The organism is Candidatus Eisenbacteria bacterium (assembly GCA_026388185.1).
GTDB lineage: Bacteria > Eisenbacteria > RBG-16-71-46 > JAFGJU01 > JAFGJU01 > JAPLKG01.
On the sequence record JAPLKG010000008.1, the window covers coordinates 57672 to 173014 of the forward strand.

The 115343-nt window shown below is 55.9% G+C and carries 113 protein-coding genes and 1 tRNA gene (2 of these 114 cut by a window edge); 92 read left to right on the plus strand and 22 right to left on the minus strand.

Annotated elements, in window-relative coordinates; all coding sequences use genetic code 11:
* A protein-coding gene (locus tag NTX17_03000; GenBank protein MCX5800335.1) for a hypothetical protein crosses the window boundary here: on the plus strand, window positions 1-1318 show its 3' end. It extends 2666 nt beyond the left edge of the window; the window shows 1318 of its 3984 coding nt (coding positions 2667-3984); the start codon falls outside the window, past its left edge; the stop codon is at window positions 1316-1318.
* 194 nt (window positions 1319-1512) lie between these two features.
* On the opposite strand, the gene NTX17_03005 is transcribed toward NTX17_03000, so the two are convergent.
* Together NTX17_03005 and NTX17_03010 are read right to left on the minus strand one after the other, a co-directional pair.
* Entirely contained in the window at window positions 1513-1893 is a 381-nt protein-coding gene (locus NTX17_03005) for a hypothetical protein (GenBank protein MCX5800336.1), read from the minus strand.
* A 10-nt stretch (window positions 1894-1903) separates the two neighbouring features.
* Window positions 1904-2335 (minus strand): hypothetical protein, encoded by a 432-nt coding sequence (locus tag NTX17_03010; GenBank protein ID MCX5800337.1) that lies wholly within the window; start codon window positions 2333-2335, stop codon window positions 1904-1906.
* Window positions 2336-2586: 251 nt separating this feature from the next.
* Between NTX17_03010 and NTX17_03015 the strand changes: the two genes are divergently transcribed.
* The 33 genes from NTX17_03015 to NTX17_03175 all read left to right on the plus strand — a co-directional run bounded on the left by NTX17_03015 (window position 2587) and on the right by NTX17_03175 (window position 29905).
* Window positions 2587-2712 carry a hypothetical protein gene (locus NTX17_03015; GenBank protein MCX5800338.1) on the plus strand — a complete coding sequence of 42 codons (126 nt, stop codon included), beginning with the start codon at window positions 2587-2589 and terminating at the stop codon, window positions 2710-2712.
* Window positions 2709-3296 carry a nucleotidyltransferase domain-containing protein gene (locus tag NTX17_03020; GenBank protein MCX5800339.1) on the plus strand — a complete coding sequence of 196 codons (588 nt, stop codon included), beginning with the start codon at window positions 2709-2711 and terminating at the stop codon, window positions 3294-3296. Before NTX17_03015 ends, NTX17_03020 begins: the two co-directional genes overlap by 4 nt.
* 170 nt (window positions 3297-3466) lie before the next feature.
* On the plus strand, window positions 3467-4039 hold the full coding sequence (locus NTX17_03025) for a 2-oxoacid:acceptor oxidoreductase family protein (GenBank protein ID MCX5800340.1): 573 nt from the start codon (window positions 3467-3469) through the stop codon (window positions 4037-4039).
* Window positions 4036-4341 carry a 4Fe-4S binding protein gene (locus tag NTX17_03030; GenBank protein ID MCX5800341.1) on the plus strand — a complete coding sequence of 102 codons (306 nt, stop codon included), beginning with the start codon at window positions 4036-4038 and terminating at the stop codon, window positions 4339-4341. Before NTX17_03025 ends, NTX17_03030 begins: the two co-directional genes overlap by 4 nt.
* A 58-nt stretch (window positions 4342-4399) precedes the next feature.
* Entirely contained in the window at window positions 4400-5533 is a 1134-nt protein-coding gene (gene porA, locus NTX17_03035; protein MCX5800342.1) for a pyruvate ferredoxin oxidoreductase, read from the plus strand.
* 85 nt (window positions 5534-5618) lie between these two features.
* Window positions 5619-6578, plus strand: a complete 960-nt coding sequence (locus tag NTX17_03040; protein MCX5800343.1) for a thiamine pyrophosphate-dependent enzyme — start codon at window positions 5619-5621, stop codon at window positions 6576-6578.
* Between the two features lie 51 nt (window positions 6579-6629).
* Window positions 6630-7145 carry a roadblock/LC7 domain-containing protein gene (locus NTX17_03045; GenBank protein MCX5800344.1) on the plus strand — a complete coding sequence of 172 codons (516 nt, stop codon included), beginning with the start codon at window positions 6630-6632 and terminating at the stop codon, window positions 7143-7145.
* A 36-nt stretch (window positions 7146-7181) separates the two neighbouring features.
* Entirely contained in the window at window positions 7182-7760 is a 579-nt protein-coding gene (locus tag NTX17_03050) for an ADP-ribosylation factor-like protein (GenBank protein MCX5800345.1), read from the plus strand.
* Window positions 7757-8206, plus strand: a complete 450-nt coding sequence (locus tag NTX17_03055) for a phosphatidylglycerophosphatase A (GenBank protein MCX5800346.1) — start codon at window positions 7757-7759, stop codon at window positions 8204-8206. Before NTX17_03050 ends, NTX17_03055 begins: the two co-directional genes overlap by 4 nt.
* 99 nt (window positions 8207-8305) lie before the next feature.
* The gene (locus tag NTX17_03060; protein ID MCX5800347.1) at window positions 8306-9538 is read left to right on the plus strand and encodes a competence/damage-inducible protein A; all 1233 of its coding nucleotides are present in this window, start codon (window positions 8306-8308) and stop codon (window positions 9536-9538) included.
* A gap of 83 nt (window positions 9539-9621) precedes the next feature.
* The gene (thpR, locus tag NTX17_03065; GenBank protein ID MCX5800348.1) at window positions 9622-10188 is read left to right on the plus strand and encodes an RNA 2',3'-cyclic phosphodiesterase; all 567 of its coding nucleotides are present in this window, start codon (window positions 9622-9624) and stop codon (window positions 10186-10188) included.
* A 135-nt stretch (window positions 10189-10323) separates the two neighbouring features.
* Window positions 10324-11376, plus strand: coding sequence for a recombinase RecA (recA, locus tag NTX17_03070; protein MCX5800349.1), 1053 nt, complete (start codon window positions 10324-10326; stop codon window positions 11374-11376).
* A complete protein-coding gene (locus NTX17_03075; protein MCX5800350.1) occupies window positions 11339-11866 on the plus strand; it encodes a regulatory protein RecX in 528 nt (175 codons plus the stop codon). The genes recA and NTX17_03075 overlap by 38 nt, the downstream gene beginning before the upstream one ends.
* Entirely contained in the window at window positions 11863-14658 is a 2796-nt protein-coding gene (gene alaS / locus NTX17_03080) for an alanine--tRNA ligase (GenBank protein MCX5800351.1), read from the plus strand. The genes NTX17_03075 and alaS overlap by 4 nt, the downstream gene beginning before the upstream one ends.
* Window positions 14659-14684: 26 nt before the next feature.
* Window positions 14685-15449, plus strand: a complete 765-nt coding sequence (locus tag NTX17_03085) for a geranylgeranylglyceryl/heptaprenylglyceryl phosphate synthase (protein MCX5800352.1) — start codon at window positions 14685-14687, stop codon at window positions 15447-15449.
* Window positions 15450-15522: 73 nt separating this feature from the next.
* On the plus strand, window positions 15523-16587 hold the full coding sequence (locus tag NTX17_03090; GenBank protein MCX5800353.1) for a glucose-1-phosphate thymidylyltransferase: 1065 nt from the start codon (window positions 15523-15525) through the stop codon (window positions 16585-16587).
* 74 nt (window positions 16588-16661) lie between these two features.
* Window positions 16662-17531, plus strand: a complete 870-nt coding sequence (rfbD, locus tag NTX17_03095; protein ID MCX5800354.1) for a dTDP-4-dehydrorhamnose reductase — start codon at window positions 16662-16664, stop codon at window positions 17529-17531.
* A gap of 92 nt (window positions 17532-17623) precedes the next feature.
* Window positions 17624-18325: a D-sedoheptulose 7-phosphate isomerase gene (locus tag NTX17_03100; protein ID MCX5800355.1), complete on the plus strand. Its 702-nt coding sequence runs from the start codon at window positions 17624-17626 to the stop codon at window positions 18323-18325.
* Window positions 18322-18693: an EamA family transporter gene (locus NTX17_03105; GenBank protein MCX5800356.1), complete on the plus strand. Its 372-nt coding sequence runs from the start codon at window positions 18322-18324 to the stop codon at window positions 18691-18693. The genes NTX17_03100 and NTX17_03105 overlap by 4 nt, the downstream gene beginning before the upstream one ends.
* A 12-nt stretch (window positions 18694-18705) precedes the next feature.
* A complete protein-coding gene (locus tag NTX17_03110; GenBank protein MCX5800357.1) occupies window positions 18706-19602 on the plus strand; it encodes a decaprenyl-phosphate phosphoribosyltransferase in 897 nt (298 codons plus the stop codon).
* A 20-nt stretch (window positions 19603-19622) separates the two neighbouring features.
* A complete protein-coding gene (gene ispE / locus NTX17_03115; GenBank protein ID MCX5800358.1) occupies window positions 19623-20507 on the plus strand; it encodes a 4-(cytidine 5'-diphospho)-2-C-methyl-D-erythritol kinase in 885 nt (294 codons plus the stop codon).
* Window positions 20508-20618: 111 nt separating this feature from the next.
* Window positions 20619-20903 carry a SpoVG family protein gene (locus NTX17_03120; GenBank protein ID MCX5800359.1) on the plus strand — a complete coding sequence of 95 codons (285 nt, stop codon included), beginning with the start codon at window positions 20619-20621 and terminating at the stop codon, window positions 20901-20903.
* A gap of 89 nt (window positions 20904-20992) precedes the next feature.
* Window positions 20993-21064: transfer RNA gene (locus NTX17_03125), tRNA-Gln, on the plus strand.
* A gap of 134 nt (window positions 21065-21198) precedes the next feature.
* Window positions 21199-22131 (plus strand): ribose-phosphate pyrophosphokinase, encoded by a 933-nt coding sequence (locus NTX17_03130; GenBank protein MCX5800360.1) that lies wholly within the window; start codon window positions 21199-21201, stop codon window positions 22129-22131.
* Between the two features lie 15 nt (window positions 22132-22146).
* The gene (locus tag NTX17_03135) at window positions 22147-22818 is read left to right on the plus strand and encodes a 50S ribosomal protein L25 (GenBank protein MCX5800361.1); all 672 of its coding nucleotides are present in this window, start codon (window positions 22147-22149) and stop codon (window positions 22816-22818) included.
* A gap of 3 nt (window positions 22819-22821) precedes the next feature.
* Window positions 22822-23379 (plus strand): aminoacyl-tRNA hydrolase, encoded by a 558-nt coding sequence (gene pth / locus NTX17_03140; GenBank protein ID MCX5800362.1) that lies wholly within the window; start codon window positions 22822-22824, stop codon window positions 23377-23379.
* A 163-nt stretch (window positions 23380-23542) separates the two neighbouring features.
* Complete coding sequence (locus tag NTX17_03145) at window positions 23543-25960, plus strand: sodium-translocating pyrophosphatase (protein ID MCX5800363.1); 2418 nt, start codon at window positions 23543-23545, stop codon at window positions 25958-25960.
* 444 nt (window positions 25961-26404) lie between these two features.
* Entirely contained in the window at window positions 26405-26767 is a 363-nt protein-coding gene (rpsF, locus tag NTX17_03150; GenBank protein MCX5800364.1) for a 30S ribosomal protein S6, read from the plus strand.
* 36 nt (window positions 26768-26803) lie between these two features.
* The gene (locus NTX17_03155) at window positions 26804-27217 is read left to right on the plus strand and encodes a single-stranded DNA-binding protein (GenBank protein ID MCX5800365.1); all 414 of its coding nucleotides are present in this window, start codon (window positions 26804-26806) and stop codon (window positions 27215-27217) included.
* 47 nt (window positions 27218-27264) lie between these two features.
* Window positions 27265-27507 carry a 30S ribosomal protein S18 gene (gene rpsR, locus NTX17_03160; protein MCX5800366.1) on the plus strand — a complete coding sequence of 81 codons (243 nt, stop codon included), beginning with the start codon at window positions 27265-27267 and terminating at the stop codon, window positions 27505-27507.
* A 75-nt stretch (window positions 27508-27582) separates the two neighbouring features.
* Complete coding sequence (rplI, locus tag NTX17_03165) at window positions 27583-28026, plus strand: 50S ribosomal protein L9 (GenBank protein MCX5800367.1); 444 nt, start codon at window positions 27583-27585, stop codon at window positions 28024-28026.
* Between the two features lie 33 nt (window positions 28027-28059).
* Entirely contained in the window at window positions 28060-29373 is a 1314-nt protein-coding gene (locus NTX17_03170; GenBank protein MCX5800368.1) for a peptidyl-prolyl cis-trans isomerase, read from the plus strand.
* A gap of 13 nt (window positions 29374-29386) precedes the next feature.
* Window positions 29387-29905, plus strand: a complete 519-nt coding sequence (locus NTX17_03175; GenBank protein ID MCX5800369.1) for a bifunctional nuclease family protein — start codon at window positions 29387-29389, stop codon at window positions 29903-29905.
* Between the two features lie 19 nt (window positions 29906-29924).
* Here the strand turns inward: NTX17_03175 and NTX17_03180 are convergent, their stop codons facing one another.
* On the minus strand, window positions 29925-32240 hold the full coding sequence (locus tag NTX17_03180; protein ID MCX5800370.1) for an N-acetylmuramoyl-L-alanine amidase: 2316 nt from the start codon (window positions 32238-32240) through the stop codon (window positions 29925-29927).
* A 293-nt stretch (window positions 32241-32533) separates the two neighbouring features.
* Here NTX17_03180 and selA point away from each other — a divergent pair, with 293 nt between their 5' ends.
* The 5 genes from selA (at window position 32534) to NTX17_03205 (ending at window position 41191) form a co-directional block, all read left to right on the plus strand.
* Window positions 32534-34000 carry an L-seryl-tRNA(Sec) selenium transferase gene (selA, locus tag NTX17_03185; GenBank protein ID MCX5800371.1) on the plus strand — a complete coding sequence of 489 codons (1467 nt, stop codon included), beginning with the start codon at window positions 32534-32536 and terminating at the stop codon, window positions 33998-34000.
* A gap of 17 nt (window positions 34001-34017) precedes the next feature.
* Entirely contained in the window at window positions 34018-35664 is a 1647-nt protein-coding gene (locus NTX17_03190) for a hypothetical protein (protein MCX5800372.1), read from the plus strand.
* A complete protein-coding gene (gene smc, locus NTX17_03195; protein MCX5800373.1) occupies window positions 35665-39243 on the plus strand; it encodes a chromosome segregation protein SMC in 3579 nt (1192 codons plus the stop codon).
* Between the two features lie 93 nt (window positions 39244-39336).
* Window positions 39337-40275 (plus strand): signal recognition particle-docking protein FtsY, encoded by a 939-nt coding sequence (gene ftsY / locus NTX17_03200; GenBank protein MCX5800374.1) that lies wholly within the window; start codon window positions 39337-39339, stop codon window positions 40273-40275.
* Window positions 40238-41191 carry a cation diffusion facilitator family transporter gene (locus NTX17_03205; GenBank protein ID MCX5800375.1) on the plus strand — a complete coding sequence of 318 codons (954 nt, stop codon included), beginning with the start codon at window positions 40238-40240 and terminating at the stop codon, window positions 41189-41191. The genes ftsY and NTX17_03205 overlap by 38 nt, the downstream gene beginning before the upstream one ends.
* A gap of 98 nt (window positions 41192-41289) precedes the next feature.
* On the opposite strand, the gene NTX17_03210 is transcribed toward NTX17_03205, so the two are convergent.
* Complete coding sequence (locus tag NTX17_03210; GenBank protein ID MCX5800376.1) at window positions 41290-41958, minus strand: hypothetical protein; 669 nt, start codon at window positions 41956-41958, stop codon at window positions 41290-41292.
* A complete protein-coding gene (locus tag NTX17_03215; protein MCX5800377.1) occupies window positions 41930-42478 on the minus strand; it encodes an archaeosortase/exosortase family protein in 549 nt (182 codons plus the stop codon). Before NTX17_03215 ends, NTX17_03210 begins: the two co-directional genes overlap by 29 nt.
* 288 nt (window positions 42479-42766) lie before the next feature.
* Between NTX17_03215 and NTX17_03220 the strand changes: the two genes are divergently transcribed.
* The 20 genes from NTX17_03220 (at window position 42767) to NTX17_03315 (ending at window position 62281) form a co-directional block, all read left to right on the plus strand.
* On the plus strand, window positions 42767-45484 hold the full coding sequence (locus NTX17_03220; protein ID MCX5800378.1) for a GAF domain-containing protein: 2718 nt from the start codon (window positions 42767-42769) through the stop codon (window positions 45482-45484).
* Window positions 45485-45902: 418 nt separating this feature from the next.
* A complete protein-coding gene (locus tag NTX17_03225; protein ID MCX5800379.1) occupies window positions 45903-46232 on the plus strand; it encodes an AraC family transcriptional regulator in 330 nt (109 codons plus the stop codon).
* 207 nt (window positions 46233-46439) lie between these two features.
* Complete coding sequence (radC, locus tag NTX17_03230) at window positions 46440-47123, plus strand: DNA repair protein RadC (protein ID MCX5800380.1); 684 nt, start codon at window positions 46440-46442, stop codon at window positions 47121-47123.
* On the plus strand, window positions 47120-48358 hold the full coding sequence (locus NTX17_03235) for an S-layer homology domain-containing protein (protein ID MCX5800381.1): 1239 nt from the start codon (window positions 47120-47122) through the stop codon (window positions 48356-48358). Before radC ends, NTX17_03235 begins: the two co-directional genes overlap by 4 nt.
* A gap of 60 nt (window positions 48359-48418) precedes the next feature.
* On the plus strand, window positions 48419-49426 hold the full coding sequence (rfaE1, locus tag NTX17_03240; GenBank protein ID MCX5800382.1) for a D-glycero-beta-D-manno-heptose-7-phosphate kinase: 1008 nt from the start codon (window positions 48419-48421) through the stop codon (window positions 49424-49426).
* Window positions 49419-49904 carry a D-glycero-beta-D-manno-heptose 1-phosphate adenylyltransferase gene (gene rfaE2 / locus NTX17_03245; GenBank protein ID MCX5800383.1) on the plus strand — a complete coding sequence of 162 codons (486 nt, stop codon included), beginning with the start codon at window positions 49419-49421 and terminating at the stop codon, window positions 49902-49904. The genes rfaE1 and rfaE2 overlap by 8 nt, the downstream gene beginning before the upstream one ends.
* A 268-nt stretch (window positions 49905-50172) precedes the next feature.
* The gene (locus NTX17_03250; GenBank protein ID MCX5800384.1) at window positions 50173-51489 is read left to right on the plus strand and encodes a cyclic 2,3-diphosphoglycerate synthase; all 1317 of its coding nucleotides are present in this window, start codon (window positions 50173-50175) and stop codon (window positions 51487-51489) included.
* 104 nt (window positions 51490-51593) lie between these two features.
* Window positions 51594-52730, plus strand: coding sequence for an ADP-forming succinate--CoA ligase subunit beta (gene sucC / locus NTX17_03255; GenBank protein ID MCX5800385.1), 1137 nt, complete (start codon window positions 51594-51596; stop codon window positions 52728-52730).
* On the plus strand, window positions 52727-53602 hold the full coding sequence (sucD, locus tag NTX17_03260; protein MCX5800386.1) for a succinate--CoA ligase subunit alpha: 876 nt from the start codon (window positions 52727-52729) through the stop codon (window positions 53600-53602). Before sucC ends, sucD begins: the two co-directional genes overlap by 4 nt.
* A gap of 40 nt (window positions 53603-53642) precedes the next feature.
* Entirely contained in the window at window positions 53643-54077 is a 435-nt protein-coding gene (gene ndk / locus NTX17_03265; protein MCX5800387.1) for a nucleoside-diphosphate kinase, read from the plus strand.
* A gap of 15 nt (window positions 54078-54092) precedes the next feature.
* Window positions 54093-54620 carry a DUF177 domain-containing protein gene (locus NTX17_03270; GenBank protein MCX5800388.1) on the plus strand — a complete coding sequence of 176 codons (528 nt, stop codon included), beginning with the start codon at window positions 54093-54095 and terminating at the stop codon, window positions 54618-54620.
* Window positions 54621-54622: 2 nt separating this feature from the next.
* Window positions 54623-54808, plus strand: a complete 186-nt coding sequence (gene rpmF / locus NTX17_03275; GenBank protein ID MCX5800389.1) for a 50S ribosomal protein L32 — start codon at window positions 54623-54625, stop codon at window positions 54806-54808.
* Between the two features lie 41 nt (window positions 54809-54849).
* Window positions 54850-55884 (plus strand): phosphate acyltransferase PlsX, encoded by a 1035-nt coding sequence (gene plsX / locus NTX17_03280; GenBank protein MCX5800390.1) that lies wholly within the window; start codon window positions 54850-54852, stop codon window positions 55882-55884.
* Window positions 55871-56860 carry a ketoacyl-ACP synthase III gene (locus NTX17_03285; protein ID MCX5800391.1) on the plus strand — a complete coding sequence of 330 codons (990 nt, stop codon included), beginning with the start codon at window positions 55871-55873 and terminating at the stop codon, window positions 56858-56860. Before plsX ends, NTX17_03285 begins: the two co-directional genes overlap by 14 nt.
* Window positions 56861-56965: 105 nt before the next feature.
* A complete protein-coding gene (fabD, locus tag NTX17_03290; protein MCX5800392.1) occupies window positions 56966-57910 on the plus strand; it encodes an ACP S-malonyltransferase in 945 nt (314 codons plus the stop codon).
* Window positions 57911-57919: 9 nt separating this feature from the next.
* Window positions 57920-58660: a 3-oxoacyl-[acyl-carrier-protein] reductase gene (gene fabG / locus NTX17_03295; GenBank protein MCX5800393.1), complete on the plus strand. Its 741-nt coding sequence runs from the start codon at window positions 57920-57922 to the stop codon at window positions 58658-58660.
* A gap of 52 nt (window positions 58661-58712) precedes the next feature.
* Window positions 58713-58958 (plus strand): acyl carrier protein, encoded by a 246-nt coding sequence (gene acpP / locus NTX17_03300; GenBank protein MCX5800394.1) that lies wholly within the window; start codon window positions 58713-58715, stop codon window positions 58956-58958.
* Window positions 58959-59066: 108 nt separating this feature from the next.
* Window positions 59067-60305, plus strand: coding sequence for a beta-ketoacyl-ACP synthase II (gene fabF, locus NTX17_03305; protein MCX5800395.1), 1239 nt, complete (start codon window positions 59067-59069; stop codon window positions 60303-60305).
* The gene (gene rnc / locus NTX17_03310; GenBank protein ID MCX5800396.1) at window positions 60302-61066 is read left to right on the plus strand and encodes a ribonuclease III; all 765 of its coding nucleotides are present in this window, start codon (window positions 60302-60304) and stop codon (window positions 61064-61066) included. The genes fabF and rnc overlap by 4 nt, the downstream gene beginning before the upstream one ends.
* A 54-nt stretch (window positions 61067-61120) precedes the next feature.
* Window positions 61121-62281, plus strand: a complete 1161-nt coding sequence (locus tag NTX17_03315) for an acyl-CoA dehydrogenase family protein (protein ID MCX5800397.1) — start codon at window positions 61121-61123, stop codon at window positions 62279-62281.
* A gap of 55 nt (window positions 62282-62336) precedes the next feature.
* Here NTX17_03315 and NTX17_03320 read toward each other — a convergent pair whose 3' ends face one another.
* Both NTX17_03320 and NTX17_03325 read right to left on the minus strand, forming a co-directional pair.
* Window positions 62337-63644, minus strand: coding sequence for a hypothetical protein (locus NTX17_03320; GenBank protein ID MCX5800398.1), 1308 nt, complete (start codon window positions 63642-63644; stop codon window positions 62337-62339).
* 28 nt (window positions 63645-63672) lie between these two features.
* On the minus strand, window positions 63673-64146 hold the full coding sequence (locus NTX17_03325; GenBank protein MCX5800399.1) for a hypothetical protein: 474 nt from the start codon (window positions 64144-64146) through the stop codon (window positions 63673-63675).
* A gap of 309 nt (window positions 64147-64455) precedes the next feature.
* On the opposite strand from NTX17_03325, the gene NTX17_03330 reads away from it, so the two are divergent.
* The 12 genes from NTX17_03330 to thiE all read left to right on the plus strand — a co-directional run bounded on the left by NTX17_03330 (window position 64456) and on the right by thiE (window position 74535).
* Window positions 64456-65040, plus strand: a complete 585-nt coding sequence (locus tag NTX17_03330; GenBank protein ID MCX5800400.1) for a sigma-70 family RNA polymerase sigma factor — start codon at window positions 64456-64458, stop codon at window positions 65038-65040.
* 3 nt (window positions 65041-65043) lie between these two features.
* Window positions 65044-65745, plus strand: coding sequence for a zf-HC2 domain-containing protein (locus tag NTX17_03335; protein MCX5800401.1), 702 nt, complete (start codon window positions 65044-65046; stop codon window positions 65743-65745).
* Between the two features lie 24 nt (window positions 65746-65769).
* Window positions 65770-66987: a trypsin-like peptidase domain-containing protein gene (locus NTX17_03340; GenBank protein MCX5800402.1), complete on the plus strand. Its 1218-nt coding sequence runs from the start codon at window positions 65770-65772 to the stop codon at window positions 66985-66987.
* A 17-nt stretch (window positions 66988-67004) separates the two neighbouring features.
* Entirely contained in the window at window positions 67005-68042 is a 1038-nt protein-coding gene (locus tag NTX17_03345) for a DUF4837 family protein (protein ID MCX5800403.1), read from the plus strand.
* 143 nt (window positions 68043-68185) lie between these two features.
* Complete coding sequence (locus NTX17_03350; protein ID MCX5800404.1) at window positions 68186-68875, plus strand: tetratricopeptide repeat protein; 690 nt, start codon at window positions 68186-68188, stop codon at window positions 68873-68875.
* Window positions 68876-68931: 56 nt separating this feature from the next.
* Entirely contained in the window at window positions 68932-69492 is a 561-nt protein-coding gene (efp, locus tag NTX17_03355; GenBank protein ID MCX5800405.1) for an elongation factor P, read from the plus strand.
* Between the two features lie 25 nt (window positions 69493-69517).
* Window positions 69518-69982 (plus strand): acetyl-CoA carboxylase biotin carboxyl carrier protein, encoded by a 465-nt coding sequence (gene accB, locus NTX17_03360; protein MCX5800406.1) that lies wholly within the window; start codon window positions 69518-69520, stop codon window positions 69980-69982.
* 92 nt (window positions 69983-70074) lie between these two features.
* Complete coding sequence (locus tag NTX17_03365; GenBank protein ID MCX5800407.1) at window positions 70075-71193, plus strand: type IV pilus twitching motility protein PilT; 1119 nt, start codon at window positions 70075-70077, stop codon at window positions 71191-71193.
* Window positions 71194-71202: 9 nt separating this feature from the next.
* Window positions 71203-72552: an acetyl-CoA carboxylase biotin carboxylase subunit gene (gene accC / locus NTX17_03370; protein ID MCX5800408.1), complete on the plus strand. Its 1350-nt coding sequence runs from the start codon at window positions 71203-71205 to the stop codon at window positions 72550-72552.
* A gap of 107 nt (window positions 72553-72659) precedes the next feature.
* Window positions 72660-73385 (plus strand): 2-phosphosulfolactate phosphatase, encoded by a 726-nt coding sequence (locus tag NTX17_03375; protein ID MCX5800409.1) that lies wholly within the window; start codon window positions 72660-72662, stop codon window positions 73383-73385.
* A 42-nt stretch (window positions 73386-73427) separates the two neighbouring features.
* A complete protein-coding gene (locus NTX17_03380) occupies window positions 73428-73862 on the plus strand; it encodes a thiamine-phosphate pyrophosphorylase (GenBank protein MCX5800410.1) in 435 nt (144 codons plus the stop codon).
* A gap of 28 nt (window positions 73863-73890) precedes the next feature.
* Entirely contained in the window at window positions 73891-74535 is a 645-nt protein-coding gene (gene thiE / locus NTX17_03385; GenBank protein ID MCX5800411.1) for a thiamine phosphate synthase, read from the plus strand.
* On the opposite strand, the gene lptG is transcribed toward thiE, so the two are convergent.
* The 11 genes from lptG to NTX17_03440 form a co-directional block, all read right to left on the minus strand.
* Window positions 74517-75593 (minus strand): LPS export ABC transporter permease LptG, encoded by a 1077-nt coding sequence (gene lptG, locus NTX17_03390; protein ID MCX5800412.1) that lies wholly within the window; start codon window positions 75591-75593, stop codon window positions 74517-74519. The genes thiE and lptG overlap by 19 nt on opposite strands.
* 27 nt (window positions 75594-75620) lie before the next feature.
* Window positions 75621-77024 (minus strand): LptF/LptG family permease, encoded by a 1404-nt coding sequence (locus NTX17_03395; protein MCX5800413.1) that lies wholly within the window; start codon window positions 77022-77024, stop codon window positions 75621-75623.
* A 329-nt stretch (window positions 77025-77353) separates the two neighbouring features.
* Window positions 77354-77512, minus strand: coding sequence for a hypothetical protein (locus NTX17_03400; protein ID MCX5800414.1), 159 nt, complete (start codon window positions 77510-77512; stop codon window positions 77354-77356).
* A 44-nt stretch (window positions 77513-77556) separates the two neighbouring features.
* Window positions 77557-79356, minus strand: coding sequence for a hydrogenase iron-sulfur subunit (locus NTX17_03405; GenBank protein MCX5800415.1), 1800 nt, complete (start codon window positions 79354-79356; stop codon window positions 77557-77559).
* 51 nt (window positions 79357-79407) lie between these two features.
* Window positions 79408-80016: an FAD-dependent oxidoreductase gene (locus NTX17_03410; protein MCX5800416.1), complete on the minus strand. Its 609-nt coding sequence runs from the start codon at window positions 80014-80016 to the stop codon at window positions 79408-79410.
* Between the two features lie 25 nt (window positions 80017-80041).
* Window positions 80042-81184 (minus strand): (Fe-S)-binding protein, encoded by a 1143-nt coding sequence (locus tag NTX17_03415; GenBank protein ID MCX5800417.1) that lies wholly within the window; start codon window positions 81182-81184, stop codon window positions 80042-80044.
* Entirely contained in the window at window positions 81181-81636 is a 456-nt protein-coding gene (locus NTX17_03420; protein ID MCX5800418.1) for a hydrogenase iron-sulfur subunit, read from the minus strand. The genes NTX17_03415 and NTX17_03420 overlap by 4 nt, the downstream gene beginning before the upstream one ends.
* A gap of 62 nt (window positions 81637-81698) precedes the next feature.
* Window positions 81699-82244 carry a 2-oxoacid:acceptor oxidoreductase family protein gene (locus NTX17_03425; GenBank protein ID MCX5800419.1) on the minus strand — a complete coding sequence of 182 codons (546 nt, stop codon included), beginning with the start codon at window positions 82242-82244 and terminating at the stop codon, window positions 81699-81701.
* Between the two features lie 9 nt (window positions 82245-82253).
* Complete coding sequence (locus NTX17_03430; protein MCX5800420.1) at window positions 82254-83129, minus strand: 2-oxoacid:ferredoxin oxidoreductase subunit beta; 876 nt, start codon at window positions 83127-83129, stop codon at window positions 82254-82256.
* Window positions 83126-84280 (minus strand): 2-oxoacid:acceptor oxidoreductase subunit alpha, encoded by a 1155-nt coding sequence (locus tag NTX17_03435; protein ID MCX5800421.1) that lies wholly within the window; start codon window positions 84278-84280, stop codon window positions 83126-83128. The genes NTX17_03430 and NTX17_03435 overlap by 4 nt, the downstream gene beginning before the upstream one ends.
* Window positions 84270-84578 carry a 4Fe-4S binding protein gene (locus NTX17_03440; GenBank protein ID MCX5800422.1) on the minus strand — a complete coding sequence of 103 codons (309 nt, stop codon included), beginning with the start codon at window positions 84576-84578 and terminating at the stop codon, window positions 84270-84272. The genes NTX17_03435 and NTX17_03440 overlap by 11 nt, the downstream gene beginning before the upstream one ends.
* A gap of 214 nt (window positions 84579-84792) precedes the next feature.
* Here NTX17_03440 and sprA point away from each other — a divergent pair, with 214 nt between their 5' ends.
* The 12 genes from sprA (at window position 84793) to NTX17_03500 (ending at window position 102768) form a co-directional block, all read left to right on the plus strand.
* Window positions 84793-90657 carry a cell surface protein SprA gene (sprA, locus tag NTX17_03445; GenBank protein ID MCX5800423.1) on the plus strand — a complete coding sequence of 1955 codons (5865 nt, stop codon included), beginning with the start codon at window positions 84793-84795 and terminating at the stop codon, window positions 90655-90657.
* Between the two features lie 104 nt (window positions 90658-90761).
* Window positions 90762-91262 (plus strand): ribosome maturation factor RimP, encoded by a 501-nt coding sequence (locus NTX17_03450; GenBank protein ID MCX5800424.1) that lies wholly within the window; start codon window positions 90762-90764, stop codon window positions 91260-91262.
* Window positions 91259-92806 (plus strand): transcription termination factor NusA, encoded by a 1548-nt coding sequence (gene nusA / locus NTX17_03455; protein ID MCX5800425.1) that lies wholly within the window; start codon window positions 91259-91261, stop codon window positions 92804-92806. The genes NTX17_03450 and nusA overlap by 4 nt, the downstream gene beginning before the upstream one ends.
* Window positions 92807-92827: 21 nt before the next feature.
* On the plus strand, window positions 92828-94996 hold the full coding sequence (infB, locus tag NTX17_03460; protein ID MCX5800426.1) for a translation initiation factor IF-2: 2169 nt from the start codon (window positions 92828-92830) through the stop codon (window positions 94994-94996).
* Window positions 94997-95241: 245 nt separating this feature from the next.
* Window positions 95242-95523, plus strand: a complete 282-nt coding sequence (locus NTX17_03465) for a DUF503 domain-containing protein (GenBank protein ID MCX5800427.1) — start codon at window positions 95242-95244, stop codon at window positions 95521-95523.
* Window positions 95524-95550: 27 nt separating this feature from the next.
* Entirely contained in the window at window positions 95551-95913 is a 363-nt protein-coding gene (gene rbfA, locus NTX17_03470) for a 30S ribosome-binding factor RbfA (GenBank protein ID MCX5800428.1), read from the plus strand.
* A complete protein-coding gene (locus NTX17_03475) occupies window positions 95910-96878 on the plus strand; it encodes a bifunctional oligoribonuclease/PAP phosphatase NrnA (protein ID MCX5800429.1) in 969 nt (322 codons plus the stop codon). The genes rbfA and NTX17_03475 overlap by 4 nt, the downstream gene beginning before the upstream one ends.
* Window positions 96844-97797 carry a tRNA pseudouridine(55) synthase TruB gene (truB, locus tag NTX17_03480; GenBank protein MCX5800430.1) on the plus strand — a complete coding sequence of 318 codons (954 nt, stop codon included), beginning with the start codon at window positions 96844-96846 and terminating at the stop codon, window positions 97795-97797. The genes NTX17_03475 and truB overlap by 35 nt, the downstream gene beginning before the upstream one ends.
* Window positions 97790-98698: a bifunctional riboflavin kinase/FAD synthetase gene (locus NTX17_03485; protein MCX5800431.1), complete on the plus strand. Its 909-nt coding sequence runs from the start codon at window positions 97790-97792 to the stop codon at window positions 98696-98698. The genes truB and NTX17_03485 overlap by 8 nt, the downstream gene beginning before the upstream one ends.
* 200 nt (window positions 98699-98898) lie before the next feature.
* Window positions 98899-99168 (plus strand): 30S ribosomal protein S15, encoded by a 270-nt coding sequence (rpsO, locus tag NTX17_03490; GenBank protein MCX5800432.1) that lies wholly within the window; start codon window positions 98899-98901, stop codon window positions 99166-99168.
* Window positions 99169-99262: 94 nt separating this feature from the next.
* The gene (gene pnp, locus NTX17_03495; protein MCX5800433.1) at window positions 99263-101362 is read left to right on the plus strand and encodes a polyribonucleotide nucleotidyltransferase; all 2100 of its coding nucleotides are present in this window, start codon (window positions 99263-99265) and stop codon (window positions 101360-101362) included.
* A 131-nt stretch (window positions 101363-101493) separates the two neighbouring features.
* Window positions 101494-102768 carry a pitrilysin family protein gene (locus tag NTX17_03500; protein ID MCX5800434.1) on the plus strand — a complete coding sequence of 425 codons (1275 nt, stop codon included), beginning with the start codon at window positions 101494-101496 and terminating at the stop codon, window positions 102766-102768.
* Between the two features lie 15 nt (window positions 102769-102783).
* On the opposite strand, the gene NTX17_03505 is transcribed toward NTX17_03500, so the two are convergent.
* A complete protein-coding gene (locus NTX17_03505; GenBank protein MCX5800435.1) occupies window positions 102784-103965 on the minus strand; it encodes an aminotransferase class I/II-fold pyridoxal phosphate-dependent enzyme in 1182 nt (393 codons plus the stop codon).
* Between the two features lie 224 nt (window positions 103966-104189).
* On the opposite strand from NTX17_03505, the gene NTX17_03510 reads away from it, so the two are divergent.
* Entirely contained in the window at window positions 104190-104957 is a 768-nt protein-coding gene (locus tag NTX17_03510) for a WecB/TagA/CpsF family glycosyltransferase (GenBank protein MCX5800436.1), read from the plus strand.
* Between the two features lie 88 nt (window positions 104958-105045).
* Here the strand turns inward: NTX17_03510 and NTX17_03515 are convergent, their stop codons facing one another.
* The 3 genes from NTX17_03515 to NTX17_03525 form a co-directional block, all read right to left on the minus strand.
* A complete protein-coding gene (locus tag NTX17_03515) occupies window positions 105046-105927 on the minus strand; it encodes a hypothetical protein (protein ID MCX5800437.1) in 882 nt (293 codons plus the stop codon).
* 133 nt (window positions 105928-106060) lie between these two features.
* Window positions 106061-106957 carry a DUF3108 domain-containing protein gene (locus tag NTX17_03520; GenBank protein ID MCX5800438.1) on the minus strand — a complete coding sequence of 299 codons (897 nt, stop codon included), beginning with the start codon at window positions 106955-106957 and terminating at the stop codon, window positions 106061-106063.
* A complete protein-coding gene (locus tag NTX17_03525; GenBank protein ID MCX5800439.1) occupies window positions 106954-107817 on the minus strand; it encodes a polysaccharide deacetylase family protein in 864 nt (287 codons plus the stop codon). The genes NTX17_03520 and NTX17_03525 overlap by 4 nt, the downstream gene beginning before the upstream one ends.
* Before the next feature lie 204 nt (window positions 107818-108021).
* Between NTX17_03525 and NTX17_03530 the strand changes: the two genes are divergently transcribed.
* The 8 genes from NTX17_03530 to NTX17_03565 all read left to right on the plus strand — a co-directional run.
* Window positions 108022-108144, plus strand: coding sequence for a hypothetical protein (locus NTX17_03530; GenBank protein ID MCX5800440.1), 123 nt, complete (start codon window positions 108022-108024; stop codon window positions 108142-108144).
* A gap of 345 nt (window positions 108145-108489) precedes the next feature.
* Entirely contained in the window at window positions 108490-109194 is a 705-nt protein-coding gene (locus tag NTX17_03535; GenBank protein ID MCX5800441.1) for a sugar transferase, read from the plus strand.
* A 217-nt stretch (window positions 109195-109411) separates the two neighbouring features.
* Window positions 109412-110185, plus strand: coding sequence for a sugar transferase (locus NTX17_03540; protein MCX5800442.1), 774 nt, complete (start codon window positions 109412-109414; stop codon window positions 110183-110185).
* 277 nt (window positions 110186-110462) lie between these two features.
* Entirely contained in the window at window positions 110463-111269 is an 807-nt protein-coding gene (locus NTX17_03545) for a polysaccharide export protein (protein MCX5800443.1), read from the plus strand.
* Window positions 111270-111336: 67 nt separating this feature from the next.
* Window positions 111337-112731 (plus strand): hypothetical protein, encoded by a 1395-nt coding sequence (locus tag NTX17_03550; protein MCX5800444.1) that lies wholly within the window; start codon window positions 111337-111339, stop codon window positions 112729-112731.
* Window positions 112728-113588 carry an AAA family ATPase gene (locus NTX17_03555; protein ID MCX5800445.1) on the plus strand — a complete coding sequence of 287 codons (861 nt, stop codon included), beginning with the start codon at window positions 112728-112730 and terminating at the stop codon, window positions 113586-113588. Before NTX17_03550 ends, NTX17_03555 begins: the two co-directional genes overlap by 4 nt.
* Window positions 113589-113668: 80 nt before the next feature.
* On the plus strand, window positions 113669-114415 hold the full coding sequence (locus NTX17_03560; protein MCX5800446.1) for a CpsD/CapB family tyrosine-protein kinase: 747 nt from the start codon (window positions 113669-113671) through the stop codon (window positions 114413-114415).
* A gap of 54 nt (window positions 114416-114469) precedes the next feature.
* Window positions 114470-115343, plus strand: partial view of a hypothetical protein gene (locus tag NTX17_03565; protein ID MCX5800447.1) — the 5' portion only. Its footprint extends 287 nt past the window's final position; only the first 874 of its 1161 coding nucleotides appear in the window; it begins with the start codon at window positions 114470-114472; the stop codon falls past the right edge of the window.

Here is a 115343-nt window from a genome sequence, read left to right on the forward strand (position 1 = left end):
GGGCAAACATATTGACGATGAAGTGGTGACCCGGAAACATGCCCTGGCTGAGACAAAAGTCAAGATCGGTGGCCTGAAGAGTAAGTATGTTCATGCCCTCCACGAAACCTTCGAAATATTCCCACACGTGTTTCCCGACACTCCCGGCTTGGAGAGGGTGCCCGTCACAATTGGAGAAGAGAAGAAAGACATCGAAAGAATGCTCGAAGTCATTGGAAAACGCGACGACCGGATTTCTGGAATTGAGAAGCTCTACTTAAATACTCAGATACCTCTAGGGACTTTTGCGAACTTGCTAGATCAGAACCCGGTCGAAGTCTTGAGTGGTCTGTCAAATACCAGCGAAGTTCGGAACTGTTCCGGAACCGCCGAGGAAAGAGAATCTGCGTTGGATTTGATCAGAAATAGCAGAACCGTCGTGGTAGATGTCACAGCAATTTATACGTGTGCGCAGCTGCAGAAATTGGATCTACTAAAGAAGGTTTTTGACCAGCTCCTCGTTGGCCAATCGACAATTGATTTGCTTCGTGATGCGATTTCCGAACACAAAGGGGCCACTGAGTCGGGATTCATGAGAATTTGGAAGGACAAGGACGGTTTCCGACGCCGCGAGGTTACGGCCGAGGAAGTGAGAAAGAACATTCAGTTCCTGGAAACGATGAAGAATTGGGTTATAGCCAACTGCCGTCTAGCTCTCTGCCCCAGTTTGCCGAAGTTGAGAGTCGAAAGGCCAGAACTCTCTGAGGAAACAATAGGAGAATCGTTTCTCGAAGCATTTGTGATTAGCCGGGAAAACAAAGTTCCTCTTTATTCGGATGATTTGGTAACTCGACTCATCGCTAGCAAGGAATTTGGTGTTTCTGGTTTCTGGACCCAAGTGGTGGCACTGCATGCACTGAACGAGAAACTCATTTCCCAGGAGGAATACAGCGGCTTAGTAATCCGGCTTATTCAGCTGCGTTTTCGGCATACGACCATCAACGAAGCGGTGTTGCTTGACGCTGCTCGCAAGTCCGGATGGGCCACCGGCCATCCTTTTCTCGATGTAGCTGACACTCTGACCAAGCCAGAAATGGAACTGAGATCCATTGTCAAAGTGGCCGCAGAATTCTTCTACCTGCTGTGGCAACAGCCCATCTTTGGTATGCGAAGGGACAGTTTGGTTGTGGCTACGCTGGATTCGCTGACTTGTGGAAGGAGAAAGGATGTTGTCCTCAAGGCTCTGGAAGCAGCTATAAGACACCGGTTCCGCTTCGCTCCCTTGATTGAGAACGACCTCTTACGGATGATGGTAGCCTGGTACTCTCTCAAGGTCTAAACACTCCTTATCTCAAATTTGTAGTAAGACGTTTGCTGCCAAGATATGAAGAACGTGGAGCAAGCGCAAGTCCTAGCGATTGCACGCCGGCAAAGTGAAACACAAATGGGTCTTTGGAGGAAGAATTTCTCGCCGCGCCCGAGCGTTTGGCCAGACATCGCAGGACTGAGAGCCTTACCCTCCAACGTCGCTCCTCACTCAGTATTTGCCTTCATATGTCCCCTAAGCCGCGCCAGTTGCCTCCTGACGATCTGCTCCTGGAATTCCAGGTCCTTGTCAGTTCCCCAAAACGGCTTTTCCATCTGAATCTGATCTAGTCTATTTTTCAAATATTCAAAATAATCAAGATTCCTAACCAAATCTTTGCAGCCGCCCCGAACTTCCATTTTTCCAAGTAGTTGCTTGAATCTCTGTATTCCGGACTTTCCCCGTATGAATAATTGAATTCCGCATTCATTACACGTGCAATAGGGTTTTTGATTCTTTGTTATCTCTACCAAGAGCATTTCTCCACAGACGGGACAGGGGAAATACGAATTCTTCTCTTGGTCATTATCCAACGTTACGTTGTCCAATAGAATCACCTCAAATGACCGCTATCAGTCTTTCAAGATCGCTCGCACTTGCGAAGGATCGTAGCAATCCATCATAATCATACTGCTCGGCAAACGCGTCTCCACAAGCTGCGGCGTGTAGAAGCGAAATGCCACATTTGATTAGCCACCACCCCGAAGCGGTTCGCTTTTCAAACAGCAGAATATCTCTTGAGGTGCTATATCGCCTGGTTCCCCAAGGAGCAGACAAGATAACATCCTTAGCAAGGTACTTCGAGAGGTAGTAGCTTATCCTGTGTAGGTCCCTGATCGCTTCGATGTGGACGATACGCCCGCCGCCCAGAGCTTCCCAATTCTCAGAGATCCACGCCTGGGGAATGTAGCATTGGATGAGAATGTGCAAATGAGGTATGCCAGACTTGTGAAACTCAACAACGGAAATGAAAAGGACCGACTTACCCAATCTCCTCTGCAGATAAACTCTGAACTTGGCCCAGACTCCCCGAGTAGGACTCGAACCTGCAACCCTCCGGTTAATGGCCGGACGTTCTGCCATTGAGCTACGACGAACCAGCCACCGACAGTTCCCACGGCCCGCTCTACAAGCTATCATCCCGAGACTTCTCTTGACGAAGAGTCAGCTTTCGTTATAATAACGAAAAGGCGCCGAAACTTGGTCATTTTCGTTATAGTAACGAATACACGGGAGGTTGTGTGGGGAGTTTCAGAAAGCATCTCGATATCGCGACCGAGAAACTGGACGTTCTGGTCACTGCGTATCGGAATGGGCAACACACGGTAGTGGGTGACTTGGGGACAAAGGTGGGGGAGGTTTGGTGAGAAGATTGAACCAAAAGCGAAACCTTAAGAAACTAGTTGGGTGTCTGGCTCCGATCGGCGGAGTCAAGTCCGTGATTCTCTACGGTAGTTTTGCAAGAGGAGACTTTGGACCGAAATCTGACCTAGACCTGCTTATCATTACTGACAAAGCCGGGGCCCGCCACGCTGTTCTGAAAGTAGTTGCTGGGCTCGACTTGGACAGGCGAGTCCAGCCTACGGTCAGGACCGAATCAGAGCTTGGAAAAACTGACAGCGGGCTGCTCAAGAATATCTTCGAGGAAGGGAGAGTTGTTTATCTGAGAGAACCCATGGAGATTCCTGTGAAGGCTCTTCTCGGACTCAAGCCGTTCTCGATACTGGTGTTTGAGCTTACACGCTTGGACCAGAAGACAAAGGCAAGATTCAACAGGGAAATGTATGAGAGGAGCAGGGGCAGGTACAAGTATGGGGGCCTCTTGGAGGAGATAGGTGGACGAAGGCTGTCAAGGGGCTGCGTACTCATTCCTCTGTCCGCAAGAACCCGGTTACTGAGATTCTTCAAGAAATACCTTGTGGGATTTGAGGAGATCGAGGTCTGGAGATGAGTCGCTGCTAATCATGCCATCCACCAGGGCCTTCGACGGCTGGCGGGGTCCGACACGCCGGAAGCATCCCCCCACCTGCATTTGCCTTGACGACCCGTGGACTCGGTGCTAAAGTATCAGGCTAGTCATTCTGACACAGTATGCTCTTTGGATTTAGATAAGGAGTCTTCATGAAACCGATTACCCAGATCAGGTGGCACGGAAGGGGAGGCCAGGGCGCCAAAGTGGCGTCCTTTCTTCTTGCGGAGTGTGCGCTTGAAGAAGGCAAGTGGAGCCAGGGTTTTCCCGATTACGGCCCCGAGAGAAGTGGCGCGCCCGTGAGAGGATACAACAGGATAAGCGATGAGAGGATCGACCTGCATTGTCCCATCACGGAGCCGGACATCGTTATCGTGCTGGACGAGACGCTCATCGGTAGGGTGGACGTCTGCGGAGGGCTCAAGGAGGACGGAATCTGCGTGGTGAACACGTCTTGTGATCCGGCGCTCATGAGGTCCCGCCTGAAGCTCAAGGGGCGGAAGCTGTTCGTAGTTGACGCTTCGAACGTCGCTCGCGCGGAGATCGGGCGTCCGATCCCAAACACGGCGATGATGGGTGCCGTCTGCAAGGTCTCCGGCGTTCTCAAGCTTGAAACGGTGGTCAAGGAAATCCAGAAGATTTTCCAGAAGAAGTTCGGTGCTGAGGTCGCGGAGAAGAACGTCAAGGCGGTCCGTAGAGCTTACGCGGAGGTGAAGGGCGAATGAGCGAAAAACTACCCGGTTGGAGAGGTCTGCCGATCGGCGGGGTGATTGACAAGGCTGGTAACGCGGAAAACTACGAGACCGGCTCCTGGAGAGTCAACCGGCCCATACTGGACAAGAACAAGTGCACGAGTTGTCTCTTGTGCTGGATGTTCTGCCCCGACACGAGCATTATTGTTAAGGACGGCAAGGTCACAGGAATCGACCTCGCTCACTGCAAAGGCTGCGGGATCTGCGCGCGCGAATGTCCGCTCAAGGACAAGGCAATCACGATGCAGCTCGAAAGCCAATGTGAGCTGGCCTGATAGGAGGATATAGGTGAAGGTAGTTGGATTGACCGGGAATGATGCTGTAGCTGAGGCCATGAGGCAGATAAACCCTGACGTGTGTGCGGCCTATCCCATTACTCCGGCGACAGAGCTTATGGAAAAGTTCGCCCAGTTTGTCTCGGACGGGCTCGTCAAGACGGAGCTTGTTCTTGCTGAGTCGGAGCACAGCGCGATGAGCGCCTGTATCGGCGCTTCCGCCGCCGGAGCAAGAGTGATGACTGCCACCTCGGCCAACGGCCTTGCATTCATGTGGGAAATGCTTTACATCGCGGCGTCGCTTCGCTGCCCGATCGTCATGGCGGTGGTGAATCGAGCCCTGAGCGGTCCCATAAACATCCACTGCGATCACAGCGATTCCATGGGTGCGAGGGACGCAGGTTGGATTCACCTCTTTTCCGAGAACTCGCAGGAAGCGTACGACAACACGCTTCAGGCTCTGAAGATCGCGGAGCATCGTGACGTCTTCTCGCCGGTCATGGTGACGCTCGACGGCTTCATCATCAGTCACACGCTGGAGCGCGTGGAAATCCTTGACGACGAGCAAGTGAAAAAGTTCGTGGGTGATTTTGCGCCGAAGTATCCGCTCCTCGACACGAAGAATCCCATCACGTGGGGGCCGCTTGATTTCCACGATTTCTACTTCGAGCACAAGAGAGGCCAGATAGAGGGACTCGAGAAGGCGCACGCCATAGTGCGGAGCGTTGGAAAAGAATACGAGGCGCTCTCGGGAAGGCGTTTCGATTATTTTGAGCCTTACAAGATGGAAGACGCGGAGGTCGCCGTCGTTGCTCTTGGTTCTGCGGTCGGCACGGCGAGGGGCGTCGTTGACGAGCTCAGGGAGAAGGGCAAGAAGGTGGGGCTAATCAAGCTCAGAGTGTTCCGTCCCTTCCCCAGGAAAGAGATCGCGCAGGCCTTGAAGAACCTGAAGGCCCTGGCCGTGATGGACAGGTCCCATTCATTCGGAGGGTACGGAGGTCCTGTTTTCTCCGAGATTCGTTCGGCCTGTTACGGAACGGGAATGGACATTCCCATCGTCAATTACATCTATGGCCTCGGCGGAAGGGACACCACCTTCGAAGAGATTAGAGGGCTCTACTCGGAGATGGAACAGGTGGTTCTCAGTGGGAAGCGACCCGAGGAGATTCGTTTTCTGAACGTGAGGGAATAGCGACGACCGGAGAGAATCGGATGGAGAGCGATAAGCTCCCCAAAAGACGAAATTACAAAGAAGACGACAAGGAGCTGAGATTCAAATGGCATCACTCAAGGAACTGGCTTCACGCGAAGACTTGCTGAGCGGAGGGCACCGGGCCTGCGCGGGCTGCGCCATGACGTCCATAGTGAGGCAGGTGCTGCTCGTCGCCGGGAAGAACGTGGTCGTGAGCTGCGCAACCGGGTGCCTCGAGGTGACCACGACGATCTTTCCGTACACTGCCTGGCGGGTCCCGTTCATCCACAGCGCCTTTGAAAACTCCGCCGCGACGATAAGCGGCGTCGAGACGGCGTACAGGAGTCTGAGGAAGCAAGGAAAGATAAAGGAAGACACAAAGTTCATAGGCTTCGGCGGAGACGGCGGCACGTACGACATAGGGCTTCAATCCTTGAGCGGGGCCATGGAACGCGGTCACAAGATGCTTTACATCTGCTACGACAACGAGGCCTACATGAACACCGGCAACCAGCGTTCGAGCGCCACTCCCTTTGCAGCCGACACGACGACTTGCCCCGTCGGATGCGTCGGCAAAGGCAAGCCCCAATTCCAGAAAGACCTTGCCGCGATAATCACGGCGCACAACATTCCCTACGTCGCGCAGGCCTGTGGATCTTTCTGGAAGGATCTCACGGCCAAGGTGGAAAAGGCCCTTTCTGCGAACGGTCCGTCGTTCATCAACGTTCTCTCTCCTTGCGTGCTCGGCTGGAAGTACCCCACCGACGAGACAATAGAAATCGGAAAACTAGCTGTTGACACGTGTTTCTGGCCGCTGTATGAAGTGGTGGAGGGGAATTACAGGCTTACGTATGTTCCCTCTCAGAAAAAGCCTCTTGGCGAATGGACAAAACGCCAGGGGCGGTTTCGGCACTTGCACGAGCCTGGTGGGGAGGGGCTACTCGAGAAGGCCCAGCGGGAAGTTGACAGAAAGTGGGAACACCTTCTGGCAATAAGCGAGAAACCCGCCAAGCCGGGCAAGCAGCCCAAAGAGGCCTCCCAATAGCCAGTACCGGCACTGCGCGTCAGAGCGCGTGCACCGGAAGGAGGGGTTCAGATGGCGGGCAAGAACTGGGCGTTGTTCGAGGAAGAGTTCTGGGCCTTGAATGATGTCCTCTACACTCTCGTCGAAAGCTCTTATTCCAAAAGCGCCATGCTCATTGACTGCGAAGGTCGCTTGATCGCCAACGTTGGTGAGCCGCCCTCTTTTGACACGGAATCCTTCGCCTCTCTTTCGGCGGCGGACCTTGCCGCGGGCAGGGCGTTGGCCTCGATGCTTGGAGAGAGAAACTTCAGGAGCCAGGCTCACCAGGGCAGAGAGTGCGGCATCTATCAGTGCTCCATCGACGACAAGGTCATGCTGGTCTTGCTGTTCGACCGCAGGACCACTCTGGGTCTCGTGAGGTTGAAGGCCGAGAGAGCGGCGGGCGAGCTGGCACAGGTTTTCACCCGCGTTTACGGTAAGTTGAGTCGCTCCGAGCGCGACCTTGAAAGGGTGAGTATCGGGGCAGATTTCGCTGCCCAAGCCGATCAGCAGATCGACAGATTGTTCGGCGATTCTTCCGATACTTAGAGTGTTCCTGGTCCCCAAAGCGGTTCAGATCGTTGAGTGTCTCTAATAAGCTATCCTTCCAGAGAGATCAACTGCAAGGTTGTCTACTACGGGCCTGGGCTAGGCGGTAAGACCACCAATCTCAGGCATGTCTACTCGTCCGTTCCCTCTACACGCCGGGGCAATCTCGTCTCCTTGGCGACCGAAGGGGACAGAACTCTCTTCTTCGACTTCCTGCCAATTGACGTGGGCAACATCGGGGGTTTCAAAGTCAGGTTTCATCTCTACACCGTACCCGGACAGATCTACTACCGGCCCAACAGGAAGCTCGTACTCAGGGGAGCCGACGGCGTGGTTTTCGTGGCAGATTCTCAGAGGGAAAGACTCGAGGTGGGTCTGGAGAGCCTCAGGGACTTGTATCTGAACCTCGTCGAGAACGAGATTGACGCTGACAAGATTCCGCTTGTTTTCCAGTACAACAAGAGAGACGCGCCCTCTGCCCTCAGCATGCAGATGCTCGAGGAGGCGTTCAACGCGCCGCGCTCTCCCTCGTACGAAGCCATCGCGTGCAGGGGCGTCGGAGTACCCGACACGCTCAAGGCGATTTGTAAGCTGGTTGTGAGGACGATTCAATGAAGAAGATGGCCGAAATAATTGCGACTGCGTTCTACGTGGGCTACGCGCCGATTGTTCCCGCCACTTTCGGAGCGGCGCTCGGCGCGCTGGCGTACTGGTTTCTCATGCCGCCGTCGCGCGGGATCGCGGTCATTGTGACTGCCGCGCTCATTCTTCTTGCGATAGTCACGAGCGGGAAGGCCGAGGAGAAGTACGGCAAGGACGGAAGGCGCATCGTCATAGACGAGGTCGCCGGAATGTTCGTCAGTCTGTGTTTCATTCCGAAATCCTGGCCGTTTTTTCTGGCGAGCTTTCTGGCCTTCAGAGTGTTTGACGTGCTTAAGCCCTTTCCAGCGAACAGACTCCAGAGGCTTCCCGGCGGTTGGGGCGTGACGGCCGACGACGTGTTCGCGGGAATCTACACGAACGTCCTGATACGAATTTGTCTGGCCGCCAGGGGCATGTGAACGCGTGCGGCCCGGACGATCGCGCCAAGAGGGCGAGTCACCGCGCGAATCACGTCTCTATGAGAGGACGCGGCCTCCCGCGAGGAGGCGGAGGGTGAATTGAAATTAGAAGTGATCACCGTCGGCAGCGAGATAGTCTCGGGCAGCGTGCTGGACACCAACTTTCGTTTTATCGCCAGAAAGCTCACGACCATCGGGGCCCGCGTGCTCTGGCACACGAGCGTCGGCGATGAGCCCGAGACGATGGCCGAAGCGTTGAAGATTGCGCTCAAGAGAGCCGACGCGATAATCGTGACCGGCGGGCTCGGTCCTACGCCGGACGACATCACAAGAAAGGTGGTGTCGACCGTTTTCGGAAGAGCGCTGTTTCTCAACGATTCCGTCCTCGAGACCATCAGGGCCAGGTTCAAGATGAGGGGCGTCGACATGCCCAGCATCAACGAGCGACAGGCCCTCTTTCCCAAAGGTACAGAGATCATAGACAACAAGGTGGGCACGGCCCCCGGCTTTCTCCTGAAGGAGGACGGCAAGTCCCTTTTCGTGATTCCGGGCGTTCCTCTCGAGGCGGAGGCGATGGTCGAGCAGTTCATCGTTCCCCATCTCAGCGGCCTCGGCACGCTTCGTGGGACGGAACAGATAGTCTTGAGGACGACCGGACTCGTAGAATCGGTTATAGCGGAAAACATTCTTGCGCTCGAGGAGCCGCTCGAGGGAGTCTCTGTTTCCTACCTACCTCACGAGTATGGAGTTGACCTCTGTTTCACGTTCAAGGGCGCCGACGCCAAACAAGTGGCGCTCATGAAGCGAATGGTACGCGAAAAGCTGGCCGGTATTCTCGGCGAGCACTGCTACGCCGAAGGGGGAAGAAGACTGGAAGAAGTCGTCGGCGAGCTTCTGGCCTCAAAGGGACTCAAGCTTGCGGTCGCCGAATCCGTGACGGGGGGAACGATCGCGGAGCTCGTCACAAGTGTGCCGGGTGCCTCACGGTATTTCACTCTCGGTGTCACGGCGTACAGCAACGAGGCGAAGGTGAATCTGCTCGGCGTTCCCGGAAGTCTGATAGACGTGAAAGGAGCGGTGTGCTCCGAGGTGGCCATTGAAATGGCCAGGGGCGTGAGGGAGCGGGGTCTTGCCGACGTGGGGGTCTCCACAACGGGGATAGCGGGCCCGTCAGGCGGCACCGCCGAGAAACCCGTCGGGCTTGTTTTCATCGGCCTCGTGACTGATCGCAAGGCCGAGGCCAGGGAAATTAGTCTCGGTGGCAACAGAGCGCTCATAGTGCGGCGCGCGTCCGCCGTTGCCCTGGACATGGTGAGAAGAAGTCTGTTGTGAGCAGGTCTTAATCCCGGGTTTCCGGTCTCGGGCAGGCCGCACTGGACGTGGGCTGGAGAGGCCCGTCGCCAAGGAGGCGTGCTTTGACAAGGACGTTTGCTGCCATATTCCCACCTCGCGAGACAATCGTCGCGCTTTCCGAACTGGTTGAGAAACTGAGGAAGCTTTGTCCGGGCGTCAAGTGGGTCGAGAACGAACACATGCACCTCACGCTCAGGTTCTTCGGCGATCTCACGGACGAACAAGTCGAGGCCGCGACGCGGTGCGTGAGGGAATTTGCGCAGAGTGAGGGCGCCTTCAGGGCGCGTCTGGGAGCGGTGGGTGCGTTCCCTTCTCCGTCGCGCGCCAGGGTGATATGGGTGGGGGTCGACGACGGCAGGGAGAGACTTGTCAACGTCGCCACGGCTCTCGAAGAGAGGTTTGTCAAGGCGGGGTTGGGTCAGACAGACAAGCCCTTCAGTCCGCATCTTACCGTAGGCCGCATAAGGATTCCGGGAAGAAGTCCGGAGCTCGAGGAGGCCATTCGCGCGTTGACTTTCTCGGAGGGCGAGTTTATGATAGAAGCGCTCTCGCTTACAAAGAGCGAGCTCACGCCGAGAGGGCCCATCTATTCCCCTCTCACGGTTGCAGAACTGGGAAGACCTGACTAGCAGCAGCGGAAGGCAACGGGGGTGTGGAGGTGGTAGGAGTGGAATGAGCCGGAGCTGTTGATTTTTCTGCTCGAAAGCATCCTGTTACAGGCATCCGACGCAACGTAGTCATCCGGAAGAGGGGAGCTGAAAGAAATGGTAGAGAACGTATCCAAAGAAAAAATCAAAGCTCTTGAGATAGCGATATCGCAAATCGAGAGACAATTTGGAAAGGGCGCCATAATGAAGTTGGGCGAAGACTCGGCTCGAGTGCCTGTTGAAATTATTCACACCGGTTCCTTGGGCCTCGATCTTGCCTTGGGTGTGGGAGGACTCCCCAGGGGCAGAGTCGTGGAGATATTCGGGCCGGAGGCGTCCGGCAAGACCACGCTCACTCTGAGCGTCATTGCAAACGCCCAGAGAGCAGGCGGCAACGGCGTTTTCATCGACGCCGAACACGCCCTCGACGCGGCTTACGCTCACAGAATTGGAGTCGACATCGAAAATCTGCACGTGGCTCAGCCCGACACCGGGGAGGAAGCCCTCGAGATTGCGGAGCATCTGGTGCGCAGCGGCGCCGTCGACGTCGTGGCGATCGACTCTGTTGCGGCCCTCGTGCCCAAGGCCGAGATTGAAGGGGAGATGGGAGACACGCACGTGGGTCTTCAGGCGCGACTCATGTCGCAGGCTCTGAGGAAACTCGCGGGCGCCATAAGTAAGTCGAAAACGTGCGTGATCTTCACGAATCAGATAAGAATGCAAATCGGTGTCATGTTCGGAAACCCGGAGACCACGGCGGGCGGTAGGGCTCTCAAGTTCTACGCTTCCGTTCGCCTCGACATAAGAAGGATTGGGTCGATAAAGGAAGGCGAGAGAATCATCGGAAACCGCACTCGCGTGAAGGTCGTGAAGAACAAGGTGGCTCCACCCTTCAGGGAAGCAGAGTTTGACATACTGTACAACGAGGGCATCTCTAAGGAAGGCGAGCTCATTGACTTGGCCGTCGAGAAGAACATCATCGCCAAGAGCGGCGTCTGGTTCTCTTACGAGGGTGAGAGAATGGGCCAGGGAAGGGAGAACGCCAGGTTGTACCTGAAGCAAGAGCCCGAATTGACCGGGAAAATACTGAAGGCCGTGCTGGAGAGCGTGGGGCTAAAGAAAGAGGAAAAAGTTGAAGAGGAGAAGAAGTCGCACGCCCCAGCAAAATAGCCTTTTTTCCTCCGATGCTGAAGAGTCACAAGTTGAAGCAGCCAGAAACGCGGCCTTGAGGCTCCTGACCCGGCGAATGAGAACCAACCGGGAGATCCAGGACGAGCTTGACTCGAGAGGTTTCTCGAAGAATGTCGTGTCCAAGGTCTCCGAACGGCTCAAATCCGTCGGACTCATCAATGATAGCGAATACGCGGGTGCTTTCCTGCGAACAAGCTTGAAGCTGAGGCCCAGGAGTTACAGGGTTCTCAGAGCGGAACTGATCAAGAAGGGTGTCTCACCGGAAGTCGTCGACGGCGCAATCCGGGAATCGCTGGAATCGGTCCCCGAGGTTGACGTAGCAAGGGGAGTCTTCGCGAAGGTCTCACGTCGTTACGAAAAGCTCCCGCAGCGCGAGCGAAGGAGGAAGTTTTTCTCCTTCTTAGGCAGGCGGGGCTTTTCTCTTGCGATCATTTCTGAACTCATGGGAGAAGGAGAAGAAGACGTTTGAAGCTTTCTTCCAAAGAACTGCGGGAGACGTTCCTCTCATTTTTCCGTGAGAAAGCTCACGTTATCTGTCCCGGTGCCCCTCTCACCGCAAGCGGCGATCCTACGCTTCTCTTCACGGCCGCAGGCATGGTGCAATTCAAGGAGTATTACAGCTCGGACGCGCCGCCCTTTACCCGCGCTGCCTCGATACAGAAGTGTCTCAGGCTGAGCGACCTCGAGAACGTCGGGAGGACCGTGAGGCATCACACGTTCTTCGAGATGCTCGGCAACTTTTCTTTTGGCGACTACTTCAAGGAAGAGGCAATCGCGTGGGGTTGGGATTTCGCCACTCGCGTCCTGTGTCTGCCCCAAGACAGACTATGGGTTTCCGTCTACGAAGAAGACGACGAGGCGAGAGGAATCTGGGAGAAGAAGATAGGTCTCCCAGATTCTAGGGTTGTGTCGCTCGGGAAGAAAGATAACTTCTGGGGACCCGTTGGAAGGACCGGGGTTTGCGGCCCGTGTTCGGAGATATACATTGATCTGCTGCCCCAGGTAGCGGGTCAGGCGCGGGCGAGCGAAGATGTCTTTGCGAAACCGAGACCGGTCGAGTCCTCGTTCAACAAGACGGCGGCCGGGCTCCCCACCGCCATCGAGCTAGACTTGGGGCGGAACCGACCTGCTCTGCCCGGAACGTGGTGCGGTCGTGAAGACTGCAAACCCGGGTGTGAATGCGAGCGCTTTCTTGAATTCTGGAATCTTGTTTTTCCGCAGTTCTACAAGGAAGAGGACGGCACTCTGAGTCGTCTCAAGAAAACCGGTATAGACACCGGCATGGGGCTCGAGCGACTTGCGATGATCGTCCAGGGCAAAGGAAGCGTGTTTGAGACCGATCTTCTCAAGCCTCTAGTCGACACTATCGAGGAATTGCTTGAACGCGGAATCAACCGCGAAACCGAAGAAGGCGTTTCGGCGAACGTGGTCGCCGATCACTTGCGTTCGCTCGCCTTCGGTTTTGCAGAGGGTATCGTCCCTTCGAACGAAGGCAGAGGTTACGTGCTGCGAAGGCTCTTGAGAAGAGCCTCGCGGCGCATGAAAATGCTGGGTGCCAAGAAACCTTTGCTTTATCGATTGGTCGGCGTGGTCACCGACGTCATGCGAGACTACTATCCCGAGCTCTCTCAGAAGAGGGAACACGTGGCTCGGCTGACCAAGTCGGAGGAGGAGAGATTCGAAAGGACGCTCGAGCTCGGCATTTCTCGTTTTGAAGAGCTTGCCGACAAGCTCCAGGCGTCGGGGGAGAAGAGATTCCCCGGCCGCGACGTTTTTACTCTCTACGACACGTACGGCTTCCCTCCCGATCTCACCGAGGAAATGGCTCGAGAGAAGGGACTCGAGATAGACTCCTCTGGCTTCGAGGAAGAAATGGAAAGGCAGAGGCGCACCGCAAAAGAGAAATCGCGTTTTCATCTTGTAGGTTCTGGCGGTTTTGAAATTTCGGGCACGGGCTCTCCGGGGGGATCCAAACCGTGGGAGACTCTCAGTACGGGTGCGCACTCTCGTTTTGTGGGCCACGCCAAGCTCAGCGAGACCGTGAACGTCCGCAAGTTTCGGCACGTGTGGGCCGAGGGAAAGGAATCGATTCAGGTGATACTGGACAGAACGCCTTTCTACGCCGAAGCGGGCGGGCAGGTGAGTGACCGGGGTTCACTCAGTTCAGGTGATTCACTCATCGAAGTGACCGGCGCCTTCTTTTCCGGCAAAGCCATCGTCCACGAGGGGAAGCTCCTGAGAGGAACGGTCGGGGGGGGGCCCTATACCGCCACCGTCGACGCCGAGAGAAGGCTCTCAGTTGCGCGCAACCACACCGCCACTCACCTTCTGCACGGCGCTCTTCGGAAGGTGCTCGGGGATCACGTCAGACAGGCGGGTTCGCTCGTGGCGCCTGACAGGCTAAGGTTCGACTACACTCACTTCCAGGCTCCCTCCAGCTCGGAGTTGGAGGAAGTGGAAGAGCTGACCAACAGGCTCGTGGTCGAGGATATACCTGTGAGCTGCAAGATCTCGTCGTACGAAGAGGCGCTGAGCACCGGAGCCATGGCTCTCTTTGGGGAGAAGTACGGCAAGAAAGTGCGACTGGTCGCCGTCGGGGAAGCTTCGAAAGAACTCTGCGGGGGAACGCACGTGGAGAGGACCGGTCAAGTCGGTCATTTCTTGATTGTGTCTGAGAGCGCCATCGGCTCGGGCGCGAGAAGAATCGAGGCAGTCACAGGTCAGGATGCCCGTGCTCAGATAGTCGAGAGAGGACGCGCACTATCGAGTATCCGCGAGCTGGTAGGAGTCGGCCAAGCTGACTTGCTTTCGGCCGTCTCAGCCCTAATCAGGGACAGGGAGACCTTGCGAAAGAAGACCGATCTGGATGAGAAGACGGGAGTGGTGCAGGAAGTGGAGAGACTCGTTTCTTCTGCGGAAGAAGTGTCCGGCGCGAAGGTCGTCGTGGCGAGGGTGAGTATCAAGAGCCAGGACATGATGCGCGCTGCAGGAGACCTCTTGAGGGAAAGATTGAAGCAAGGCGCCGGCGTCATCGCCACCGAGCTCGACGGAAAGGGATTCCTTCTTGCGTTCGTGGGAGATTCGCTGCTTTCGGAAGGGAGAATCCTGGCGGGAGACATAGCCAGAGAAGCCGCGAGGGCCGTCGGAGGAGGCGGTGGCGGAAAGCCGCACATGGCCACCGCGGGTGTGCGCGATGCGCTGTCCCTCGAAAGAGCGGTCGCAAGAGGCAGGGAATTCATAATAGAAAAGCTTCGAGGATAGGCCTGGGGGAGAGGGGGCAACCGACAGTGGATAGCGCGACACGACCCGTGTTCGAGAGTTTGCTCTCGGCTTCGTCTCGGAAAGGATCCGAGTTCTTAGTGCTTGTGGACCCAGACAGGGTGTCGCCCGACAAAGTGACGGACTTTGCCGATTCTTGCGCACAAGCGGGCGTCGACGCCTTTCTGGTTGGGGGAAGCCTGACGTTCTCGGGCCGGCTTGATGAGCTGATCAGTTCGATAAAGAAAGCCGCAGGTCTGCCGGTTATTCTGTTTCCGGGAAACGCCTACCAGATTTCGAGAGAGGCGGACGCAATTCTCTTTCTGTCCATGCTCACGTGCAGGAACGCGGACTTTCTCGTGGGTGAACACGTCAAGGCCGCGCCGCTCATTCATCGGTGGTCGCTGGAGGTGATCCCCACGGCTTACTTGCTCGTGGAATCTGGTCCGCTGACGTCGGTTCAGTTCGTTACGCAGAGCCTTCCCCTTCCTCGCGGGAAAATCGATCTTGCGGTGGCCCACGCCCTGGCCGGGAAGTACATGGGCATGAAATTGATCTTTCTGGAAGCCGGAAGCGGCGCGAGGTATGCCGTGCCCCACGAGATGGTGGAAGCCGTCAGCTCCGCCACGGCCCTTCCCGTCGTCGTTGGCGGCGGCATCCGCACCGCGGAAGAGGCAGGGAGACTCGCTCGTGCGGGGGCCAAGTTTGTGGTGGTGGGAAACGCACTCGAGGAATGTAAAGAGCTCTCTTTGCTCGAAGAGATTTCCTCGGCCGTCCACTTTCTCGAGCGCTGATGTGTCCGTCGTTACACGGCTCTATTGCGACGTTCTCCGTTGGTCCTCTTAAAGATGGCTGGAGGTGATTGCCATAAAGGGTCTAATCCTTAGCGGAGGTAAAGGGACGCGGCTGCGCCCCATCACTTTTACCAGTGCAAAGCAACTCGTTCCAGTGGCGAACAAGCCGATTCTTTTCTACGGAATCGAGGCAATCAGGGAGGCCGGCATCAGAGACGTGGGGATCGTGGTGGGTGATACCAAGAACGAAATCCGCGCGGCCGTCGGCGACGGGTCGGCCTTCGGGCTCAACGTCACATACATCGAACAAGAGGCTCCTCTCGGGCTTGCTCACGCCGTGAGAATCTCGAAGAGCTATATCGGCGGCGAGCCGTTCGTCATGTTCCTGGGGGACAATATCATCAAGCAGGGCATCACACCCCTCGTAGATGAGTTCAACAAGGAACGGCCAAATTGCATGATACTTCTTGCCGAGGTAGACAATCCGTCTGATTTCGGTGTGGCGGAACTTGAGGGAGGAAGAGTCACAAGGCTCGAGGAAAAACCCAAGGTGCCGGCGAGCAAGTACGCCCTGGTGGGCGTGTACATGTTTGACTCAAGCGTGTTCGACGCGGTTGACAAGATACGCCCGTCCCGGCGCAACGAGCTGGAGATAACCGACGCCATCCAATATCTCATAGACAAACGTTTTGACGTTCGCTCGCACATAATAACGGGCTGGTGGAAGGACACGGGAAAACTGGAAGATCTTCTCGAGGCGAACAGGATGATTCTTCTGGACCTCAGTCCCAGTGTGGAAGGGAGCGTCTCCGCCGATTCGAGGCTGGAGGGAAATGTCGTCATAGGCAAGGGCACCAGAGTGGAGCGGAGCATCCTCAGGGGGCCTCTCATAATCGGCAGGGACTGCAAAGTGGAACACTCATACGTGGGGCCGTTCACTTCGATCCACGACAACGCGGAGGTCGTGGACAGTGAGATAGAGCACAGCATAGTGCTCAGCGGAAGCAAGATCATTGGGATCCAGCCCAGGATTGAGAGCAGCCTCATCGGAAGAGACACCGTGATAATGCGCACTTCGTGCAAACCTCGCTGCTTCAGGTTCATGGTAGGTGACAGCTGCGCCATAGAAGTCCTCTGAGTGATGCAGGGCGAGTCGTGCAAGACAGAGTTCCAACGCAGGCGGTCGGGGCGGCGTCCGCTTAGGAGGCACACTTGAAGATACTCGTGACGGGCGCGCGCGGAATGCTGGGTACCGACCTCTGTGAGATTCTCTCGGCCGAACATGAGGTCACGGGTGTAGACATAGAGGACGTCGATATATCGCTGGCCTCCGAAACCGGAACGCTCGTAAAGAAGATTTCCCCGCAGGTCGTCATCCATTGTGCGGCGTACACCGACGTTGACGGCAGTGAAAGCAAGCAGGAAGAGGTTTTTCGTGTCAACGCCGAGGGGACTCGCAATGTAGCCGCCGCCTGCAGAGAAACGGGCTCGGCGCTTGTCTATTTGAGCACGGACTACGTCTTCGACGGAGAATCGCCGAAGCCGTATCGTGAAACCGATGCGCCTCGTCCTCTGAACGTCTACGGGAGTTCGAAACTCGAAGGCGAGCGGTTTGTGCAACGTCTCGTGTCACAGCATGTTATTGTGCGCACCTCCTGGCTGTTCGGACTTCACGGGAGGAACTTTGTTGACACAATAATCAGGCTGGGGCAAGATGAGAAAACCATCGAGGTCGTCAATGACCAGGTGGGATGTCCGACGTTCACGAGAGATTTGTGTTTGGCCCTGTCGGCCATAGTCGGGAGCAGTGACTATGGAATCTATCACGTCTGCAACGCCGGGAGCTGTTCGTGGTACGACTTCGCAAAGAGAATACTCGAACTCTGGGGGCGCTCCGGAGCCAGGGTCGTTCCCAGTGATAGCGCGCGCGTCAAGAGGGCGGCGACGAGACCTTCCTTTTCGGTGCTCGACACGTCCCTCTTTCAGAAAACCTTCGGTTTTTCTCTCCGAGACTGGAAGAACGCGCTGGCCGAGTATGTCGAATTCAAGAAGAAACGCGCGGCCGCCGAAGGGGCCCGGTAGGCTCCTTCAGAGTGTTTGGCAATGGCCGGTCTGGCTCGGAGAGCCGGGCATCACGTATTGGGACTTAGTGACAACACACAAGGATTTGCCAAGTGAAGAAACATGATGAGAGACGGCTAAAGAGACCGGGGAAGAAGACCGGCGGGAAACCAGGAGCGACGTCGGGGAAAGGACGGGCGAGGCGAACGGAGACAAGCCGGCGAGTCAGACTCAACCAGTACGAGAAGAGCGCCCGCGAGGCCCTCGGCGGTTCCGCGCAGCTCCTGCAGACCGTGGCCGAGTCCTTTCCGGGATGGGCCGCACGGGCTGCCGACGAAATAGTGACGAGATTGCAGGGGGGTGGGAAGATAATGTGCTGCGGCAACGGCGGTAGCGCCGCGGACGCGCAGCACATCGCCGCCGAACTTTCCGGAAAGTTCTATTTGAACCGTCGCGCGCTTCCCGCAATTTCAATTACGACGAATTCTTCGTCAGTGACGGCCATAGCGAATGACTACGGATACGAGCGCGTTTTCTCGAAACAAATCGAAGGTCTGGGCAGGAGCGGCGACGTTTTTCTGGCTTTTTCTACCAGCGGTGGTTCTCGAAACGTGTTGAATGCGGTGACCCTCGCTCGGAAAATCGGGATGTTTGTCATAGGTTTCACCGGAGCCGAGGGGACCGGGTTCGCCCGAAGGTGCGACATGTGTCTCGTCGTGCCTTCCTCGGACTGCCCGAGAGTTCAGGAAGCGCACATAGCCGTAGGTCACGCAATCTGCTTTCTAGTGGAGAGAGCAATCTTTGGAGGAAAATGAAAAACTTTCTTCTCATCTTCATCAGTGTTTTCATCGCGGTCCTTGGTCAGCTGTCCATGAAGCACGGCATCCAGAAGGCAAACCTCGTGGCGCGACTCGGTGAGATGTCCTCCGTCTACTCGTATTTCGTCTCGGCGTTCACCAATCCCTTTGTGCTGTCGGGTTTTCTCCTCTACGGGTTGAGCTCCCTTGTCTGGCTCATTGTCTTGGGGAGGGTCGAACTGAGTTATGCTTACCCCCTGGTCAGCATGGGCTATGTGCTCGCCGTTTTCCTTTCGTGGTTTCTTTTCAAGGAGCAGGTGAGCGTGTTGCGAGTCGCAGGCTTGGCAGTGATCTGCGTGGGCGTGACTTTACTTTCCAGGAGTTAGGAGACCGGCCAGATGTATGACACTTTTTCGCGAATCATGAAAGAGGCGAGACCTCATCAGTGGGTGAAGAACTTGCTCGTCTTCGCTGCGCTGATATTCTCGCAGCATTTTGTGAACCCGGCTCTTTTTCTGAGGACACTTCTGGGCTTCGTGGCCTTCTGCTTGCTTTCGGGAGGTGTCTACATTTTCAACGACATCGCAGATCTTGAGACTGACAAGCTTCATCCCGGTAAGCGAAGCAGGCCCATCGCCCTCGGAGAACTCGGCGTGGTCGAAGCGAGCGTGGCGGCCGGCGTCTTCATCGTCGTGGGGATGGTCCTCTCCTTGCTTCTCGGCCCCTCTTTTGCCGGCGTGGCGGCCGTCTACCTCATCCTCAGCGTCCTATATTCGCTATATCTCAAGCGCGTAGTCATTCTCGACGTTCTCGTTATCTCGATCGGCTTTGTTCTGAGGGCCATCGCGGGAGTCGAAGTCCTGAGGGGACACGTTGCAGCGATTGACCTGTCACCGTGGCTTCTTGTCTGCACGCTCTTTCTTGCTCTCTTCATGTCGTTCGGAAAACGCAGGCACGAGATGTATTTGCTGGACGAGAAGGCGACGCAGCATAGGAGCACGCTCGGCGAATATTCACTCGATTTCCTTGACGGAATCATATACGCGCTGATGTCCGCGACCGTGATATCATATTCCATCTACACCATCTGGCCCGCCACGGTGGAGAAGTTTCACTCGCGTAACATGGTTCTCACGATTCCGTTTGTGATATACGGCATATTTCGCTACGCCTTCCTCGTCACGCAGAAGAGGGAAGGCGGCAATCCCTCCGAGCTCCTGTTGCGTGACGTCCCCCTGATCGCGACTATCATTCTCTGGTTTCTCGGCGTGCTTCTGATTTTTTACGTTTCATAGAAAAGGCAAGGCGTGGGAGGATGAGCGGATCTTTCCTGCGGTTCAGAGCGTTTGCCAAGACCAACCTTTTTCTCGAGATTCTCGGGAAAAGGGAAGACGGCTACCACGACATTCGCTCCCTGATGGTGAACGTGGATCTTGCTGACACTCTGGAGTTCAGAAGGATTCGCACCGACCTCACTCTCAAATGTGATTCGGGCGACGTCCCGTCGGGGCCCGGCAATCTCTGTCTCAAGGCGGCCCGAGTGCTGAAAGAATACGCGAATCACCGCGGGGGAGCAGAGATAACGCTTGAGAAATCCATCCCGGTCGCCGCGGGTCTTGGCGGCGGGAGCAGCGACGCGGCCTGCACCCTGGTGGGGTTGAGCAAACTGTGGGGGTTGTCGCTCACCGAACAGAAGCTGCAGGCTCTCGGGGAAAAGATTGGTTCGGACGTCCCGTTTTTCATCAGAGGGGGAGCTCAGCTCGTTGAAGGTAGGGGAGAGCGACTCACTCCCGTGGAGAGCTTCCCGGAGGCGTGGTTTGTCCTGGTAACTCCCTCACTGAGAATCAGTTCGGGGTGGGCCTATTCGGTGGTCAAAATAGGGTTGACAAAGGCAGGGCACAAGTCTAAAATCATGATTCCCGGAGCAGGCCTTGACGAGGCCAACGTGAGGAAAACTCTCCGGAACGATTTGGAGAGTGGCGTAATCGAGACCTATCCGGTGGTCCACGAGCTCAAAGACGCTCTGATCTCCAGTGGTGCGATCGGGAGTCTTATGAGCGGCAGTGGACCGACAGTTTTTGGAGTCGCGCGCGGCAGGACTTCTGCGACCGCAATCGCTACAAGGATGAGTCGTCTCGGTCTTTTTGTTTCTGTGGTACGCACGGTGCGAACGGGCTGGGTCGAGCTCAGTTGGAACTAGCGTCGGGCGTTGGCCGTTGTGGAGCCCCCCAGACGTTTCTTGGACAGACGCTAGGTCCACACTGGTTAACAGATACTGAGGTTCCTCGGAGCTGTAAGGCGGTGACGGTTGATGCAGATCACAGAAGTCAGGATCACTCTCAGAGACGACCAGAAACTCAGGGCCTTTGCAAGCATCACCATTGACAACTGCTTTGTGGTGAGGGGGCTCAAGGTGATTGAGGGCAGAGACAGCAGGGTGTTTGTTGCAATGCCCAGCAAGAAGAAGGTCGACGGCACCTACCAGGATGTCGCGCACCCTATCAACAACGAGTGTCGCGACACTCTTGAGGACGCCGTACTGCGCGCCTACCGAGAGGAGAAAACCAGGCAGCTAAGTACTGTCGGGAGCGGGTGACGGACTCCCTACATAAGCCTTAGAAAGCCGTTGCGACGACCGTCCGAAGCAAGAAGGAAGGGTCTAGAGCAGATTTCGTTGCTGGCTCTTGGGGCGTCGTCAAGCGGTAAGACACAGGATTTTGGATCCTGCATCCGGAGGTTCGAATCCTCCCGCCCCAGCAAATGCTTTCCCGCTCAGTGTCACGATAAGTGACCCAATGTGGTCGTGAAGCAGAGTCGCTCAAGAGGGTCACTTTTTTGTTTGTGGGAATTGTCGTGCGCAGAGGAGCGTCACTTCTTGACGGAGAAGGAAGATGGACGAATTGAAGGTTTTTTCCGGAAACGCGAACAGTAAACTTGCGGCCGACGTTTGCGGCTACCTGGGCACGGCGCTGGGCGACATCGAAGTCTCGGAGTTCAACGACGGCGAAACGCGAGTGAAACTCAACGAGAACATCCGCGGTGTAGACGTCTTCATCTTTCAACCGACCTTTCCACCCTCGAAAAACCTGATGGAGCTATTGGTCATGCTCGACGCTGCAAAGCGTTCCTCTGCCAGGAGGGTGACCGCCGTCATTCCGTATTTTGGCTACGCTAGGCAGGATCGTAAAGATCAGCCGCGCGTCCCGATCACGGCGAAGCTCGTGGCAAACCTCATCACCGTTGCCGGTGCCGAGCGCGTGCTGACGATGGATCTGCACTCCGCTCAGATACAGGGATTCTTCGACATACCTTTTGACCACCTCTACGCTGCGCCGGTGTTGATAGACTATCTCTCGAAGAAAGCCTTCAAGGACCTTGTGGTCGTGGCGCCGGACATAGGCAGTGTGAAAATGGCCAGAGCATTTGCGAAGAGGCTGGGTGCCTCGCTGGCCCTCATCGACAAACGCAGGCCGAAGCCTGATGTGTCGGAGGTGCTGAACGTGATCGGCGAGGTTGAGGGGAGAGACGTGGTGATAGTGGATGACCTGATAAGCACGGGCGGCACTATAGCAGAGGCAGCGGCAGCGCTCCACAGACAGAAGGCGCGTCGCATTACGGTTGGCTGCTCGCACCCCGTATTTTGTAAGGACGCCTTGGTACTCCTGGGCCGTGCGCCCATCGAAGAAATCGTTGTAACCGATACAATTCCACTCGCTCCTGAGACGCTGATTCCCAAGATAAAGGTTCTCTCGGTGGCCGAGCTACTCGGCGAAGCCATAAAGAGAATCCATGAGGAGCGCTCTCTGAGCTCACTTTTTGTTTGACGGGAGGAAAGAGAAATGGCGATCGTTGTTCTGGAGGGGAGGCTTCGTAAGCTGATTGGTAAGGGTCCTGCGAAAAGGTCCAGGCGGAGCGGGATAATCCCCGGCATTATTTATGGAGAGGGAGAGCAATCGATTCCCTTTGAAGCGAAGTACGACGACTTCCAAACCCTCATTCACACAGCCTCGGGAGCAAACGTGATAGTGGACCTCAAGCTCGAGGGAGACTCGAGCGACAGGAAGGCCATCATTTGTGACATTCAGCGCGATCCCGTAAGCGGATCCGTCTTGCACTTCGACTTGCATCACATATCTCTCACCGAGAAAGTCACCGTGAATGTGCCCATCGTGGTGATCGGCATTCCCATCGGCGTGAAGGACCTTGGCGGAATTCTTGAGCATGTTTTGAGAGAAGTCGAGGTGGAATGTCTTGCTACGGAGATTCCACCCGAGATACAGGTGGACGTGTCCGCCCTCAAGATCGGCGACTCGATTCACGTCAGCGAACTCACTTTGGCGAAAGGTACCATAGTGACGGCTGGGGAGAGATCCGTTGTGACGGTGGTTCCGCCTGCTGTCGAAGAGGTCGCCAAGGAAGTCGAGGTACCAGAGGCCGCAGAACCGGAACTTGTTCGCAAGGAGAAGGAGGGCGAGGAGGAAGAGGGCAAAGAGGGCGAAGGGGAGAAATAATCTGTGTGGTGTGCCGTTGGGTTGGGAAACCCCGGGAGGCGATACCGACTCACAAGACACAATGCAGGATTTCTTGCAATAGAGAAACTCCATGGCTCGCTTGGATGCTCCTGGAGAAAGAAGACTCAACTGTACGAGGCCGAAAGGTGCAGGCTTGAGGATTCGGAAATACTTCTTGTGCGGCCGCTCACGTACATGAATCTGAGTGGAATAGCCTTGGATGCGGTTCGCCGGGATTTTGAGATTTTCCTCCAGGAGTTTCTTGTAGTATGCGACGATGCTTCTCTGCCTTTGGGGAAGATAAGACTTAGAAAGAAGGGGAGTTCCGGCGGGCACAAGGGCCTTCAGTCAATCATCGAGGCCCTGGGTACACAAGCTTTTCCTCGCCTCAGGATTGGCATAGGAATGCCCGCTCCCGGCGAGAGTTTGGAAGAATACGTCCTCAGGAAGCCGGACGGCTCCGAGAAGAAGGATTTCGCGGAAGCCGTCGCTCTGGCGGCCGACGCGCTGCTTTTCAGTTTGAGAGAAGGTCTGGATGAGGCGATGGCCAGGTTCAATTAGTGTGACACAAGAATGTCCAGGCCCTGTCAGCGCAGGACAAGGAGGTTGTGTGCAATTCGACGTGTCGCGTGAAGCCTTGGTTGGCATCGGAGCAGGACTGGTAGCGGTGCTGCCTGCTCTTCATCTCAGGAAATCAAGTCGCGAGAAGTCAATTGGCTGGTTCGTGTGCGCTCTCTTGGCGTTGGGATTTTTCTTGTGTGCCGTATCGCCGGCGTGTGCCGGCGAGGCGGACATCAATTTGCCCGACTTGCGCGCCGTCAGTTTTGACATTTCCGGCCGAACTGTGAGCGGTCTGACCTTGCTTTACGGTGGATTGGTGGTTTGCGTGATCGGTCTCATTTTTGGTTTGATCCAATACTATCAAACCAAAAACCTGCCCGTGCCGACCGCGATGCGTTCGGTTTCTCAAACCATATGGGAAACCTGCAAGACATATCTCTTCCAACAGGGCAAGTTCTTGGCCATTCTATGGGTGCTGATAGGTTTGTGCATGCTCTATTATTTCGGCGCTCTGCAGCACAAATCAGCCGGTGACGTTCTCATTATTCTGACCTGTTCCATTTTGGGTGTTCTCGGTTCTTACGGCGTGGCCTGGTTCGGCATCCGGATCAATACGCAGGCCAATTCACGTTCGGCCTTTGCCGCTCTCCGCGGCCTGCCCTGGCTGTCCGTGGCCATTCCCCTGCGGTCGGGGATGAGCGTGGGTCTTTCGCTGGTGAGCGTGGAACTCTTCTTCATGATTTGCATCCTCGCCTTCTTGCCCAGAAATCTCGTCGGCCCCTGTTTCATAGGTTTTGCCATAGGGGAATCCTTGGGAGCGAGCGCTCTGCGTATTTGCGGGGGCATTTTCACCAAGATCGCCGACATCGGTTCAGATCTGATGAAGATAATCTTCAAGCTGCCGGAAGACGATCCCAAGAATCCGGGCGTGATAGCCGATTGCACCGGCGACAACGCCGGGGACAGCATCGGTCCGACGGCTGACGGCTTTGAAACCTACGGCGTCACCGGCGTGGCTCTGATCGCCTTCTTGGCTCTGGCCCTGGCCAGCAGGCCCGAAATCGCCGGCCATCTCATTATCTGGATTTTTGTCATGCGCATCCTCATGATCCTGACTTCTCTGGTTTCCTATTTTCTCAACGACAGCTTCAGTGTCTGGCGGTACGGGAAGGCCAGGGACTTCAATCGCGAGGCGCCCTTGACCAGTCTGATCTGGGTGACTTCGACGATTTCCGTCTTGGTGACTTTCGGCGCAAGCTATTTGTTGTTGCCGTGGACCGTTTACGGCAATCTCTGGTGGGTCCTGGCAATAATCATCTCGTGCGGGACTGCCGCCGGAGCGCTCATTCCCGAATTCACCAAGATCTTCACGAGCACTCATTCGCGCCACGTGAAGGAAGTGGTCATTTCTTCCCGCCAGGGCGGCGCCTCGTTGAACATTCTCTCCGGTTTTGTGGCAGGTAACTTCTCCGCCTTTTGGCAGGGTCTGTTGATCGCTGCTTTGATGATGATCAGTTACAGATTTTCTTCTCATCCTGATCTGTTGGGACTGATGCCGCCTGGTCTGGAGTTTGCCGCCCCCATTCTTGCGTTCGGTTTGGTGGCGTTCGGATTCTTGGGCATGGGGCCGGTGACGATCGCCGTCGATAGCTTCGGCCCCGTCGCGGACAATGCTCAGTCCATATACGAATTGAGTCGCATCGAATCACAGGCCGGCGTCAAGGAAGAGATAAAGAGAGAATTCGGCTTCGAGCCGGATTTCGAGAACGCCAAGCACTCATTGGAGAAAAACGACGGCGCGGGCAACACTTTCAAGGCGACGGCGAAGCCCGTCTTGATCGGCACTGCCGTGGTCGGCGCCACCACCATGGTTTTTGGCATCATTCTCCTCCTGAAACAAGTTTTTCCTGAGAACGACGTGGTGAGTTTCCTCAGTCTGGTCAAGCCGCAGGTTGTCATGGGCCTGCTCGTGGGTGGGGCGGTGATCTACTGGTTCACGGGTGCTTCCACGCAGGCGGTGGTCACCGGTGCGTATCGGGCCGTGGTCTACATCAAGGAACATATCAAGCTGGACAGCACCGAGGCGTCGATGCACGACAGCAAGGAAGTCGTGAGGATCTGCACCTTGTACGCGCAAAAGGGCATGCTGAACATCTTTGTCACAATTTTTTGTTTAGCCCTGGCGCTGCCGTTTTTCAGTCCCTACTTCTTCATCGGCTATTTGATTGCTATTGCCTTCTTTGGTTTGTTTCAGGCCATCTTCATGGCAAACGCCGGTGCTGCCTGGGACAACGCCAAGAAGATCGTTGAAGTGGACATGCGAGCCAAGAACACGCCTTTGCACGAGGCGACAGTGGTAGGCGATACCGTGGGTGATCCGTTCAAAGACACTTCGTCGGTAGCGATGAACCCGGTGATAAAATTCACCACTCTTTTTGGACTCCTGGCCGTTGAAATTGCCGTGACCATGACTTCTCCGGCGTTGAAAATGGTCATCGGCACGCTGCTCTTCCTCGTGGCCCTGCTTTTTGTGTATCGCTCGTTCTACAGTATGCGCATACCGCAAGAGGAAAACGAGTAGTGAGGCGGAGCAGGTCGGAATGTGGGCACGACTGTTGCAAGAGGAATCCGGTGGTCCTGTCAGTGCTCGTATGAGCGCGTCTGAAGAGATTGCTTGCACTGACGCCGTCAATGCCGGCGTCGGCCTCACGGATGAGGTCAAAGCGGGAATTTCCGAGCACGACTCTTGCCGTCCTACTGTCACTGTCGATGACGTTGGTGACAACGCGGGTGACGCCGCCGTCATTGGAGTTGGCCTGAACGGGTCGTGTCCGGGGGTGGCAGTTCCTCTCCGGGCGCCTTCGGATGCCGATCGGCGGTTTTGGGGTTTCTGAACTGCCGGTGCCCATTTTGTTGGAAAAAGTAGGCGGAGCGTGGGATAATAGGGAGGAATGCGTTTCGTTTTGATGCTGCACGAACAGTTACTCGATCTGTTTTTAGCGCAAGCTAAGGAGGTGGACGCTGCGTGAGGGAGTATGAGACAGTCTTTATAATCGACCCAGGTTGTGACGAGTCGCAAGTCGAACGGGAAGTCAACACCGTGAAGGAGATAATTACTGCCGGTGACGGTAAGGTGGAGGAAGCAGAGAGCTGGGGGAAGCGAAGACTTGCCTACGACATCAAGAGGAAAAAGGAGGGAACGTACGCCTTTGTGCGTTTCAGTGGTGAGCCCTCTGTTCTTCAAGAATTGACCAGGAGACTCAAGCTCAACGAGCTCATCCTCAGGCATTTGATTGTCGCAAGTCAAAAGGCTGAGGAGTTGGATTCTGCGGCTAGCGAGCTTGGCGGGAGTGATTCATACGAATCCGACGATTCCCTGGACTACTGAGCGAGGACTTCGGGGATTGGTGAGGAGGTGGCAAGAGTGTCTGACATAAAACTGGTTACCATCAACAAGGTGATGCTTTCGGGGCGGTTGACCAGAGACCCGGAGCTTAGGTATACTCCTAGTGGCGTGGCCGTCATGACATTTTCGCTTGCGCTCAACAGGAGATACAAGGACCAGAGCGGCGAGTGGAAGGACGAAGTCAGTTTTGTCAGCGTCGTCGCCTGGCAGAGGCAGGCAGAGTTGGCTTCCGAGTATTTGAAGAAGGGAAGCGCAGTTTTTGTTGAGGGACGCCTGCAAAGTCGCTCGTGGGAGACAAGCGAAGGGCAGAAGAGGAGCGTTCTGGAGGTGAGGGCCGAGCGGCTTCAGTTCCTTGACAGGCAGAAGAAAGAAGAAGATGAACTGGTCGAGGGAAAGGTCGAAGACACGAGCTCTGAGGAGGTACCCTTTTAGCGACCGGTCCAGAGGTAGATGAAATCGACGAGTAGACCGGAGGAGTCATGCCGAAAGACAAAGAAGCAAAGACCCCAAGGAAAAAAATATGCAAGCTTTGCCTTGAGAAGGTGAAGCACGTTGATTACAAGGACGAGAAGCGACTTTCTCGATTCATAACAGACAGAGGGAAAATCGTGCCTCGCAGAGTCTCGGGCGCCTGCGCCCGACACCAATCCCAGATTGCGACGGCCATCAAGAGAGCCCGCGCTCTGGCGATACTGCCTTTCACAAGCGAACACTACAGGTAGATTCTGTCACGTACTCTTAGCCCCCGGCCTTGACACTGTGCTGGGGGTGGTTTTTCTGTAAACGAGGGGTCAGACATGGAGCTAATTCTTCTTGAGGACGTTGAAGGACTGGGAAAGCGCGGCCAAACGGTCAAAGTTGCCCACGGCTACGCCAGAAACTATCTCTTGCCTCTTGGAAAAGCTGTGGCTTCAGCAGGGGCGGGAGCTCGCATCTTTCAGGAAGAGGTGAGAAGGCGAGGCGCCAGGGAAAACAAGATGCGCAAGGCTGCCGAGAGGTTGGCCGCAGAATTGGCGGGAGTCTCGTGCACCATTGCCGTCAAGGCCGGCGAAGACGACAAGCTATTCGGGGCCGTCACGGCCGCCGACATAGCCGAACTCCTCAAGAAGCAAGGTTATCAGATAGACAAGAGAAAGATCATGCTCGAGGAACCCCTGAAGGTGCTCGGTGTTTATACTGTTGCGATAAAGCTGTTCCAAGATGTGGACGCCCAAATCAAAGTGTGGGTTGTAAGCGACTAGGATGCGAAGCCGGACAGTTGAAAGGAGTACATGATGAGAAGGGCCATTGTGTTCCTGCTTGTGAGTGTGAGCCTGCTGTGGCTGCCGAGCCTGGCGATTTCGGCAGACAATGAACAACCAAAGGAACAGAAGAAGGAACTGCAGGAAGCGCAGCAAGGCAAAGAGCAGGGGAAAGAACAGGTCGACCCGGCAAAGAGAATCCTGGTCAAGATCGGCGGCATTGCCATCACAGAACAGGAATTCAATCTTCAGTTCAGGGCCGCGATTGAGAAGTTTCCGGCGGACAAGAGAAACATGTTCATGAATCCACACGGCAGAAAACAGTTGCTTGACATGCTCGTGGATCAAAAGGTCTGGGTCAACTGGGCTCTTGAGGAGAATCTTGACAGAGACCCTGAAGTCACGCTGCTTGTCAACATGTCTCGGGATCAGATCTTGATCCGCAAGGCGTACGAAAAAATGGTCGCCATGGTGGCTCCGACGGAGACTGAGGTGCGGAAGTTCTACGATGAGAACCGTGCCAAGTTTAAGGGCCCTATCAAGGCCAGGGTTAGACATATTCTTCTCGCTGATTCCACCGAAGCGAAGCAGGTTCTGGCCCAGCTAAAGGCTGGAGCGGATTTTGCCAAGTTAGCCAAGGAAAAATCCAAAGATGGGAGCACTGCAAACAGCGGTGGCGAGGTGGGATTTATCACTCAAGGAGCCGCGGTGCCGGCCCCTGTTGGAGGTGATCCGGCGCTGGAGGCAGCCATCTTCTCGCTCAAGGCGGGTGGCCTGAGCGAGGTTATCAAGTCCGGCGAGGATTATCAGATAATCAACGTTGAGGAGCGAATCGAACCCGAAATCATGCCCTTCGAAAGTGTCAAGCAGCGCATCGAAGAAGGGCTCAGTGGTGAGAGAGTCAACGCGATGCGATCGGAACTTTTCCAGGAGATCAAGACGAAGTTTCCCGCGGAGTACCTGATAGAGGATAGCTCCGTGGCGGCCTCGAAGAACGTGTCTCCACCGGGAGTGGCCAATACGCCGGAGGAACTGTTCCAGGCGGCGATGGATTCCAAGGCCAGCGGGCAGAGAATCGGTATTTACGAAGAGCTATTGAGGAAGTTTCCCGAGAGCAAGTACGCGGCTCAGGCGCAGTTCATGATAGGTTTCATTTACTCCGAGGAACTCAAGGATTACGCCAAGGCCGAGGCGGCATTTAGAGTAGTAACAGAGAAGTACCCAGAATCTGAACTTGTTGACTCAGCCAAATGGATGATCAAGAACATGAGGGACGAATCTCAGAAGGTCGGGACGGTGGAGGACGTTAAGAGGAAAGCGAAGGAGTCCAAGGATTCCAAGAAATAGGGAGGCGTGAGGAGTGTCTTCTGTGATTGAGGTCAACGTCGGGGGTCTTGCCTTCGACGAGAAAACAAGAAGTCACGTCGTGATCCTTCGTGAGGCAAACGGCAACAGGGTTCTTCCTATCTGGATTGGTCCGGCCGAGGCAAGCGCCATCGCAATGGAGATCGCAGGGAAGAGATTCCAGAGACCCCTTACGCACGACCTCATGGCCACAATCGTTAAGGGACTCAAGGCTAAAGTCTCGAAAATCATTATTTCTGACCTCAGGGACAACACTTTCTTTGCAAAGATCGTCCTGGAAAGAGAAAAGGACAACGAAATAGTGAACGTCGACGCCAGGCCGAGCGACAGCATCGCGTTGGCCCTGAGAACGCAATCGCCGATCTATCTCTCGGAGACACTCCTGGAAGGCACGAAAGATGTCAGTCTCTTAAAGAAAGAAGAGAAGGAGAAGACCGAAGAGGAGAGGGCCGAAGAATTGAGGAAGTTCCTGGAAGAGCTCGACCCGGAAGACTTCGGGAAGTTTACTCCATAGGCGCTGAGGTTTCCGCTGACTATTTCCACCCGAGATCAAGCTTCGTGGGAGCATTCTTGTCCACGTAGACGAACTGAAGTGCGTCCTTCCCGTCCCGAGAATGAATTCTCACTAAGTGTTGTCCTTCTTTACAGAAAAATGTGACGTCTTCTCCGGCCGACGTATTGACGGAAATGAATTCGTCGAGTACGACGTCGAGTCTTTCATCCCGGGCGTGATTCGCTGTCCTCACGGTGAGCTCGGCCAACCGATCGCCTTTCAGGCCAGTATTCTCCAAGATTCCAAGGAACAGGGCGTACGCGACGATCGAAGAGTACTTCTCGTCCCCACGCCCGGCCGAAGTTGGAAGCATTACTACGACGGCGGGGCAACTTGTCTGGCGAACAACGTAACGAGCATCTTCTCCGACAGACGGCTCTCTCACGGAGAGCATCTTGCCCCACCAACGTGCGACTCCCCGAGCCAGCTCCGTCCCGGTGGAGCTTCCAGGATAATGGAGCACGGAGCCCGATCGTTGGGGCGAGGGCTCGATTCTCACGTATGTTTGAGCGCCGAACTTTTCTGATCTCAGGACCTTGTCTTCGTCGGGCACGGTCTCGTTCAGAACGAGCAACTGCGCTCCGGCTCCGCGCAAAGCTCTTTCCAGACGCACGCCCACCTCTGCGCTGAGTTCTTCCGCCTCACGTTCCGGTTCGCTTGCATCAAGTGTTCGATGTCCGGACAGAGCTCGCTCTTGATGCCTGGACGCCGATCCAACGTCAATTACGATCCTGGCATCGGAAAGAGCACCGGACGCCACGGCTTTCATCCTGACGGTCGCGACGTCTTCCGTGCCGACGGAAGTTGTCTCGGCGGCAGTCGGGCCCGGCCGGGAACCACGTGGAACTCCAGCTGTGGCAGGGATGGGAATGGGAATGAAGCCCGTTCGTGTGAGCGCGAGCTTCTCTCCGGGCTCTGGTGTGAACACCATGAGTCCCTGGGGGCTGCTTGCGGCCAGAAGGCTGTCCCTGTCCAGGCTTCGGAGTCCGGCATTGCCCAACGGCTCTCCCGTGTTGTCTGCAACGACCCGAAGAGCTTGCGTAGAGAGGTGTTCTGCGGCGCGGCAAGATCTCAGAACGAGAGAGTCTCCAACAAAGAGGGAGTCTCTCGAGCTTCGAGAGCAGACCCTGACAATACTCTGATCGGCCGAGAGATCGGCGAAGAAGACACTCGTGGCCGACCCGCCGAGCGCGGCAACGGACTCGGCGGAAAAACCCCCGTTCTGACTGAAGAATCGTATCGACGTCCCGTCTCTGATCGCATTACCATTCACGTCCTTGGCCTCCGCCGTGACAAGCACGCCTCCTTTGCCAGGAATGCAGTCGGGCCAGGCTTTGATTGCGAGCGAAGACGGAGGCAGCGACACTTCGAATTGACAGCAGCGTCGACCGGACGAATTCTTGTTGAGGTTTTGACACGAGACACAAAGTTCATGCCTGCCGTTCGCCAGGGGGCTTTGCGGCCTGGCCTTCACGAGTTCGCCTTCTCTTTCCAGATTCTTGGCAATCGGCGTTCCGTCAAGTAGCAGGATCACCGAAGATGTGTCGATCGGCGATCTCTCCGGCGAGAAGACGGCCGTCAACAACGGTTGAGCGTCGATCAGAACAGTATCGCACGGCGAAAGCGACGCGACCCGGGGCACGCCGCGTCTGAAGTACTCGAGTATTCCCAGGAAGTATGCTTGCGCTTCAAGAAGTTGTTTTTCTGCGAGTCTTAGCTGTTTTTCCACCCGCGGATTGGTGAGATAGGACGGCTCGCCAAGGATCGCAGTGCAGGGCATGTTTCTGAGGACGAAGTAATTTCCCGGAACAACTTCGCCACTTGATGTGCCGAGGTTTTCGACGAGCCGCTCGTGGACGAGTCTGGCCACGTCTTTGGAGGGGCTCTCGTCAGTCATCTTGAAGTAGGTTTCTATCTGATTCCGATCTCGCGAGCGGAATATGTCAGCATTGTGGTGCAACGAAACAAACAGGTCCGGTCCGAAGGCCACGGCGATCTCCACTCTCCTGGAAAGATCGTCTCTGAGGCCGGCGTTTTCTCCGCGCAGGAAGTCTCGGTCTGATGACCGCGTGAGAAGGACTTCGGCTCCCGCATCCCTGAGCAATCCCCAGAGGTAGAGCGCCACCCCGAGGTTTACCTGTGATTCCTTGAGTCCTCCCCGGCCCACGGCTCCGGGAAACGCGCCGCCGTGACCCGGATCAAGAACGATGCGCTTGCCCTTCAGGAAGGAAGTGTCAAGTAGTGTCACTTTTGTGAGAGGCCCTTCGTAGATGCGCGGAGTAGACTTGCGTGTCAACCTTGCACAACCAGGAATAGTACACGCCGTCACCAATACCAGACATGCCAGGAGATGGGGTACAACGGTCGTTGAGGTTACCCTCGCCTGCATTCTTCGCGTCCTTTCTCTTGCTGTTCGAATCTCACTACGCCCCAAACGTCCGGACAACGGCGCGCCGTAGAATAGCGCATCGCGGCCTTGTCGGCAAGAGCCTGAAGAGAGTTTCCTGTTGCCAAGAAGCTCTGGCGTGATAGACTCCCCCCATGTAGTACAAAGCACTTGACCACACATACAACATCTGGTAGTTTGCGATGGTGCAAAAGGATAGAGCAGACATACTCAGGGGGATACCTTCGGTAGAACTCATTCTGGACAGTGAGCACCTGAGGTCGATATCCGGGCGGTATTGTCGCGCCCTCACGGTTTCCGCGGTCAGAGAAGTCGTGGACGAAGAGAGGCGCTCGATCCTCGAAGGAGAGAGACGGAAAGTCTCGTCTCCCGAGGAGATCGCCGCCAGGGTCATACGCGCGCTTGAGGAGCGAATGACGAAGAGCATGAGGCGTCTTGTCAACGCGACCGGCGTCGTGCTGCACACCAACGTGGGCAGGGCGATACTATCTGAATCCGCCGTCGGGGCCGTGACCGAGGCGGCAAGATACTACACGAATCTGGAATACGACATCGAAGAAGGTCGGAGAACTTCCAGGCAGGTCCACTTCGACAGACTCCTTCGTGAACTTACCGGGGCCGAGACCTCTCACGTAGTGAACAACAACGCGGGCGCCGTGCTTCTTGCTCTGAACACTCTGGCTGAAGGGAAGGAAGTCATTGTCTCGAGGGGTGAGCTCGTCGAAATAGGAGGCTCCTTTCGGCTGCCGGAGGTCATGGCGAAGAGTGGGGCTCTGCTTGTGGAGGTCGGTACGACAAATCGCACCACCGTCGGCGACTACGAGAGGGCCATCTGTGAGAAAACCGCCCTTCTTCTCAAGGTGCACAAGAGCAACTTCAAGATGGTGGGGTTCGTGTCCGAGGTTTCGCTCGAAGAGCTCGTCGGGCTCGGAAAGAGCAAGAAGGTGCCCGTCATGGAGGACCTCGGAAGCGGAGCCTTGATTGATTTTTCTCTCTTCGGACTTCCGGGTGAGCCCCTGGTATCACAGAGGATCCTCGCCGGTGCGGACGTGGTCACTTTTAGCGGCGACAAGCTTCTGGGCGGGCCTCAGGCGGGGGTGATAGTGGGGAAGAAAGAGTTCGTGATGCCCATGCGAGAGAATCCCCTCAGCAGGGCTCTCAGGATCGACAAGCTGACGGCAACGGCACTGGAAGCCACACTCCTTGAGATGCTTGACACTTCCACCGCCCGCGAAAGGGTTCCCTCCGTGAGAATGATAACCGAGGAAGAGGAATCGGTGAGACGCAGGGTGGAGGCGCTTCTCGCGCGAGTCAAAGCTTCGAGCGACGTACTGGATATCACTGCGGAACGAGGCCTATCCCAGATTGGCGGCGGAGCGCTCCCGGAAGTCGGAGTCCCGACGTGGATAATCGTGGTTCGATGCTCCGTGCTGGACGAGTGCCTCATCGAGAAGATTTTGAGGGAGGGCGAAGTGGCCATCGTTGCGAGGGTGGAGAAAGGGGCGGTGTGTCTTGACTTGAGAACCGTTTTGCCCGAGGAGGAGAAGATCGTGGAAGAGGCTCTCAAGCATGTTGCCGAAGTGGCGCGACAGGGAGTCAGAGGAACGGGCGAGGGCAAATCTGGACGGGGCGAAGGAACATCTGGGTGAGACGAGGGAAAGTCTGAGTGGAAAAGAAGAAAGTTGATTTTGAGGACGTGTTCTTCTCAGAAAAGGATGCCGACTCTGTGTCATCCCTCGACAGCTACGAAGGTGCATCCAGCATAGCCACCGACCTCAAGGTTCCTTTGCTGGCCGAGCTTGAACTCAGTGACGCGATAGGCACGTGGGAGAGAGATTTTCTTTTGCTCTCCGAATCCTCTTGGGTGCACGATTGCGAGTACGTCGGGGAGAGATTAATCAAGCTTCGCGAGATATCACCGCTTGACATAGTTGCAGTAAGTGCGCTCACGGAGCGCGTCATTCTCAGACCTTTCCTTTGCTCGCTGGCCGTGGCGCTGAGGAAATTTCTCCAGAAGGTCGTCATTATAGATTGCGATCTGAGGGCGCCTTCCATGCACACTCTCGTGGCCGGAGAGGGCAAGGAGGGCTTCATCGACATGGTCAAACACGGCTGTTCTTTCTCTACGGTCGCCTCTGAGACGGAAAAGGAAGGAATATACATAATCGGGGCCGGTTCTCACCCCGTGTCTTCGGAAGGCGAGCTCGTGGGCAGGGAACTGGAGCGAGTCTTTCATTCACTGAGAACGAAGGCGGACATCACTCTGGCCTGCGTACCCCCATTTCTTATTCGAAAACAGGTGAATCCGATTCTGAACTGTGCGGATGGAGTCCTTCTTTGCCTGAACGACTCGGCCGGGACCAAAGGCGGCATAAGGAAAGGTTTCTCTGCCCTGTGGAAGTCCGACATTCCAGTTCTTGGGATTGTCGCGCAGAGATCGTCTCAGGTTGACGAGAGACAGACCTTGGTGTTGCGCGCCAATGCTGAGGACGATGAGCCGTTGAGGCAGCAGCCTCCCTCAGCCGAGAACGCGCCCGACTCCCGCGGCAGTTCAGGAACGAAGAGTTCCGTGAGTTCTATTCCGACAGGGTCCGTCGCTCTTTCCGAAGAAGCCGTCCGGGGAACAGAAGTTGTTCGCGCGCGCGAGACCGTTCGGGAGGGAGAGGCCGCTCGAGCGGAAAGGCAGGTCCCTGGTTGGGAGCCCATTTCCTCGACGAGAGACGCGACCGAGGGCGAGGGCCTGTTGTCAAATGAGATTGACTCTCACGAGACCACGTCTGGAGAGGATTCCGAGTTTGTCGAGAGGACGCTCTTCGGAAAGCAGCATCAATGGCGCCAGTACGTCGTGGGAACTTGTGTGGTGTTGGGAATCGTGGGCGTCCTTGCGCTCAAGCAAGCGAGCCCCCCCGGGTCTGGAAGCCCTCAGATGGACGAGAGAATGATGAGGTCGATTATCCTGCCGGGTTCTGATGGCGTCACGACTGGAGACGAGAGTCGAGGTTCTCAGGCCGGAGCCGTGCCCCGCTCTTCGGACGTTTTCGGCTTTCCAAATGACGCGAGATCTGCGACATTCTATGTTGAGACTAGTCTACGCGCCAGGCATGACGACGCGGTGCAGGATTCCTCGAGGGTCGCCGATGTCGGCTTGAGAGCCTTCACGGAGCGTGTTGATCTGGGTGGTGGGGAAAGAGGATACAGAGTCGTCGTCGGGCCCTTCCTCACGGCTGACGGAGCGAGGATCGCCGCATCGCGGATAGAACCCCTGGGGTTATCCACCGAGACACGAATCATTACGGAAGGGGTGAAAAAGTAAATGTTTCTCAAAAAGCTCGAGTTCTTGGGCTTCAAGTCCTTTGCTCAGAAGCTGAAGATGGAGTTCGGCCAAGGCATCACTTGCATAGTCGGACCGAACGGTTGCGGGAAGACCAACGTTGCCGACGCGATCAGATGGGTGCTCGGAGAGCAGAGCGCCAAAGCACTGCGTGGCGATAGTATGGACGACGTGATCTTCAATGGAACCGCCAATCGCAAACCCATCGGCATGGCAGAAGTGGCGTTGACGTTTTCCAACTCCAGCCGGCTTCTTCCCCTCGAATACGATGAGATTACTGTGAGCAGAAGGATCTTTCGCAACGGTGTGAGCGAGTACTTTCTGAACAAGACGCCGTGCAGGCTCAAGGACATAAGAGACATGTTCTTCGACACCGGCATCGGCAGTCACGCCTATTCACAGATAGAGCAGGAAATGGTGGACAATGTTCTGAGCGACAACAGCGGCCATCGCAGGTTTCTCTTTGAAGAGGCCGCCGGGATAATGAAGTACAAGACGAGGAAACGGGAAGCGCTTCTCAAACTTGAGGCCACAGAGAATGATCTCCTGAGAGTGAATGACATTCTTTTGGAAATCGAGAGAGAAACTGACTCCTTGCGCAGGCAGATAGCCAAGGCTCGAAGATACAAGCGGCTGGAGGAAGAAATCAGGAACCTTGATGTCACCCTCGGCCTTTTGACCTACCGCCAGTATGACAGCGAGGCCGGCAAGCTTTCCGGAGAGCTCGATACCTGCTTGGCAAACAAGGGGCAAGCCTCCGCGGCCATCAGGTCTCTGGAAGCGTCTCTCGAGAAGCTTAAGTTCAACCTGGTCGAGGAAGAGAAGAAAGTGAGTGCCGCCGCGCAGGAGCTTGCCGCCGTGGAAGAACAGCAAGCAGGAATTAGAGATCGCATTATGGTGCTGAAAGAGAGGCGTGACGCGCTCGCCTCCAAGGGTGACGGGCTCTGTGAAGACATCCGTCACGCCGAGGAGAAGATAGGAGTGATCGCCAAACGTCACCTGGAAGCCTCGAGCGAGCTGGCCGGCGTCGAGAGCTCTCTCGGCAAGAACCAGGAAGACGCGAGAATGGAAGAAGAGGAGCTGGTCAAGAAAGAACAAGAACTTCTGGAGCTCAGGAGCAGTGTCCAGGCTCTGGTCTCGGTTGTTGCGCAGACGAAGACGCAGCAGGGACAGCGAAGCTCAAAGCTGGAGGAGCTGGCCGCCATGAAAGAGGAAATGGAAAGGCAGCTCAACGTCGTGCGCGACGAGATCTTGCAGCTTGAATCAAGGCTTTCCGAGCTCCGGTCAGCCGAGGATACTGTGGGTGGCGAGATCGAAAGACAGAAGGTGAAACTGGGAGAGCTCGAGAACAGGATAGGAGAAAATGTTGCGAAACGTGATTCACTGGACAGGAGGCTTGCCGAACTTGGAGAGGAAGAGTCCGCGCTCCTGGGCAACGCAAAAAGGATAGAGGGCCGACTGGGTGCGCTTGAATCTCTGGCGGCCGAGCATCGCGAGCAGAACCAGCTGATTCGCAGCACGCTGGCGAACGTGAACGGCAACGTAGCCGGACTCCTCGAGGATCTCGTGGGGATTCCCGCCGAGCTTTCTTCGGCCTTCGATGCGCTTCTGTACGAATACGGACCGGTTGTCGTAGCAGGGGACAGAGAGACCGCTCTCTCGTGTGTTTTCGCTCTGAGCGAGACGTCTCTGGGACGCTTTACCGTCCTCGTACGGGATGAGTCCGATCGGGAACCCGGCAGAAGAATACCCGAAGACGTTCTTTCGTCGTCCGAGGTCGTGGGCCGGGCAGTCAGTCTCATAAGCTGCCCGGACAATCTCAAGCACTCGATCTCGTCGCTGTTGGAGGGAACGGTAGTCGTTCAGACGGCGGATTCGATCCGGAATCTCCCCGCGTGCATGGAATTGGACGTCAAGTTTGTGACTCGAAAGGGCGGGCTCATCCAGAAGGGAAAACTCTTCACGGGTGGCAGGGGCTTGATTCCTGGCGGTCTCGAGGTGAAGGCCGAATTGAGTAAGGGGACGCTTGAACTGGAAGACCTCCGTAGCGCGCTTTCGCACTACGCCGTGGAGAAGAACTCTCTCGGAGCACAACGAACCGAAGCGGAAGGGCACAACGTGTCCCTTTCTTCAGAGTTGCGCGAGCTGGACGAGCTGATCGGATCCAACGAAAATGGTATCTCGGTGCGCAGGGCCGAGACAAGGCTGATCGAAGCGAGAGCCGAGTCTCTCCGAACCAGAGAGAAGGATCTGACGGAAAGACTGTCTGCCTATTCGCAGCAAAGAGACGTCCTCGACAAAGAGGTCGTCGAGACGGGATTTTCGCTCGCCCCGAAGTCTGAGCAACTGGACAAGCTGTCGGAGCTCGCGAAGGATCTGGAAGGACAACGGGAGGCGATTCTTGCCAGGGTGGGTGAACTGAGGATGGAGGAAGTGCGACAGCTCGCAAGGAAGAACGGGCTTGTTTCGCTCGGGCTGCGGCTCGAAGAAGAGAAGGTGCTTCTTGGAGCAGAGATGGAGCGGAAGAAGGGATCCCTTCAGATCGCAACCTTGGCTCTCAGCGAGAGTAAGAGCGAGGCAGACAATCTTGAACAGCAAGCAGCGGAGGTGGCGGTTGTCGGGCGGGAAAAAGAGAGCAAACTTGAGGCAACAAGAGTGTCATACAGTTCGGTGAAGGCCGAGATTGAAGAGTTGGAGAAGGCTCTCAAGGTGCACAGAACGGAGCTGGACAAACTCTCGGAGGAAGCTCACGCCATTGAGCTGAGTCTCACGAGGCAGAAGATCGAGCGTGAAGGTGTGGTGAGGAGGATCTACTCCGATTATGGCGTGGATCTGACCGCGGAACTCACTGTCCCGGAGGGATTCGATTCCGCCCACGCGGAACAGAGAGTCGAGGTCTTGCGCGAGAAGATGAAGGGTCTGGGTCCCGTCAACCTTCTCGCCCTCGAGGAGTACGAAAAGAAGAAGGAGAGGCTTGATTTCATAAAGAACCAGAGGGACGACTTGCTCCAGGCTAAGACCTCTCTGCTCGAGGTGATAGAAAAGATCAACCATAGGGCTTCCGGTCTGTTCCTCGAGACTTTCAACAGCGTTCAAGAGAAGTTTCAGGAGACCTTCCTCACACTTTTCGAGGGAGGAGCGGCCGAACTGCGACTCCTCGGCGACGACCCTCTTGAGGCAGACATAGAAATGGTCGCGAGGCCGAAAGGCAAGACCCTCCAGAGCCTGCATCTGCTTTCGGGTGGTGAGCGGGCACTCACTGCCATTGCCCTGCTGTTTGCGATTTACCTGGTCAAACCGAGTCCGTTCTGCATACTGGATGAGTTGGACGCGCCGCTTGATGATGCAAACATAAACAGATTCCTCAACATGTTGAAGAAGTTCAATGACAAGACGCAATTTCTCGTGATAACGCACAACAAGAAAACGATGGAGACTGCCGACTATCTGTACGGAATAACGATGCAGGAGCCGGGGATTTCCAAGGTAGTATCGGTGAGGTTCAAGGACGCGGAGAAACCGGTGGAGTACCCCAGGGAGGCCGTGGCGGTCGAGACTTGAAGCTCTTGCCTAACGAATCTGGATTTGAGACAATGGAAGCGGCAGGTTGTGGTTTTGCCTGCCGCTTGTTGTATTTGGGAGACGCCTGAGCAGATGTTGGAAAAGCTTAGAAGAGGACTTGAGAAGACAAGAAAGAGCTTTCTTGCCGGTTTGGTGCGGGCCTTTTCCAGCGAGGACTCTTCCGGCGAGAAGACGGCGGACCGAATGGAGGAATTCTTGCTCTCCTCCGACGTCGGAGTCTCTACGACCGACAGACTCACTGAGAGACTGAGATTGCATCTCAAGGGCAACAAGGTGGAGAGTGACTCGGAGCTCCTGTCGTTCATGAGAGAGGAAATCCTCGGTCTCATGGAAGCGCCGCGCGCTCGAAGTCAATCTACGACCAAGCCTCATGTGGTGCTCGTCGTCGGAGTCAATGGCTCCGGAAAGACAACCACGATCGGCAAGCTCGCAAAGATTTATGCGAGCAGGGGGGAAAAGGTCATCGTCGCATGCTCCGATACTTTCAGGGCGGCGGCGGGTGAGCAGTTGGAAATTTGGGCCGGCCGAGCGGGAGTCGAAATCGTGAGACAGAAGCCGGGGGCGGACCCGGCGGCCGTTGCCTACGACGGCGCAGAGGCTGGTCTTGCGCGTGGAGCCACTGTCGTACTGGTCGACACCGCAGGTCGCTTGCACACCAAGGTCAACCTGATGGAAGAACTCAAGAAGATAGGGAAGGTTCTCGGAAAGAAGATCGAGGGTGCTCCGCACGAGGTGCTACTCGTATTGGATGCAAGCACGGGGCAGAATGCCCTCGTTCAAGCTCGTGAATTCGGCTCTTGTCTGGGGGTCACGGGCATAGTACTTACCAAATTAGATGGCACTGCAAAGGGTGGGGTGGTCGTCGCAATAGCGGGCGAGCTTGAGATTCCCGTAAAGTACCTCGGCGTGGGCGAGTCGCTCGAAGACATCGTTGAGTTCGATCCCGCCGAGTTTGTCGAGGCGCTTCTGTGTGATGAGAACGCCGGCCGTGCCGGAGCGGGGGCTTTGTAGCGGTATGTTCTCAGTTTCAACCAAGACCGGGGCCGCGGCATTCTCTATTGCTTCCAACGCGTTTCTGGTTGTCATAAAGGTGATCGTGGCGGTCCTCACTGGAAGCATCAGTGTGTTCTCCGAGGCTGCCCACAGCGGCATAGATCTGATTGCCTCCATCTTTGCCTGGGGGAGCGTCCGCGTTTCTTCAAGGCCTCCCGACGAAGGTCATCCCTTCGGACACGGAAAGTACGAGAGCGTGAGCGGGAGCGTGGAAGCGGTGCTGATTTTTGTCGTTGCCATCTTCATATTTCGGGAAGCGGGAAAGGAACTGATGGGCGAGCCCGGCATCAAATCCACAGACACCGGGCTTCTTGTAATGGCGATCTCGGCAATCACGAATTTCTTTATCTCTAGATTCCTGTTCCGCATGGCACGCAAGACCGATTCGATAGCACTTGAAGCGGACGCGCAGCATCTTGCCACCGACGTTTATACTTCCTTGGGAGTCTTCGTGGGTCTCGCTCTTGTCAGAATCACGGGACTCAGAGTACTTGATCCCGTCGCGGCGATAGTCGTGGCTGCACTTATTGTCAAAGTGGCGTACGACCTGACGGCGAAGGCTCTGAGGGAATTGCTTGACGAGCGGCTGCCCGACGAGGAGAAGAGAAAGATAGAGCTCATTCTTTCTGAACATGTGACGGACTTTGTAGGTTTCCACAAGTTCAGGTGTAGAAGATCGGGCAGCACAAGGCACATAGACCTTCATCTAGTGGTCTGTCGTGACAGGAGCGTGGACAAGGCACACCAGCTTTGTGACCACCTCGAGGCGGACATTGAAAGCGCGGTTCGTTTCGTGAGCGTTACGATCCACGTTGAGCCCTGCCGGTTGGAGGCCGAGAGATGCGCCACGGAGTGTCCGGAGAGGAGGGCGTGATTTCGGCCGTCCCGAGCGGCCCGACCGGAGGATGAACCCTCGGCCGTCGGTGCGCGGCAGCCGAAACAGCGCTCTGCACTTGGGTGAGCCGTACGAGCTCATCGCCTCTGACTCACCTCCTCTTTTCCGAAAAGCTCAAGATAGCGCTTGGCGGCGCGACTCTTGAATCCCTTCTTGCCTTTGCCGTGGGTGTCTCTTATGTGAGCGAACACGTCCCCCCTTCGGCTGCCGCAGATTGGGCACGTGTCCGCCCTGAGAGTGCTCTCGGGGGTCTTCGCGAATTGGAGAAGATTCGTGGGGAAAAAGATTACCCACAGTACGACCGGAAAGAGTATGCCGGCCGGCACAAAGAATCTGATCAGGTACGCGTCTGCCCCCTGGAACCCGCCGGGCGCAAAAAACAAAACCCTGAGAGAAAGATAGGCCGCGTGGAAACACAGCAGGAGAAGCAGCCCCAACCCGGTCGCCTTTAGACGTCGCGAGAGGGCGACGGGAGAAGTCGAAAAGGCCAAGGAGAGAAAGACTATGAAGCCTATCGGGGCAAGCTCGACATCACAATTGCAGGTCCTGCCGGGAATGGCCGAGACAAAGCGGATGGTCTTGCCCACCACCTCCATGCCGGTTGGTCTGTAACCAAACAACGTTACGGGGACAAGGACGATCTTGCCCAGTGCGGCGAGGGCAGGTTTTTCAATCAATATCCAAAGAAGAAAGAAACCAACGGAGAGGACAAAGAACTTAAGAAGAAACAGAAAGAGGTTTCTCACGGTTTACCAGCTTTTGTATCCAGAAGATGACGATGGCAACAACGAATATTATTAGGGCCACCTGCCAGAAGTAGAGATGGGCAAACTCGAAGTACTGGGGTCTGTACGCCAGCACAACCGCCATAACAACGAGCCGGAGCATGTTGAACCCAAGAATCAGTGGGATGCCGACGGCCAGCCCTATGAGCTTCGCGGCAATTGACGAAGGATATGCTACGACGACACTCAAGAACAGGGCCATCGCCGTGTAGCCGGTGCACTCCGCGATTATTGTGACCCCGGTGGAACCAATACCGACAAACGCGCCGCTCACTGCGGTGTGAAATCCCAGAAGGGAGAGTATTCCGCCCAACCAGGCGGCCGTTATCGTACAGAGCCTCTCTACTCCGGGTGGAAAAGTCCCAAGCACGTAGGGGACGGCCCACAAGATGGCCCACAGGCCGAAGAACACGATCAAGAATCTCGCCACTTGCCTCTTGGGAGACGGGGATTTTCGCTTTTCCTTGTGTGTCTGCGTCACTGAAACCCTCGGTAGAACTGCAGGAATCAGCGAAGACCTGAATTCCGGTGTCCCGCAGTCAGGGTACACCCCTGCAAGGGCCGCGTCAAGGAAACCCGTGCAGCCGGCGGAGAGCGTCCCCGAGAGTGTCGGCCGGGGAGAGATGGGCACTCTATTGACACGGTCTCTCGCGGCCGTGCGCCTTCCCCGTAATGCCAGAACGTGCCTCAAGTTGGACCGAAAAGTGCCGATATTCCTATGACGGTAGGTGGAGGGGGGGCAAGGTGGACTCCAAGGGAGGAAGTTCGGTTGCTACAGAGCGCGACGGGGAGTCTTCTTTCGCGAGAAGAGTTGCTCGACGTCCTGAGAAGGATGTCGGTGACCCTTGTCATCACGAATCTTGACGGCGACATCGTGGACGCCAACGATACCGTCGAGACGATGTATGGCTACGCTGTCGACGAGTTGGTTGGCAAGAAGTTCCGAATTCTGTGTTCTGACAAGAATCCCGTCGAAATCGTTGTGCAAGCCCAAACGCAGTGCCTCCTAAACGGCTGGCGAGGGGAAATCCTCAGTCTGAGAAAGAACGGAGAGGAATTTCCCGTCACGATGACGTCCTCCCCATTGACAGACAAAGAACGCAACGTCACCCTCGTGGCCAACTTTATCTATGAGATACCGGAGAAGAGAAGAACAGAAAACGAATTCCTCGTGCTGGAGCACCAGCTCAGAGCCCTCAAAGGCGTGACGTCTGCCGCGGCGCAACTCACAAATCCGGACGAACTTCCCCAGATCCTCCTCGACCAACTCATCGAAGTAAGTGGCATGGACGCAGGCGCGCTCTTCATCCAAGAGAAGGCGGGTGGCTTTGGTCTCGCTTGTTTGAAGGACATGGACTCCGCCTTTTCTCTCAAGTTTCTGAATTGCACTGGCGAGGAGTGTGGGCATGAACCCGTGAGCCTGGACAGTCCATGGTTCCACGAAGACCTGGCTTCCAGGCGTCGGTGCACTCACGCGAAACAGGAAGGCTGCAGCTCCGCGATAAGGCTTCCCTTGGTCGCACGCCAGAGATTGGTCGGCGTGCTTGTTCTCTCGTCGAGAGAGAAGGGCACCTTTACGGAAGAGGAAAAAGAACTCCTCGTGGCCATGGGGAGAGAAGTCGGTATCCTCATGGAGAACGCGAATCTTTTCCGCGCACTTCAGGAGGCCTACGACGAGCTTCACGCGACGTACGAGGTCAGTGTCGCAATAAGCCAGAGTATTGATCTGGAGAGAACGCTGAAGCACATCGTCAAGAGCGCTCAAAAAGCCCTGAACGCAAGTAACTGTTTCCTTTTCCTGCTCGAAGAGAAAAGAAACGAACTAGTCGGCGCCGCCTCCACCACGCAGGACGAGGACTTCAAAGATCTACGCATCGGCATGCGTGAGACAGTCGCAGGGGTCTGGGTCGTAAAGGAGAAGCTACCCCTCAGCATCAGGGATCTCTCTAGTGATCCGCGAGCCTGTCCGGCCTTAAGAGACAGATACCATCAAAAATCCGCCCTGTTCGCGCCCCTAATCGTGAACGATGCCGCCATAGGAACACTCGTCCTCGATGACACCGAGCGCGAGCGGGTGTTCTCGGAAGGAGACATCAGAAGAGCTCAGGCGATCGCGAACCAAGCGGGGCTTGCCATTCAGAGAGCAAGACTGTACCAGGCGGTCAAGGAAAAAGTCCAAGAAGTGACCGTTCTCTATGAGGTGGGTCGCGCCTTGACTTCCACACTTCGACCCGAAAGCGTCCTCGACCAAATGATGCACATCTTGAGAGAATCCTTCGGCTACGTCCACTGCGCGATCCTTCTGGTGGGCGGCGAGAAGGAACTCTACGTAAAGGCAGCCAGCGGCTACGCGGGCGAGGGCGTCAACAATCTTCGCCTCAAGGTTGGAAACGAAGGAATAACCGGTTGGGTTGCGGCAACGGGACAGCCACTCTACGTTCCCGACGTTCAAAAGGATCCCCGCTACGTTCCAGGCATGAAGGGGGTGAGATCGGAAATAGCCCTGCCGCTCAAGATCGGACAGAACGTGTTGGGAGTGCTGAACGTGGAGAGTACTGAGCTCGGCGCCTTCCACGAGAGGGACGTTAGAATCCTATCTTCACTCGCGGCGCAGGCGGCCGTGGCAATCGAAAACGCAAGGCTTTACGCAGAAATCGAGAAAAAGGCGGAGGAGCTTGATGTGGCCTGCAGAGACCTGGAGATCTCCAGGCAGAGCATCTTGAAAGCGAACGAACGTCTGCAAGAAGTGGATAGACTGAAATCGGAATTCCTCGCAACGATGAGCCACGAGCTGCGCACGCCGCTCACCTCGATAATCGCCTACAGTGAACTCCTGGGGGACGAGAGGGTGGACGAAGCCAGGCGCTCAGAGTTCTTGGAGATCATCACCGAACAAGGGAATCGCCTTCTTCAGTTGATCACCGACCTGCTTGACCTTTCCAAGTTGGAATGCGGAAAGATGCAACTTATCCTTGAGCCGGCTAACTTGAACGAGATTATTCTCTCTGCGGTCGAAACCACAAGACCCACTGCCGACAAGAAAGGTCTGGAGGTCTTCACTGATCTGGCCCCTGCGTTGCCCCTGGTGAGCATGGACACAAAGAGAATCAGGCAGGTATGTTGGAATCTGCTGTGCAACGCGGTCAAGTTCACGGATTTCGGGGGCAAGATCACCGTCCGCTCCGAGGAGAGCGGTGCAGAGCTTGTTGTCAGGATCTCCGACACAGGTGTCGGTATACGGCCCGAGGATATTGAAAGAATATTCGACAGGTTCGCGCAGGTGGACTCGTCCGCGACGAGGGAGCACGGTGGAGTCGGGCTTGGGCTCGACCTGGTGCGCCGATTCGTGACATTGCACTCAGGCCGTGTCTGGGTGGAGAGCGAGTACGGTCGCGGGAGTTCATTCTTCTTCACTCTTCCGAAGGAGCGGGAACTGCCTCCCGCGCACGAGGCTGACCCCGAAGGTCTGACGGGCACGCCCACGTAGACACGATCGCGACGCCTCAAACTCGCTAAAAATAGCGCCCGCAATTCGTTAAGTGCCAGCAAATTAGCGTACACACCGCAAAACATCCGCCTTCAGTGTCGAATTCTCACCAGAGAGCGAACGGCCACGGGGACCAGTCTCATAATCGCTTTTTTGGCAACAAGTTAGAAGGCAGCAAGACAGGGGTGATGGCACGAATCTTGATGATACAACCAACGGGAGGAGCAGAGATACGACAAGAACCGTCGCACTTGACAAGGAAGCCCCGGCAAGAGAGTCCGAACGTCCTGCGCTCAAGAGAGAGGGAACGTTCGCGCCGGTTCAGGCAACGAGGAACAAGACTCTGGCTGCTGAAGCTGCCAGTTATGTATCGGAGAATTTGCCAAGGATTCGAGCGGTAGGTCAGGTGGCAGGGGCCTTGGGTGTTTCGAGGGAACACGTTTCGAGGAGCTTCAAGAGGCATTTGGGGTGCCCACTGTGGTCCTTCGTTGTCTCTTTGAGAGTTGAGAGGGCAACGAGGCTCCTCAGCGGCCCCTTGCTCATAAAGGAGATCGCACAGGAAGTTGGATTTGGCTCAGATTCAAGCTTTCTCAGGGCGTTTGTCAAGCATTTGGGTATGCTTCCCTGCGAGTACAGGAAGAAAGTTCAGCAGGAAACTCTGACTGATTCTGAGCCTCAGTACCCCCAGGCTACTGATACTGACGGGCCGCAGGCACATCTGGGGAGTAGGTGCCCTAGAAGAGACTAGGGTCATCTGCCGCGCCTACTCCCCGCGAGGTCCGCGTTTTCCACTTCGCGCTAATTTTCTTCGTCGCTCGTCCTTCTCGATCGTCTCCTCCGTATCCACGCATGTTGCCAGGCGCTCAGCTTCCAGTTGACAGGAATGTCTCCGGCCTTCATAATACCTTAGGGAGAGGGGGCGACTTTCTCGCGGGCAGTGAGGAGTGTGGTGGCAATGAAGAGAAAGCCTCAGTTTGTGGGTGACCTGCCCAGAGTGGACAGACCAAGAGAGAAGATGGTTCAGAAGGGAAGCTCGGCCCTCAGTGATGCCGAGCTTCTTGCCGTTATCCTCGGAAAGGGAACGCGTGGAGCAAGCGTCCTTGAAATAGCCGATGAAATACTCAGACGTTACGACACCGCCAGGCTTCCCTCCATCGTGCTCAGGGACCTCGAGGTCATGAAGGGGATAGGCATGGCAAAAGCTTGCCAGGTACTCGCCTGCGTTGAACTGGGCAGAAGGATATTCCGTTCCGAGGACGAGCCCTCTGTCGTGATAAGACGGCCCGACGACGTGGCGGCTCTCGGCAAGGAGCTTTCCGGGGCCAGGAAGGAACACTTCTGTACTCTCTACCTTGACACCAGGAACCGCGTGATAAAGAAAGAGACCATTTCGATCGGGACTCTGAACGCGAGCCTCGTGCACCCGAGGGAGGTCTTTCAGCCTGCCGTAGAATGCTCTGCTGCCAGCGTCATTCTTGTACACAACCACCCTTCTGGCGAAGCCGAGCCCAGCAGAGAGGACCTGCTGCTCACGAAACGACTGGTTTCAGCGGGGGAGATAATGGGCATAGACGTGCTGGACCATGTAATAGTCGCAAGGCATTCCTTCGTGAGTCTCAAAGAGAGGAAACTGATGTGACAAAGTTCGCGGCCGTTCTCGCTGCAACGTTTCTCCTGGCCACGGCATGGCAAGGCTGTGCATCACGCAACGCCGCCCGTGTTCCCGGATCTGACAAGAGGCTTGATTTCTCGCAGCGCTACGACGTCGTGACGTACCTCGTTTCGACGGGAAAGTTTCAGCAAGCGGCCTCGCAACTGAAGAAGCTCGAACAAGAGGCCAAGTCCGGCGTCGAGAGGGCGATGGTGAGCGACGCAAAGGCTTCGCTCCATCTGGCGCGCGGTGAAGTCGTTTCGGCGGAAGAAGATGCGTCAAGAGCAATCGGGATTTATCCTTCCCTCGCGTCTGCCTACAAGGTGAGGGCTCTTGCGCGCAGAGAGCAGGGCGAGCTGTCGGGAGTCGTGGAAGACCTGAAGTCGGCACTCGCTCTCGAGCCCAACGACACCGAGAGCCTGCGTGGATTGGCAGAGGCATACCTCGACCAGAATGAGATTTTTGAAGCCGTGAGAACCTTCGAGCGATTTCTTCAGGTAGACTCGCTTGACGCCCGCGCGCAAGACGCATGGCGTGGCTCGATGGCCTCCCTTCTTGGGCTTGACAGCTTTCCGATTGAGTACCTGCGGACACTGAGAAGCAGTGCCCTGACTCGAGGAGAGCTTGCCGCCGTGCTCGTGGTGGAATTCGAAACGGCCCGTCTGGAGCAGGAATGGCGGGCCAGGCCTGACACGCGTTCAGGGTCTCTACCCTCAGGGTCCGAGTCTCCCTCCACGCTCGGGAACGTCAGTCCGCAGGCTTCCGTTCGCATTCCTGATTGCGCACACTTCTGGTTTGCTCCATTTGCGGAGAAAGCGGTGAGTCTTGGATTCCTGGACGTTTACCCTGACAACACCTTCAGACCGCTCGATACTGTGAGACGAGGCGTGCTGGCCCTGGAGCTCTACTCTTTTCTTGAACGCCACTGCGAGAATGCACTGTCAGGAGTACAAGATACGTTGGGAGAACCGGTCCGGGGCGTTGGAGGTCGCGTCTTGCAGGCATCCGGTTTGAGCAGCGCCCTAACGTCCGTCTACTCCGACGTCGATGCCTCCAGCTACCTCTGGAGACCGGTTGTCGCGATGGCGGCTCTCGGCGTCGTGAGGCCGGCGTCCCGCGACAGCTTCGGGATAGATAGTCTGCTGAGCGGCGAAGAGACGAGGGCCATTGCCAGGAACCTCGCGGCGGTCATGGGTTCAAACAAGTGCGAAGCGACTTATTGAATCCGCTTGACCCAAGGCGGACGCCGGTGATAGCTTTCTCTGAAGGGGCAGTGTTTCTGTATGAAATCAAACCAGTTAGATGAGCTTCGCAAGATCGCACAGTCGTTCGGAGATCACTCAGTCCTGGTGGTGGGCGATGTCATGCTGGACCGTTACCTGTGGGGCAGCGTCAGCAGGATATCACCCGAAGCGCCGGTCCCCGTGATAGAGCTTTCCGGAGAGAGTACGCGACTTGGAGGTGCGGCGAACGTCGCAAACAACGTCGTCTCTCTCGGAGCGAGAGCCAAAGTGTTGGGTGTGGTGGGAGACGACGAGTCGGGGAGAGAGCTTGTGTCGGAAATAGAGAAATGCGGAGTTCCTCTCAATTCTCTACTCTTGGACTCGAATAGGCCGACGACCGTCAAGACCAGGATCATTGCCCACAGCCAGCAGGTGGTTCGCACAGACCGGGAGAATCGCTCCGACGTCAACGAGACTCTCGAGGAGGAGCTCATCCGCGCAATCAAGGAACACCTGCCCGGCTCCGACGCAGTCGTTGTTTCCGACTACGGCAAGGGCGTGCTTACGGACAAAGTGCTAAAATGTGTCATTCGAGAGGCCGTCTCTCTCCGCGTACCGATCTGCGTGGATCCAAAGGAAACAAAACTCCTGTCGTACGTTGGCGTCACCGTGATTACACCAAACCAACACGAGGCCGGCTTTGCCTACGGCAGAAGAATAGTCGACGAGGCAACGCTGGCAGAAGTGGGATGGGGTCTCAGCAAGAAGCTGGGCTGCGACGGCGTCCTCATCACGCGCGGCGAAAGGGGTATGAGTCTTTTCGAGAAGAGCGGAGAGTACACTCATTTTCCTACGGTTGCGCGCGACGTGTTTGACGTCACGGGAGCAGGCGACACGGTGGTGTCTGCATTTGCCCTGGCACTTGCCGCGGGTGCGAGTCTCAGGCAGGCCGCCTCGATCGCCAATCATGCCGCCGGCATCGTGATAAGAGAGCTCGGTACTGCGACCGCCACTATCAAGGAGCTCATAGGGTCTCTTGAGGAAAACGGGGAATGGGACGATGTGTAGGCGAAAGCTCGTGGCCGCCACCGAGTTTGTACGAGTGAGGAATGAGGCCAAGGACAAGGGTCTCAAGGTCGTTTTCACGAACGGTTGTTTTGACATCTTGCACGTGGGCCACGTGCATTATCTGTCCAGGGCCCGCAGGCTTGGCGACATGCTTCTTGTCGGCTTGAACAGCGACGCTTCGGTGAGAAAGCTCAAAGGCGAGAGACGGCCGATAGTACCGCAGGCCGACAGGGCGGGCGTCTTGTGTGCCCTCAGCAGCGTGGACTACGTTTGCATTTTTGACGAGGAAACGCCGGACAGGATCATACGTGAAGTTGCGCCCGACGTTCTTGTGAAGGGGGGCGACTACAGGCCCGAAGAAATAGTCGGCGCGGATTTCGTGCGGGGAAGAGGAGGGGAGGTTGTCGTCATAGAAGCGCTCGAGGGTCGTTCGACTCAATCGCTCATCGATACTATCTGCCGAAGATTCGGTTCTTGAAGGAATTGCCTACAGTCTCCTACAGGAGACGCCTCCTGCAGACTTGCCGCACCCGAGGTTGCCCCGTTTCTTTGAACACGCTCCAGCTTGACAGGCCTGGCCAGTGATGGTAATGTGGACATTTCGAGCGAGCTTAGCCGGTACTCGGCTCTAGTTCGTAGTCGGCGTTGGCACGGCTTTACCTGGCCGGGCTCCACCGGGCAGGGCATCAACTGTCAGGCACATCTGAAGTTAACAGAATGGGCTGCTGGTTCACCGGGAGTCAATCATGAAATCAACCAGAGTCGTCATCATGGGGGCAGGCGGCAGGGATTTTCACAATTTCAACACGTACTTCAAGGACAACAGGGAGTATGAGGTGGTCTGCTTCACTGCCACCCAGATCCCCAACATAGAGAACCGGACTTTTCCGGCCGAGCTTGCCGGCGCACTGTACCCCAAAGGCATTCCCATCGTTCCTGAGCAGAAGCTCCCTTCCATCCTCAAAGAACAAGACATAGATGAAGTCGTCTTCGCCTACAGCGACGTTTCCCACGAGTATGTCATGCACGCGGCCTCGGTTGCCCTTGCCGCGGGTTGTGACTTCAGAATCATAGGCCCGAAAAGAAGCACGATACGCGGAAAGATCCCCGTCGTTGCGATCCTCGCCGTTCGTACCGGTGCGGGCAAGAGCCCCGTGACTCGAAAGGTGGCCAGTCTGTTGCGCGACATGGGGAAGAGGGTAGTTGTCGTGAGGCATCCGATGCCGTACGGCGACCTCGCACGCCAGAACGTTCAGAGGTTTGAGAAGATAGAGGATCTCGACTTGCATGACTGCACCATAGAGGAGAGAGAGGAATACGAGCCACACATCGAGAACGGAATCGTGCTGTTTGCCGGGGTTGACTACGCACAGATTCTCAAGGCTGCCGAGGCGGAGGCCGACGTCGTCGTGTGGGACGGCGGCAACAACGATATGTCTTTCTACGAGCCTTCTCTGACAATAGTCGTGGTCGACCCTCTCAGGCCCGACCATGGGCTGCGTTATCACCCGGGCGAGACAAACCTGCGGTGCGCGGATGTGATCATAATAAACAAGGAAGATTCTGCCACGCCGGAGGCCATAGAGGCCGTGAAGAAATCCGTGAGAACCGTCAACCCTGGGGCCGAGATCATTGACGCAAACTCTCCGATCCTGGTTGACCGGCCTGAACTGATCAAGGGTAAGCGAGCTCTCGCCATCGACGACGGCCCGACGCTCACCCATGGAGGTATGAGTTTCGGGGCAGGAGTCGTCGCTGCAAGAAGATATGGGGCAAAGGAGCTCATCGATCCAAGACCTTTTGCCGTAGGGGACATAAAGAGCGCGTTCGAGCACTACCCCCACATAGGCGCTGTCTTGCCGGCGATCGGGTACGGCGACAAGCAGGTGAAGGAGCTCGAAGCGACAATAAAAGCGTGTAATCCCGAGGTTGTGATAATCGCCACCCCTACGGACTTGAGAAGGATAGTGTCTTTTGAGAAACCTACCGTGAGAGTCCGCTATGAGCTCGAGGAGATAGGTACCCCGAGGCTTGCCAAGATTCTGACCCGGGCGGTCAAGTAGGCGCCGATGTGCACGGGCCAGATCCAGTCTGGGTTTTATGTGTTGCGGCGGTCACGGGGAACCCCGAGCCGCACGTTCCCCCCAGTTAGGAAAGGAGGTCGATTTTGAATATTCACGAGTATCAGGCAAAGGAGGTTTTTGCCCGCTACGGAATTCCTGTGCCCCCCGGTCGAGTTGCCACCAGTCCGGCGGAGGTCAGAAAGATTGCCTCGGAGTTGGGCAAGCCGGTTGTCGTCAAGGCTCAGGTTCACGTCGGCGGCCGCGGCAAGGCAGGAGGGATCAAATTTGGAACCACGCCCTCGGAGGCCGAGAAGGTGGCCTCTCAGGTGCTGGGAATGAGCATCAAGGGTCTCGTTGTCGAGAAAGTCCTCGTTACCGCGAGCATTGACGTCATCGCCGAGAGTTATCTCGGTCTCGTGGTGGATAGAAGGGCGAAGAAACCGGTGTTCATGGCCAGCCCTGCCGGAGGGGTCGACATAGAAGAGGTCGCTCGCACTACTCCCGAGAAGATTTTCAAGATGCACGTGGACCCTTGCGTGGGACTTCTTCCATACCAGTCAAGATTCCTTGCCTCCAAGCTCGATGAAGATTCGAAGCTCCGAAGTCAGATTGCCTCCATCGCTCACAAATTGTGGCGGGTGTTCTGGGAAATGGATTGCTCTCTTGCGGAGATCAATCCGCTCGTGCGAACCAAGGACGGCCAGATCATCGCCCTGGACGCGAAAATCAATCTGGATGACAACGCGCTTGACAGGCATCCCGATCTGGCGGCCATGCGCGAAGGTGAGACGGAGCATGATCGCATGGCCAGGGAAATGGGACTCAGCTACGTGAAGCTGGACGGTTCGATCGGCTGCTGCGTCAACGGCGCCGGACTCGCAATGGCGACAATGGATTTGATAAAGCACTACGGTGGTGAGCCTGCGAACTTCCTGGACATCGGAGGCAGTTCAAGCCCCGACAAGGTGCTGACTGCGATGAAGATCATTTGTTCGGATCCTAAAGTCAAGGCGGTTTTCTTCAACATATTCGGCGGCATCACGAGGTGCGACGACGTGGCCACCGGCATAGTGGCTGCCCTGAAGGAAATGGACGTGAAAGTCCCGATTGTGATCAGGCTTACCGGAACCAACGAGGAAAAGGCCAGAGAGATCTTGGGCAAGGCAAACCTCAAGTCTACCACCTCGATGGATGAAGGCGTCAGGCAGGTGCTTAAGACCGCGCAGGAGGGAGTAAGTTGAGTATTCTGGTTGATGAAAACACGCGAGTCATCGTTCAAGGCATAACGGGCCGCGACGGCTCTTTTCACGCGAAGGCGATGATAGATTACGGCACCAAGGTGGTGGCCGGTGCGACTCCCGGCAAGGGCGGCACCGAGTGCGTCGGCGTTCCCGTTTTTGATTCCGTTCTCGAAGCAAGAAAGGCCACGGGAGCCAACACCTCCGTTGCATACGTGCCCGCCGCCTTTGCAGCCGATGCCGTGCATGAAGCCTTTGACGCGGGGATTGAACTTGTGGTTTGCATCACGGAAGGGGTCCCGACGTCTGAAGTGATACGAATATACGGCAAGATGAAGGCGCTCGGCGTGAGAATGATAGGACCCAACTGCCCCGGCATCATCTCTCCGGGAAAGTGCAAGGTTGGTATTATGCCCGGGCACATACACAGCCGGGGTAACGTTGGTGTCGTCTCGAGGAGCGGGACTCTCACATACGAAGTGGTCAACCAACTCAGGGCCGCAGGGTTGGGGCAGTCCACGTGCATAGGCATAGGAGGAGATCCTATCATAGGTACGAATTTCATCGACGCGCTAAAGCTCTTTGAGACGGATCCGGAAACCAAAGCCGTAGTGCTGATTGGTGAGATAGGCGGCACGGATGAGGAGGAGGCGGCGGAGTTCATCAAGTCTGAAATCAGCAAACCTGTTGTCGGCTTTATCGCGGGCCAGACGGCCCCTCCCGGGAAGAGAATGGGTCACGCCGGGGCGATTGTCTCTGGTGGAACCGGGACGGCGAAGGAAAAGATAGAAGCTTTCAAAAAAGCGGGTATCGCAGTCGCTGACATACCATCTCAAATCAGTAGCTTGGTTGCCGGACTGACGAAGGCTGCATGAGATCCTAAAGATCGAACTTGGAAGGAGAGTTTCGCCCTGGATGGAAACGAACAAGACCATGATGATCGTGAAGCCCGACGCAGTCGAGAGAGGGCTTGTGGGGAAGATAATCTCGTTGGCCGAAGCAAGGGGTTTCAAGATTCTCGACTTGAAGATGCTGCATCTGACCCTCTCCAACGCCGAAGTGCTGTACAGGGTTCACAAAGACAAGCCGTTCTTTGAGTCTCTGACGAAATACATGGCGTCCGGCCCTTGCGTTGCCTGTCTTCTTGAGAAGAACGATGCCGTGGGTCAGTTGAGAGAAGTCGTGGGACAGGTTGATCCCGCCAAGTCCCCCGAGGGGACTATCCGCAGGCTCTACGGTCTTGACGTTCAGCGGAACGCGGTTCATGCTCCAGATTCGGTCGATAATGCCCAGAGAGAAATCGGGCTCATATTCGGTCCGAGAGAGAAGGAACGCGCTCGCGAGGATTGAGGTTGGGGTTGCAGGATGAAAGTCAACGTTCTTGAGCTCAGAGAGGGAGAGAATTTCCTGGAATTTCGTGAGACCGTTGCATCGCTTGACATGGGTTCTCTCTCCACCGCGCTCAGCTCCGAAGTCCTTGTCAAGTTGAAGCTTCACAAACACGAGAATGAGATAATTGTCTGGGGAACCTCAAGTCTTACAGTTACCGAGGAGTGCTCCAGGTGTCTTGAATCCTTCGACCGCGAGTTTGATGTGCAGTTTGAGGCCTTCTGTGATAAGATTGGAACTCGGAAAGGGGAAGAAAGGTCCGGGGAAGTCGAAGGTGAGACGTTCACCGTGTATCACGATGGCAAGATCCTCGATCTTCGCCCATGCTTGCGGGAAGCCATCGTTCTTTCGCTTCCGATAAAGCCGCTCTGCAAGGAGAACTGCAACGGTCTTTGCCCAATTTGCGGCAAAAACTTGAATGACGGCGCGTGCAATTGTCCCAGAGACAAGACGGGTGCTCGCTGGAGCATTCTTGAACGACTCAACAAGGAGAAGGAGAACTAGAGATGGCGCTACCAAAACGGCGACATTCGAAGGCGAGAAGAGACAAGAGACGGACCCACTGGAAGCTGTCGAAGCCAGAGCTTTCTAGCTGCGCACACTGCGGCAATCCGAAGCTGCCCCACAGAGCCTGTCCCAGCTGTGGTTATTACGGAGGCGAAGAGGTTACTTCTCCCTGGGTGAAGTCATAGCGTCAGGGAAGTCATCTAGCTGGCACGATCGTAGAACAGACATGTCTCAAACGCAGATTCCACGCATAGCCCTGGATGCAATGGGTGGGGACCACGGCCCCTCTGTTGTCGTGAAGGGAGCCGTTCAGGCGTTGAGGGAACTCAACGGCGCAGCACAAGTGCTCTTGTTCGGCGACGAACCCGTCATAAGAGGCGAACTCCTCAAGTTCGAGACAGATGGTCTTCCTCTCACAATAGTGCACGCCCCCGAGCAGATCGGAATGGACGAGCCTGCGATGGCCTTCAGAAAGAAGAAGAACTCCTCCATAGCCGTCGCTACGAGGATGCAGAGAGAAAAGGAAACCGACGCATTCGTGAGCGCGGGCAATACGGGGGTCGTCGTGGCCGCCTCGCTCTTGAACCTCGGCCGGCTGAGCGGCGTTGCGAGGCCGGCGATAGCCACGGTCGTTCCGAATGAGTTCGGTGGCTGCCTGATGCTTGACGTGGGAGCCAATTCCGAGTGCAAGCCCGTCAATCTTGTCCAATTCGGAATCATGGGAAGCATCTACGCAAAGCACTTTCTTAATCGACCCGAGCCCAGGGTAGGGTTGTTGAACATCGGAGAGGAAGGGACAAAGGGAAACGACCTCGCCGTGGAAGCCTACAAGCTTCTTTCGGAAAGTCCTCTCAAGTTCGTGGGGAACGTCGAGGGTCGGGACGTGTTCAGGGGAAGGGCAGACGTTGTTCTCTGCGACGGTTTCACCGGTAACATTCTCCTCAAATTCATGGAGAGCGTGATCGACCTTCTCGCCGGTTCGATAAGGGAACAGGTTTCCGCCGCGTTCCGGGCAAAAGTGGGCGCATTTCTCATGAAACCAACGTTCCGGAAGCTCGAAAAAATGCTCGACTACGCCGAATACGGTGGAGCGCCACTGCTCGGCATAGACGGTGTGTGCATAATCGGACATGGTAGCTCCTCGGCCAAGGCCGTCAAGAATGCCGTGAAAGTCGCCGTGAGATTCGTGGAGAGAAGAGTGAACGACAGAATCCAAGAGGAGCTGAAGCTCTATCCCGGAGGTCGAGTTGAGACAGCCTAGAGGAGCTCGCATCGTCGGAACGGGTTCCTTCGTGCCTCCAAAGGTGCTCACTAACCGCGACCTCGCGCGCATGGTTGAGACAAGCGAGGAGTGGATACGCACGCGCACGGGCATTCAGGAAAGACACATCGCGGAAAGCGGCGTGGCGTCGAGCGACCTTGCCGCAGAAGCCTCCAGGCGAGCCATGGCAGAGGCAGGTATCTCGCCGGCCGACATAGAACTTGTGATCGTCGCTACCGTGACGCCGGACAGGATGTTTCCTTCCGCTTCATGCAGTCTACAGGAGAAACTGGGAGCCTCTAAGGCCGCCGCCTTTGATCTGTCTGCTGCGTGCTCCGGTTTCATCTACGGCCTCGCCGTTGCAAAGGGTCTCATAGGAACCTCGATCGCTGACGTAATACTTGTTGTCGGCGTTGAGACATTGTCCAAGCTTGTTGACTGGACGGACAGAAACACGTGCGTTCTTTTTGGCGACGGCGCAGGTGCTGCCGTGGTTGTACCCGGCGAACCGGACAGGGGCATCCTGACGACGAGCATGGGATGTGATGGTAGGCTTGGCTGCCTTCTCGAGCTTCCCGCTGGCGGTTCTCTCAATCCAACCACGGAGGAAACCGTCCGAAATCGGCTGCACTTCATAAAGATGAAAGGCAATGAGGTTTTCAAGAGCGCGGTCCGCGCCATGGGGAGCGTGGCCGAAGACGCACTCGCGAAGGCCGGCGTGAAGGCGGAGGACCTTGACCTGCTGATCCCTCACCAGGCCAACCTGCGCATAATCAAGGCCACCGCCAAGCGGCTCGGTGTTCCCATGGAAAAGGTTTTCGTAAACGTTCACAAATATGGAAATACTTCGTCGGCCAGCATACCCATGGCCTTGGACGAGGCCAGAAAGGAGGGACGAGTGAAGGAAGGAGATCTCGTAGAGCTCGTTGCCTTTGGAGCTGGCTTTACGTGGGGCGCTGCGATCATACGCTGGTAGAAAAACGGTTGACCCGCCGAGAGTTCTCCTGGGGTAACTTGGGGTTGACCTTCTTGTCTGGTCTGAAGTTCAATGCGATAGACCCGGTTCTGAGCGGAGGTCATCTTGCAGTTTGGTCTGCTGTTTCCCGGCCAGGGTTCTCAGCATACTGGAATGGGTAGAGAACTTTTCGAGGAATACAAACTGGCCAGGGAGACGTACGAGGATGCGGACAGGATACTTGGTTACTCCATATCAAGCATCTCGTTCGACGGCCCCGAGGAGACGCTCAGAGAAACCAGGAATACTCAGCCCGCTCTCTTCGTTCACGGCATTGCTGCCTTCCGAGTCCTGTCTGAGTCGGGTTTCGAATTTTCGGTGGCCGCGGGCCACAGCCTGGGCGAGTATTCCGCGCTAACCGCGGCAGGTGCGCTGGAATTCGCCGACGCGCTGCGTCTTGTCCGGCGAAGAGGGGAGCTCATGCACGAGGCGGGCCTGAAGAGGCCGGGTTCCATGGCGGCCATACTGGGGCTTTCCCAGGCGGAGGTCATAGAGATTTGCGACGAAGCCTCGAGGGCTGGCGTGGTGCAACCCGCGAATCTCAACTCGTCTTCTCAGAGTGTAATTTCGGGTGAGCTCGTCGCGGTCGAGGCCGCCGTGAATCTTGCGCGGGAACGTGGCGCAAAGAGGGCCGTGATGCTGCCCGTGAGCGGCGCATTTCATTCGCCTCTCATGGAATCGGCTTCTCTCGGACTTTCAAAGATACTCGCCGAGATCAAAATCAACAGGGCCGAGTTCCCCGTCGTTGCCAATTACTCGGCGCTTCCGGTGAGAGAACCCGAAGACATCCGAGAGCATCTTGCCAAGCAAGTGCTTGGCGCCGTCAGATGGGAAGAATCAGTGCGACGGATGCTCTCGACCGGTGTCAGGCATTTTCTCGAAGTCGGCCCCGGAAATGTGTTAAAGGGACTGATGCGCAGCGTGGACAAGGAAGCCACGGTGCTGAGCGCGGGCACTCCCGGTGACATCGCGAGTGCCGTCGCTCTCCTTGACAGACAAAAGGTGACTTGAGGTGTCGACGTGGAACTTTTAGGTAAGATCTCCGTTGTAACTGGTGGGGTTCAGGGCATAGGGAGGGCCATAGCTCTCACGCTCGCGAAAAGGGGAAGCGACGTGGCCGTGATCGACATGAAAGAAGAAGGCTCCGCAGAGCTACTTTCCGAGATAAGGGATCTCGGCAGAGGAGCGCTCTTTGTGAAGGCCAACGTCGCTATTCTCTCCGACGTGGAGGCCGCGGCCAAGTCTATCCTGGACTCCCTCGGAAAGGTGAACATACTTGTCAACAACGCCGGGATCACTCGCGACGCTCTTCTCGTGAGAATGGAGGAGAAGAGTTGGGACAGCGTGATTGAGGTCAATCTCAAGGGAACGTTCAACTGTACTCGTGTCTTCTTGAAGGAGATGCTCAAGCATAGAGACGGACGGATAATCAACGTTTCTTCGATCGTGGGGATGATGGGCAACGCCGGGCAGTCCAACTACGCCGCCTCAAAGGCCGGTGTCATCGGCTTTGCAAAGTCTGTGGCCAAAGAAGTGGCATCGCGCGGCATCACCGTGAATGCAGTGGCGCCGGGATTCATCGACACGGCGCTGACGAAAGTTCTTTCCGACGGAGCCAGGGCCTCCTTCATGTCAAGTATTCCGCTGGGGAGGGCGGGATCGCCCGAGGATGTTGCCAACGCAGTTGCTTTTCTGGCTTCCGATAGTGCATCATATATCACCGGTCAGACAATCCATGTTGACGGTGGGATGCTGATGTAACAACATTATAGAATGCTCGCGTAGAGACAAGAGAGAGGGGGTGAAAACGGGTATGGCATTCAGCGAAGAAAGAGTGAAGCAAATCATAATGGATCAACTGGGTGTGTCTGCTGAGCAGGTTACGCCAGATGCATCCTTTATCGACGATCTCGGCGCTGATTCTCTCGACACGGTAGAACTCGTCATGGCACTGGAGGAAGAGTTTGACATTGAGATCCCCGACGAGGACGCCGAGAAGCTGAGGACGGTTCGGGACGCGCTCGACTATTTGAAGAAACACGTCACGGAGGAGAATTAGGACCGGCGGAGCAACCTCTTGTTGTGTCCAGCGTGTCTGCGGGAGTTTTTGAGGCCGTGCTTGTGATCGTGTCCGGGTTTCCGCAGACTGGAGTTTGGAGCGGGAAAAATGGAACGCGTGGTGGTCACTGGATTGGGAGTCGTGTCTCCCGTTGGGCTTAGTGTGCCCGATTTCTGGAAGAGCCTTTGCGAAGGGCGGAGCGGCGTCGGGAAAATCACAAGATTCGACGCCTCAGGTTTTGACACCAGAATCGCCGCGGAGCTCAAGGGTTTCAATCCGGAAACTCACATGGACAGAAAGGACGCAAGACGGAGCGACCGATATACGCACTATGGCGTGGCTGCGGCCGTGGAGGCCGTTCAGGATGCCAAACTCGATCTCGACGCCACGGACAGGAAGAGGGTGGGTGTCATCGTAGGTACCGGGATAGGAGGCATGGAGACCTTTGAGAATCAACACGCCATTCTCCTCGAGAAAGGTCCGTCGCGCGTGAGTCCCTTCTTTATCCCCATGATGATAGGAGACATGGCGGCGGGACAAATCTCCATGAAGTTTCTTGCAAAGGGTCCCAATTTCGCCACCGTGTCCGCCTGCGCTTCGGGAGCGCACGCGATAGGTGAGGCGTTCAGAACGCTTCAAAGACGTGACGCTGACGTGATGATCGCCGGAGGCAGCGAGGCCACCATCACTCCCATGGCGATAGCCGGATTCTGCTCGATGAAGGCCATGTCCACGAGAAACGACGAACCCGAAAGGGCGAGCAGGCCGTTCGACAAGGAGCGCGACGGCTTTGTCATGGGCGAGGGTTCGGGAATCGCGATCATGGAGACCTTGACGCACGCTCTGGCGCGCGGCGCCCGAATCTACTGCGAGATGGTCGGATATGCCGCGACCGCCGACGCCCACCATGTCACTGCACCCGCCCCCGATGGAGAAGGTGCGGCCAGGGCGATGAAACTCGCGCTCTTGGATGCCAACCTTCCTCTCGAATCCATCCACTACATAAACGCGCATGGCACGTCCACGTCTCTCAACGACAAGCTCGAGACTACGGCAGTCAAGGCCGTTTTCGGGGACCACGCACGCAAGCTGGTCCTCGTTTCTACGAAGTCCATGACCGGTCATCTCCTTGGCGCCGCCGGTGGCATTGAGTTTGTGGCGTGCGCACTCTCGATCAGAGACTCAATCATCCCACCCACCATCAACTACGAGTTTCCCGACGAAGAGTGTGACGTGGATTGCGTTCCGAACGAAGCCAGAAGGCAAGAAGTGACGGTCGCCATGTCCAACTCGCTCGGATTTGGGGGTCACAACTCCACTCTCGTTATCAAGAAGTATGACAGATGAACCCGCTCAGCAATCCCTTGAGACTCTTGAGAGAAGTATTCTCCTCCCACAGCAGATCCAAGGGCACGGTCGAAGCACTGCAGCAGAAGTTGGGCATACGATTCAACAAGCCTGCGCTTCTCCGTCAGGCCCTCACACACAAGTCCTACCTGCATGAGAACTCGGGAAAGGGAGAAGGATCCAACGGCCGCATGGAGTTTCTCGGTGACTCAGTCCTGGGCTTGGTGGTGAACGAATTCCTCTATCAACAGTTTCCTCTTGCCGAAGAGGGCGAATTGACCAAGATGAAGTCCCTGCTAGTCAGCAAGGCGGTCTTGGCGAGAAGGGCAAGAGCCATGCACATCGGGCACTTTCTTTTCCTCGCAGACGCAGAGGTTGAATCTGGGGGGCGAGAAAGGACCTCCATTGTCGCCGACAGCCTCGAGGCTCTCATCGGCGCCATCTATCTGGACAAAGGGCCTGACGTGGTCAAGAAATTTCTGCACGAAAACCTGCTGTGCGACGCGGAGAAGATCGTTGGCGACTCAAAGCACACCAACTACAAGAGCATTCTCCAGGAATACATTCAAGGTGAGTTCAGAATCCATCCCGTCTACAGGGTACTCTGTGAAAAGGGACCTGAACACGAGAAGCTCTTCACCGTTGAGGTGAGCGCGAATAGACGGGTGTTGGGGAGAGGCTCGGGGAAAAACAAGAAGGAGGCGGAGCAGGCCGCCGCGCGAGAGGCCGTGGCAGAGCTCGAGCTGCTTACCAAGGATTAGTCGGGATTCCAGGGTTCTGCCTGATGAGGCGCCCATGCACGAAGGGGCAAAGAAATGGAATATTTTCTGACAAAAGACCAGGAGATGATAAGAGATCTCGCGAGGCAGATCGCCCAGGAGAGGGTACTCCCCGTGAGGGCCGAGCTGGATGAGAAGGAAGAGTTTCCCTGGGAAATCATGCGACTCCTAGCTCAGTCTGGTCTCTTCGGCGTCTATCTGCCCGAGCAGTATGGAGGTAGCGGAGGCGGATGCCTGGATCTGTGCATTGCGACCGAGGAATTGAGCCGGGTCTGCGGCGGCGTCGCAGTAAGCTACGCTGCTTCTGCCCTCGGTGCGATTCCCATTCTCCTTTTTGGGAGTGACGAGCAGAAGAAGAAGTTTCTGCCGCCCGTCGCAAGCGGCCAAAAACTTGCGGCGTTCGCCCTCACGGAACCAAACGCGGGTAGCGACGCTGCTGCGGTGCAGACGTCGGCGATCAGGAAGGGAGATTCCTACATTCTCAACGGCACCAAGCAATGGATAACCAACGGAGGCGAGGCCGGCATCTATACCGTCGTTGCCAGAACGGACAAAGAGAAGGGCATTCGGGGCTTGAGCGCTTTCATCGTGGAGAAAGACACGCCCGGTTTCAGCTTCGGGAAGAAAGAGAAGAAGATGGGCATAAGGGCGTCTGCGACAAGAGAGCTCATCTTCACGGACTGTGCCGTTCCCGCAGAGAATCGCTTGAGCCGGGAAGGCATGGGGTTTCCTGTCGCGATGAGGACCTTCGACCAATCGAGACCCGGCGTCGCCGCTCAGGCCGTGGGGATTGCTCAAGGAGCACTAGACGAGGCAGTGCGCTACTCAAAAGAAAGGCAGCAGTTCGGCAAACCGATCTCTTCCTTCCAGGGGATACAGTTTATGATGGCCGAGATGGCCACTCTGGTTGAGGCGGCGAGGGCTCTTGTCTATGCGGTCGCCAAGGCGCTAGACGGGGGAGGCAAGGACTTATCGCGAGAGTCTGCCATGGCAAAACTCTTCGCTTCGGACGTGGCCATGAGAGTCACCACGGACGCCGTACAGATCTTCGGCGGATACGGATACATGCGGGATTATCCTGTCGAGAAGATGATGAGAGACGCGAAAATCACACAGATTTACGAGGGGACGAATCAGATACAGAGGAGCATCATCGCCCTGAGCCTTATTAAAGAGGCAGGGTCAAAGAAGTCCTAGACAGTAGACGCTTCAGAGCCCAGAAAGACCGGCCTGGGGATTGCCGTGAGGCGATTTAGAACCGATATCCCGCCGACACGAAAATCTTGTCCGTGGTCTTCTTCTCGGAATAATCTGGAATGGACCTTTCGTATCCCCCGTGCACCCACGCCGCATCAAGTGTGAAAGCTTCCTCAAAGAGGTATCCCGCTCCCAAAGTGTAGAACTTGCCGTCCGAGTCAATCGAGGCCAGCCACGGTCCGCCGCTGTTGGTCACGTCCGGCAGAAGCCTGAAAGCGACGGGCTCGGTGAAGTAACCTCCTCTCACTCTCAGGGGCGCGAATGGAAACATGAATTCGGCGCCGAAACGCAGAGAGGCCGTCGCTCTGTAAGCGTAGAGGTTGTCCACCCTGATGGGTCCTGCGTAGTCAATCTGCTTCCAGTCTGCGTACGTTGCGTCGAAGGCGAGAATCAAGCCGGGTACGGGTGCGGCCGACGCGCCTGCCATGAAAGAGAGGGGCAAGGTGATCTTGTCCTCGAAGGCAAAGTCGTCGACCAGATAATCGTCACTGATTGCGTCATACTCCTCGGTGTGCTCCTGACCCTTTAGGACCAGGTGCTCGGGGAGTCGGACATTGAAACCTATCCTGCCCACGTTGCCCAGCTTGGCAAGTGTTCCGAAGGAGGCGGTCCAGCCGGTTATGTCGGCGTCGTCAGCCTTGTAGTAGTGTTCGTACACGTTGTCCGGAGGAGTATCCCAGAGCGCCCTCCACTCATATTCTCTGGTAGATTGCCCGCTCAGGAACGAAAAGCTTGCTCCGACGGCCACGTCCTGTGAGACGTCCGTGGCGAGGCCAACCGCCCAACTCGACATCCCTCCTCTTTCGAAAATGCTCTCTTTTTCTTCGCCGGACACGAATCCATACGTATCAAGATAATACGAAGGAATGCTCCCATACCTGAGGTAGTCCGAATCCGTGTTTCTGGTTCTGTTGTACGCGACGCCCAGAACGAAGCTCCCCCTGAAGGTGGGGAAGGGATAGGCGACACCCACGGAGCTGAGCTTTGTGCTGCCCACGGTGGAGGTGCTGCTGTGGCCGTACAGGACGGTCTCCAGATTATCGTTCATGTGAGAGAAGCCCGTGGAGACTTCTATTCTCCTTATTTGTGCGAGAGCGGCCGGGTTATAAAACATTGCAGAGATGTCCTCACACGCGGCCACATGTGCCTGGCCCATACCCATGGCGCGCGCACCGACGCCGAAATCGTAGATGATCGGAAGGTCCGGCAAGTCCTGCCCCAAGGAGACTTGAGCAATGACAAGCAAAGCCGACAGAACCGCCGCCACGAGACAGTAGTTCCTGTTGAGGTAGAGTACGCTCATCACCATCCTCCTCGCTGCGCGCCACACATTACTTGGTCCACATGTGTCGCTTTGTCTCCTTCTCTTCCTTCTTCTTTGTGTCCTTTGAAGCGTCAGAAGAAGCATCCTTGCCGGACGACTCCTGCTGAGATGGAGTCGTCTTTTCCCTCACGGAAGGAGTGACCCCAGGGTTCGCCGGCGCGGTGAGACCCGGTTGGGACCACATGTGTCTGCCACCCTTCTCGACCGGTTGAGTCTCTCCGGACGGAGTGTAGTACCAGTAGTCGTCATACCACCACGGTCTCCCGTAGTAGTAACGCCAATCGCCGGGGTAATAAGATCCGTACCAGTAAGGGTCGTAGTGATAGAGCCAGGTTTCCTGGTGGCAGTCCATACAGTTCTTGCGATTCTGGGACTCATCGACGAGCGCCACACCCTCGGGGTGCTTGAGGACCGTATAGCAACCTGAAGCGACCAGGGCCAGAAGAAGTAGACTGACGACAAAGTATGCTCTTGTACTCATTCTCATTCACTCCCTTTCTTCCTAGGAGTCCCGACTACACAAGAAAATCATATTCCAGTTTGACGGCGGAGTCAATCTCGATGATGCATTTTTGCCGGTACTTTCACACCCAACCATTTCTCTTGAGGTGCCCGTGGTTGTGTGGTACAATAACCGTGCCTAGGAGTAGGCCGTTCCTTGCCGCCAACCTGCGCGATGTGGGCTCGGCGCAAGAAAGGCCACTCAGTTGTCAGAGTTTCGAGGAACCTCCCCATTTGGGTGGTGTATTCACATACGGGGATTGGCCCTAACTCCCCTGGAGTCGAGTGGATGAACGCTCTGGACTCAAGAACTGATGAAGAACTCATGAACCTCTGCGTTGAGGGCTCGGAAGACGCCTTCAGCGAGCTGGTGAAGCGGTACAAGCCTCGCATCGTGAGCGTGATCTACCGCTACATCAATGACCCGATTCGTGCCCAGGAGATAGCCCAGGAGGTCTTCGTCAGGGTCTACATCCACAGAGAGAAGTACAGACGAACGGCTCGCTTCTCCACTTGGATTTTTACGATTGCCCTCAACCTGACCAAGAATGAGATTCGTCACAGGGTGAGGCACTCCAGGGTAATGAGTCTTGACGCATTGAAGGAGATGGGGAGCAACGTGGGTTTCTTCTTGAGGGATCGTAGCAGAGGCCCCGACGAAAAGCTCGAAGAGCGGGAGCTTCAGGAAGTGGTCGGCGGTGCGATTGCCGAGCTTCCGTCTAAGTACCGGGACGCAGTGATCCTGAGGGATATCGAAGGTCTTTCCTACGAAGAAGTGGGTGAGATTCTCTCGATCCCGGGAGGGACCGTGCGTTCCAGGATCAATCGTGGGCGATTGATCCTCAAGAAAAGGCTTGAGCCGTACGTGAGTTGAGAGATGAGATGTAGCGCCGCCCGTGATCTGTTTTCTGTCGCCTTCGATGGCGAACTCAGCGTGGCTGAAGAGAGGGAATTCAACAGCCATGTCTCTTCTTGCCATGGCTGTTCTCGCGAATTCGACCTCTTCTCCAAGAGCGTACGACTTGTGAGCTCGCTCAGCAGGCCTCCTGTGAATCCCTTTTTCGAAGCGAGGTTGAAGCACGCCGTCGGTGAGAGGGAAGCAGTTCCCCTTCGAGAGCGTTCGTCGGTCCTCGTTCTCAGACCTGCCATCGCCTTCGCTGCCATGGCGGTCCTCGTCAGTCTCCTTCTGTTCGTTCCACCGGGCCAAGTAGGTCTGAACGGCAGACTCTCCATCAGCGAGTTCGTGCCGAGCACTCCGGAACTGAGTGAGGTTGGCGGAGTACCAGAAGCACCCTCGGATCTGACATACGAGAGCGCAGCATCTGGCTCTTATGACGCCGACCGGTTGAGTGCGGATGGAAACACCGCCTGGCCAGCTCAGGACGCGCGCTTGGCTTCGTCCCGCGTTTCGAGTGGAACGGCTGTTCCGGTTCGAGGCGGCGTGGCCAGTGCCAAGGATGTGATTCTCGACGTGGAGTTTGTGCTGGATCGTTTCTGCCTGGAAGGTACGGAGGTGAGGAGGCTCGAGACTACGTCTGCTTCAGGGATTGAACCAGAACTTGTCTCGATGACCTTCTAGACTGTCATGAGAGGCCGCGCCGTCTTGGATAGAGATGTCTGGGTAAGCCCGGGGCTTTTGTTCTTGACCGCCCTGTTAATCCTGTCCTTTCTTCGCCTGAGTTCCTGCTACGCGGGCAACGCACTTTCTTCCCTCGAAGAAGAGCTTGAGTCAATCGTAAACAACGTGAAATTCTGCGTTGTAACCGTCAGCTCCCAGTATGACGTACGTGCAACCGGGAGTTCCAGTTCCCCCTTCGAGAGACTGGGGCTTCGCGTCGATTCTCACAATAATGCCGTTCGCCAGAGCGTGGGTTCAGGAATCGTTTTTTACAGAGAGATAATCGTGACTTCCGGAAGCGTTGTGAAGTCCGGGAAAGAAGTGAAAGTCGTCTTCGAGAACGGACAGAGCTACAACGCAACCGTGCTTGGCACGGACAGGAATGCAAACGTGTGCGTGCTGCGCGTCACCGGTCTCAAAGCCAGACCCGTAACCATCGGGAATTCAGGCAGCATCAGGGTGGGTTCGCTGGTCGTTCTCATGGGAAACTCCTTCGGGAAGTTGCCGACCGTCGCACTTGGAACTGTGAGTGGAAGGCAGAGGGTTGCGAGAATCCAGGGAAAATGGGAGATAGTTCAAATCAGCGGTCCCTTACACCCCGGAAACAGCGGCGCAGCCGTTTTGAATACTAAAGGGGAACTTGTGGCCATGGTTGTTGGGAAGCTGGTGGACGACTCGGGGGCTGGTTTTAACCCGGGTTCGGGTGACGTCGGACAACAAATCGACGCATTTTCACGAGGCGCGGGGGGTGGGGTAGGGCTCGCCATTCCGGCCGAAGATGTGCGCAGGGTGGTTGACGGGTTGCTCAAGAATGGCTACGTGGAGAACGGCTATCTTGGCGTGAGAATACAGAGCTATGCCGCCGGTGGGCCCATTACAAGAATAGGCCTTTCCTCGGCTCCTGGCATAGAGATTGCCGAGGTCATCTCTGGCAGCCCGGCAGAGAAGGCAGGCTTCAAGAGCGGTGACATCATGAGTGAATTCGACAACGAGGCTGTTTTTGAAGCGGCCCAACTTTCCCAGATGGTGAGCGCCACAAGGCCTGGCGAAAGAGTCAGGGTTTCTTTCTGGCGCGGCCCAAAGAGGTTTACTGTTGCGGTGACGATCGGAACCACACGCGCCTCTCGTGACGAAACTCCAACAGGCGTGAGACCTCGACCCTCTGCACCCAAGGCCGACCGCCGGGTGCTGTCCACGCAATAGGAAACCTTGATCCTTCCATGAATAAGCGTGCATCGCTCGTTCTCGTCGCCGTTGGTTTTTGCCTGGCGGCACTGTCTCTTGCCGGTTGCTCACCCAAGAAACTACCTGCCTACGGTGCCGCCAACGAGATAACAATCGTTACGAACCTCGGCACTCAGGACGAGGCCGTAGTACTTCTCAGGTCTACTCTCGCCAAACCTCTGATAAGCGTTGACGAGGACACGTTGTACATCCCGGAAGTCCTCTCCGGGGCTGAATTCGCAAAACATGGCAGGAGGTACGACGCCTACAGAAATCTTGTCATGCTCGTAGACATTACGAGGGACGACGGCCTGACGAAGAAGATCGAAGGCCTGCTTGGCACGAAAGTCCTCAAGCGGATTCAGGAAGGCTCAGCAGAGTATTTCGTGCGTTCCGACGTGTGGGCACTTGCTCAGACTCTGACCATCATCGCCGGAGCAGGCAAAGAGAGCTTGGCCGCAGTCATTGAGAGCGAAGGAGAGAGCCTCTACGCAGAGTTGGATAGCCTGGTGACGGAAAGGACAGGAGAGGTTATCTTCGCCGGAGGAGAGCAGCCGCTCATCACGAACGACCTTGCTTCCAGGTATGGTTGGAGCCTGAGAGTACCTCCCGGGTTCAAGCCCGTGGAGCTGGACACTGTAGAAACGGGCATGCTGCTCAGGTTAAGAATCGACGAACCCACTCGTCTCGTGTTCGTCTATTGGATGCCGTTCCATGGAAACGAGAGTGAGGTCCTCGATCCAAGGAAGTGCCTGGAACTCCGCGCCAAGTTGGTCTGGGCCGTCTACGACCAGGACGTGATGGACCGCGCACGAACCATCACGAGGGAAGCGGTGTTTGAAGGTCGAAAGGCAGTCAAGATCGAGGGGATCTGGCAAAACGAGAAGTACGTCATAGGCGGCCCCTTCTTCACGTACTGCTTCCTGGCCAAGAACAGATTCTACATGATAGACGCTGTTATTTATGCCCCCGGTACCCGCAAGGGTGCGCTTTTCAAGCAACTCGAAGCGATGATGATGACGTTCAGAGGCTAGTTAGAGTCCTGGTAAGGGGTTGCAGGGACCATCCGGACCTCTTGTGCACTGGGGCCTTTTGTGTTGACAGGCTGTAGGGGGTCTGCTAGGTTGGGCTTCCGGGGAGCCATGCCCTGTCCACTCCATGGTAGAAAGGGTTCGACATGACGCTTATTCTCGAGACTTCCTCCGACAAAGCTCCGCTTGAGGCCCTCAGAGACAGTTGCCAGAGGGATCCCAACTCCAAGCTATTCATGCCGCTTGCAGAGCAGTTGCGGAGGAGAGGATGCTACGGCGAAGCGATTGACATCTGTATACGGGCGAAGGCCATCCATCCTCGCTACGTTAGCTGCCGAGTTCTTCTCGGGAGATGTCTGATAGAGCTCGGCATGAGAGAAGAGGCACGGAGAGAGCTGGAAGACGTGCTGACGTTGGACAGAGAGAACGTTTTTTCGCTGCGCGTGATGGCCGAGATACTCAGAGCCCAGGGGGAATTGAGAGAGGCAGTGGATTATTACAGGGCGCTCGTGCGCATCAACCCTGGAGACATGGATGCCCAGAGAAGACTTACCGAGCTTATGCAACTTCCTGAGACTTCTCAAGATAGGGAGTCAACGCCCTCCTCGCTGAATCGTCATTGTACCGAGGGGGCGTCCGCACTCGATCCGCCCAAAGAGGAATCTCCCGCCGTGGGCGACCCCTCGAGTCTGGAGACATCACTTCGAGGCTCACGTGAGCTCCTCAAGAGGGAGATCAGACGTTCTGATTTCTCAAGATTCGCGGAATGGGTCAGCGCTAACTGGCAAGACCACCCAATGCCACAGGGCGGGACGCATCTTGGTGGCCAAGACTGAGGAAGGCCTCCACCCTTTGGCGTCTTGAACAGCTTGAGCAGACAAGGTGATTTGGGATGGCAACAACTAGTGATTTTAGAAACGGGATGATACTGGACTACGAAGGAGCGCTCTACGAACTTGTCGAGTTCCTCCACGTGAAACCCGGCAAGGGGGGCGCCTTTGTACGCACGAAGCTCAAGAATGTTGTGACGGGAAGCGTGATAGACAGAACGCTTAGGGCGGGCGAAAAGGTTACTGAAGCCAGGCTGGAGCGTACGACCTTTCAATATCTATATAGCGACGGCAGTTCCTACTACTTCATGAATACCGAGACGTTTGATCAGCTGGGGCTTCCGAGCGAACAAGTTCAGTCCAAGAAGGGCTATCTGAAAGAAGACCTTAGGGTGACCGTCTTGTTGCAGGGAGAACAGCCCATCGCTTTGGAAGTGCCGACGTTCGTGGAGCTTTCTGTTCGCTCCACCGATCCGGGATTGCGAGGAGACACGGCATCGGGCGGCTCGAAACCCGCCGTTTTGGAGACTGGCCTTGTAGTGCAGGTGCCTCTTTTTATACGGGTGGGCGACGTACTGAAGATAGACACGCGAACGGGGGAATACGTGGAAAGGGCGACTTGACCGAGCTGTCCGGAGGGGAGAGTCTATGAAGCTCAGTAAGATAAAGGAACTCGTCCGGCTTCTGGAAGAGAGTGGCATAGAAGAGATCGAAGTCTCGAGCTGGGGGCGAAGGATAAGAGTTTCCAAGTCGGGTAATTCCTACCACTCCCACGCTCCTGCCTTTGTGTCGGCCAGAGAGGGGACGTCCGGGGTGGGTGAGTCTGCTTCCAGGAACACCCAGACTGATTCCCATGAGAAGTCGCTCGGTGACTTGAAGGAGATCAAGTCTCCCATGGTCGGCACGTTCTACAGGGCCCCTGCGCCTGGCGCAGAACCATTCATCGAGGCCGACTCCAGGATTGAAGTTGGACAAACCGTCTGCATCATCGAAGCCATGAAACTTATGAATGAGATTCAGTCGGAGGTGTCTGGAAGAATCGCCAGAATCCTCGTGGAAAATGCCCAACCCGTGGAGTACGGCCAGACTCTTTTCCTCGTGGCACCCGGTTGAGAGAATCCGGCCAACCTGAACCAGGGCTTGCGGGCTTTGTCGACTCGCATTGAGCTCGCTCAGCCGGCCCGAGTCCCGAGGAGGGACATCCAATGAATATCATCAGTGTACTTGAGGGGATGGTTCAACTCAACGCTTCCGACCTGCATCTCAAGGTTGGAGCTCCTCCCACCGTTAGGGTTGACGGTGGGCTTCAGCCTCTCGACATGCCCCCGGCGACTCAAGAAGAGCTCGTCAGGGTCGCGGATCAAATCCTTACCCCTCGCCAGAAGAAGATCTTCGACGACACGAAAGAGGTCGATTTTGGCTTCGGCGTCCCCGGCCTCAGCAGGTTTAGGTGTAACTTCTACGTTCAGAGGGGCACGATCTGTATGGTCTTCAGAAGGGTCCCCTTCAGCGTTCCTACCTTCGAAGAACTCAACTTGCCTGCCGCCGTAAAAGACCTCCCGATGAGCCCCAGGGGCCTCATCCTTGTGACGGGGACCGTCGGCAGCGGCAAGTCCACCACGCTCGCGGCCATGGTACAGGCCATAAACACGACCGTCCGGAGGAACATAATCACGATCGAGGATCCGGTGGAGTTTCTCATAAAGGACGACAAGAGCATAATCAGCCAGCGAGAAGTGGGCATGGACACCCTGAGCTTCCAGGAAGGACTCAGGCACGTCTTGAGGCAGGATCCCGACGTGGTTCTCATCGGCGAAATAAGAGACGTAGAAACCATGTCGATTGCGCTGATGGCCGCCGACACGGGACATCTCGTTCTCAGTACCCTTCATACTGCCGATTCCGCCCAGACGGTGGCACGCGTGATTTCTTTCTTTCAACCTCATCAGCACGAAGAAGTGCGTTTCATGCTTGCTTCCACCTTGAGGGCCGTCATCTCCTTGAGACTGATCCCCAAGGCCGCGGGAAAGGGTCGAGTTCCCGCAGTCGAGGTCATGGTCTGCACCGCGGCAATAAGAGACTACATTGTCGATGCCAAGAAGACTTCTTCAATAACGTCCGCGATCCAAGAGGGCGTCAGCCAGTACGGGATGCAGACTTTCGATCAGGCCATCATGCGACTTTACAGGCAGGAGATCATAACGCTGGATGACGCACTCAGGTATTGCTCCAATCCCTCGGAGTTCAGCCTGAGAATCAAAGGAATCGAGGCCACGTCGAGCAAGACCTGGGAGATGTTCGAAAGCGGAGGTGCGAAGTCCTAGCGCGTACCTATGTTTAAACGAGTATTGATTGCAAATCGCGGCGAAATCGCCATTCGCGTACTCCGCGCTTGCCAGGAGCTTGGAATCGAGACGGTGGCGGTCTATTCGGAGGCCGACGCCGACTCGCTTCACGTGCGACTCGCCGACGAGGCGGTGTGCATAGGCCCGCCTCCCAGCGCCGAAAGCTACCTCAACATCCCCCGCATAATAAGCGCAGCCGAGATCACAGACTCAGAAGCAATACACCCGGGGTATGGATTCCTTGCCGAGAATCCTGAGTTCGCCGAGATATGCGAGGCAAGCAACATAAAGTTCATAGGTCCGACGTCCGCGCACATCAGAAAAATGGGCGACAAGGCGTTTGCACGCTCGAGCATGGTGAGAGCAGGAGTCCCCGTCCTGCCGGGCAGCGAAGGCGCCGTTGACAGCGTGCGCGATGCGGAGAAGGTGGCCGAGGACGTCGGTTATCCGGTAATGATAAAGGCGGTGGCTGGCGGCGGCGGAAGGGGAATGAGGGTGGTGAGGTCAAGCGAGAGCCTTCCGAACAGCTTTCTCATGTGTAGGGCGGAAGCCGAGTCCGCCTTTGGGAGTCCGGAAGTCTACATAGAGAAATACATAGAGAAACCTCGCCACGTTGAAATCCAGATTATGGGGGATTCGGCAGGCAACGTGGTGCACCTCTTCGAGAGAGACTGCTCCATTCAGAGAAGGCACCAGAAGCTCATAGAGGAGGCTCCGTCATCGGCCATCACGCCTGAACTGCGCAAGAAGATTGGCGGCATTGCCGTGATGGGCGCAAGGAAGATTGGCTACGAGAACGCGGGCACGATCGAATTCCTGCTTGACGAGAATGCGAACTTCTATTTCATCGAGATGAACACTCGCATTCAGGTGGAGCACACCGTCACGGAAGAAGTCACAGGTTTCGACCTGGTGAAAGAGCAGATCATCATAGCCTCTACCGGGAATCTGACCTTCGCCCAAGAAGACGTGTCGATCAACGGGCACGCGATCGAGTGCCGCGTAAATGCCGAAGATTCTGAAGCCAACTTCAGACCCTGCCCGGGAAAGATCACTTATGTTCATCTGCCGGGAGGGCATGGCATAAGGGTTGACACGCACGTGTATGCCGGCTACACGATTCCGTCTCACTACGATTCTCTCATCGCCAAGATAGTTGCGCACGGAAGGGACAGGGCAGAGGCCACGGCGAGAATGAAGAGGGCTCTCAGGGAATGCCTCATCGAAGGAGTAAAGACAACGATACCGTTCTACCAGAAAGTGCTTTCCGACGAGACCTTTGTCAGCGGAAAAGCAGACGCAACTCTTGTCGAACGCCTCTCTAAGAAGGAGGGGTGAAGGACAAACCCGAGATCGGAGGATAGTCGCTCCGACGGCGTGCTTGTGAAGCATTTTTCCCAAAAAAGAAAGGTGAAGGACCTTAACCAAAGGTCCTGTGGACTGCGATGAAATTAGATTGCTACATGGTTCCCTCCGAGATCACCGAAACCGTATTGAGGGGGAAGATCGTCGTAATAATTGACGTGCTTCGCTCTTGCTCTACCGTGGCGTATGCACTCGTAAACGGCGCCGAGAAGATTATCCCCGCGGCGACCGTGGAGGCTGCCACGAAGCTCATGTCGTCGTTGGACAGGGGGAGCACGCTGCTCTGCGGTGAGAGAGAGGGCAAGAAAGTCGATGGATTCGATCTCGGCAATTCGCCACTCGAGTACACGCGTGCAATCGTCGGGGGAAAGACGTTGGTCTTTGCCAGTACGAACGGGACCAAGCTCATGGCGAAGGGGCAGAAGGCCCAGGAACAGCTTCTGTGCTCCTTTGTCAACATGGGCAAAGTCATTGAAAGATTGAGACCGGAAGGCCCGGAACCGGTCATAGCCTGTTCGGGCACGAACGGTCAATTCTCTTTGGAAGACGCTGTTTGTGCAGGCATGGTCGCATCGAAGCTGGGAGACGTGTTTCCAGGGGCGTGGGAACTCAACGACGGTGCCAAAGCGGCCGTCGCGCTTTTTGAGGAATTTGGAGGCGACATACACAGGATGCTTCACGGCTCTTCGCACGGACTCTATCTGCTCTCCTTGGGTTTTGGTCTGGACGTCGAAATCTGCGCACGGACAGATTCCGTGCCCGTACTCCCCGTTCTCAAGGAGGGGAGGATAACACTCTCCGGCTGACGCAGAGCACAGACTCTCCGGCATCCAGTCGTGGGGGCTCCCTTGGCTAACAAAGTTGAAGAAGAGCGGCAGAAGCTTCTGAGGGCGATTGATGCCAATTCCAACAGGGTGTCCGAGGGGCTGCGAGTCGTCGAGGAAGTCGTGCGGTTTGTACTGGACGATTCCGATCTCACCAAGAAGCTCAAGGGGGCTAGGCACTTCGTGAGAGAGAAGGCACAGGACCTGGGCGGGTCGCTGTGCAATCTCGTTGCAGCAAGGGAAAGCGACGCGGACGTCGGGAGGGGACTCAGCACGACCGACTCTTCCGAGAGAAAAGATGCGGCGGGCATAGTGGCGGCAAACATGAAGAGGGCGCAAGAGGGCGTCAGAGTTCTTGAAGAGCTTTCGGCCTCGTTTGACGCCGGGAGCTCGAACAAGTTCAAAGAGCTGAGGTTCGAGTTATACTCGCTGGAAAAGAACATCATCGGAAGGCTGTAGAGACGAGGGCTGGCAGGGATTCTGAACAATGAGTCGGAGGATTGACGTCAGTCTCTATGCAATAATAGACGAAGACTGCGTCGGTGGGCGCAACCTGGGCACTTGCGCAAGCGAGCTGGTGAGGGCAGGGGCCAGCGTCGTTCAATATCGCGCGAAGAATCTCTCGTCCAGAGAGTTCCTGTTGAAGGCGCTTTCGATCGAGAGCGCGATCAGAGGCAGTGGGGTGCCCCTCGTAATAAACGACAGAGCCGACATCGCGCTGCTGAGCGGCGCGAGCGGCGTTCATCTGGGAAGCGATGACATTCCGCCTGAAAAGGCGAGGCAGCTCCTCGGGCCTGATAGGATAATCGGCGTGACGGTGCACGACGTGCAAGGCGCCATTCGCGCTGAGCGCGAGGGAGCAGACTATTTGGGAGCCGCCTCCGTCTTTCCGACTTCCACGAAGGGCAACGTACCGCTAATCGGGTTAGGGGGGCTCAAGGACATCAGTTCAAGCGTCAAGATTCCGGTCGTTGCGATAGGCGGGCTCACGCTCAAGACAGTGGGGCTCGTAATAGAAGCAGGCGCCGATGGCCTTGCGTTCATTTCCGAACTCTGGAAAAACAGAGAACCAGGAAAAAGGGCAGGAGAGTTGCGCGCGGCGATAGATTCTGCCTACCGTCTCGCTCGGTAAAGAAGACACACCGCCAGACCACCGAAGAATATGTTTCCCATCCAAGCGGCAAGCACCGGAGGAAGAGTCCCACTGTGGCCAAGAGCCTGACCGGTCTTGAGGAATCCGTAGTAGACGAAGCTGATCAATAGGCTTAAGCCCACCCCCCAGGCCATTGTTCCGCGTCTCACTCTCGTCGAGAGGGCCACCCCGATGAGTGTGACTATGACGTTGGTCAGAGGGAACGCGAGTTTCATGTGGAGTTCGACAAGATACTTCTGGACTCTTCCACCGCTCTCCCTGACCTTCTTGACGTAGTGAAATAGTTGGAAGAAATTCATCTCGTCCGGCTCCACGTCTCCCTTGGTAAAGTCTTCCGGCTTTTCGCTGAGGTAGGGAAACGTGAGGGTGCTGAAATGGGAGGCATGCTCCTCGCCCTGATTGAAAGTTCTTATGAATCCATCATAGAAGACCCACCGCTTGCCGTCCCAGACTGCCTTTGCGGCGTCTATGCGGCGGAGCAGCGTGTTGCTGCCAAACTCCTGAATGACCACCTCCGTCATTGATTTTTGGACAGTATCGTAGAGCTTGATCAGGAATATGCGGCCGTGGCTGCCCAGATAGTTCACGTTGGCTTTCCTGGTCACGACGCTGCCAAACTGCTTCTTGATCTCCACCCTCATCACGTTTTCTCTTGCTCTGTTGGTCGCGGGGATGAGAAATTCCCCCACTGCAAGTGAGAAACCGCTGACGGCAAGAGAAAGAACGATCGCAGGTGCGACGATCCTGATGAAATCTATTCCCGAAACCTCCATCGCGATAATCTCGTTTCGTCTCGCCAGTTGTCCTAACGAAAGCAAACACCCCAAGAGCAGAGCGATGGGCAGAATCAGCACGACTATGTAAGGAATGCCGAACAGGTAGAACTTGGCTATGGAAGCCATGGAGGCGTGGTGATCGATGAAGGTATCTATCTTCTCGAACACATCGACTATGACAAAAATAGCGAGGAAGAACACGAGTGCGAGCAAGAACGAAACCAACAGCTCTTTGAGGAGATATCTGTCCAAAATGCGCACGGCTGACTGCTCCTCACATGGGGTTCACTATATGGGACTCACTGCTTTCGGTCGACGCCTTCCCAGCATTCTCAGCGAAGATAGACTGACGATCTCGCATGCGTCCAGGGTCAAGGCCAGTCCCACGATTCCCAGAACGATGTTGGGCATCCAGACGGCAATGCCCGGGGGGAGAAGCCTTCTGTCGGCGAGCTGTTCTCCTCCCAGAAGAAAGACATAGTAGAACACGAAGAACCCCAGGCTGGCAAACCCTATCGCGAGGCCGCTCTTCCGCGCCCTCATACCCAGTGGGCCGCCGACAAGGACGAATACCACACACGCAAAGGGAATCGAGAACTTCTTGTGAATCTCGACTCTGAACGAGTTGATCTGGTTCCGTATCGCCTCCAATTCAAGGAGAGTGTACTGAACGGACCTCGATACGTTGAGCTGTCCCTCCCTGGACGCGAGTCCCGCGGCGTCGTCAGAACGCTTCCAGAAGAGGAGAAGGCCGCCCGCCTTTTTCGCGAGACCCTTCAAAGTGAGGGTTCGCCCAGTCTTTTTCAGGAAGTCTTGATACGAACCGTAACCTTCCGCCTTGAGCTGCGGCGTAAGGCTCCTCATCACGGCCGCTTCTTGTGTTGAGAGCTGACGAATTCTCTCCCTCAAGGCAGAGACGTTCATTTCCCTTTCGCCTCTCACCTGCCGGTTGGAACGCTCCAGTTGTGAATATGCATTTGTGATATTGATAACGTGAGTCTTGAACACGAGCCTTCGATACTTGCGGGGCTCGTTGACGTCGGGGATCTCGTGGATCTCTCCGTCCTGGAGGTAAAGCGTCAACGTATTCTTGTCCTCAGCGAAGGTGAGAGTCCCCTTCTTGGCGAATATGGTCGTGGGGACGCTTCCGGTATGAAAATCATATATCGTCACGCTGGACATCTTTCCCGTTCTGTCGTCAAGCTTGTTTATGAGCATGCTGTAGCCTTCGAAGTCGTCGATGAAGACCCCTTCTCTTATCTGGGCGGCCGGACGTTTCCTGCTGATGTCCATCAGAAGATTGGCAAACGCGTGATTAGACTCCGGCAGAACGAAATTCATGAAGAGAGAGAGAAGAAGACTGATGATCCCCGCGGTGACAAGCGGCGGGAACATGATCGAGAAAGGGTTGACTCCGTTGGCTCTCATGGCCCTTATCTCGTTGTCCTGCGAAAGGCGGCCGAAAGTCATGAGAGACGCAACCAGGACCGCGCATGGGATGGATAGCGCTATCATCCACCCGAGGCCGTAGACGAAGAGCTGAAGCACGATGAACGCCGGAATCCCCTTGCCGATCAAGAGGTCCAGGTAGTCGAAGAGAAGATCCATTGTGAGAAGGAACGTGACTACGCACAGACCCATGAGGAACGGGAAGAGGTGCTCTTTAAGGATGTATTTCTGTAGGATCGTCATCCCTGGGAACTCCGTCCCGAGTCTTGCCAGCTGCAGGCTTACTTTGTGACCAAATCTTCTCACTCTGGGCCAGATGCTAGCACCGCGCCGAGGGGTTGTCAATCAAGGGACGAAGGATCAGGATGCTTCCCAGAGACGAGCCCCGCGCCAACAGGACGGGAGGGCCAAGAGTAGGTGGCGTTCTCTGGGGATCCGGGATGCTTGAAATGAATAACGCAGTCTCTAAAGATCGACTAGCGATACGTGGAGCTAGATGAAACCTGACCTCAGACAAATCGAAGTCGTGATTCATCCGGAGGGCACAAGAAATCCCGATGCTGCGGCTTTTCTCACTTCGCGGCCCTGGCTTCCTTCTGTTCCTTGATTCGCCGCATGCTGTTGCTCTTGCACTTGGGGCAAGCTCGCTCTTGTAGCTCGGCGTCGGGAGAGTAGGGGAGCTTCGTGATGGTGCCGCATCTTAGGCACTTGAAATCAGCTTCCTGAGCCATCTAAGATCTCCTCACACAATCTGGCGTGTCCAGCCGCGTCTGACTCACTGTGTCTTGGCCGCTTCCTTCTTTTCTTTCGGCTCTTCTTTCTTCTTCGGCGCGAGCGCCTGTTTTGTGAACTCTACTTCCTTCGCCGTGACCTTCTTCCTCATTTCTTCCACCTCGCGCATCACGAGCGCGAACTTCTGCCCTTCCGCGGCGCTTATCCACTCGAGCTGCAGTCTCTCGGGCCTGATGCCCTTCTTCTCGAGCTGGTCCCAGAGTCTCTCGACTCTTAAGACGGTCTGTCTGTTGGCGTTGATGTAGTGGCAGTCGGCAAAGTGACACCCCGAGACTAGCACTATTGGCGCGCCCTTTCGGAACGCGTAGAGGACGAAGTCTTCGTTCACTCTTCCGCTACACATCGTCCTTATCAAACGGTTGGTGGCGGGATACTGAAGTCTTGAGACACCAGCGAAGTCTGCTCCGGCGTAGGAGCACCAGTTACACGCAAAGACCACGACCTTGTTCTGAGAATTTTCCTCGAGGATGGCGTCGATCTGCGCGTAAATCTGATTGTCCTGGAAGTGACGCATCGTGATGGCGCCGAACGCGCACTCCGCCCCGCACGTCCCGCAACCCGCGCACGCAGCCTCTATGACCTTGGCAGGAACCTTGGTCTTGCGGTCGGTCTGAGTAATGGCCTTGTAAGGACATACCTTCACGCACAGGCCGCAGTACTTGCAGAGATCCGGGTCGATGTGGGCAGTTATCGCCTCGACCTTGATTTTCCCGGCCGCAAGCACGATGTTGGCTCTGGATGCAGCAGCAGAGGCCTGAGTCACGCTGTCCTTCACATCCTTGGGGGACTCTGCGCAGCCTGCGAGAAATACGCCCCTCGTGGGGGCGTCCACGGGCTTGAGCTTGGGATGGGATTCCATGAAAAATCCATCAGAGGTCTTCGAAAGAGTGAGTAGCTGTCGGACGACTTCGCTGTCCTTCCTGGGCAGAAGCCCCACGGAGAGGACAAGCATGTCGACCTCGTGCTTCTCGATCTTACCGGTGGTGGTGTTCTCAACTGTAACGATGAGATTACCCGTTTTCGGATCTTCCTCCACGTCTCCGGGCAGTCCCCTTATGTACTGAACGCCTTCCGCCTTGCTTCTCATGTAAAGGTCTTCGAAACCCTTCCCGAAGGCGCGTATGTCCATGTAGAAGACCTTGAGGTCGATGCCCGGGTAATGATCCTTGAGGAGGACCGTGTCCTTTATGGTGTTCATGCAACAGATGTTACTGCAGTAAGGATTTCCTCTTTTCTGCGAGCGAGAGCCCACGCACTGCACGAAGCCGATGGACTTGGGGGTCGTCCTGTCGCTCGGGCGCACGAAATGCCCCTCGGTAGGGCCACTGGCGCAGATGAGCCTCTCGAACTCCATGCTCGTGATCACGTTCTCGTAGCTTCGGTATCCGTACTCGTCGAGTTCGGTCGGATCGTAGACGTCGTTTCCGACGGCGACGATTATGGCTCCGACGTCGACTGTCACGAATTCGTCATGCATGTCGAAGTCGATGCATTTTTTCTCGCAGACCTCGAGGCACTTGGCGCACGCTATCGGGTTGTTCCCGAGGCACGTCTTCATGTCTATGACGTAGCTCGAAGGGACTGCTTGTGGGAGCTGAATGTAGATGGCCTTTCTCGAGGAGAAACCCATCTGGTACTCGTCGGGAATGGCGACGGGACAGACCTTGGCGCATTCGCCGCAGGCGTTGCACTGCTTTTCGTCTACGTAGCGTGCCTTTTTCCTGATGGTGACTTTGAAGTTTCCGATGTAGCCGGAAACGTTATCGACTTCGCTGTAAGCCATCAACTCGACCCTGGGATGTCGACCGACATCCATCATCTTCGGACCGAGTATTCATATGGAGCAGTCCATCGTGGGATAGGTCTTGTCAAGCTGGGCCATTATCCCTCCGATGGACGGTTCTTTCTCAATCAGATACACGTGATATCCGGCGTCGGCCAGGTCGAGAGCGGACTGAAGACCCGCTATTCCACCGCCGATCACGAGCGCCTTCCTCGTTACGGGAATTTCCTTCTCGTCCTGTGGTTGGAGCAGGCGGGCGCGCGCCACCGCTATCTTGACCAGGTCCTTGGCCTTCTCGGTCGCCGCCTTCCGGTCCGCGATGTGAACCCAGCTACAGTGTTCCCGCAGGTTGGCCATCTCGAGAAGGTAGGGGTTGACACCCGCTTCTTCCACGCACGCTCTGAAAGTGGGCTCGTGCATCCTCGGAGAGCAAGAAGCGACCACCACTCTGTTGAGCTTGCTCTCGAGTATGTGCCGCTTGATCTCTTGCTGGCCGGGGTCAGCGCACGTGTACTTGTTTTTCACTGCGACCACCACGTCGGGAAGGGTCTCGGCGAACTTGCGGACTTCGTCGCAGTCCACGGAGGCTGCAATGTTCAGACCGCATTCGCAAACGAAGACGCCGACCCTCAGGTCTTCAGTGGTCTCTGGCTTAACCATTCCTCGCACCTCCTTGGCTGTCTGATCACTGCCTTAGCGCAGAGGCAACCAGTACAGTCAAATCCTCTACCTGGATCTTTGCTTCTTCGGGGAAGCCAACGTCCTTCATGGCGCACATAAAGTGAATCTTACACTTGGCGCATGCTGTGGCAAGGAGAGTCGCCCCGCCGTGCCGGGCTTCTCTCAGTCTGTCGGTCTGAATGGCCTTGGAGGCGACGCCGCAGTGAATCCAGCCGCTGGTGCCGCAGCATATCGAGGCATTTCCCGAGCGGCGCATGTCCTTGAAGCCGCCTCCGAAGAGAGCCTCCAGCAGATTTCTCGGCTGCTCGTAAACGCCGAGGAATCGCCCCAATCTGCATGGATCCTGAAACGTGACCTGCTTGTCGCTCTTCTCTAACTTGAGCTGTCCAGAAGCGAGGCTCTTGTCAAGAAGTTCGCTCAGATGGTAAACCTCAAACGGCAAGGCGCCTGCAAAATCCGCATAGTAAAGCTTGAGGGTTGCGGCGCATTCGGGGCACGCCGTGACGACTTTCTTTGCGCCCGTGGCCCTGATTCTCTCGATGTTGTGTCTGGCCAACATTTCGAAACTCTTCACGTCGCCCGCCCACAGCAAGTCGTGGCCGCAACAGCGTTCGTCGGAGAGAACCATCGGTTCGATTCCCATGGCATTGAGAATCTTCAGCGTCGAGCGAGCGATCCTAACGGGATCGGCCTTCAAGTCCTCAAAAAATGCGTCGAAAAAGGGAAGGCATCCCACAAAGTAGAGGTACTCTGACTTGTCTGATACCTTGAGGTCCTTGGTCAGCCAGCCGAGTCTGTTCTGCTCCAGATCTGGAGTCGTCATGATTCTCATCAAGAGTTGGAACGCACTTCCGTGAGCGCAGACTGCCTCCTCGCCGCCGCTATACGCGTCTATGCGCACCACTTTTGTGAGATCAACGTAGTCGACGTCGGACGGACACCTTTCACTGCAAAGTTTACAGGTGAGGCAATGCCATATGCCTTCGTTCTTGAGCGCCTCTTTGTCGCCAGAGACGGCGTTCGCCACTATGCGCCGTGGCGAGAAGCACCCGTTGACACGAGAAACGGGGCAGACCGCCGTGCACTTGCCGCAATCAAGGCAGAGCCGCGCGCTAGTGGCCTTTATGGCTTCAACAGTGTCTTTCACCCTATTCCTCCCGATTTTCTAAGTGGGCTTGGCCCGACGAGTGTCACCTGCTCCACGAACTCGGTCATCGCTTTGCACAAGCCTTCCCCTCCATCAGGGGAGAGCCAATCCACCCTGAGCCTTTCATGCTCGAGGCCGATAAGGCCGGCAAGTTTCCTTGAAGTCTCGAACATTTCGACCTGCCGCTCGTTGCCGAAAGAATAGTGGCAAGCGCCCTTCTCGCAGCCGCAGACCATGACTCCATCTGCTCCAAGCTCGAATGCCTTGAGCACGAGGCCGGGAGTCACTCTGCCGGAGCACATCACGTTCACTATGCGCACATTGGCGGCACCCTCCGGAGAGCCCGGCGAGCCTCCCTTGACTCCGGAACACCAATTGCACACAAACGCGACGATTCGCGGTATGAACTCCTTTGGACTAATTGCCTTCAAGCTATCTGTTTTGTCTCTCATACCTGATTATCCACTCGGAATGCCGCCCGGCGGTTGTCCGGCCGCCGCCTGGACGTCCACCGCTACGGCCTCACTTGCAGGCCGTGATCGTAGCCCTGTTTCATGGCCGCCAAATTCAAATCCGTCGTTCCCGGCGGCACGGTCGTCGAGATGGCCTGTTTCATGGCTTCGAGGGTCACAATCTTCGTGACTGCCGTGAAGAAGCCGAGCATTACGATGTTTGCCACAATCTTCTTTCCGAGTGTCTCTGCTATGCGCGTCGCCTTCACGCCGTAGATCTCTACACTCTTGTTCAGGCGTAGCGGCTTCACCAAGTCTTCATCAATGAGCATCACGGCTCCGTCGGGAAGCTGCGATTCGAACTTTGTACAAGCCTCCTGGGACATTACGACCAGAACGGTGGGCTTCACGGGGTGTGGGTAGTGGACGGTTGTGTCAGATACGACGACGCCGGCGCTACAAGCGCCGCCCCTGGACTCCGGCCCGTAACTCTGGGTCAGAGTGGCTTGCCTCTTGTCGTAGATCGAAGCCGCTTTTCCGACGATGTAACCGGCGGAGATTATTCCTTGTCCGCCGAAGCCTGCAAATCTCAACTCTGTTCTTGCCATAGTGCCTCCCTACTCATCCGCGCTGGGGACCGTGACGTGCACCGGGTCAGGTTTCTCCCACGGAATCTTGAACTTGTCTCCCAGTCTTTCCTTGACCAGATCCAGAAAAGTGGGACGCTCTATGTCCACGAACTTGCCGACTATGATCTTCCCGTCCTTCTCAATGGCCACCTTGGCCGGATCGGCTCCGTGCTGGATGACGGAGTTCTGCTGGTAGCTCCTCAGAACGTCGAGCCCCGTGCCCTGCTTGTTAAGCCGGTTGAACAGAGTGGGGCAGGGGGATATTATCTCGACCACGCTGAAGCCTCTCTTGTGGATGGCCTCCCCGAGCGACTTGGTCAGCCTTCTCGTATCAAGAGCGGTCCAACGGGCGACGTAGGAGGCACCACTGGCCGCTGCGAGATAGGGGATGCTGAAAGGAAACTCATAGTTGCCATAAGGAGTCGTGGTCGTCCTTGATCCAAGCGGTGTCGTTGGCCCGCCCTGGCCTCCGGTCATTCCGTAGTTGAAGTTGTTGACGCATACAACGGTCATGTCAAGATTGCGTCTGGCCGCGTGGATGAAATGATTGCCTCCAATTGCGATCAAGTCGCCATCTCCGGAGACAACTATGATCTTGAGGGACGGGTTTGCCAAGTGAAGACCCGCTGCAAATGGAATCGCCCTTCCATGCGTGGTGTGAAACGAATCCATTTTGAGATATCCGGCCACGCGGCCAGTGCAGCCGATTCCAGACACAACGCACATCTTGTCGAGTGGAATACCAGACTCCTGAATCGAAGAAATGAGAGCCGCAAGACAGGTCCCAAGGCCGCAGCCTGAACACCAAATGTGCGGGATTCTGTCCTCCCTCAAGAGTTGATCCATCGGATGCCGTTCATTCATGCCGCAGCCCTCCTGATGGCGTCCAGTACCTTGTCCGGATCGTGAATTCCGCCGCCGGCATGCGGTACCAGGATGACTTTCGCTTTTCCGTGCGCGCAACGTTCGACTTCTAGAGAAATCTGGCCGAAGTTGATCTCTGGCACGACAAAACCCTTCACGCGTCCTGCCAATTCGTCAATCCGCTCGTCCGGGAACGGCCATACCACAATGAGCTTGAGGAGCCCCACCTTGATTCCCTCTTCCCGTGCCTTCTCTATAGGCAATAGAGAAGTTCTTGCGGAGATGCCGTACGAACAGACTATAACGTCGGCGTCTTCACACATCTCCTCCCGGTACTCGATTATCTTGTCTCTGTTCTTTCTGATCTTCTCGACCAACCGCAGGACGAGTTCACCCTGAGCCTCCTCGCTTATGACCGGGTATCCTTTTCTGTCGTGAGTGAGACCGGTGATGTGCATTCCATAACCATGCCCGGCAATCGCCATCTGCGGAACAAGATCCGCGTCCGGTTCGTAGGGAAGATACTTGTCCGGAGGAACTCTCGGGGTCCTTCTGGGAGTGAGCGGGATCGTGCCTGGCTCAGGCATCGTGACCTTCTCGGTCATGTGACCGACGACCTCGTCTGCCATCACTAGCACCGGCACTCTCCACTGCTCGGAGAGATTGAATGCCTTGATGGTGAAGTCGTAAAACTCCTGAGGAGAGCTGGGACTCAAGGCTATGATTTCGTAAGGTCCGTGCGAACCCCATCTGGCCTGCATCATGTCGCCCTGGCCCACGAGCGTTGGAAGACCGGTGGAAGGCCCCCCTCTCTGCACGTTAACGAGAACGCAGGGAGTCTCGGTCATCACTCCCAGCCCCAGGTTTTCCATCATGAGGCTGAAACCTGGACCACTCGTGGCAGTCATCGTCTTCATTCCTCCCCAGGACGCTCCGAGGATCGCGTTCATGGAGGCAATTTCGTCCTCCATCTGTATGAAAATGCCGCCTACTTCGGGCAGTCTTTCGGCAAGGTGTTCTGCCACCTCTGTGGAGGGAGTGATGGGATAGCCAGCAAAAAAGCGGCATCCCGCCGCTATTGCGCCCTCGGCGCAAGCTTCGTTGCCGCCAAGAAAATGTTCTCCCGTGAGAACACCGGCTTCACTTTCCAATTTTCTCCACCTCCGTTTCTACTGCTTCGCTGAAAATTGCAAATTCCGGACAGAGCATTTCGCAAAGCTTGCAGTTTACGCACGCCTCTTCTCGCGTTGCCAGCGGGAAGTGGTAGCCCTTTGAATTGAATTCCGTGGAGAGTTCCAGCACGTCCCTCGGGCAGTATTCGACGCAGAAGCTGCAACCCTTGCACCTTTCCTTGATCAAGTGGAGCTTGCCGTGCGGCATCTTGAGTTTGTCCAAATCAAGAGGAATTCTCCAGTACTTTGGTTTTTCGGCAGTTGAAGCCTCTTTCATGCCTCTCTAGCCTCCATGGTATGACCTCGGAATCAACGGCGAAACGCGTTGAGTTCGGTGTATCAAAACATAAGGAAATTAGTATATTCCACCCCGACGTGCCTGTCAAACGATTATTGCGGCGCCGAAGAGTGCCAAGTTGTAAATATCTGCTTTAAGTGCTAGGATTTACGCGGCATCGCCCTTGCTGTGTGGACAATGGTGGCGGCTTTTGATGGTTAGATTTTTCCTATTCTGTTCTATAGTCACAGTTTTCCTTTTGGTCACGGGGTCTTTAGTCGCGGGGCTATCGTTCGCAAACCCTGGTGTCTGGGAGTGGTCTCCCTCGGGTCCTGAACTTTCACCTTCAGTTCTGCTCCTTGCTCCACGCGATTTTCTGACGCCGCCGCAGGAACGTCTCGTCTTGAAACCCGGATACGCCCTGAAGAATTCGGAGATTTTCGTAGATTTCGAATCCGACGTGGTCCGGCAGACAACCTCCGCAATGGGGGTGGATGTCACGCCGCCCGTCTCATCCTCTATTCGGCAATACTCCTATCTTCTGAGTCGCAACACGTTGAGAACGCTGTGGAGAAGTGAGGCCGGAAAGGGAATCCGGGACATGTCTCAGGCGGGACGTACTGGAGGTCTTTTCAGCATCGATCTGCCAATCCAGTTTCCCAAGGCAGTACAGGCCGTCGTAGGAAAAGGGAAGCCCAATCTGAAGGTGACGGGGAGCGAGACGATCTCCTTCAGCGGCTACAGTAGCTGGACCGTCGGACAGCAGTACAGCGAGTACGGGAAGCAGAGCAAGTTTCCACGGATTGAGATGAAGCAGGATCTTGCCGTGAAGATGGGCGGCACGATCGGCGACAAGATAGACGTTGACTGGGATCAGAGCAGCGCCGCTGCCACGGACCTTCAAAACAGAATACGCATCAAGTACCACGGTTACGACGACGAAGTTATCCAGAGCGTGGATTTGGGCAACACGAATCTCTCGATACCGAACACTCAGTACGTAAGTTACTCGGGCACACACGAAGGCCTGTTCGGGATCAAGACAGTGGCCAAGCTCGGAAGCGTAGACGTTACTGCCATCGCCAGCAAGCAGGAGGGCAAGCAGGACAAACAGAGGATAGTCGGAGGAGCGAAGACGGTTGAGAAGGTGATAAGCGATCTTGACTACAAGAAGCGCACGTATTTCTTCCTCGACGCACCCGACTTCAACAAGACTCTGTACCCGATTGTCCTCGAGAACGTGCAAGTTTACGTGGATGACCGGAACGGCTACAACGATACCTCTGCAGTGGTGGCCAGAGCCTACCGCTACAACAACGACGGCACGCCCGATACTTCGGCCCACTTCGACGGTCACTTCGAGCTTAAGACACCGGAACAGGACTACACGCTCGAGAATAGGTTCAACTTCAATGGCACGGTGATACCGGTTCTCGTCGTGACGGGAAGCCTGCCTGCCAATTACGTACTTGCTGTCGCCTATCAGGAGAAGGTGGGTTCGGGCAACGACTACAGGTGGATAGGCGATCTGAGTCAGACCCCCTTGCAACTCAAGATGATAGCTCCGGGGCTTGACATGCTCGAGCCGAACATCATCGAAGATCCTAAGTGGGGAAGTCTCAGCCGTTATGAACTCAAGAACTTCTACTATCTCGGTTCGGAGGCCATCATAAAAGAGAGCTTCAAGCTTTCTATTAAGAGGCGTGTCGGCGGAACAGATCTGGATGAAGATGCCTCGATAACCAAGAAGGTCCCATACATCCAAGTCATGGGTCTTGACATGGCCGACGCCACGGGAAAACTCAACAACCCGGACGGTGTGGTTGACGGGAGCTTCGTCTATTTTGAAGAGGGGCTGCTCTGGTTTCCCGATCTTCACCCTTTCGCTCCCGATTCGTTTGACACGCACGGTTGGGCCGTAAGCGGCTGGACGCGGCCGGACATTTTGACGGCCGGCGAGATAAACACCGCCATGTACAGCAAGAAGTACACGGATTATGTGTATGCCAGCGATACTCGCTACTATCTGGACGTCGAGTACAAGAGTCCGCAGACGACGTTCTCTCTGGGTTGGAACGTTCTGGAGAACTCGGAGGTCGTGACGCTCAACGGAGTGAGGCTGCAAAGGGGCAGTGCGTACACCATCGATTACGACACCGGCGAGCTCACTCTTCTCACTTCCGCAGCGCTGGAGCCCGGGGCCGACGTCTCCGTTGATTTCTCGCGCGCCTCGCTCTACGGTCTCTCAAAGAGCCTTCTTGGCATCTCAAGCCAATACAAGCCCAGAGATGAACTCTCGCTCTCAACGACCTGGCTTTATGAGAGCAAGGGAACCCTCGAGGAACGGCCACGCCTCGACCAGGAGCCGTCCCGGACCATCGTGGGCGGACTCAGTGGGGCACTGAAACTCTCTCCCAGTTTGATGACTACACTGACGAATGCATTGCCCCTCGTTTCCACGAGGGAGAAATCCAGCCTGAGTGTCTCAGGTGAGTTTGGGGTGAGCATTCCAAATCCCAACACGAGAAATGAAGTCTACCTGGATGACATGGAAGGCAACAAGGAGACGAGACCCCTCAGTCTGCTTCGCGCGCTGTGGCGAGTCAGCAGTCTGCCGGAGGACGTCACACTCGGTGTCTTGCCGACGGGCAGGCGGGCACTGTGGTGGTACAACATCCTCCCCACGAACAACACGGGAAGAGAGGTGCGCGCGAGAGACCTTTTCCCTGAGTTGACGACGGCCGAGGAGAGAGACAAAGTACTGACTACCCTGGAGTTTTATTTTAACCAGGCACAAGGTTGGCACGGTCTCACTCAGGTCATCTCCTGGCTTGGAGAAGACCTGACGGAGATGCAGTACGTTGAGATTTGGATAAACGACTTCAACCAGACAAGAGGCCCGGAAAAGGAGATCAAGCTGGACCTTGGCACCGTGAGCGAAGACGCGATGTGGGACCCCTTTTCCCTCCCGAACGGGAAACTTGACACGGAAGACAGAAACAGAAACAGCGTTCTTGATCTCGGCGAAGATACGGGTTTGGACGGGCAGTGCGATCCGAACCCTAAGTCCGAATGCCCGTGCTCTTCTGACGACGGCACATCGGAACAATACACAGCCGGCGTAAGCTTCTCCGAGCAAGACCCCAACGGAGACGACTACCATTACAGTCAGGATTCTCCGAATGACTTTTCCGGAATCAACGGGACCGAGTGCAACGGCGCGACGTCTTCCAGTCCCACTCCCGACACGGAAGACCTCAATGGGGACGGAACGCTCAACACGGAACAGGACTATTTCGAGCTTACCTTGAATCTTGCTCAGAACAGCAAGTTTCAGGTCAGGGACAACGGAAACGGCTGGAGGCTTTTCAGAATTCCTCTTTCAGATAGCTCAGTGGTTGCGGTTGGGCAGCCGCGCTGGGACAACGTCAGACATGCCAGACTGTGGTTTGACGGTTTCCAGGATTCGACCATCGCGCTTCAAACTGCCGGCATAGAAATAGTGGGAAACAGATGGGTCGTCAGTCCCGTCCGGGACTCGCTGTCGCTGGAGGGCGGTGAGCGTTTTTACGTAGGTGTTATCAACAACAAGGACAACGCCAACATATATCAGGCGCCTCCCATCAAGATCGGCGAGGAGAACGGAGTCCAGAAGAAGGAACAGTCGCTCGTACTCTCCGCCGTAAACCTTTTCCCCCGTGACACAGTGTCCGCCTTCAAGTCGTTTGCCAGCGGGACCGACTACACCCAGTACGTGTCACTCAAGTTCTGGGTTAGAGGTGGTTCCGATTCGCTCGCGTTCATAATGAGGTTCGGAACGGACAGCCTGAATTTCTACGAATACGGCACGCCAGTTTCCGCCGCTTGGGAATCGAAGGAATTCAAGCTGGAGGAATTGAGCATCATCAAGGAGGGGCTTGCAAGCTCCGTGAGGGACACAACGTTACAAAGAGACGGCGGAGTGTGGTTTAGGCTCAAGGGACGGCCGTCCTTCACCAACGTACAGAGAATAACCGTGGGACTTGTCAACGTCCCCGGGAGAACCGATTCGACCATGATTGCGTCAGACAGTGTCTGGGTGGACGAACTCAGACTCACGGACGTGAAGAAGGCGGTCGGCACGGCCGAAAGGGTGTTCGTCGAGGCGAAATTCGCCGACTTTCTCTCGGTCTCCACCCAGGTGGAATCACGTGGAGAGGATTTCCTTGCCATCGGCAGCACGAAAGGCAGCGGGAGGCGCACCAGCTCGTATTCTGCCTCGGGAGTGATGGCCGTTCACAAGTTCCTGCCGGACGGAATGTTCAACATCCCCCTGAATTTCTCCTTTTCCGGGTCAAAGCAGATTCCCAAGTTCAGGACTGGAGACGACATTGTTCTCACGAAAGAATACGAGGAGGTTCAGACCACCAAGACCGGAATGCGCTCTCTGGCGGTGAGCTTCAGGAAAACTCCGACTGCCAGCAAGTGGTTGAGACACACGATTGAGGGGGTCGGCCTGAGTCTTGCGCTCACCGACATGCATTCTGCAAACGTGAGCACCGTAGACTCGTCGCGTTCGCTTTCGGGCACTTTCAGCTATCAATTCTCACCCGGGGGGCGGACTGCCTTCGACATCCCCCTCGGCCACGGCAGGAAAATCTCGTTCTTCTACCTGCCCTCTTCGATTAGTTTCACGGGGCACGGCTTGAGAACTCAGTCAAAGTCGTACCAGAGGTCGAGCGAGGATCCAATGGATCTCATCCTCAGAAGTGACGTGTTGCGCAAGACCGGGGACTTCAGTTTTCAGACTTCGTACTCGCCGTTCTCGATTCTGAGGTGCAACTACGGCATAAACACTTCGAGAAACTGGCTCCTCTACAACCCGAGCAAGGTCCTCGGCAACGTCAACATCGGGACGGAGACCTCACGTAATCAGACTTTCAGGTCCGAGTTTACTCCCAGGTTCGGCGCCTGGCTTGCTCCGAGCGTGAGCTTTGCCGGCTCCTACAGGGAAGATCACAGTCCCGAGCTAACGAGAATCGATGACGTGACTGAAGTGCGGAACGTCACAAACTCCGGCGCCATCAATCTTGGTGTCGGCATACCGATTTCGCGACTCACCCAGCTTCTCACTCCCAAACCGGCTCCGAGAGACACCTCACAGGCAAGACCTGCCATGGCGGGGGGTGGATTGACGCTCGCCGGGTTGCTCGGGAGGGTTGGTGACATTCGAGCGAACCATTCTTTCTCCTACGGAAGTCAAATCAGCCGGATATACGGCAAGCCAAACCTGAGTTACATGTTCGGTATAAGGCGCGCCCCGGGTGGCAATTCGAGATTCGCCGCCGCCGGCTCGATGACGTCCAACATTGCGCATACGACTTCAATGAGTGCGAGCAGCAGGCTGTTCAGGGGAGTCAGCGTAGACACCAAGTTCGAGACCACCGGCAGCGAGACTGAAGCGCTGACCGGCGTCAGGGTGGAAAAGAAGCTCGTGTGGCCCGAACTCCGGTTGGCAGTCAGTGAACTCGAAAAATATCTCCGCGTGGGAGGTCGAATAAAAGTCATCCGGCTCGACTCTACGTTCAAGCACACCAAGCAGGAGTCGGGCGCCAAGGGAAAAGCGAGCGAGAGAGTAATCACGAAGAGCGACTGGTCGCCGCTCGTGAGCTTGAATGCAACGTGGAAAAACGGTATGAGCACGAGCTTCACTTCGCACATCTCCACGACCCAAACAGACAGCCGGATAGGCACCGCATACACCTCCACCTCGACTACCTCAAATCACAATTTCACCCTACAGAAAACCCTTGATGCGACCAAGGGGTTCTCACTTCCTTTTTCCGGCAAAAGGACCATCAGGCTCAAGAGCAGCGTCAACATCGGCCTTTCGGTGCAGTACTCTACTGCAAGCTCAAGCGTGCCCCCGTCGTTGGCCGAGAAGAGTGACGACCTCTCCGTCACTTCAAACGCCAGTTACAGTTTCAGCGCGAACCTCTCGGGAGGCGCCAACTTGGGTTTTGCGCAGACCAGAAATCTCCAGACCGGTGTGACGGGGCGAAGTCTGAGGCTCGGTTTTTCTGCTTCCTTCAGGTTCTGAGGCTCACAGTTTTTCTCTTGCCTTCCTTGCCTGCTTGTAGTAAATTGACCTAGAGTGGACTTGAAACGTGTCCACTCTTATATTTTGTGTATTGTGGAGCGAGGATGGACACCGTCGAGAAGATTTGGGTCCTGTGTGAACCCCCGATCAGCGACATGGGGATGGAGCTTGTGGAAGTCGAGCACTTAGGCGCTCCAGGGGGGGCGGTAGTCAGACTTTACATCGATCGCAACGAAGGGGTGTCCGTAGGCGATTGCGCCAGAGTGAGCAGGGAGATCGGTTATCTTCTGGATGCCGAGGACGTTGTGCGCGGCCGCTATTTTCTGGAGGTCTCGTCCCCGGGCATAGACAGGGTTCTGAGAAAGAAAGAGCATTTTGAGAGATTCAAGGGGAGTCCGCTGCGTGTTGTCACGAAGGAGCCCATACAGGGAGCGAGAGGAGTGCGTGGTCGTATCCACGCTTGTGACGACTCGACCTTGTACGTTGAGACGGACGCAGGAAGTATTGTCGAAGTCCCCTTGTCGCTGATAGAAAGAGCCCGTCTGCGGGGCGAGATTCCCTTTGGCGCCGGTGGCAAGCTCAAGAAGCGGGGAAAGGCACGATGAACTACGAACTCACTGAGGCGCTTGCCCAGCTTGTCAGGGAGAAAAGCCTGGACAAACAGCTGGTGGCGGAAACGCTGGAGGCAGGACTGCTGTCTGCGGCCAGGAAGAAACTAGGTCCCACGGCCGACGTCGAGGCAAAAGTCGACATGGACGCAGGCAAGATCGGGATGTGCGTGAAGAAGAAAGTGACCATCCGAGTGCACGATCCTGCTGCGGAGATAAGTCTGGCGGACGCCCACAAGGTGAAGAAAGACATTAAGTGCGGAGAGACGTTGTCCGTCCAGTTGAGCATCGAAGAGTTCGGCCGCAATGCAATACAGGCCGTCAAGCAAGTACTGGTCCAGCGTGTGAGGGAGGCGGAGAGGGAACGCATCTACAAGGAGTTTCAGGGAAGAATCGGCGAGCTCGTCAGGGGTACCGTTCAGCAGGTGGATCGCACGTGTATAATTGTGAAGCTTGACAGGACGGAAGGAGTTCTGCTCACCAAGGAAACGATGCCTCGCGATAGATTCAGGCACGGCGATTACGTCAGAACGTGCGTTATCGGGGTTGATAAGTCAAGCAAGGGCCCGCAGGTAATGCTCTCCAGGACGCATCCGGACTTTCTGAAGGGTCTTTTTGCCAGCGAGGTGCCGGAGGTCGCGGATAAGATAGTCGAAATAAAAAACGTGGCCAGGGAAGCAGGGAATCGTACCAAGATTTGCGTTGTTTCGAACGACGAGAAAGTGGATGCAGTGGGTGCGTGCGTGGGCGTCAAGGGTTCCAGGGTGCAGGCCGTCGTGCGCGAGCTCAGCGGCGAGAGGATCGATATCGTTTCATGGAGCGCCGACCCCATGGTGTTTGTGACAAGGGCGTTGAGTCCCGCGAAGGTGCTCGAAGCGAGGATGTTCGAGCGCGAGAAGAAAGCGGAGGTCGTCGTCAATGACGATCAACTTTCTCTGGCGATAGGCAAGGGTGGTCAGAACGCGAGGCTTGCTGCCAAACTGACCGGTTGGAAGATAGACTTGATGAGCCTTTCTCAGAAGGAGAAGTTGCTCGCCGAGGAGAAGGCCTTGCGAGTTGATGTCGAGACCATTGACGGCATCGGTCCAAAGCTTGCCGACAAACTTATCAAGGCGGGAATAGAGACTGCCCAGGACATTGAAAAGCACGGCGTCAAAGGGCTCGTAGAAGTCGAGGGCGTCGGCCAGAAGACTGCCGACAAGCTTGCGATCCTGGCAAGCCAGGCAATCGCCGACGCAAAAGAGAAACTGATGAGTAAGCGAGCCGCGGCGGCCCGGGAGGAGAAGGCTGCGGAAAAGCCGGAACCAGCCGGCGAGGCGGCCGAAAAAACCGGGGTTGCGGCTGAGAGTGAAAACGAGCTTGTCCAGAGCGTCGAGACCGAAGTCCACGTCGACGGAGATGCTCTTCGGGTTTCGACGGAGGAGCCTGCTTCCGGCAAGGACGCCGAGGTGGAGCCGGTAGCTGAGGCCGAAGAAGATGAAGATGACGACGAAGAGGGTGAGGATGAGGAAGATAAGAAAGGCGATGGTGGCGACGACTAGACCCGACTGGAGGTGTCACTTTTGGGCAAACCACGTGTATATGAGGTAGCCAAAGAACTGAATATCTCGAGCGTGGCACTTCTTGAAGTGATACGGAGCTTCGGGATTGAAGTCAAGAGCCACATGAGCACCGTCGACGACGATGTTGTCGAGAAGGTCAGGAAGAAATTCGAGAAAGAAAAGGCCGCGGTCAAGGAAGAATATGCTCGCAAAATGGAGAAGCGGGCTGCGAGACTCGAGACCGAAGCGAAGGAACGGGCCACGAAGGTCGTAGCTAAGCCTCCCGAGAAGAAACTGCGGGCTCGTGTGCCTCGGAAGAAGAAGAGAGTCGTAGACGAGAAGGCCGTGCGGGAGAGCGTAAAGCGTACCCTGGCTGGAATGGATGTCTCGCGAGTAAGGAGGCGAAGGCATAAGGAAGACGGCGAGGCCCTCGTTGTTGAAGAACCGAAACTCATAAAGGTGAGCGAGTATCTCACGGTCGCGGAGCTTGCCACCCGGATGGGGTGCAAGCCTAGTGAGGTGGTGGCGGCGTGCCTTCAGTTGGGCCTCATGGTGAACGTCAACAAGAGACTTGACCGGGACAGCATAATCACGGTCGCGGTCGAGTTTGGATATGCGGTCGAGTTTGTTTCCGAGTACGGATCCGAACTCATCGAAGAAGCCCCACCGGAGGAAAAGGCGCTCGTCAAGAGGGCCCCGGTTGTCACTATCATGGGCCACGTGGACCACGGCAAGACGTCTCTGCTGGACTACATTCGAAAAAGTAACATTATCGGCGGAGAATTCGGCGGAATCACGCAGCACATCGGTGCGTATGAAGTCGAACTCGAGGGCGGAAGGGTCGTTTTCCTCGACACCCCCGGCCACGAGGCTTTCACCGCGATGCGCGCAAGGGGCGCTCAGGTCACCGATATCGTGGTCATAGTCGTCGCTGCCGACGATATGGTCATGCCTCAGACAATCGAGGCAATCGACCACGCAAAGGCCGCAGGTGTTCCGATAGTCATCGCCATAAACAAGATGGATCTTCCCGGCACCAAAGCAGAGATCGTGAGGCAGAGCCTTTCGAAGGCCAACGTTCTGGTTGAAGAATGGGGTGGCAAGACCGTCTGTGTTGAGATTTCGGCAAAGACCGGCAAGGGTGTCGGCAAGCTTCTGGAAATGATCCTGCTTCAGGCAGAGGTTCTTGAATTGAAGGCCGATCCCACAAGGAGAGCCAGGGGAGTCGTGATAGAGTCACAGATCGAACAAGGAAGAGGGATCGTGGCGACCGTTCTGGTTCAGGACGGCACGCTTCGAATAGTCGATCCTTTCGTGTCTGGTTTGTACCAGGGCAAGGTGCGGGCGATGTGCAACGAGCGGGGCGAGAGAGTGAAGAAGGCGGGGCCCTCGACCCCTGTAGAGGTGCTCGGCTGGACTGGATCTCCTCAGGCAGGTGACAGTTTCGTCGTGACCAGAGACGACCGGGAAGCCAGAGAAATCGCCATCAAGAGACAGCAGCTTCACAGAGAGCACGAATACCGGCTTCGCAAGCCCATGACGCTCACCGATCTCTACGAGCAGATCAAGCGCGGTGCACACGACCTCAGACTCGTCGTCAAGGGTGACGTCGGAGGTTCCGTCGAGGCCCTCTGCGACGCTCTATCGGGCATCTCTTCGGAAGAAGTGCGACTCGACATAATTCACAGGGGAGTTGCCAACGTGAACGAATCGGACGTGCTACTCGCCGCGGCCTCGGACGCAGTCATAATCGGATTCGGCGTGGAGGCTGAGCCGAGGGCAATGGAGATTGCCCAGAAGGAAAGAGTGGACGTGCGACGTTACAAGGTCATATACGAGGCCGTCGACGACATAAAGAAAGCGATGTCGGGGCTGCTCAAGCCGGAGAGAAAAGAGACCATAATCGGCACTGCCGAGGTACGAGAAGTGTTTCGACTTTCCAGGTCCGGTGTAATCGCCGGGTGCTCCGTAAGCTCCGGTGTCGTGAAGCGAAACGCCAAAGTGCGCCTCCTGCGTGAGGGCAAGGTCCTCTTTGAAGGCGCCATTCGTTCTCTCAAGCGCTTCAAGGAAGACGTGAAGGAAGTGAGTGCGGGCTTCGAGTGCGGGATAGGCCTTGAGGGATTCGACAAAATAGAGACACACGACATTCTTCAATCCTACACCGTGGAGGAAATCGCGAGGAGCATTTGAGCGGCCGTCCGAGCGCCGGCTGCACTGTCTCCTGTCGGTGTGGTTCTTTCTCTAGTTTCTGCAAACGCCGGTTTTTCTCCAATCTGTTGCCGTGAAATCTCCCACGGTTCTGCTTCTGGCACAGGAGTCAAGTCCTGCAAAAACCAGATACTGACTGGTTTTTTTGAAATCTGCAGACCACTTTCGTGTGAGCCTGAAGTGGTTTTCGCTCTCGAGGCCGGCCACCCAGAGTTTGAGGAGTCCGGTTGGTTGTAGGGATTGTCTTGATTGAGCTACACATTCCGGGCAGCACTTCGCTCAAGGCGAAGCGCTCGGTTTTGAATCGAATCAAGGAACGATTGAAAAGTAGATTCAACGCCTCCGTTGCCGAAGTGGACTACCAGGATCTGTGGCAAAGAGCGGCCATCGGAGTTGCGGTAGTCGGAATAGAAAAGGGGGTCGTTGAAAACACGCTGTCCCACATTGTCCGCGTGACGGAAAGCGAAACCAGAGTCGACGTTACTCAGGTCCAGATGGATTTTTACTGATGCAGAACCTGCAAGAAGGTGAGCGGTATGAGCTTCCAGAGAACACAGCGGGTCGGCGACTTGCTCAGACAGGAAATCAGCGAGATAATTCGGCTCAGAATGAAGGATCCCAGGCTTGGCTTCGTAACGATTACGTTCGTAGAAGTGAGCCAGGATCTCAGACATGCGAAAGTACACGTAACAAGTCCCGGTTCACAGGAGGAGCTCGCTCATAGCGTGGAACTCCTCGTTGGGGCCGCTGGTTTCATCCGCAATGAGCTCTTCAAGCGAGTCTCCCTCAGGTCAATACCTGAGCTTGCTTTCAGGGCCGACAGTTCCATCGAACACAGCGTGAGAATAAGCCAGATACTGAAAGAGTTGGAAGACGAGACGCGAAGGAGAGAGTCTTGAGCCTCGTTGACGTTGTACATCTCTTGAATGACTCGGATTCGTTTGTAGTGACGTCTCACGTGGACCTTGACGGTGACGCCCTGGGCTCCGAGCTTGGTCTTGCCCTGGTTCTCAAGCGCATGGGCAAGCACGTGCGGATAGTAAATCAGGACCGTTCTCCTCTGTCATACAGATTTCTTCCCGGCGCTCATCTCCTGGAAGACCTCTCGGGCAAGCTGGAGGACCTCGATGCAGCCCTAGTGCTTGACTGCACCTGCATGGAGAGAACCGGTGGTGTGGCGGCATCGATATTGAAAAGCCGCGTCCCCATCGTGAACATTGACCATCACAGTGGCAATGTGCATTTCGGCAGCACGAACTTCGTACGTCCCGATGCCTGTGCCGCAGCGCTTCTGATACTTCAGATCATAGACGAACTCGGTCAAAGCGTGGGCCCAGAGGTGGCGACCTGTCTTTACGCGGCGATACTTGCCGAGACCGGTTCGTTTCGCCTTTCCAATACCTCTGCCGAGGCTCTCTCGGTCTCAGCCAGACTTGCCGGAGAAGGTGCCAATCCGTCGGCCATCGCGGCCCAGGTTTACGATCGTAGATCACCAGCCACTTTGAGACTCATTGGCAGCGCACTCAGCTCGCTAGAAATAGCAATGGACGGAGCCGTTTCCATCATTTCTATCGAGAGGAGCAAGCTCGATGAAAGCAAGATCGCGAGTGACGAACTCGAGGGAATCGTCAACTTCGCCATGGCCGTCGAAGGCGTCAAGGCCGCCGTCTCTCTGAGAGAACTTCCCGGTGGAATAGTGAAAGTAAGCCTCCGTTCCAGCGGAGCCGTCGACGTTGACCTCGTGGCCCGCCAGTTTGGTGGAGGAGGGCATTCAAATGCGGCCGGGGCCAAGGTGAACGGAACTCTCGCTGGCGTGAAGGGAATCGTCCTTGAGAAGATCGCAGACGTCCTTGCTGGAAGATAGAGTACTCAACGTAGACAAGAATGCGTCGGTGACTTCTTACGGAGTCGTTGACCAACTCAAGAGACTTCTCGGAATAAGTAAAGTTGGGCACGCTGGAACGCTCGATCCCTTTGCCACGGGCGTTCTGCTCGTGTGCACGGGAAAAGCGACAAAGATAACCCGTTTTCTAATGGAGCTCGAGAAGGAGTACGTGGGCACGATCTCATTTGGGGTGGAGACAGACACGGACGACTCAACCGGCAGAGTAATTTCCTCGAGAAGGGATTTCTCCATTTCGAAAGAAGACATCGAGAAGGAGATGTCCGCCTTCGTCGGACGTATTCTTCAGTGTCCACCCAGGGTTTCTGCCCTCAAGCGCAGCGGCGTACGTCTATATGAGATGGCCAGGCGCGGCGAGAGCTTCGAAACGGAGGCCAGGGAGGTCACGGTCCATGATTTCAGAGCGCTCGAGTTTCGTTTTCCGAAGCTGGACTTCCTGGTGAGGTGTTCGAAAGGGACCTACGTTCGGGCGCTGGCCAGGGACATGGGCAAGAGGCTCGGCTGCGGTGCACATCTTGAGACATTGAGGAGAGTGAGGATAGGTCCCTTCGCCGTCGAGAGTGCTATCAGCGTTCAGAGGCTGGAAGACGTCATCGAAGCGGGTGAGCTTGCGTCTTGCTCGCTCAGCGCCGTTTCCATCGACGAGGCCCTGTCCTTCATGCCGGCCTGTATTCTCAAGGAAAATGTTGAACAGAAGGTGATGCACGGCCGGAGCCCTGCGTTGAGCGAATTCGATCGAATTGACGCAGCAGTTCCCGCAAATCAGACGGTGAGGATCTTCTCGTCGCGGGGGGAGTTTCTGGCCGTAGGCAGAACCCCTTCCACCGACCGCGACAACGTCATAAAGCTAGAGAAGGTGATAGCTGAAACACGTGGCTAGAGAAACTGTCAAAGGCTCGGTTGCTACAGTAGGTGTATTCGACGGAGTGCACCTCGGACACGTCAAGATACTCGAGGTCGTTTCCTCTCGCGCACGCGAGCTTGGTCTGGCCGCGGCAGTCCTCACGTTTGATCCTCACCCCGACGAAGTACTGGGAAAGCTCGACACGACGAGATTTCTTCTCACGACTCGGCGCGAAAAGGAGCTCCTTCTGGCGAATCTCGGCATCGATGCAGCGATGATCGTCGAATTCACGCCGGCCTTGGCTCGCCTTGACACAATCGGTTTTGTCCAGAAATATCTTTTGAGCTCCCTCGGACTCAAGGAACTCGTGGTCGGGCACGACTTCAGGATGGGTAAGGATAGAGCGGGTGACAGGGCCCTTCTCAGTTCGCTCGGTGCCAGGTTCGGCTTTTCCGTGATTGACGTCGAAGCAGTGCTGGTCGATGGGACCCCCGTGAGTAGTACCAGGGTGAGAGAGGCGGTCGCGACCGGCGACATGGACGCGGCGGCAAAGCTCCTGGGCAGGAGCTATTCCCTCGAGGGGACGGTCGTCAAAGGCGAAGGCATCGGTAGAAGCTTGGGGTTTCCGACGGTCAATCTCTCCGTGCACGAGAAGAAACTGCTTCCCCCCGATGGTGTTTACGCTGGATACGCGGAAGTGCGTGGTCGAGTTCTCAGGGCCGCCATCAACATTGGTCTAAGGCCCACCATCGCAGGCGGGACAAGACTCGTGGAAGCACACATTATTGGATTTGAAGAAAACATCGTTGGGGAGTCAGTCACGCTCACATTTGTTGTGAGGATGCGACCCGAAAGGAAGTTCGCAAATCGAGACGAACTGAGGCAGGCCATAAGGAGCGACGTGGATAAGATAGCCTATTTACTTGAACAACAATGAGTTGTAGCGGTTTAGTCAGGTTTGACTTTAGGTTTTTGAGGCCTCCAAATCGACCTCACTTAAAGTTTTTTGGGGAAACATTTTTCCTTTACTCTATTTTGGCGACTGTGATAGAATGCCCACTCGGGTTTGAAAGTTACCTTAGGGTGTGGGGATGAGTAAGCTCCTTCGTTTGTGCGCAGCAAGGGAGGTGAGACGAGGTGCCGCTTTCCAAGGATACGAAGAAAGGGATAATAGGGCAATTCCAGTTACACGAGCATGATTCTGGCTCGCCCGAAGTACAAATTGCTCTTCTGACCGAGAGAATAAAAACCTTGACGGAACACTTCAAGGTTCACAAGAAAGATCATCATTCGCGCAGAGGCCTTCTCAAGATGGTGGGACAAAGGCGGAGACTTTTGGATTATCTGAAGGCCACGCGGATTGAAAGATACAGGTCCCTTGTCAGAGAACTAGGGCTTAGAAAGTAAGAGGGTAGCTCTCCCAACTCGTTTCTTGGTGTCGGACTTGCGCGGAGCGCGTAGGGTTCGGCGGGAGCTATCCGTTTTTTTTGGAGGTAGTCTGATGTCAAACACCGTTGAATTGGAACTGGCTGGTAGAAAGCTGGTCTTAGAAACAGGCAAGGTTGCCAAGCAAGCCTCGGGAGCAGTCACGGTCCGTTACGGCGATACCGTGGTACTTGTTACCGCAGTTGCCTCAGAGGAGCCCCTCGAGGCGTCGCTTGATTTCGTGCCTCTCTTGGTGGATTACAGAGAAAAGTCATACGCGGCCGGCAGAATTCCCGGAGGGTTCTTCAAGAGGGAAGGTAGACCGACCGAAAAAGAGATCATGAGTTCCAGGCAGATAGACAGGCCGATACGCCCGATGTTCTCCAAGGACTTCAAGAACGAACTCCAGATAGTGGCGACGGTGCTTTCTTCCGATCAAGAGAACGACTCGGATGTCCTGGCCATGGTGGGGGCTTCAGCCGCGCTGTGCCTGTCTGACATTCCCTTCCCGGAGCCCGTGTCTGCCGTGAGGATCGGGAGGATAGATGGGAAATTCGTGGTCAATCCTACGTTCTCGGAACTGGATCGTAGTGACATGGACGTCGTTGTCGCCGGCACCGATCGATCTGTCTTGATGGTGGAGGGTGGTTCAAAGGAAGTCCACGAAAAGGATCTCATCGCCGCCCTGGCTCTCGCGCACGAGCACATCGGTCAAGTGAACGGCATTCAGACGCGGCTCAGGGAAATGTGCGGTAAGACCAAGATGGTCGTCCCTGTGCGCGAGATGGATCCTGGTTTGCTGCAGGAAATGAGGGCAAACTACCTTGAAGTAATCAGAGAAGCAAACAGGGTGTCTGACAAGGAGAAGAGACAGGACTCCATAAAGAGGACCAAGAAGGAAGCTAGCCTGGCGCTCGGCCAGAAGTTTCCTGGAAGAGAACTCGAGATAGGCGAGATAGTCAACTACATCGAGAAAGAAGACCTGAGGAGAATGATTCTAACCGAGAAGAGAAGGGTTGACGGCCGTTCCCCCGGCGAAATAAGACCCATTTCTTGTGAGGTCGGCGTCCTGCCGAGAACTCACGGTTCGGCGCTCTTCACGAGGGGACAGACACAGAGTCTGGTCGTCACAACTCTGGGCACGTCACTCGACGAACAGAGGGTCGAAGAACTCGAGGGAGAGAGTTGGAAAACCTACATGCTGCATTACAATTTCCCTCCTTTCAGCGTCGGGGAGGTCCGACCGATGAGGGGGCCAGGCAGGCGGGAAATAGGCCACGGAGCTCTTGCCGAACGGGCCATCCATCCCATGATACCCGCTTCAGGGGAGTTTCCCTACACGATAAGAATAGTGTCAGACATATTGGAGTCGAACGGTTCCTCCTCTATGGCAACGGTGTGCGGCGCAAGTCTCTCCCTGATGGACGCTGGAGTTCCAATCAAGGCCGCGGTCGCGGGAATCGCGATGGGATTGGTCAAGGAGAACGACTCGTTCGAAATCCTGACCGACATTCTGGGTATTGAAGATCACCTCGGTGACATGGACTTCAAGGTGACGGGGACTCGCAAGGGTGTCACGGCTTTCCAGATGGACGTAAAGGCGACGCACATCGGTTTTGATACTCTGACCGCTGCCATGGAGAGAGCCAGAGACGCCAGGATCCACGTGCTCGATGCCATGGACAAATGCATTTCTGCTCCGAGGTCGGAGTTGTCGCCCTATGCTCCAAGGATAACCGTGATTCAGATTGACCAGGACAAGATAAGAGACGTGATCGGTCCTGGCGGTAGGGTCATCAAGAAGATAACCGAAGAGACAGGCGCCAAGGTGAACATTGAGGACAGCGGCGAGATCAAGATTGCCTCGTACAATGCTGCCAACGGCGAGAAGGCCCTCATGATGATAAAGAGCCTCACCGAAGATCCCGAGATAGGCCGCATATATCATGGCAAGGTCAAGCGGGTCGTGCCGTTCGGGGCGTTCGTCGAGATACTTCCCGGTAGGGACGGACTTGTTCACATTTCGGAGCTCGAGAATCGAAGGGTGGCGTGCGTCGAGGACGTCGTCAGAGAGGGCGACATGGTCATGGTGAAGGTGATCGGCATAGACAGGGAAGGCAAGATCAAGCTCAGCAGAAAGGCAGCACTCGGGGCGGCTTCCACTCCCGACGCCTGAGGTTGGACGCCTCGCCGTTCGTCTTCGATGCTGGCAGGCGCTTCGCCGTCTCTGCGCGCGGGTGTGCCGCCGAGCGAATGGAGAAATCGATAGGCGGTTGGTATCTTGGAGGTGCGTCGTAAAGGTTGATCATGACTGAGGGTATGTTTCACAGAGATTGCCTGAGCCAGGGTATGACGGTGGTGGCCGAGGAAGTTCCCGAGGTCAGGTCCGTGTCAATCGGCGTCTGGGTACGCTCCGGTTCCAGGAATGAAACGTGGGGCCAAAGCGGGCTTTCTCATTTCATAGAGCACATGGCGTTCAAGGGCACCGCGAAGCGCAACGCGCTCGAGATAGCGAAAAGTCTCGAATGCGTCGGTGGTCACCTCGACGCGTTTGCCTCGAGAGAGTTCACCTGCTTCTATGCAAGGGTTTTGGAAGAACAGCTTCCTCTGGCAGTTGACGTGCTCTCGGACATCGTTTGTCATTCGCTGTTTGACGAGAATGAGATTGAGAAAGAGAAACGCGTCATACTGGACGAAATAGGTACGCTCGAGGACACACCTGACGACCAGATCCACGATCTTTTCTCTCAAGTCATCTGGAAGGATCACCCGCTCGGTCGTTCTATCCTCGGACACAGCGAGACAGTGCGTGGCTTCAACAGGCAAGGACTGTTGAATTTCTTCACCGATCGCTATTTTCTTTCCAACGTCATAATATCGGTGGCCGGGAAATTCGACTACGGCGCGCTCGTGGAGCTGCTCGGTAGAAGTTTCGCGCTTCCACACGGCGGTACGTCGGCGGACGGCGGACTTCCTCCCGACTACAGTCGCCAGACGGAGGTTTACGAACGAGAGTTGGCGCAGGAGTACGTCTGTTTGGGGACAAGGGGAGTCTCCTACAATCACGAGCTTAGATTTTCTCTACTCGTGCTGAGCGTCATCATGGGCGGAGGGATGAGCTCCAGGCTTTTCCAGAGAGTGAGGGAGGAGGAGGGATTGGCGTATTCGGTGTACAGCTACGCAGATTTTTTGAAGGATTCCGGGCTCTTCTGCGCCTCCATGGGGGTCAAGCCGGATTCTGCGGGTAAGGCTCTCACCATCGTGCTTGAGGAATTCGAGAAGGCGCTGGAATCGAGTCCTTCCGCCGACGAGATACGAAGCGCTCAGTGGCAGCTCAAGGGTTCTCTTCTCCTCGGGCTTGAAAGCATGAGCAACAGAATGGCGAGGTTGGCCAAGTCGGAGATATATTGCGGCAGGTACGTGTCCCTGGATGAACTTGTCTCGATGATCGATCAAGTGGATGCGGGGACCATCGCCAGAGCGGCCGAGCTTGTCTTGAGGCGTGAGAGCCTGTCGGTCGTGGCGCTCGGGCCTTGCTCCAAGAAAGAAATCGCCGGGCTGGTCGAAACTCCCGCCCCCTAGCAGAGGCTCCCGCTTCTAGTACCTGAAGCCCGCCTCTTTCATTCGTCTCACCGCTTCGATGAGCCTTTCCTCGCTCGCGATGAGTGATATTCTGACGTAGCCCTCGCCGTACTTTCCGAACCCCGAACCGGGAGCCACCAACACACCAGTCTTTTCGACCAGGTCATCCGCAAAATCGTCCGAAGACGAGTAAGAGCGGGGTATCTTGAGCCACACGTACAGCGTCGCCATGGGAGATCTGACGTCCCAGCCAGTCTTTACGAGCTCGGGTATGAACGCGTCGCGCCTCTTTCTGTAGGCCTCGGACATTTGTTTGGAAAAAGTCTCCGCCCCTTCCAGGGCGGCCATTCCAGCCCGTTGGACGGCCATGAACACGCCGAAGTCCATGTTAGATTTTATCTTGAGCAGATTGGCGACGGCCGAGCTGTTGCCGCACGCGAACCCGAGACGCCATCCCTGCATACTGAACGACTTCGAGAAAGAGTGGAATTCGATAGAGTTCTCCTTGTTCTTGTCAAACTGCAGGAAACTCTTGGACCTGAAGCGCGGGTCGAGGCAGACATCGCAGTACGCGATGTCTGACATGATGAAGATGTTGTTCTCCAGCGCGAACTCCTTGAGCCGTTCGTAGAAATCGTCAGTCGCCAGGGCGCCGGTGGGATTGTTTGGAAAGTTGACGAGTATCAGTTTGGCCTTTTTCAGAACATCTTTCGGAATCTGATCAAGCTGAGGAATGAAGTCATGCTTCTCGAGGAGCGGCACCTGATAAGTGTCGGCCTGCGCCACGGTAGCAGCACCCAGATAGGCCGGGTAGCATGGCGAAGTTATCAGTATGCCGTCGCCGGGATTCAAGTGGGCCAGCATGAACTTGGCGAGGCCTTCCTTGGAGCCGACGAGCGGCAAGACTTCCTTGTCGGGGTCAAGCGTCACGCCGAAGCGCCTCGAGTACCAACCGGCGATCGCTTCTCTAAACTCTGGAAGACCACCGAAAGCAGGATAGCGGTGGTTCTCCTTGGTGACATCGTCCAGGGCCTGGTGCAGGGCGCGGATGACGGGTTCCGGCGGTCTCAAGTCTGGATTTCCCACACCGAGGTCAATAACGTCGACACCCTCGCGAAGCTTTCTGTCCTTTGCCGCAAAGAGTTTTGCAAGAGCGTAGGTCGGAAGGTTCTTCACTTTATCGGAAGGTTCTGGCATAAAAGCCTCCTCGCAAGACGACACCTTTGGCGAAACTTGCAGGAACCATGAAGTCACATACAACCTGTAAGCATAGCATGAACGAGCGGCACGCCAAAGTGGTTTGTCTTACGCCTTGACTTGCGCTCTAGCTTACACTATTCTGCAGTGTGATTTTGAATTTCTGAATTGAGCCTGCGATCTCACGCACGCAGCTTCCACAGAGGTCCACCAAGGATTTGTACGTGAAAGAGACCGTTACCCTGCTCGGAGTGACCGTTCACAACGTGACTTCTGCTCACGCAGTCAGGGCAATCGACGGCTTTGTCTCCTCCAGAACGCCCCACAAGATAATAGTGGCAAACGCCGCGAAGCTGGTGAAGGCCCAGAAGGATTCTGAGCTCCTCCAGGCATTGCATACTTCCAATCTCGTGACAGCTGACGGGATATCGATTGTTCTCGGGGCGAGGATATTCGGAGTGAAGTTGTTGGAGAGAGTCACGGGTTCCGAGCATCTGGTGCCGCTCTCGTGCGAGCTTGCTGCAAGAAAGGGCTACTCGGTATTCTTTCTGGGCGCGAGTCCCGGGATTGCCGAAAAAGCCTCCCTGATTCTGAAGCGGCAATTTCCTGCCCTCAGAATCGCGGGCACTTACTCGCCCGCGTACAACATACTGCGCGATCAAACCGAGACGGAGAGGTCGATTCGGCTTGTCAACGACGCTTCGCCCGACATACTCTTCGTGGCTCTCGGTACCCCGAAGCAAGAGAAATGGATTTCCAGAAACCTGGAGAAACTCGGCGTGCCCGTGACCATAGGTGTGGGCGCCACGCTTGACTTCATCGCGGGAGCCGTGGCGCGGCCTCCGGCGTGGGTGCACAGAGTAGGTTTTGCCTGGCTGTACAGGCTCGTTCACGATCCGAAGCGTCTCTGGAGAAGAAATCTCGAAGGAGTCGTCTTCCTGTGGCTTGTGTTGAGGGAGAGATTTCTGGGGAGAGCGGAGTCGCGCGAGTAGGCCGACGGACGCTCGCGGCGTCTTCTCCGGAGCTTCGTGATTCGAGGCGTGCGCTTCTCGAAGTGTGGAGAGGCTTGGCCTTCGGCGTTCAAGCGCCAGAGAGTCTGTGTAGAATGGACGCCGTCAGAAGCGGGATCATTATCTCGTGATGGCCGGTGAGCTTTATCCCCACAGAGTCCCTTCCTATCCTCGTGGGTCTTTCCACGATATTCCTCAGCGGCCTGTAGTGTTGAATCATGTCGATGTTGGCGGCAGTGAAGGGCCAGAATCTTGTTCCCCTGTTCCTCACGCTTGCAATTGCCTTGAGGAAAACCTCGGGGAGTATCACGGCCGAACCGACGTTAACAACGACACCGCCTCTCAGGTGCTCGATGAGCGAAACAAAAAGCCTGAAGTCCCGCATGCTGGTTTCGCCGATGGCCTTGCCTGACGCTTCAGGGTGTTGGTGAATCACGTCAGTCCCGATTGCGACGTGGACCGTGAGAGGTATACCCTTCTCGTAACAGCTCCCCACCAGACTCTTCTCGATAAAGGGAGCCTTTGCCTCATGCAGTGCGCTTCCCAGCGCGCGACCCATGCCTTCGGCTCTCTCGAACCCCGCCGCCACGGCCTTGTTCATGAAGTGCGCGGTCTCGGCCGTCATCCCGAACACGCCCTCTTGGAGGGCGTCCTCCACTTCCTCGGAGGTTTTCCCCCACATGGCGATCTCGACGTCGTGGATCGCAGCCGACCCGGTCATGGCTAGAGCCGTCACGACATTCTCTTCGATGAGTTGTATGATGAGCGGCGACACTCCGGTCTTTATGACGTGCCCGCCGATCATGAATATGACGGGCCGCCTGTGTTTTCTCGCACTTACTATGGCCTCGACGAGTTTCTTGAAGTCTCTTCCGGCGAGTATGTCGGGAAAGATCTTGTGAATTTCGCCGCAGCTCAAGGAAGGAGAGAAGCCGGGCGAAAAGCTATCCACCGTAACCTTGCTTTTCCGGAGCGAGATGGAAACCTGCGACCCGGGCCGTCCGCGTCCGGCACGTGTGTGCGCGCCTGCCCGCCCGGCACTCTGCACTCGCTTCGGGCGTGACGAGGAAGCTCGAGCGCGCAATTTACTCCTTCGAGTATCTCGCATACTTTCCTCCGGCATTTTCGAGATGCATACCAGTGAGAATCGCAGAAATGGAGCCCACCGCAACCTTGCTCTTCATGAGCACGGGAATCTTGTATTCGTCGTCCGTGAGCCAAATAGTGAGACGTCCTTTCTGACGAAACAGACCGCTGGACTTCAAGATTGGCTCCACTACGACGCAGTCAAACTTGCCGATCGGCGTATCCACTGTCTCCTTGCGATAGACCATGACCTCGAGCGGGTAATTCTTCTTGTCCGAGTGACAAGGGACTTGAACACTGTCTCCGACGCCGAGGTTGAGAGTTCTGACGTAGAAGAAGGCCGACAGGATGTCCTGCGCGCAGGCAAGAAACTCCATCTCAGTTCCGTCCGAATACGTCGCGATCCGCCTTGCATGGTCAAAATTCACGGTAAACGCCGTCCGATAGTTGCCCTCGGATATATTCTTGGAGAAGCGCCTGGTGACGAAACTCTCTTTGTCGAGATAGGAGTCGATTCTGTCTCTCACCCTGTAGAACATGGAAAAAAGGCCGCTTGATTCTGCCTTGGAAACGAGATGGTAACACCGTCGTCCCTCGATCTCTTCGACGCTCTCCACCTGCATGAGCGCATCGCCGGCCTTTATGACGCCGTACTGTATCGAGAACTGAAACCATTCTCCGGCGTCAAAAGGCGTGCGAGCCGGTCGTACGTGACAGGAGTCGGTCGAGTCCAAAGAGACTGCGTTGCGCGGCCTTGCCTGGCCGAGAATCGCGTCCTCGGCCTCCGTCGCTGGCGCGAGTGTCCACGCGAGCGCCATCAGCAACGCGGCCGAGACGCTCACAAGAGATATGTTCTTTCTTCTGCCGGCCCAGACAGTCCCGCAGAGATTTCTCATTGTTCCTCCAAAGGCCCAGGAGCGGAGTCTCTTCGAGTGCCCCTAAGTAATCCTTTTGCCACGGGTGTTCCCCTCGCGCACCAGTTGATGGCGCGAGCCTTCAGTCCCTCGAGCTTCGCCGTCGGCCCTCCCTCGAGCTTTCTTCTGAGAGAGCCGACTGTGTCGATCCTGTAAATGGCAGTTCGTTCCATACTATAGAGTGGATCGACATTCTCTCCACGTTTCTTGAAGAGTGTAAACGCGGCCTCGTACCCACAATCTCTGGCCGCTCTTGCTACCGAAGCATTATAAATGCCAAAAGGATACGAAAGATAGGGTACTTTCTGCGCAAGTCTGCGTTGTATTGTGACGCGCGAATTCTCCAGCTCCTCCCTCAGCTCGCCGTCGCTGAGACGCGTGAGGTCCCTGTGAGTAACGGTGTGTGAATAGAACTTTGTCCCGTACGACGCGGCGGTTTCGATGTCGCTCCAGGCAAGATGCTCGAATTTTCTCCAGCCAACGTTCACGTCCCAGAGATTCTTCTTACCAACGAAGGCAGTGACGATGAAGACCGAGGCAGGAACTGAGTAGTCCCTCAGCAGCGGGAGAGCAAAGTCCTTCAAGGCGAGGTATCCGTCGTCGAAAGTAATCGCGACCGCCCTGGCGTGACCGGCGGAAGCGTCCGCTTCCGGAAGTAATTCCTCCAACGTACAAAAACGGTACTGGCTCTCCTTCAAGAACCTGACGTGACTTTCGAACTGTGAAGGCGTCACCCATGTTCCTCCCAATTCGAACCTAGTGTCAACTTTGTGATAGAGCAGAATCGGAGGATTGTGTCGCAACATGACCCTTGTCCGTTCCTCCAAATGCCGAGTTGCCACGCCCTAATCCTTCTCCCCGCGCACCGTTCTCAGGGCGTCCTTGGATGGAACTTTGTTCTTGAAAGCGATTGAACCTTGTGCAAGCATACGCTTTGAAGTCGGACTTACTCTAGCACAGCGCCTCAAGATCCACAACGAGATACGGGGGAATGAGACGAGCGGAATACTGTTTCCGCGTGACCCCCGATGGCCTCGGAGCGACGGATGCAAAACGGGACATCTTCCTGGAAGGCAGTGGCGGCCGTTCTTATTCCTGTTATCGTCTCGTCCATTCTTGTTGCAGCCATGCTCCTCGTGGTAGGTGGCCAGAGTTTATCGCTCTACTGACCCCCGGGAAAGGCCGACGCCTTTGAGAGTTGGAGCCCGTGGCTACTCGCGAACAGAGGCGCGGAACGCGTCCACTACCAGAAAAGCGTTGACTTTTGCGGTGGAGCGTGTTATAGTATCTACGGTTAAGGCTGTGTGCTTCTTGTCGGGCGAGTCGTGGCTGCCCTGTTTCTTTTGGGTAGCTTGTTGTTGCCACCAACCAGTGGTATAGGCCCACAGCCAAGCCGGGGGTTGATCAAGGAAGGGTCACGGTCAGTTCTGTGGACCGCAGGCTGCCGTGTTTTCCACTCGCCGGCCGCCAGCGCATCATGCTTGTGGTTACGTAGACTTGGCTAGGTGGGTAAATTGGTAGAGCGTTCGGAAGCGACTAGGCGCGTGATCGACGTAGTCGTCTCGTCGGTCTGCTTGGTGTTCTTTTCTGTGCTCTTCCTGTTCATCGCTCTCGCCACCAGGGTCGGAACGCGCGGTTCGGTTCTCTTCAGGCAAAAGAGAGTAGGAATAGGAGAGAGGCCCTTCACCATATATAAGTTCCGGAGTATGCCGGAACCGTGTGAGGTGTTTCTCGACCAGCGAAGACCAGTAGAAAAGGAAGTGTCCAGGGTAGGGAGATTTCTAAGGGGGCCGGGGCTCGACGAGCTTCCTCAGTTTGTCAATGTGCTCAAAGGGGAAATGAGCCTCGTTGGCCCGCGTCCTTTGATACCGGAGGAGCTCTACTGCCAGGGAGACCTCTACTACCTTGTGCGTAATCGCTGCCGCGTCAGGCCCGGGTTGACGGGTCTGTGGCAGATAACGAACAGAGAAAAGGGTGCCGTCCCCCCATTCTTGAGAGAGATGCTTGCCTGCGATGCTTTCTATATAGAGAATCGCAGCATATGGCTGGACTTGAGAATCTTGTTCGTGACGGTTCTTTACGTGGGAGGTTGCCTCTTCAAGAATGTGACACCTTCCAGGAACGGCAAGGGGCACGTGACTCTCGTGCCTTCCAAGGAGATCGCAAGGGTGTCCGAACCTCAGTCATATACTGAGGCCAGAACGTCCAAAATTGTGTAGTGTCTTTGCGTTACGGAGGTGATGCGCCGCTCAAGCTTGCTAAGGGCGATTTCTGAAAACTGAATAAGGATCTCCCTGTTGGGAGGTTGACCTTTCGGTATTTCGTCCTTTGCTTCTTGAGCGCCGGTGTCAGATTCTTTTTGCTCAAGTCTGATTGACGGCACAGGCCGGTTTTGCTTTGAGAAGCGGGACCGGCTCTTTTGTTTGGGGTTGACACATGAGAGAAGTGCTATTCCGTTCGTCGTTTGAGCCTACAGGCAGAGCGCAAGGGCGTTCCGAGGTCTCGCGCACTGGGCCCTACGCCGGGCCATCCGGAAATCCTGCGTCCGGGATGATTGTCCGGGGAGAGACCGCGGCACGTGCCTTGTGGATCATCACGGATGATACTTTCTACCTGCGCCACTTTAAGAGAGTGCTTGACCTTGTTCTTTCGCTAATAGGCATGATCTTGGGAATCCCCCTGGCTTGTCTCATTGCGCTGGCGATAAAGCTAGACTCGCCCGGTCCTGTCCTGTTCAAACAGGTGAGAGTAGGCCAGGGGGGAACCCTCTTCGTCTTCTACAAATTCCGTTCGATGTTCGTCGGGGCGGAAGGAATAAAGAAGGAATTTCTTCACCTGAACGAGATGGACGGGCCAGTGTTCAAGCTCTTCGACGACCCACGAATTACGCGAGTAGGTCGCTTCCTGCGTAAGAGCAGTCTTGATGAGCTTCCTCAGCTCATCAACGTCTTGAGAGGGGACATGTCACTTGTCGGACCAAGGCCGCCTGTCCCAGAAGAGGTGAGGCTCTATGAGCCGTGGCAGATGCGCAGGCTGGCCGTGAAACCAGGTATGACGTGTCTCTGGCAGGTCAGCGGCAGAAGCATCATAGGTTTTGACGAGTGGATGAGACTTGACACCCAGTATATTCGTAACCGGTCCTTTCTCTTAGACTTACGGATTCTTCTCAGGACCATTCCGGCCGTCCTTTCCGGCACCGGAGCCTACTAGGCTTGGCACGTGTCTTGCTGCTGGAGGTCAAGGGGTAAGAGGCTCTTGGGGTTATCGCTTGTTTGACACCCCGATTTGCCTCTGTTATTTTAACGACTGACTTCGGCGCTGGTGCTTCGGTTCGTCTGACGATCGCTGCAAGGAGTGGAAACACGTGAAGCTGTCTCTGGTTGGTAGAAGAGCTCCCTCCTCTAAAGTGCGTGGCAGACCTCGCCGTGGCGAGGCTGGTTGTCTTCTCGGGGCCATGAAAGCCTGGGGTCCGCGGAGAAGTCGACGCATGTGCTGCGTGACAAGCTACTTGCCGCTCTTGGCGATGTTCGTTTCACTCGCGGTTGGAGGTTGTGCGACAACTGAGAAGGCGCCTTCAAACATGGAGAGTGGCATCATAAGGCTCGAGAAACTCACGCAGCCGGAGGAGGCAGGTGTATGGGAAGCAGGAAAGGACCGGGTAGGTTGGGAGGCGGATTCTTACAAGCTCCAGTCGGGCGATGAGGTGGAAATCCGTGTTCTTTACAACAATGACCTGTCGACGGTGACGCGCGTCCTGCCTGACGGCACGATTTCGGCCCCGATAGTGGGCCAGATTGGCGCTACCGGCAAGACTCCCAGTGAGGTCGCCGCAGCAATCGCCGAGGGGTTGAGCCAGTACATAGTCGAGCCCAAAGTATCTCTCTTGGTGAGAAAACTCGCCGGCAACTACGTCTTCGTTATGGGAGAGGTCAAGTCGCAGGGCGCCTACGAGGTTCTTGGGCCCTTGACCGTCACGCAAGCCATAGCGAGGGCGGGGGGTGGGACCAACGCAGCCAAGCTGAATAGCGTCCTCGTCATCAGGAGGACGTCTCCTGACACGGTTGTAGGTATGAGAGTCAACGTTGATTGGCTTCTCAAGAATAGAGTCTCCTCAAAGGACAGGACAGTGCGTGCCTACGACATCATCTATGTACCCTCCACCTTTATTGGAAAGGTCGACGTCTTCCTTGAGCAGTTCTTCACTAAGACCTCGTCTCCGTGGCTCTGGTATATCTGGGCGCGCTACGCGATTGACTGGAAAGCAACCAGTAACCTGGAGACTCCAACACGATGATATAGAGAGGCGCGATGTGCGGGCAGGACGAGGCGTGATGAACTGAGCGAGAGTCAAGCGAGGAAAAGTGGCAGAGCGCGAGACAGAAAGGTACGAAGCTACGCTGAGGGATTACCTCGGCATCATGTTCCGGCAGAAGTGGGTAATCCTCACTGTTCTTGCTATTCCGACCATCGTTGTTCTCGTCCAAACACTCGGATCGAGGACGTTGTACAAGTCCACATCAACGGTGCTGTTGAGGAGAGGGCAGAAAGAGAGTGCGATCGTCCCTTACGTGACCGTGCTTCCCTGGGAAGAGCAGGTTAGTTCGGAGGAGCAAACTGCGACCAGTGCGGTTGTCATAGCAGAGGCCCAGGGTATACTCGACGGATGGCAGACCCAGGTGCCTGAAAAGGAGCGCATTAGGATAAGGGCTGCGTCTGCTGAGGCAGGAATCGTAGGGGAGTCGAACGTTCTGGCCATCTCATATGTGGACTACAAGCCCGAAGTCGCAAGAACGGTGACCCAGGCCCTGACCGACGCGTACGTGAAGTACAGGCGGGAGACGGGTCTTGCTCCTGGCCTTCTGGGTTTCTTCGACACGCGAATCGAAGAGGTGAAGACCAGACTTGACGAATTGCGCAAAGAGCGAGAAGTGTTCATGCAGGAACACGGCGTAAACGATCTTGATTGGAAGACCAAGACGCTGCTTGACATGTGGAACAACTTGTCTTCGCAGGTCAGCGACGCCGTTTCTGCGCGAGTTGTCCAGGAAGCCAAGATCGCTCAGATGAGGAAGCTCTTGAGCAATCCTGACGTGGAGATGCCCATTTTTGACGACGAGGCTCTTGGCGGCCAGTCCGTCATACCTACGCTTCGCGGCACCAGAGCAAGTATCAGGCAGGAACTGGAGAAAGTGCAGGCGAATTATACGGACAAGGACCAACGTGTTATTGCGCTCAGGAGACAACTTGCCGAAGTGGAAGACCAGTTGAGCAAAGAGGTGAAGCAGGCGATAGTGATCGCCGAAGCCAGACTGGGCCCACTCGTGGCCAATGAGAATCAGCTCAAGCAGGGTGTGGCCAGAGTGGAGGCGCAGTTGGTGGGATATCCCGAGCAAGACGCCGTGCTTGGCGATCTCGATACAAGGATAAGAATACTTGAGAAGGACTACGAATCCCTGACGAGTAAGAAGACCGAAGCCATGGTTTCCAAGGAGAGCTCTCCCGAGTGGGATGTCATCCTGCTTTCTTCACCTTCCCATGCCGTGGCGCTCAGGACAAAGGACTACGTGAGACTTTCTCTGGGGCCTCTGCTGGGCCTCTTGGTAGGAATAGGCTTGGCGTTCTTGTTTGACAGTCTTGATCATTCGGTGAAGACAAAGAGCGAGGCCGAGACTCTTATCGGCGTCCCTGTCGTTGCGTCAATTGTTGACTTGAAAGGCTGGGACAGGACGCTGCAAGAGTTGGAGAGCAAGAAGTGACGTACGAGGATTTCTACGGACTCAAAGAAAATCCCTTCGGCGTGACACCGGATCCCAGGTTCTTTTTCTCGAGCAAGGGCCATCAGGACGCGCTTGCCTATCTTCGATACACCCTTGGGGAACATAAGGGCTTTGCGGCGGTGACTGGAGAGGTTGGAGTGGGGAAGACGATGGTGGTCAAAACATTCGTTGAGTCGCTCAATGGCGGCGTAGACCTGGCGGTCGTGTTGAACCCGAAGCTTTCGTTCAAACAGCTTCTCTCCATCGTCGTGAAGGAACTCGGCTGCACGGTCAAAGGAAAGAGCAAGGCAGAGCTTCTAATGGATCTCGGGCAATTTCTTGTCGAAGCCAGACGCCGAGGCAGAAGCGTGATTCTCATCATAGATGAAGCTCAGAATGTTCCCGTCGCCTCTCTCGAGGAAATACGCATGCTGTCGAACCTGGAGTCCGACGACAGAAAACTCCTCCAGATAGCGCTCGTGGGGCAGCCCGAGCTTGAGGAGCTTCTGCAGTTGAGGTGCCTGAGGCAGCTCAGGCAGAGGATTCCGGGTGTGTGCACGATCACGCCTTTGTCCCGAGGCGACGTCGAAGAGTATGTGACAACGCGCATGGCCAAAGCCGGTTCAGACGGGTCGCTCAAGTTTACCGGCGACGCCCTTGACGAGATCTATAGGTACTCAGGTGGAACGCCGAGGCTGATAAACTTTGTCTGTGACAGAGCTCTCCTACTCGGCTTTGTTGAGGAAGCACGGCTCATCGACAATAGACTTGTGCTCACCGCCGTCAAGGACTTGGATGGCGGCTTGGGGAAGGAGCAGGCGACGGAGGGGCGCGTGATCTCTCAGCAGTGTGACTGAAACTCGATCAAATGGGGTGCCTATCCTGACACGGCCGACACAAGATGTCGGCATCGAAATGCAAACCGGGAGGGGCTTAGGTGAGCAAGATCTCAGAAGCGCTTGACAAGGCTGACAGAGAACGAAGACGAGGTGAGGAGTCAGGGGGTCTTGTTGCGGAAGAGTCCGAGTTGGGCCCATCGCTTTCGGGCGACATACCACGCTCGGTGTGGCGCGAGCTCGGCATCATGAGGAATCTTGTGGAGTCGCAGCTTCCTTCTCGCAAGTCTCGCTCGCTGCTCTTGACGAGCGCTACTCCAGAGGAGGGTGTGTCCACAATAACCGCGAATTTCGCCAAGGCGCTCGCCGACGATCCTCTGCTAAACATACTCGTCACGGATGCAAATCCGGGGGACGCCACCCAGCATGAGCTGTTCGGACTGGAGAACAGAGCCGGTTTCGTGGAGTACGCCAGAGGGGACGCAAGACTGGAGGACGTGATCCAGACCACGACTCGCAGGAATCTTTGTGTCATAACGAGCGGGATGACCACGGCTGGAATGTTTCAGTTGGCGGGGACCGAGGGAGTGGCTGCTTTTGTAGAGAGCCTTCGATCTCGTTTTCAATACCTCTTTCTTGACGCACCGCCAGTCCTATCGTACCCGGAGACGTCTGTTCTCGGTAGTCATGTGGACGGCGTGCTTCTTGTGGTGCGTGCACTCAGCACCCGACGAGAAGCCGTTGCGCGCGCCCGAGACACGCTCATGAAGTCCGGCTGTAACGTAGTCGGCGTCGTCCTCAACAGGTACAAGTACTCCATCCCAGAATTCATCTATAGAAGAGTCTGATGTGCTCGAGCCTCTCATTCTTGAGCAAGGAGGGCCCTCCAGGTCGTTTCTTTGATGGAAGAGCTAGTCTACGAAGGTTCGACAGATGACGAAGAGAGACTCCGGGGGGTCCTGGAGAGGGCAGCAAGATACATAGTGGAGAGGGTTGGCAAGAAGGGCCTGGAAGCCATAGTATTGGCGGGTGGTTTTGGTAGGGGGGAGGGGACTCTGCATAGAGACGACGGTGCGCCGGGCCTTCCGTTCAACGACCTTGACCTGCTTCTCGTCGGAACGAGACGAGGCATAGCGTCGGGCGTGCTGCGACATCTCAAGAGTTCTCTGGCGCAGCTTCTTGGCGTGGATTTTCTGGACATAGGCTACATGTGCTCTTCTCAGTTTCGTGAGGCTCGACCTACCATCTTTCTCTATGACCTCAAGTACGGGAGCAAGATTCTCTGGGGTTCACCCGACGTCCTTGAGCAGGTCCCGTCGTTCGCCAGCTCCGATTTGCCTTTGACCGAGGCCACGCGACTCTTTCTGAACAGAGGAATTGGTCTGCTTTACGTTCTTCTCTCGATTGAGCGCGGCGAGACCGGTTCCGTCTCCAGGAAAAACGCTGCCGTCGCGTGGAGCAAGGTCGTACTTGCCGCGGGCGATGCAATCTTGCTCGAAAGAAAGCTCTACCACTGGTCGTACGTTGAGAGGATGAAGCGAATCGATGAGATGTCCGGAAGTTCTGTCGCCGATGGGGATTTTCTCCAAAAACATAAGAGCGCCACTCTGTTCAAACTCACGGCAGATTTCGGAGTCTTGCCCACGCAGGACCCCGCTCGGCTTTGCGTGGAGGCGAGATTCTTGCACGAGAAGTACTTCAGGTGGGTCGAGCAAAATAGAACGTTCGCGAACCTCACGGACTGGACAGCGTACCCGTCTGTTCTGCTCAGGGTGG

What these genes read in the sequence shown, in the direction of transcription:
- NTX17_03025 (MCX5800340.1), top strand. Translation starts at nt 3,467, where the DNA reads ATGAAACCGATTACCCAGATCAGGTGGCACGGAAGGGGAGGCCAGGGC.
- NTX17_03030 (MCX5800341.1), top strand. Translation starts at nt 4,036, where the DNA reads ATGAGCGAAAAACTACCCGGTTGGAGAGGTCTGCCGATCGGCGGGGTG.
- porA (MCX5800342.1), top strand. Translation starts at nt 4,400, where the DNA reads ATGAGGCAGATAAACCCTGACGTGTGTGCGGCCTATCCCATTACTCCG.
- NTX17_03040 (MCX5800343.1), top strand. Translation starts at nt 5,619, where the DNA reads ATGGCATCACTCAAGGAACTGGCTTCACGCGAAGACTTGCTGAGCGGA.
- NTX17_03045 (MCX5800344.1), top strand. Translation starts at nt 6,630, where the DNA reads ATGGCGGGCAAGAACTGGGCGTTGTTCGAGGAAGAGTTCTGGGCCTTG.
- NTX17_03055 (MCX5800346.1), top strand. Translation starts at nt 7,757, where the DNA reads ATGAAGAAGATGGCCGAAATAATTGCGACTGCGTTCTACGTGGGCTAC.
- recA (MCX5800349.1), top strand. Translation starts at nt 10,324, where the DNA reads ATGGTAGAGAACGTATCCAAAGAAAAAATCAAAGCTCTTGAGATAGCG.
- NTX17_03105 (MCX5800356.1), top strand. Translation starts at nt 18,322, where the DNA reads ATGAAAAACTTTCTTCTCATCTTCATCAGTGTTTTCATCGCGGTCCTT.
- NTX17_03110 (MCX5800357.1), top strand. Translation starts at nt 18,706, where the DNA reads ATGTATGACACTTTTTCGCGAATCATGAAAGAGGCGAGACCTCATCAG.
- ispE (MCX5800358.1), top strand. Translation starts at nt 19,623, where the DNA reads ATGAGCGGATCTTTCCTGCGGTTCAGAGCGTTTGCCAAGACCAACCTT.
- NTX17_03120 (MCX5800359.1), top strand. Translation starts at nt 20,619, where the DNA reads ATGCAGATCACAGAAGTCAGGATCACTCTCAGAGACGACCAGAAACTC.
- NTX17_03130 (MCX5800360.1), top strand. Translation starts at nt 21,199, where the DNA reads ATGGACGAATTGAAGGTTTTTTCCGGAAACGCGAACAGTAAACTTGCG.
- NTX17_03135 (MCX5800361.1), top strand. Translation starts at nt 22,147, where the DNA reads ATGGCGATCGTTGTTCTGGAGGGGAGGCTTCGTAAGCTGATTGGTAAG.
- rpsR (MCX5800366.1), top strand. Translation starts at nt 27,265, where the DNA reads ATGCCGAAAGACAAAGAAGCAAAGACCCCAAGGAAAAAAATATGCAAG.
- rplI (MCX5800367.1), top strand. Translation starts at nt 27,583, where the DNA reads ATGGAGCTAATTCTTCTTGAGGACGTTGAAGGACTGGGAAAGCGCGGC.
- NTX17_03170 (MCX5800368.1), top strand. Translation starts at nt 28,060, where the DNA reads ATGAGAAGGGCCATTGTGTTCCTGCTTGTGAGTGTGAGCCTGCTGTGG.
- selA (MCX5800371.1), top strand. Translation starts at nt 32,534, where the DNA reads ATGGTGCAAAAGGATAGAGCAGACATACTCAGGGGGATACCTTCGGTA.
- smc (MCX5800373.1), top strand. Translation starts at nt 35,665, where the DNA reads ATGTTTCTCAAAAAGCTCGAGTTCTTGGGCTTCAAGTCCTTTGCTCAG.
- ftsY (MCX5800374.1), top strand. Translation starts at nt 39,337, where the DNA reads ATGTTGGAAAAGCTTAGAAGAGGACTTGAGAAGACAAGAAAGAGCTTT.
- NTX17_03205 (MCX5800375.1), top strand. Translation starts at nt 40,238, where the DNA reads ATGAGAACGCCGGCCGTGCCGGAGCGGGGGCTTTGTAGCGGTATGTTC.
- radC (MCX5800380.1), top strand. Translation starts at nt 46,440, where the DNA reads ATGAAGAGAAAGCCTCAGTTTGTGGGTGACCTGCCCAGAGTGGACAGA.
- rfaE1 (MCX5800382.1), top strand. Translation starts at nt 48,419, where the DNA reads ATGAAATCAAACCAGTTAGATGAGCTTCGCAAGATCGCACAGTCGTTC.
- rfaE2 (MCX5800383.1), top strand. Translation starts at nt 49,419, where the DNA reads ATGTGTAGGCGAAAGCTCGTGGCCGCCACCGAGTTTGTACGAGTGAGG.
- NTX17_03250 (MCX5800384.1), top strand. Translation starts at nt 50,173, where the DNA reads ATGAAATCAACCAGAGTCGTCATCATGGGGGCAGGCGGCAGGGATTTT.
- ndk (MCX5800387.1), top strand. Translation starts at nt 53,643, where the DNA reads ATGGAAACGAACAAGACCATGATGATCGTGAAGCCCGACGCAGTCGAG.
- NTX17_03270 (MCX5800388.1), top strand. Translation starts at nt 54,093, where the DNA reads ATGAAAGTCAACGTTCTTGAGCTCAGAGAGGGAGAGAATTTCCTGGAA.
- rpmF (MCX5800389.1), top strand. Translation starts at nt 54,623, where the DNA reads ATGGCGCTACCAAAACGGCGACATTCGAAGGCGAGAAGAGACAAGAGA.
- plsX (MCX5800390.1), top strand. Translation starts at nt 54,850, where the DNA reads ATGTCTCAAACGCAGATTCCACGCATAGCCCTGGATGCAATGGGTGGG.
- acpP (MCX5800394.1), top strand. Translation starts at nt 58,713, where the DNA reads ATGGCATTCAGCGAAGAAAGAGTGAAGCAAATCATAATGGATCAACTG.
- fabF (MCX5800395.1), top strand. Translation starts at nt 59,067, where the DNA reads ATGGAACGCGTGGTGGTCACTGGATTGGGAGTCGTGTCTCCCGTTGGG.
- rnc (MCX5800396.1), top strand. Translation starts at nt 60,302, where the DNA reads ATGAACCCGCTCAGCAATCCCTTGAGACTCTTGAGAGAAGTATTCTCC.
- NTX17_03315 (MCX5800397.1), top strand. Translation starts at nt 61,121, where the DNA reads ATGGAATATTTTCTGACAAAAGACCAGGAGATGATAAGAGATCTCGCG.
- NTX17_03320 (MCX5800398.1), bottom strand. Translation starts at nt 63,644, where the DNA reads ATGAGCGTACTCTACCTCAACAGGAACTACTGTCTCGTGGCGGCGGTT.
- NTX17_03325 (MCX5800399.1), bottom strand. Translation starts at nt 64,146, where the DNA reads ATGAGTACAAGAGCATACTTTGTCGTCAGTCTACTTCTTCTGGCCCTG.
- NTX17_03330 (MCX5800400.1), top strand. Translation starts at nt 64,456, where the DNA reads ATGAACGCTCTGGACTCAAGAACTGATGAAGAACTCATGAACCTCTGC.
- NTX17_03335 (MCX5800401.1), top strand. Translation starts at nt 65,044, where the DNA reads ATGAGATGTAGCGCCGCCCGTGATCTGTTTTCTGTCGCCTTCGATGGC.
- NTX17_03345 (MCX5800403.1), top strand. Translation starts at nt 67,005, where the DNA reads ATGAATAAGCGTGCATCGCTCGTTCTCGTCGCCGTTGGTTTTTGCCTG.
- NTX17_03350 (MCX5800404.1), top strand. Translation starts at nt 68,186, where the DNA reads ATGACGCTTATTCTCGAGACTTCCTCCGACAAAGCTCCGCTTGAGGCC.
- efp (MCX5800405.1), top strand. Translation starts at nt 68,932, where the DNA reads ATGGCAACAACTAGTGATTTTAGAAACGGGATGATACTGGACTACGAA.
- accB (MCX5800406.1), top strand. Translation starts at nt 69,518, where the DNA reads ATGAAGCTCAGTAAGATAAAGGAACTCGTCCGGCTTCTGGAAGAGAGT.
- NTX17_03365 (MCX5800407.1), top strand. Translation starts at nt 70,075, where the DNA reads ATGAATATCATCAGTGTACTTGAGGGGATGGTTCAACTCAACGCTTCC.
- accC (MCX5800408.1), top strand. Translation starts at nt 71,203, where the DNA reads ATGTTTAAACGAGTATTGATTGCAAATCGCGGCGAAATCGCCATTCGC.
- NTX17_03375 (MCX5800409.1), top strand. Translation starts at nt 72,660, where the DNA reads ATGAAATTAGATTGCTACATGGTTCCCTCCGAGATCACCGAAACCGTA.
- thiE (MCX5800411.1), top strand. Translation starts at nt 73,891, where the DNA reads ATGAGTCGGAGGATTGACGTCAGTCTCTATGCAATAATAGACGAAGAC.
- NTX17_03395 (MCX5800413.1), bottom strand. Translation starts at nt 77,024, where the DNA reads ATGACGATCCTACAGAAATACATCCTTAAAGAGCACCTCTTCCCGTTC.
- NTX17_03400 (MCX5800414.1), bottom strand. Translation starts at nt 77,512, where the DNA reads ATGGCTCAGGAAGCTGATTTCAAGTGCCTAAGATGCGGCACCATCACG.
- NTX17_03405 (MCX5800415.1), bottom strand. Translation starts at nt 79,356, where the DNA reads ATGGCTTACAGCGAAGTCGATAACGTTTCCGGCTACATCGGAAACTTC.
- NTX17_03410 (MCX5800416.1), bottom strand. Translation starts at nt 80,016, where the DNA reads ATGGTTAAGCCAGAGACCACTGAAGACCTGAGGGTCGGCGTCTTCGTT.
- NTX17_03420 (MCX5800418.1), bottom strand. Translation starts at nt 81,636, where the DNA reads ATGAGAGACAAAACAGATAGCTTGAAGGCAATTAGTCCAAAGGAGTTC.
- NTX17_03425 (MCX5800419.1), bottom strand. Translation starts at nt 82,244, where the DNA reads ATGGCAAGAACAGAGTTGAGATTTGCAGGCTTCGGCGGACAAGGAATA.
- NTX17_03430 (MCX5800420.1), bottom strand. Translation starts at nt 83,129, where the DNA reads ATGAATGAACGGCATCCGATGGATCAACTCTTGAGGGAGGACAGAATC.
- NTX17_03440 (MCX5800422.1), bottom strand. Translation starts at nt 84,578, where the DNA reads ATGAAAGAGGCTTCAACTGCCGAAAAACCAAAGTACTGGAGAATTCCT.
- sprA (MCX5800423.1), top strand. Translation starts at nt 84,793, where the DNA reads ATGGTTAGATTTTTCCTATTCTGTTCTATAGTCACAGTTTTCCTTTTG.
- NTX17_03450 (MCX5800424.1), top strand. Translation starts at nt 90,762, where the DNA reads ATGGACACCGTCGAGAAGATTTGGGTCCTGTGTGAACCCCCGATCAGC.
- nusA (MCX5800425.1), top strand. Translation starts at nt 91,259, where the DNA reads ATGAACTACGAACTCACTGAGGCGCTTGCCCAGCTTGTCAGGGAGAAA.
- rbfA (MCX5800428.1), top strand. Translation starts at nt 95,551, where the DNA reads ATGAGCTTCCAGAGAACACAGCGGGTCGGCGACTTGCTCAGACAGGAA.
- pnp (MCX5800433.1), top strand. Translation starts at nt 99,263, where the DNA reads ATGTCAAACACCGTTGAATTGGAACTGGCTGGTAGAAAGCTGGTCTTA.
- NTX17_03500 (MCX5800434.1), top strand. Translation starts at nt 101,494, where the DNA reads ATGACTGAGGGTATGTTTCACAGAGATTGCCTGAGCCAGGGTATGACG.
- NTX17_03505 (MCX5800435.1), bottom strand. Translation starts at nt 103,965, where the DNA reads ATGCCAGAACCTTCCGATAAAGTGAAGAACCTTCCGACCTACGCTCTT.
- NTX17_03520 (MCX5800438.1), bottom strand. Translation starts at nt 106,957, where the DNA reads ATGAGAAATCTCTGCGGGACTGTCTGGGCCGGCAGAAGAAAGAACATA.
- NTX17_03530 (MCX5800440.1), top strand. Translation starts at nt 108,022, where the DNA reads ATGCAAAACGGGACATCTTCCTGGAAGGCAGTGGCGGCCGTTCTTATT.
- NTX17_03540 (MCX5800442.1), top strand. Translation starts at nt 109,412, where the DNA reads ATGAGAGAAGTGCTATTCCGTTCGTCGTTTGAGCCTACAGGCAGAGCG.
- NTX17_03545 (MCX5800443.1), top strand. Translation starts at nt 110,463, where the DNA reads ATGTGCTGCGTGACAAGCTACTTGCCGCTCTTGGCGATGTTCGTTTCA.